Below are 115343 nucleotides of genomic sequence, written 5' to 3' on the forward strand. Positions count from 1 at the left end.
CGGTGGTGAGCACCGAACGCAGGAAGCAGGTACCCAGGCCGCGGTGCTCGCCGGACGGCAGCAGTTCCCGCCACAACCGGGACGGACGCGACCCGTTCGGATCGGCGACGACGACCCCGAGGTGCGCCTCACCGTAGTCGCCGAGAGGGGTCCCCCGGTTCTCGAACGCGTGGAGTGCGACGAGCGCGCGGCCACCCACCCGCACCGCGCGTCCATGCTCGCCGGGCAGCCTCGCGACGGCGGCCGGATCGGCCGTGAAGTAGGCGGTGAGCGCGTTGCCCTCCAGGCACCGGAGCGGCAGCCGGACGGTGCCGCCGGTGGTGGTGACCACGCTGGTCGTCGTGGCCCCGGGCTCGCGGTCGTACAGCCGGTAGAGCTGCGACCGGACGACCGGGCCCTGGAAGGGCCTCAGTTGCTCCTCCAGGCGGGCGCGGACCTCTGGGAGGTCTTCGACGATGTTGGCCGTGTAGTGGTCGATGCCGTGGCAGGCGGGGAAGACGTGGGCGGGGTCGGTGTAGTCGACCACGTACCAGTCCGGGTGCAGGTCGAAGCAGGAGCCGGCGCCCTGGCCGTCAAGGCTGGGGATGAGATCGTGCTGGTTGGTGATGCTGGCGACCCACGTGTGCGGGGAGACGGGCCGCTTGAAATCGATCGGCGACCCGATGGCCACCACGTGGGTGACGGGGTGGCGGGCGCAGAACCGCGGGTCCTGCGCCAGGTTCATGACCGCGCCGCCGCCGGCGCTGTGGCCGATCAGGGCGACGTCCTCGCCGGGCGGGACTCCGTAGTCCTCGATGGCCTTGGCCAGGGCGCGGCTGAAGGGGGCGCTGTCCATCAGGGTGCTGCTGAACGCGCCGAGCAGGTCGGCGGGCGATTCCAGGTCGGGGTGGCCGATCCGCATGCCCGGCACCTGCACGACGTGCCGCCGGGTGCCGTCCGGGCCGGTCACGGTCTGCACCAGGGCCCGGCCGGTGGGACCGACGACGCGGATGTTGGTGAGGAAGTCGAGCAGCGATCCGTGTGCCCCGAGCCGTGCGGCCTCACCGGGATCGGAGGCGGTGCGGCGGGCGGCGCCCTCGCCCACGTCCAGGGCGGCGATCGCCCGGTTGCTCAGCCCGGTGATGGGGTCGGCGCTGGCGGCGGCCTCGCCGCTGGCGATGAGCCAGGCGGTGCGATCGTTGAGCGGATTGCGGTCCAGCAGGGCGCGCAGCGCCAGGAACTCGCCGAAGATGGGGGCGATCGCGCTGAGCGTGCGGGCCGTGCCGCGGTTTCTGATCAGGGTGCACAGGGCCCGCACCGCGTCCATCTCACGCTCGGCCGCCACCGCTTCGTGCAGCCGCGCCAGCAGCGGATCGGTGACCAGTTCGGGGTTGTCCAGGCAGACGGCGGCGATGCGCAGCCGCAGCGAAGTCGTCATCATCCGGACGGCCAGGCTCCGCATCCGGGCCATGCCCCCGAGCTTGGAGCCGAGGGCGCCGACCGGCCCGCCCGCCATGGAATAGCCCAGCCCGCGGCGGTCGGTGACCGCGCGCAGCACCGCCCGCTGCGCCCGCGCCCCGGCGGCCGGCGCCCGGCGCAACGAGCCGTGGACGGCTCCGTCCGTGGCGGCGGCGGTGGCATGCCGGGAGACCTCGCGCAGCGTGGTGGCGACCTCGGCCAGTTCCCGTGCGGCCTCGCGCAGCACCCGGGCGGCCGGCTCGGGGTCCTGATCGGCGGTCATCGGGCACCCCGCCAGGTCATGCTGACGAATCGAGGCTGCGGGTCCTCCGGGACGTTGCGGTGCAGCACATCCGAGATCGTGCGGGTCGTCCCGATGATCCGCATCCCGGCCGGAGAGAACGTCTCGGCGTTGCACAGCCGTGGCGCCAGCAGCGGATTGGTCAGCGCCTGCGAGAACGCGTCGATCGCGATGATCTTGGTGAGCAGTGGCGGGAGGATGGCATCGGCCGACCCCGGCTCCTCGGCGAACAGGCCCACGTACAGGTCGACGTCGTCCACGCCGCGGTACAGCCCGCGCAGGGCCTCGTGGACGCGCGGATCGCCGGAGATCTGCTCGAAGCGGCGGACGCGCGGGAAGCGGCAGTGCGCGCGGTAGTCGTTGTAGGGGGCCAGGTCCACCGCGCGCGAACCGGCGATGGACGCCACGTCCACCTCCCGCAGGCCCGGGTCGGTGTTGAACAGCCCGATGCGCCCGGCCCGCTGTTCTGAGGCGTCCTCGAACAGCCGTCCGAGCCCCGCCTCGGGCAGCAGCGCACTGCCGAACAGTGTGGCCGCCAGCGGCAGCTCCCTGCCGCCGACGACCAGTTCGGACGGGACCAGGCTGTGCCAGCGGTAGACCAGGTTGAACTCGATGGACGCCCAGTTCTGCCGGTGCCAGGGCGCGCCGGCCAGCCGGGTGCTCAGCGCCGGATCGAGCAGGAAGCGGAAATGGTACGGGGTGATGTGGTTGATGTACTCCTCGACCACCAGCTTGATGACGATGGCGAGCACGATGTTGCGGGCCGTCTGGAACAGCCGCTCGTCGTCCCATTTCGGGTACGCGTCCGCCAGCACCCGCGCCACGCGGTTGTGCTCGCGCAGGAAGAGCACGGTGAACATGGTGAAGCCGACCTGCGCGTTGCCCCGGTCGCCTCCGGTGGCGAACAGGGTGTCCCGCGCCGGCCCGTCGAGCCGGTCGAACAGGGCGACGCTCAGCGCCGCGAACTCCGGTTTGATCTCCCCGTTCTCGCACAGGTGGGGCGGGAACTCCCCGCCGTTGACGAGCCGGCTCTTGAGCAGGCCGCCGTCGAAGGCCCGGACGGCGTCGGTCTGCTCCTCGGTGAGCCCGTAGACGGGGTTGACGTCGATCTCGTGATTGGAACTGGTTCGGCGCGGGTCTCGGGGGACATGGGTGTCGCCGCGCAGGAATCCGTCGGTGAACCACTGGGCGAAGTAGGCGAAGAGCACCGTCGATCGAGGACAAGGGATCATCTCCTCGCCCCGGGCGAACAGGTCGGCGGCCCGCTCCACCGGCGGCCGTCCCTCGTCGCGGCCGGGCACCGGCGGAAGGTGCCGGGCCATGTAGGTGCGGTCGGTCAGGGACGCCCACGAGGTGTAACCGGACCTGGTGCTCAGCGGCTCCGGCCGTCCGGGCATCTCGCGGACCGCGCTGTCGACCAGCGCGGCGTTGAGGCGCAGCCGCAGCCCCGGGGTGGCCTCCGCCAGCCGCCACAGCGGGCGGCCGTGGGTGAGGGCGAGGTAGCGCAGCCGGTTGGCCGCCCCGTCGGTGCCGATGCCGCGTGCCTTGATCCGCTCGTTGCGCATGCTCATCCCTCGCCGTCGCCGAGCCCCAGCCAGAACCGGTCGGGGAAGACGTCCCGGTCCCGCACCACCGCCCCTTCCGGCGGGTCGAGCAGCCGCAGGCCGGGCCGCAGGACCAGCCGACGCACCGCCTCGGAGATCACCGCCGCGCCGGGATGCACGCCCACGCACGCGTGCGGGCCGTGGCCGAAATGCCATCCCGGGTGAGGCGGCCGGTCGGTGCGGAACCGATCGGGCTCGGGCACGGCGGTCTCGTCGAACATGGCCGAGGCCACGGCGGCCAGGACGGGGGTCCCGGCGGGCACGAGGGTCTCGCGCGGGGTGCCGGCCGCCAGGACGTACTCGCGCGCGCAGACCCGGATGATCACCTTCAGGAAGGGGTCGAACCGCAGCGCCTCCCAGACATGGCGGTCGAACTCCGCCGTGTCCCGATCGCTCGCGGCCAGGACGGCGGTCCTGAGGACCTCCGGGCGCAGCAGCAACTGCCGCACAAGGTGGGTCATCGAGCCGACGCCGTTCTCCAGGAAGCCCAGCAGCAGCCCCGCCACGTTGATCGTGATGCGGTCGTCGTCCCAGGCCAGTTCGTCGGGCAGGACGGTGCGCAGCAGCCGGGCGAAGACGTCCCCGCCCGGCGCCGCGGTGCCCTCGGCGCGGCGTCCGTCCAGCTCGCCGCGCAGGTGATCCATCATCTGCCGGCCGGCCGCCAGCGACGCGGCGTGGATCGCCGGGTCGTCGACGAGGTTGGCGGTGGCATCGGTCATGATCGCCCTGGACCAGCGCGCCAGCGTCCCGGGGTCCGGACCGGAGAGCCCGAAGTACTCCGCGCACACCGTCGTGCAGACGGGCCGGAACAGCTCACCGACCGCGTCGATCCGTCCTCTCGGCACCGCCGCGTCCAGCGCCCGGTCGGCGGTGCGGGCGACCAGCGCGCGGACCCGGGGCACGTCCTCGGGGGGCAGCATGACCTGCATGAGCCCCTTCTCGCGCCAGTTCAGCGAGGTGCCGTCACGGGTGAGCATGACCGGTCCGCCGACGGCCGGCTCGAGCCGCGAGGCGTATCCGCTCACCGTGAAGACGTCGCCGTTCTGAAGCACTTCGGCGACGTCCGGAAATCGGGTCACCAGGGTGAAGGCGGGGGTGCGGAGAATCGGTCGGCGGGCCCGCAGTTCGGCGAAGAGGGAACGCCATTCGGCACGCAGCCATCCGGCCAGCAGCCCCAGCCCTTGCAGGGGGTCGCGTTCGGCGGCCGTCTCGTACCGATCCAGATAACCGCCCGCTGTGAGGTGCTGCGGCGCATCGCCCAACGCGGTATCTCCATTTCACTCGGAGAAGGGCATGCGTCATCGCCGGAGAAACCGGTTCGTGACGCGAGGTATCTGGAAGCTAACCGTCCATAGCCGGGTCCACAAGCGCCTGACCGCAGAGAGTATTGAGATAGCTACACCGGGGGACACTTCACTGGCCGCCGGGTGACTAGCGAGGCGCGCGGCGCATGTCCTTCAATCAGGCAGCGTCCGTCGTCCGGACCTGAAGGAGACGGCTTGTCCACGCCCACGGGTCGACCCGAACCACCGGTGGCCGGCACCGTCGCCGTGCCGACCGGCCGCCGCACCGCCTACCTGATCGTGCTGGTCGTGATTCCCCTGGTGGCGCTTGCCGCGGCGGTGGTCGCGCTGTGGGGCTGGGGCATCGGTCCGCGCGACCTGGTGATCGCGGCTGCCATGTACGTGGTCAGCATCTTCGGCATCAGCGTCGGCTACCACCGGCTGCTGACCCACCGCTCGTTCAGGTGCCGCCGCCCGTTGCGGATCGCGCTCGCCGTCGCCGGTGGCCTGGCGTTGCAGGGTCCCGTCACCTTGTGGGTGGCCGAGCACCGCAGGCATCACAAGTACGCCGACCGGCCCGGTGACCCGCACTCCCCCTGGGCGTACGGCGAGGGCGGACGGGCGCTGCTGCGCGGGCTTCTGCACGCCCACGTGGTCTGGTTCTACACGGCCCGCCGCCGCTCCGATCGCCGGCACTGGGTCCCCGACCTGCTGGCGGACCCCGACACCCGGCGGCTGGACGCGCTGTACCCGGTCACCATGGCCGCCTCGTTCCTGCTGCCCGCCGCCGCCGGCGGGCTGTGGTCGGGGTCCTGGGCGGGCGCGTGGTCGGCGCTGTTCTGGGGCGGGCTGGTCCGCTACGCGGTCGTCCATCATGTGACCTGGTCGGTCAACTCCGTGGCGCACCGGTTCGGTGACCGGGCGTTCGACACCCGGGACCATTCCTCCGACGTGTGGTGGGTGGCCTTGCTGACGTTCGGGGAGGGCTGGCACAACTGGCACCACGCCGACCCCACCTGCGCCCGCCACGGGGTCCGCAAGGGGCAACTCGACGCGAGCGCACGGCTGATCCGGATGTTCGAACGCGTGGGCTGGGCACACGACGTGCGCTGGCCCGACACCGGACGGATGGCCGCACGCCGCAGCCGGGCCGATGGCGGCGTGAAGCCGCGGGGAGCCGAACTCTAGGTGAAGGCGGGTCGAACGCCGGTGCGAAGGTGGGCCGGCCGGGAGAACCCCGCACTTGCCGACGTCTGCGTCCGTGCAGGAGGCGGCCGGCCCACGCCTGGGATCAAGTGTCGGCCGCACCTGGCATGCTCGCGCGGAACGCTCCCCAGAGAAGGCGGCGACATGACCGATCAACCCCTGCTCGACTCCGACGGAAGGTCCCTTCCGCTGCCCCCCGACCCCTTGAGCCCGGTGCCGGACGAGGTCGAGCACGGGCTGGCGGCGTACCGGGCCGGTGATGCCGCGCAAGCACGGGAGTCGCTGACCGCGATCGCCGGAACGGAACGTACCAGCGTGTCCGGGCATGCGGCGATGGCGCTGGCGGGCATCGAGATCGGGGAGAACGGGCTCGGCGGTTCCTACCGGCGATGGCTGGAGCAGGTGGCCGCGGGAGAGGACGCCTGGCTGGGCCCCTTGGCCGCGGTGATACTCACCCCGGACTTCCAGTCGGGCACGTCCTCGGACCCGGGCCGAGGGCTCCTCTCGAGCCTGGCGGCTCAGCTCACCGGCGACCTGGACACCGCCCGGGACGGGTTCGAGCATGCCTTCGAGGCCCACAAGGGCACGGAGCCCGGAGACGTCGCCGGCCTCCTGCTCGGCAACCTCCTCGCCCAGAGCGGCGATCAGGCCGCGGCCCTCACGCCGCTCAGCTACACGCGAGGAATGTGCGACGGCACATTCGCGGGCTATGCGGCTCATCTCGAAGGGCACGTCCTCATCGGGCAGGACGAGAAAGAACGAGCGAGCACGGTGCTCCAGTACGCGCACAGCGAGTCCCACCCGTCCAGAGGCGGTGACAAGCGGCTGCACCCTTGGGTCGCCGTCCGGTTCGGCGAACTGCTGGCGAGTGACCCCTGGGTGGACCTCGTCTACGACCAGGTGGAGGAGAGCGGTGTGAGCGAGGGCGAGGTGATCCGGGAGCCCTTCGAGTCCGCCCACAGCCAGAGAGAGGTCAGCGCTCCCGCGCTCACCGACATCGGCTTCTTCCTGTTCCCCGCGACGTTCGAACCCGTACACGCGGGTCTGGAGCGCCTGAAGGCCTGGAGCGACGAACGATACGAGCGCGGCCGCAGGCTGGTCCTCACGCTCCACACCCATGTCGAGGACGGGCGCGACGACGAGCGCACTCAGGGATTGGCGGACTTGCTGGCGAAGCTCGACCTGCCCAAGCCCAAGTACTGATCCGGAACCGTGGCGGTCGGCCCTGATATAGCGGCGGAATGACAGTCACGCCAAGGAGGCCGGGAGCACTGACTTGGCGTGACTGGCCGTTCACGTTCTCACCGTCCGGCGGGGTGCGGAGGGTTGCTCAGGGGACGAGCTCGAAGATCGTCGCATTCGCCTGGCCGCCGCCTTCGCACATCGTCTGAAGCCCGTAGCGGATGCCGCCGTCGGCCATGTGGTGGACCAACGTCGCGGCGATGCGTGCGCCGGATCCGCCGAGCGGGTGACCGAGCGCGATCGCGCCACCGACCGGATTGAGCTGTGATTCGGGCACGTTGTACTCGGCCTGCCAAGCGAGCGGCACCGATGCGAACGCCTCGTTCACCTCGAACGCACCGATCTGATCGATGCCGAGGCCGGCCTTCGCGAGCGCCTTCGCGGTCGCCGGGATCGGCCCCGTCAGCATGATGTTCGGCTCGCTGCCCACCACGACCGCCGTATGAACCCGCGCGAGAGGCTTCCACCCGCGCGCGTTCGCGATGTCCGAGGTGGTGATCAGCAGGGCGGCGGCCCCGTCGCTGATCTGGGAGCTGTTGCCGGCGCTGACGACGCCGCCCTCCAGGAAAGGAGTCCGCAGCTTGGCCAGCGTTTCGATCGAGCAGTCCGATCGCACTCCCTCGTCGGAGCTCACGACTCCTCCGGGGGTCTCGATCCCCACGATCTGCGCGTCGAAGGCTCCGCCGGCGATGGCGCTCGCGGCTCGTTGGTGGGAGCGCTCGGCGTAGGCATCGAGTTCGCCGCGACCGAACGACCACTCGCGGGCGATCTGCTCGGCTCCGAGTCCTTGGTTCGGCAGACCGTCCCCATAGCGCTTGGCATACAGATCACCCAGCGGGGACTGGCCGCCGACGGCCGAACCCATGGGGATGCGTGACATCGACTCGACCCCGCCGGCCACGACGACGTCGTAGTGCCCGGCGATGACGCCCGCGGCGGCGAAGTGGACGGCCTGCTGGGACGAGCCGCACTGGCGGTCGACCGTGGTGCCGGGGACCGACTCCGGCCACCCCGCGGACAGCGCCGCCGTACGCGCGATGTCGAAGGTCTGCTCACCGACCTGGCTGACGCAGCCCCAGATCACGTCGTCCACCACCGCCGGGTCCAGCGACACGCGATCGGCGAGGCCGCCGAGCACTCGCGCGGACAAGTCCGCAGGGTGGACGCCCGAGAGCGCTCCCGCCCGCTTGCCGATGGGGGACCTGACCGCCGCCACGACCACAGCGTCTCGCATGGAATCTCCTTGAACTAGCCGTGTTGGTTGGACCGTAAGTTCGACCAGCGGGTGGTTCGGCGCCGCACCGCATCAGCACGGGTGCGGCGCCGAACCACCGGATGGGGTCGGGCTCATTCCTTCCGGAGCGGGAACGCCCACGGGCGCAGCGGCGACCCGGTGGCGCCACGGAGGCGCAGACACGCTGCGAAGAACCCGAACTCGTACACCTGTGCCGCGGCGAGCTCCTCCAGATCGAGCACCTCGATCAGGGGCGCACCCGCTTCGGCGAGAAGGTAGGTGTGCACCGGCGTGTAGTTGTCGGGGTCGGGTGACGGTCCCTGCTCGACGCACATGGTGTCGGAGCCGACGATCATCGCCCCCTTCTCCACGAGGTGCACCGCGGCGGCACGGGTCAGTCCGGGCGGATTGTCGCCCCACTCGGTGGCGTCCGGCCAGGCCCGCATCCTGCCCGTCCGGACGAGGACGACGTCGCCGAGCCGGAGCTCGACGCCCTGCGCGGCGAGGCACTCGTCGACGTCCTCGGGGGTGATCCCGTACTGGTCGGGGAGCATGTCGACACCGCGCAGGGCGGGGAAGTCGAGCAGGACGCCCCGGGCCACGATCGGCGGCATCTTGTCGGCGCCCGCGACGCGCCAGTGCCGGGTTCCCAGGTGCTCCCGCTCGGTGAAGTTGTTGTAGATGCGCCCGTTGTAGCCGTAGTGGTTGAGCGTGTCGATGTGGGTGCCGGTGTGGGTGTACATCATCATCGCGTCGCCGGAGTAACCGATGTACTCGGTCATCTCCCGCGAGATCCCCGGGAGCTCGTCGATGACCGTGCCGTGCGGCGTGTGCGTCATCCAGATCTGGTACGCGGGGTCGCCGACCATCTGCCAGGACGGCATGCCGATGAAGTAGTCCACGGACAGGTCGAACATCTGGGTGGCGTCGATGCGGCTCATGATGGCCGCGCGGGACTCAGGGCTCATCAGGTTGAGCCGGCCGATCTCGTCCTCGGGCCCGTACGGGCTCGTGGCCACCTGGCGATCGGCGCCGGACGCGGGGTTGTCGGACATAGCGGTCTCCCTCTCCTCGGGGGCTGTGCCATGGGACTGCGGTCGTGCTGTCGGCGGGGGGCGGTGTCGGAGACGGACTAGTCCGGTGACACGGCTGGAGCCGCCAGATGGAAACCGGTCAGCCGTTGGTAGGCATCGGCCGCACGCAGGACGGTCTCCTCGTCGAAGGGCCTTCCGATGATCTGCATGGAGAGGGGCATGCCGGCCCCGTCGAAACCGACCGGAACGGCACACGCGGGGTGCCCGGTCAGGTTCCACTGCGCCGTGAACGAGGCGTTGGACCAGCGGTCCATCATCGCGGGATCGGTCTCCTCGAGGAGCCGCGCCCCCGTCGGCATGGTCGGCATGACCAGCACGTCGCAGGCGTTCATCGCCTCGGACACCTCGCGGTCGAACACGGTCGCGATCCTCTTCGCCTGGACGTAGTCCGCGGCGCCGTACAGCGCGCCCTTGGCGAACAGTCCGCGCACGTAACGCCCGTAGTCGGACCAGTGCGCCACCAGATCGTCCCGGTGATAGGCGAATGCCTCGCACAGCAGCACGATGTGGCTCGAGATCCGCGCCATGTCGGCGTTGGGCAGGTTCACCTCCACCACGTCGGCGCCCGCGTCCCGTAGTACCGAGAGCGCCGCGGTCACCCGTGCCCTGACCGGATCGGCGACGTTTCCGGTGTCGAAGAAGTAGCGCTTGGGCCAGCCGATCCGCAGTCCTCGCGCGGAGCCGTCCAGCGTCTCGAGGTACCGCGGCACCGGTCGCCGGCTCGATCCGGTGTCACCCGGGTCGTAGCCGGCGATCACCTGGGACAGCAGGGCGCAGTCCCACGCCGACCGCGCGATGAGGCCGGCCGCGTCGAGACTCGGCGCCAGAGGCAGCATCCCGGTGGCCGGGATGCGCCCGCGGCTCACCTTGAGGCCGGTCACGCCGTTGAGCGCGGCGGGGTGCCTGATCGAGCCGGCGGTGTCGGTGCCCAGTCCCCCCAGTGCCAGGCCGGACGCGACCGCGATGGCCGTGCCAGAGCTCGACCCGCCGGCGTAGCGATCGGTGTCCCACGCGTTGCGCGGCATCGGGAAGCCCGTGGCCGGGTCGTTCAGCCCGAGGGCGAACTCGTTGGTCGTCGTCTTGCCGACGACGATCGCGCCCGCGTCCCGCAGGCGTGCCACGGCGGTCGCGTCGCCGTCATCCCGCCACTGCCGGGGAACGACCAGGCTGTTCGCCCGGGTGGGTCCCTCGACCGTGGCGATGACGTCCTTGATCGCCAGCGGGATCCCGTGCAGCGGGCCCCGGTCCCGTCCGGCGGCCAGCTCGCGGTCCGCGCGGGCCGCCGCCTCGAGGGCGGCGTCGCGGAACGTGCTGACGTAGGCCCCGAGCCTCGCGTCGAGACGATCGATGCGCGCGAGAACACCGTTCATGAGCTCGACCGCCGACGTCGTCCCGTCGCGAAGCAGGGGGGCGATGTCCTGGATCGTCCGGGCGGTGGCCCGGGGACCGGGGGGATCGGCCGCGTCGACCGACGTGAACGCCGATGGCGTCGAGGTGTCGCGCGCGACGCCGTCGGCGACCGTCCGGTGCAGCTCGTCGGCCTGGTGCCGCAGCGTCTCGTAGTCGCGCACGTTGGAGGTGACCTCGTCGGCGCTCATCGTCAGGCCGGCGATGTCGAGAAGGGTCCGGACCCGCTGCTCGGCCGAGGTCATCGCGCTACGGATCCGCGGCGACGGGACGAGCCGATGCCCGGGTTCATCTGTCGATCCAGCTCGTGTAGCGGCCCTTGAGCATGTCCCGGCTGATGATCATCCGTTGGGTCTCGGTGGAACCCTCACCGATGCGGCGGATGCGCAGTTCGCGGTACCAGCGCTCGAGCGGCAGGTCCTTGGTGACCCCGTATCCACCGTGGATCTGGATGGCACGGTCCACCACGCGACCGGCCGTCTCGGTGGCGACGATCTTGGCGATCGCCACCTCGCTACGGAACGGCCGGCCGCTGTCCGCGCGCTCGGCGGCGTCCAGCGTGAGGGCCGCGGCGCTCCGGAGCTCGATCTCGTTGTCGACGAGCATCCACTGGATGCCCTCATGGTCGGCGAGCTTCGAGCCGAAGACCGAACGGGTGCCGGCGTACTCGACGGCCATGCGGTGCGCCATCATCGCCACTCCCAGACAGCCGGCGGCGTAGGGGATGCGGTTCTTGGTCAGCCGCTCGGTGGCCATCGCGAAGCCCTGGCCGACCTCACCGAGGACCGCGTCGGCCGGCACGCGCACGTCCTCGAACACCAACTCGGTCGGATAGTGACCCGAGCGCAGGGTGTGGATCACGCGCCGGACGGTGAATCCGGGGGTGTCGGCGTCCACGATGAAGCACGTGATGCCGCCGCGCCCGGACCCCTGGTCGCCGGTACGTGCGAAGACGAGCCCGAAGTCGGCCGAGTCCGCGCCGCTGATGAACGTCTTGTTGCCATTGATGATCCAGTCCGAGCCGTCCTGCTTCGCACGGGTCTGGATCGACCGGGCCGGGTCGCTTCCGCCGGACGGTTCGGTGAGCGCAAAGAAGGAGCTCTTCTCACCCCGCAGGATCGGGAACAGGTAGCGTTCCTTCTGCGCGTCGGTCGCCTCGTACAGCTGCGCCATGTCCTGCTGGCCGAAGGCGGCATAGCAGGGCGAGTACAGACCGGCGCGATGCTGCGACATCTCCATGGCCAGCAGTGTTCGCGTCACGGTGTCCGCGCCGACTCCGCCCAGTTCCTCCGGGACGTCGAGGTTGTACAGCCCCATCTGCTTCGTCTTGGCGACGAGGCCGGCCAGGACCGACGGACTGAGTTCGCTCTCGTCGGGGTCGAGGTCGAACTCCAACGGGATGATCTCGTTGCGGACGAAACGGCGGACGTTCTCGATCAGAGTTCGCTGCGTCTCGGTGGTGGCCAATCCCATGAACACTCCTCTAGTTCGATCGAATGCGTCCGGTCGGCGCATCGACGCCCGCCAGGTTCCGGGGAACCGCACCGGTGTCGTTGGTGAATACCTGCACGAGCTCGCGATAGCGCGAGATGTAGGCGTTCGTCCGCTCGTACCTGAAGGACAGCTCCGGCTGCTTGCCGAGCCATTCCTCGAGTGCCCCGCGGACTCCGAACAGACTGTTGCCGCCGGCGAAATCGATGGCGATGATGCCGCCTTCGTCAGCGATTTCGAAGACTCCGACCGAAGCGGGTACCAGTGCGATGTTCTCCGCCGTGAGCGCTGTCCAGGGCTTGGACATGGACACGCTCATATCGTTCCCACAGCCTCGCGCGAGCGATCGACGGCCGCGTGACCGTCCGGCAGAAGTGCCCGCGGAATTTCCACACATCGTGAACGCACGTATTCACCAAGTCCTTTTGCTTGCGGATCGGGACGCGTTGTCGCGGCGACTCCGTCGTCGAGCAGACCGCGCACGACGAAGTTGACGGCCCGCATGTTGGGCAGCTCGTACCGCTCGATCTCCAGCTCCGCCGCCTCGGTGAGCAGACCGCGCAACCGGTCCTCGTCGAGGTGGTCCCGCAGCCATGCGAACGCCTCGTCGGTGCGTGCCCAGAGACCGATGTTGGCGTCGCCGCCCTTGTCGCCGGATCGAGCGCCGACCACCCGTCCCAGCGGCGCCAGGACGGTGTCGTCGTCCATCGCCCGCGGCACGCGGTGCGGGTCGCCGCGGTGCGGCTCGTGGCGCTCGGCGGGTGGGCGGGGCACCGGCAGGCGCCGCCCGTCCTGGAAGACGACCTCGGGTCGAAGGACGTCGACCGGCACGAGCGTCGGCCAGTAGACCCCGTAGGCGGCGGCCGACCGTTCGGCCCGCTCGACGTACATGCCGGGGTAGCTGGAGAGGCCGAACTCCGCGACGGCGTTGAAGAATCGGCGCCCCACCTTGCGCTCGTCGGGGTCCTTCACCGTGATCCGGAGGCGCGCCTCGGCCTGGACGTTCTCCGGCGCGTCCGGGACATCGGTGCGCAGCAGCCGGACGTCGGTCTCCGCGAACGTGTCCGGCCCGCCGAGTCCGTCGACGATGAGGGAGCGGACGGCATGGTCGGCCTTGGCCTCGATGTCCAGCCCGGTGACGACGAACGTGGCGCTGTTGCGGTAGCCGCCGTGGTAGTTGAGGCAGACCTTGGCGGTGTCGGGCGCGGGACGGCCGCGAACGCCGCTGACCCGAACGCGGTCGGTGCCGTCGTCGGACAGGCTGATGGTGTCGAACCGGGCGACGGCGTCCGGGTTGAGGTAGTCCGGCGCGCCGATCTCGTAGAGAACCTGTGCGGTGACCGTCTCGACCGTCACCGCGCCGCCGGTGCCGGCGTGCTTGGTGATCACGAACGAGCCGTCCGCCGCCATCTCGGCGATCGGGTAGCCCGGCCGTCCGTTGTCGGGCAGCTCGGAGAAGAAGGAGTAGTTGCCGCCGGTGGCCTGGGGGCCGCATTCGATGATGTGCCCGGCGACGACGGCGGCGGCCAGCCGGTCCCAGTCGTCCAGCCGCCAGTCGAACGCCCAGGCCGCCGGTCCGACCACCAGCGCGGCGTCGGTCACCCGGGGGCACACCACGATGTCGGCGCCGGAGCGCAGCGCCTCGGTGATCCCCCAGCCGCCCAGGTAGGCGTTGGCGGTCACGGGCTCGACGTCGGCCTCGGCGAGGCTCTTCCCGGAGCCGAGGTGCGCCAGGGGATGACCGTGCCGTTGAAGCTCCGGAATGCGGTCGAGGAGGTCGTCGCCTTCGATGTGGGCGATGCTGGGATGGAGCCCGAGTCGCTCGGCCAGGCGTCCGAGCTCGATCGCGAGCCCGCCGGGATTGAGCCCGCCGGCATTGGTGACGATCTTGATGTTGCGATCCAGGCAGGTGCCGAGCACCTGCTCCATCTGCGCCAGGAACGTCGTCGCGTAGCCACCGGCCGGGTCGCGCTGCCGGGCCTTCCACAGGATCAACATGGTCAGCTCGGCGAGGTAGTCGCCGGTCAGGACGTCGAGTGGGCCGCCCTCGACCATCTCACGGGCCGCAGCGAAACGGTCTCCGTAATATCCCGAGCAGTTTCCAATCCGGAGGACGTCGCGTGTCGCCGACATTTTCACCATTCTCTGTTCACTCATCCTCACAGCGGCAATGCGATCGTGGCGGTCGCGATGGCGCACACCGTGTCGTCGGATTCCCGGGTCTCGGTGACGTTGAGGTGGACCAGCCCATGGCTTTCGTCGACCTGCTCGGCACCCGTGACCTCACCGGCACAGACGAGAACGTCGCCGGGAACCGCATACCGCCGGACCGACACACCCAGCTTGGTCAGCCGTCCGCTCGCGCCCATCCACTCCGTGCACAGCGTCACCAGGAAGGCGCCGTGCAGATGAGACTGGACCAGGACGTCCGGATAGCCCTCCTGCTCGGCATAGTCGGCATCGAAGTGGATGCGATGGGTGTTCCAGGTCACCGCGCTGTACCTGAAAAGCTGCAACCTGGTCGGAGCGTGGCGCATTTCAGGCAACCGGTCACCGACGAGGACGGCGCCGAATCGGAGATCCCGGCTGGTAGCAGTACTTGAGCCGCTCATCGGAGCAGAACCTTCCGTGTCGAGGTCACCAGGGGGAGTTCGTCGTCGCCGATGAATTCATGCCGGTAGCGAACGACGATGAATGGTCCCTTGCGTCCTTGCAGCAGTTCGGCGTCGATCATCGTGGACCGCTCCACGACGGTCGTACCGGCCGTGATGGGCGCGTGGAACTCCATGTCCTCACCGCCGCCCATCACCCGTACGCCGCTGGTGGGGATGCCCTCCAACTGGAGCGCCTTCGGGGTGCCGTCGGTCCGGAGGTCCTCCGCGGCGGGTCCCTCGTCCCAGCAGGTGATCGCCGTCACCAGGTTGGGCGGGGCCACGATGTCCGCGTGTCCGCGACTGCGGGCGAACTCGGTGTCGTGGTAGAGGGGGTTCGACTCGCCGATGGCGCGGGCGTAGCGCCGGATCATCAGGGCGGTGACCGCCCCCAGCGAGTGGGTGGTCTCGGAGCCGATCTTGGTCCGGACCGAGTCGAGCAGCGTCTCGTCAACAGGCATGGGTTCTCCTAGACGACGTTGTCGTCACGCAGTTGCCGGACTTCGGCGGCGTCCAGGCCGAGCCGCTGTTCAAGGACTTCCTCGGTGTGCTCACCGAGGGTGGCCGCCGCTTCGGCCGGCAGCGGCGCCGAGGCCGCGAGGCGCAGCGGGCTGCCGAAGACGTACGCCCGCCGGCCGGCCGCATCGCTCACCGGCCGGATCATGCCGTCGGCGCCGACGAGCGGCCCGGACATGACGTCGGACAGGCCGAGTACCGCCGAGCAGGGCACCCCGGCCTCCTGCAACCGGCCGGCCACGTCGTCACGGGTGAGCTCGGCGGTCCAGGTCGCGACGATCTCGTCGAGCTTGTCCATCTGCGCCACCCGGGCGGGTGGTGAGGTGAACGCGGGGTCGTCGGCGAGATCGGCACGGTTCATCAGCCGGCACAGCGTCTGCCAGTGTCCGTCGGTCATGCACAGGATCGCCACCCAGCCGTCCGCCGTCGGATAGACGTTGTAGGGGCAGACCGCCAGTCCCCCGTGCCGGTTCCCGGTCCGCTCCGGAAGCGTCCCGCCGCTGTCGAGGTATCCGGCGATGCTGGAGGTCAGCGACGGGATGACGGCGTCCTGCATCGCGACCTCGACATGCTGGCCCCGGCCGGTCACCGTGCGCTGGTAGAGCGCCGCGGCGATCGCCCCCATCAGGTGCGTGCCGCCGAAGAAGTCGGCGACCGCGGGCCCCGCCTTGGTCGGCGGCTGGTCGGGGCGTCCGGTCGTCGCCATCACTCCGGTCACGGCCTGGATGGTCAGATCCATGGCGCGCTGCCCGGCTTGGGGCGTGGAGGCACCGAATCCCCGTCCGGAGGCGAGGATGATCCGCTCGTTGGCCTGTGCCAGCACCTCGTAGCCGAGGGACAGCCGCTGGAGAGTGCCGGGAGCGAAGTTCTCCACGACCACGTCCGCTTGTGCGACCAGGCGCAGGAACAGGTCCCGCCCACGGGGATCCTTCAGATTCAGCCGCAGGCTCTTCTTCCCGCCGTTGAGCAGGTCGAACGCGGCCGTCTGCTGCTCGCCGACCACGCGCCACCGCACCGGCTCGCCGCCGAACGGCTCGATCTTGATGATCTCCGCGCCGAGCTGCGCCAGCAGCATGGTGCAGTAGGGGCCGTTGTACACCTGACTGAGGTCGAGGACGACGATGCCGTCGAGAGTCCGCCGTTCTGTCAAGGCAGATCCTTTCTCCGGGAGGGACTGCGCGAATCTGCGAAACACGCGTCCCCGTTGAGCTGTACCCGCGCCCCACCTGCGGTCTTGAGGGAAAAACATACTACTGCGTAGCTCGTTACGGAAGGGGTCTCGGGCCGGGTTCGAGGAAAGAGAGCGGCCTGCGTGCGGTCTACGGGAATCGCGCGCGGCAGGTGGGGCCGCGCGGTCCGGTCGGCCGAAGAACGGTTTTTCGCCGCCGGAGCGCGGCCGGGTCGCCGAGGGCGATGACGGCCGGGTCGCGGTCGTCTCTGAAGCCTCGGCCGAACGTGTCCGTTCTGGACGCCGGGGGCGCTTCACCCGGCTCGCGACTCCGGTCGATCAGACAGATGCGTCGCAGCGTCCGCCGGACACCGTCACGCTCTTCGAGCCTGTCGGCGCACCGGCCGGCGGACGGGCCGACAGCCGTGGTCGCCGGGGGCCCGGCGCGCTGTCACGGAAGATCCCTGCTCAGTCCGTCCACCGGTTCCAGCGGGTGATGGTCTCGATGGGGGGGCGCTCGGCGGGCTTGAACTCGTCACCGATCGTGTAGGCGACGGGAAGCAGCGCGACGGGTGTCATCGTGTCGGGCAGTTGCAGGATCTCGGTGTACCGCCGTTCGTCGCTCCCCACGAACGGCGTCGTCAGCACCGAGCCCATCCGGCGGGACCGCAGCGCGAGCTGGAGGTTCCAGATCGCCGGGAAGATCGAGCCGTAGAACGCGGCAGGATGCCCCGATCTGGGCTCGTCGATCCGTCCCTGGACGCACGGCACGATCAGCACCGGGACCTTCGCCAGGACCGTGGCCAGATACCGGGCGCTGTCGTGGACGCGCCTGGTCTGCGGATCCTGGATGTGCGGATACCGCCGGTCGATGGTCGCCAGGGTGCGGCGCGCGTAGATGTCCGCCACGCCCGCTCGCACCTCGGGGTCGTCCACGACCAACCAGCGCCACGCCTGCTGGTTGCCGCCGGTGGGCGCCTGCACCGCGAGACGAAGGCATTCGAGGATCACGTCGTGCTCGACCGGCCGTTCGAGGTCGAGCCGACGGCGCACGGCGCGTGTGGTGGAGAGGAGCTGATCTGTAACCGCGGTGTCCATCAGGCCTCCCATGGGCGGTTCATTGACACGGTTCGGCTCGTTCGGGCTCTCGTCCGTCCCGGTCGGCATGGAGCACGAATGCGCAGGTTCCGCCCATAATGCCGCACGCAGCGACGATGCCGGAGGGGTGGCGTGCCGTCACCTGTTCACTGGGTCGCCGGCGCGTCCGTCGATTTCTTGCCGTCCTTGGCGAGGAACTGAGCGACGCGGGCCTTGATGTCGTCGGTACCGAAGGACTCGTGTTCGGCGGCGAGGGCGAAGTTGAGCACGTTGTTCGCCGAGTCGAGCAGGTGCATGTTGAGGGCACGCTTGGTGTCGCGCACCGACTGGGCCGGCAGTTCGGCGAATCGGTGCGCGAAGGCCTTCGCGGTCTCCAGCACCTCGCCGGCGGGCACCACCCGGTTGCACAGCCCGGCCCGCGCGGCCTCGGCGGCGTGGAGCCGGTCACCGAGCAGCAGAAACTCCTTGGCGGTGAGCATGCTGGTCAGCCACGGCCAGGTGACCGCGCCGCCGTCGCCGGCGACCAGCCCGATGTTCACATGCGGGTCACTCAGGAACGCGTCTTCGGACATGACCACAAAGTCGGACATGGTGGCCAGGCTGCACCCCAGCCCGACCGCCGGGCCGTTCACCGCCGCGACCACCGGCAGCTCGCACGACAGCATCGCCCGGACCAGCCGCTCCCCCTCCCGGATGTCGCGACGCCGCGCCACCGGATCATGGTGGTTGCGGATGAAGTTCGGCACATGGCCCCCGGCACTGAACGCCCGACCCGCACCGGTGAGCACCACCGCGCGCGCGTCCTCGTCGTCGACCAGCAGGTCCCACACCCGCCGCATCCCGACATGCAGCGCGTCATCGAACGAGTTGAGCGCATCCGGCCGGTTCATGGTGACGATCCGCAGGGGTCCGTCCACTTCTACCAGCAGATCGGGTGCCAAGTCCGAATAATCCATCCGAAGCCTCCTCCGTACTCCCCCGCCGCACAGCGCAACGGAATCCGTTAGCAAGAAATAACCTACGTGGTAGTATGCCAGAAGTAAAGGGCTCCTCCACCCGACCACCGCCCTTGCCAAGCAGCGCTTTAGGAGACCCGACGTGGCAGACCTCGAGTACACCGTGCAGGACGGGATCGGCACCCTCCTGCTGAACCGCCCGCACGTGAAGAACGCGTTCACCCTCGACATGATCGATCAGTGGGGCGAGGCGCTGCGCTCGGCGCGAACCGACCCCGGCGTACGGGTCGTCGTCGTCACCGGCGCCGGTGACGCCTTCTGCTCCGGCATCGACCTCCAGACGTTCGAGGCGGAGGCCGGCGGGCCCCTCGCGCTCAAGTCCCTGCTCACCGAGCGCATCCACCGGGTCGCCCACGCCGTCGAGGATCTGGACAAGCCCCTGATCGCGGCCGTGAACGGGATCGCCGTCGGTGCCGGGATGGACATGGCACTGATGTGCGACATCCGGCTGCTGGCCCAGTCGGCCCGGCTGTCCGAGGGCTACATCCGGATCGGGCTCGTGCCCGGAGACGGCGGCTGCTACTACCTGCCTCGGCTGGTCGGGATGGCCAAGGCACTCGAACTCATGTGGACCGGGGACTTCGTGGACGCCGACGAGGCCCGTCGGATCGGCATCGCCCAGCACGTCCACGCCGACGAGGACTTCGCGGAGGCGTGGCGGCGCTACGCGCGCAGGCTCGCGGAGCAGCCGCCGATCAACGTGCAGATGATCAAGAGGGCGGCCTATCAGTCCGCGCGCACCGACGTCCGGACCGCGCTCGATCTGATCTCCTCGCACATGGCCGTCGTGCACAGCACGCACGACTCCGCCGAGGCGATGGCCGCGTTCCGCGAACGTCGCGCGCCCGTGTTCGAGGGACGCTAGCCGGAGGAGAGTGGAACATGACCGCAGAAACGACCTCGTCGAGGGCGCAGAGTCCGGTGATCGTCACGCGGGACGGCGCCACGGCCACCCTCACCCTGAACCGGCCCTCCCGCAAGAACGCCATCGACGACGAGGGCTGGCACCTGCTTCGCGCCGCCCTCGAGGATCTGGCCACCGACGACGCCGTCCGGGCCGTCATCGTGACCGGGGCCGGCGGCGACTTCTGCGCGGGCGCCGACCTGGGGCGCGCGTCCGGCGACGAGCACCCCACCGCGCGGATGCGCCGGGTCGGCAACATCGCGATCGCCTTGAGCGAGCTGCCGAAGCCGGTGATCGCCAAGGTCGAGGGGGTCGCCGCGGGCGCCGGCTGGAACCTCGCGCTGGCCTGTGACCTCGTCGTCGCCTCGACGTCCGCCCGGTTCTCCCAGATCTTCGCCCGGCGCGGCCTGTCGATCGACTTCGGCGGATCCTGGTTCCTGCCCCGGCTGGTCGGAATGCAGCAGGCCAAGCGATTGGCGTTGCTCGCCGAGATGATCGGCGCCGAGGAGGCCCGGGAGCTCGGGCTGGTGACCTGGGTCAAACCGGAGGACGAGTTGGCGGACTTCGTCGCCGAACTGGCCCACCGGCTCGCGGCGCTTCCGCCGGTCGCGCTCGCCCAGTCGAAGGCGCTGCTGCACCAGGGCACCACCCAGACGCTGCGCGAGGCGATCGACAACGAATCGCGGGCGCAGGCGGTGAACCTGGCCACCGAGGATGCTCCGGCCGCGTTCCGCGCCTTCCGCGACAAGGCCGAACCACCGGCCTACACCGGTCGCTGGGCCCTGCGCTGAGCACCGGCTGAGGAGAGTGAGCGACAAGTGATGGATCTTTGGAGTCTCGAACCCGTCGCGCTTGCGGCCGAGCTCGACGTCCTACGGGCGGACGTGCGCGCGTTTCTGGCCGAAGAACTGTCCGCGGGCCGGATCGCGTCGCACTGCGATCAATGGCTCGGGGGCTGGGATCACGCGTTCAGCCGGAGGTTGGGCGAGCGCGGCTGGATCGGCATGGCCTTTCCGGCCCGGTACGGCGGGTCGGCCGCCGGTGCGCTGGCACGATTCGTCGTCACCGAGGAACTGCTCGCGGCCGGAGCGCCGGTGGCCGCGCACTGGATCGCCGACCGGCAGTCCGGGCCGGGCTTGCTGAAGTTCGGGACCGACGAGCAGAAGCGGGCCTTCCTCCCCGGGATCGCCCGCGGTGAGTGCTTCTTCGCCGCCGGCATGAGCGAACCCGACACCGGCTCGGATCTGGCGTCGGTGCGCACCCGCGGCAGCCGGGTCGAGGGCGGCTGGCGGCTCAGCGGGACGAAGGTCTGGGCGAGCGGGGCGCATCGTGCGCACGCCATGATCACCCTCGCCCGCACCGAGCCCCGGACGGCCGACCGGCACGCCGGACTGACCCAGTTCATCGTCGAGCTGCCCGACCCCGCTGTGCGCATCCGGCCGATCCTGCTGCTCACCGGTGAGCACCACTTCAACGAGGTCGTCCTCGACGATGTCTTCGTCCCCGACGCCCGGGTCCTCGGGGAGCCCGGGTCGGGGTGGCACCAGGTCACCAGTGAGCTGGCGATGGAGCGCAGCGGTCCGGAGCGGGTCCTGTCGACCTTTCCCTTGCTGGCCCTTGCCATGGACCACCTGGCCGAGCACGGCGATCGGGCGAGCGCGGCACGCATCGGTGCGGTGGTCGGGCGGATGTGGGCGCTGCGCCAGCTGTCCCTCGCGGTCGCGGGCCGGCTCGAGGCCGGGGCCGCACCGGCGGTGGAGGCGGCGGTGGTCAAGGACCTCGGTACCCGGTTCGAGAGTGTCGTCATCGACACCGTCCGGCTGCTGAGCCAGGTCGTTCCCGATCCCGGCTCCGGCGAGCGGTTGTCCCGGATGCTGGCCGAATCGATCCTGCACAGTCCTGGATTCACCCTGCGGGGCGGGACCAATGAGATCTTGCGCGGCGTTGTCGCCAAGGAACTGGGGGTGCGATGAGCGAGTTCACCGCGGCGCTGGTGGCCACCGTGCGCGAGGCGTGCGTCAGACGGAGCGGCACCGACGCGGTGGCGGCCTGCGCTGACGGTGGCTGGAACGCCGAGCTATGGGCGGCGTTGGAGCAGATCGGCGTCACCACGTTGTCGGTGCCGGAGGAGCTCGGTGGGGCCGGTGGAGACGTCGCCGCCACCGTGGCCGTGCTGGAGGTGCTGGGTGAGTACTCGGCCGGGGTCCCGCTCGCCGAGACCGCGTTGCTGGCCGGCCGGCTCATCGCCGACTGCGGTGGCACGGTTCCGTCCGGCCCGATGACCGCCGCGGTCACGGGCCCCGAGCTGCGGACCCGTCGGGAGGACGCCGGCCTGTCCGTCCAGGGGACGCTCGCCCGCGTGCCCTGGGCCCGAAACGCCCACCACGTCGCCGTCCTCGACAACGGCCGCGTGCTTCTGCTCGGCCGCGGCGACTTCCTCCTGAGGCAGGGGACGAACCTGGCCGGCGAACCCCGCGACGACCTGGAGGTCGACGCCGTCCTCCCCGCGTCCCAGGTGTACGAACCACCCGCGGACTCGCCGATCTCCGCGCGGGCGCTCCGCAGCCGGGCCGCGCTCGCCCGTGCCGCGCTCATGGTCGGCGCCGGCCGTCAGGCCCTGGAACTGGCCGTGGCCTACGCGGGTGAGCGTGAGCAGTTCGGCAGGCCGATCGCGAAGTTCCAGGCCGTCCAGCAGCACCTGGCCGCGATGGCCGGCGAGGTGCTGCTGGCCAAGGGGGCCGTCGAAGCCGCGGCACTCGCCGTCGACACTCAGGGCGATGCGGACGTGGCGGTCGCCGCGGCCAAGGTCGTCGCCGGCCAGATGGCCGGCGTCGTGGCGTCGCTGGCGCACCAGATCCACGGCGCGATCGGATACACCGAGGAGCATTCGCTGCGGCACAGCACCACCCGGTTGTGGGCCTGGCGGGACGAGTCGGGCAACGAGGACGAGTGGTCCGAGGTCCTCGGGCGGCGCGCGCTGTCCGCGGGCACCGGCGGACTGTGGCCGTTGCTCACCGGAACGCGCTGAGCCGCGCCATCACCCGCTGACCTACCACGAGCGCGCCGGGCGGCCGGCGCGGAAACGGAGCAGACCGATGAGTGTGTCGTTCGAGTGCGCGGAAGGGACCGCGGTCATCACGATCGACCGCCCGGAGCACCGCAACGCCGTCAATCTCGACGTGGCCCAGGGCATCGCGGACGCGATCGACGAGTTCGAGGCACGCAAGGACCTCGGCGTCGCGATCCTGACCGGCGCGGGTGGCACCTTCTGCGCCGGCCTGGACCTCAAGGCCTTCACCCGTGGGGAGATCCCGATCATTCCGGGCCGGGGCTTCGGCGGTCTCACCGAGAAGCCGCCGGTCAAGCCGTTGATCGCGGCCGTCGAGGGGTGGGCGCTCGCCGGCGGGTTCGAACTCGCGCTGACCGCCGACCTGATCGTGGCCGCGCGAGACGCGAGGTTCGGCCTGCCCGAGGTCAAACGAGGTCTGGTCGCGGGGGCGGGAGGCCTGCTGCGGTTGCCGAAGGCCCTCCCCTACCGGCTGGCCATGCAGCTCGCGCTCACCGGGGAGCCGCTGACGGCGGAGACGGCCGACGCGCACGGGCTGGTCAACCTGCTCACCGAGCCCGGGGGCGCCCTGGCCGGAGCACGGGGGCTCGCGGCGAAGATCGCGGCCAACGGACCGCTCGCCGTCCGCACCAGCAAGCAGATCGTCTCGATGTCGGTCGACTACGCGAGCACCGAGGCGTTCGACGCCCAGCGGGCCCTGGTCGAGCCGGTGCTCGCCTCCGCCGACGCCCTGGAGGGCGCCCGGGCTTTCGCCGAGAAGCGAGCACCGGCCTGGACCGGGGAGTAGCGGGCTCCGCTGGAACCTCACGCACCGATCCGGTGTGGAGCGCCGAGCCTTCCGGTCGACGCGGCGCTCCACACCGTTCGTCAGTGCGCGGGCGCCCCCTCGGGCCGGCCTGCCCGCCGCCTCCGCCTGAGCCTGGGGCGGCGCTTGCCGCTCAGGACCGCGGCGCTCACCGCGGCGAGCAGCGCGACACCGTTGAACAGATCCGTCACCCACAACTGGTTTCCCCGGAGCTGGAGACCCTTCACACCGATGGCGAGCAGCAGCAGCGCGATGACGGTCCCCCCGACGTTGAACCGGCCCTGCTTGAGCTGGGTCGTGCCGAGGAAGCAAGCGGCGAAACTCGGCAGCAGGTAGGCCGGGCCGAGCGTGGGGGCCACATTGCCGATCTTCGCGGTGACGAGCACTCCGGCGATCGCGGCGAAAAGGGAGGTCACCACGAACGAGCCCGCGATGTACCGGACGGTCCGGACACCGGCCAGCCGGGCCGCGTCCGGGTTCGCCCCCACCGCGAACGCACGGCGCCCGACGGGCGTGTGCTCGAGGACGTACCACGCGAGCAGGCAGAGCACGACGGCGTACAGGGCGGCACTGGGGAATCCGAGGATCTCGTGGTTCGCGATGTTCTGGAACCCGCTCGGCACCGGGCCGACGAACTGGTAGTTGGAGACCTGTCCGGTGACCGCGAGCAGCACCGAGCTCATGCCCAACGTGGCGATCAGGCTGTCGATCCCGACCACCGCCACGAAGATCGCGTTGACCAGCCCGACGAGAAGTCCGATCAGCAGCGTCACCAGCACGGCGATGCCGGGACTCACATTGTGGTGGACCATCAGGACGCTACAGATCATCGCGCTCATGCCGAGATTCTGGGCCGCCGACAGGTCGAACTGGCCGACCGCCAGGGTCACCAGCAACCCCAGCGCGAGAATCATCGTGACCGACTGGTCACCGGCGATGCCGGTGACCGTCGCCTTGGTCGGGAAGGTCTCCGGCAACTGGAGGGAGAAGACGACGATCAACACCAGGCACAGCAGCAGCCCGCTGTACCGGGCCGGCTGCACCCGGCCGGTGAGCAGCCGCAGGAGCCGGGTCGCCGGCGGCCTCCCGCCGCCGGCGTCGCCGTCATCGTCAGGCCGCGGGCTCGGCTCGGTGGTGATGCTCCGGGAATCGAAGGTCATGAGTGCCACCCCTCCTGGGTGTCGTCGACAGAGTCGCGGATCGTCTCGCTCACGATTCGCGCGACCGATAGATCCCCCTTGGCCAGCACGGCGCGGACGGCGCCGTGGCGCATGATGAGCACCCGGTCGCACACGGCGCACAGCTCCTCGGCATCCGAGGACGACAGCACCACCGCCCGCCCCTGGGCGGCGATGTCGGCCAGCGCGTCGTAGATCGACGCCTTCGCGCCGGCGTCGACTCCGCTGGTGGGCTCGTCCAGAAGAAGCACCCGGGCATCGAGGCGCAACCAGCGCGCCAGCACCAGCTTCTGCTGATTGCCGCCGCTCAGCAGGGCCAGCCGACGGTCGGGATCGGCCGGCACCACGTCCAGGCGCTCGATCCACGGACGGACCTCGCGTCGTTCGAGCCGTTGGCCGAGCCAGCGGGCGGGCCCGACGGCCGGCAGCCGAGGCAGGGTGACGTTCTCCCGTGCGGTCCACTCCTGAATCGTGGAGAGCCGCTTCCGGTCGGCCGGCGCGTAGGCCATCCCAGCGGCGATCGACTTGTCAGGCCGGTCGGCCTGCACGGCGCGGTCCCCGAGCCGCACTTCTCCGCCGCTACGGCGGCGCGCACCGAAGGTCAACCCGAGCGCCTGGTCGTACCCGGAGCCGATCAGCCCGCTGACACCGACGATCTCTCCGGCCCGAACGTCGAGGGAGAAGTCGGCCACCTGGTCACCGGACACCCCGGAGGCGCTCAGCACCACCTCCGAGTTCGGTGACGGGAGGGGCGGGGAGAACTCGGCCGGCGTCCGGCCGATGATCAGCCGGACGAGTTCGCCCGTGTCATCGACGGTGTCGACCGGCCGAGTCGTGATCCGCCGTCCGTCCCGGAGCACCGTGACGCGGTCACCGATCTGGAACACCTCGCGGAGGCGATGCGTCACGTACAGGATCGCCGCACCACGGTCGCGGAGCCTGCGCAGAAGATCGAACAGCTGCTCGGCCTGGTGCTGAGGCAACGACGCGGTGGGCTCGTCCAGCACCAGCAGGGCCGGCGCTCCGCCGGTCGCCGCCACCGCCCGCACGATGGCCACCATCGTCCGCTCCCCCGGGGTGGCCGCCGTCAGCGGGCGGCCGGGGTCGAGGTCCACCTCGAACTCCGACAGCAGCCGGGCCGCCGCGCGGCGCTCCCGGCGGCCCGACAGCCACCAGTGGCCGGCGTACCGATGGCCCAGTGCCAGATTGTCCACCGCGTCCAGTTCGGCCACCAGCCCGAGATCCTGGTGGATGAAGGCCACCGCCCGCTCGCGCGTCGCGGTCTTGCCGAGAGTCATCGGAGCCCCGTTCAGGGTGGCGCTCGCCCCGGGATCCGGCGAGTGGTAGCCCGCGAGGATCTTGATCAGAGTCGACTTCCCGGAACCGTTCTGCCCGAGCAGGCAGTGCACCTCCCCCGCCCGCAGCTCCAGGTCGACGTCGTCCAGGGCCTTCTGGGCGGGAAACGTCTTGGAGAGCGAGGCGATGCTCAGGACGGCGGGCGGCGCCGGCGAGCTGACCGCGCTCATCCCACCCGCCAGGCCGCGTAGTACGTCTGCGCGTAGTCCGGCGGCTCGGGCATGTCGCTGGTCTGGGTCACGTTGCCCTTGACGTAGATCTGCTGCCATCCGGGGGCGTCGGCCCGATCGCCGAGCGGTACCCCCGTCATCAGCCGGATCAGCTGGTCGACGGCGCGGTAGCCGGCGGCGCCGAGCTCCAGCCCGATCGAGGCCCACTGGGTCCCGGCCTGGACCGCCTTGAGGGAGGCCGTGTCTGCGGCGCGGGTGAGGATCTTGACCTTGCCGGTCAGCCCCGCCGCCCGGAGGGCGGCGTCGAGCCCCGCGGTGTAGTCGACGACCGCCAGGGCGACGTACTCGGTGTCGGGGTGTGCCTGGAGATAGCTGACGATCTGGCCCGGGACGGTCTTGCCAATGTTGGCGTTCGAGACCTCCAGAACACCGGCCGAACCCCCGGCCCCCGTCAGGGCCTTCCGGTAGGCGTCCTTGATCGGCCCCCAGGAGCCGGCGAAGGACGGATCCCAGACGAACACCGACTTCGCGGGGCCGTTCGCGTCCGCCACCACGGTCTGGCCCATCAGCGTTCCGGTCAGCGTGGCGTCCTTCTGCCCGAACACGACCGCCTGGACCGGCCCGTTCGGTGTCAGGGCGGCGGTGAGCGGGGCGATTTCCGTGATCTTCGTCCCGGCGGCCTGAAGCTTGGCCAGCTGCGGCCGGATCGAGGAGTCCGGCACGGCCCCGATGTAGGCGAGGGCGTCCGGCGGGTCCGCGGCCACCTGGTCCATCACCGAGACGAAGCCCTGCGGTGTGCTGTTGGACTGGAGCGTCGTGACCGTCCAGCCGAGCTTGCGCGCCGCCGCCTCCGCACCTCCGGAGAGGGTGATGCACACCGGGATCGAGCACGTGACGATCGCCAGCCGCTTGCCGCCGGGCGCCGGCGACGGGAGTGCCGGGACGGGGGCCGCGGGCTGCCGCTTGGTGTACTTGGCGTACGCCGCCTCCGCGTCGGCGATCGCGGCCTTCGCGGCGGCCGGCGCGACGGCGCCGCCGTCCGCTTCGGCGTTCCCGCCGTTGCCGCCGCCGCAGGCGGCCAGCACGAGGCAGAGCGCGCCGGCGGCGAGTGTGGTTACAGGGGTCCTGAGCTTTGCTTGCATTCCAGCTCATTTCGGCTCGTCGAGCGATGGCCATCCTGGACGCGTGCCGGCGGCATCAACGCGCACAGCCGACGCGATCAGGCGTGGACCTTGAACTCGGAGCGTTCCGCGCTTCGGCGGAGTGGTGTAGGTCACCCAAAAAACATGCTACTGAGTAGGTTGTCCCTCGTCAACGGTTGGCCGGCGCCCATCGCCGCAGGTCGCCGCACGTTGCCCGCCCGCCGCCCGCACGTTGCCCGCCCACCGCCCGCACGTTGCCGCCCGCCGGCAGGCTCAGTTCGCCGCACTGACGCGAAGGACGGCTTCCTGAGTCGAGCTGGCGCACAGTCGTCCGGCCCTGTCGAACAGCCGGCCGCGCGTCAGGCAGCGCCCGGCGCCCGCCCAGTCGCTCTCGACTTCGTAGAGCAGCCAGTCGTCGGCACGAGCCGCCGCGTGCAGGACGATGGAGTGGGCGATCGTGGCGAACCACACGTTCCCGTCGGCGATGCGGTGCGGATGCGGTTGCAGGCTCGCCACGAGCATGAGCAGGTCGGAGAGATAGACCACGCCCGCGGCGTGGATCTCCGGCGAGTCCACGAGCCCGTGCCGGGCGCGCATCCACAGGCGCAGCGCGGCGATGTGCCCGTTCGCGCTCGGGTGGTCGAGCGACCCGTCGGGGAACCGGACCTCGACCGGCAGCCGACCGGTCACCTCGGAGAGCCAGGCCAAGGTCGGCGGATCGTCCGCCAGGGCCTCCTCCGCCGAGGGCAGCGTCTCGGGCATCCGCACCGGAGAAGGAGCCATCTGATGACCGAGCCCGCGCTCCGGACCCTGGAACGAAGCGGTGGCCACCAGGATCGGGCCGCCCGACTGGCGCGCTTCCACCGTCCTGGTGCTGAAGGTGCCCCCGTCCCGCGCCACCCCGACCTCGTAGACGACGGGCTCGGTGGAATCGCCGGGGAGAAGAAAGTACACACCGAGCGAGTTGGGCGTCCGCCCCGGCGGGACCGTCCGGCCGGCCGCCAGCAGGGCCTGGGCCGCGACTTCGCCGCCGTACAGCCTGATTCGTTCACCTGCGTGAGCCCGGCTCCGGAAGACCGACGGCTCCAGCCGCTCAAGGTCGAGGAGCCCACCGACTCCGCGTTCGGGGTCGACGTGGCCGGTTCCCCCCGCGCCCGCGGACCACGGCCCCCGGGTGCCTGCCGCGGTGTGCGAATCGGCTGCGCCCATCGAGTCGCCCCTACCTGTGCTGTTCGGGCCGTGCGCCGTGATGACCGGCCACAGGGATCTCGACGTTGGAGAGGTCGTCCCTGCGCGACATACTACCACGTAGGTTTTTCTGTCGCCTCGCGCCACCGACCCGTTCCGCCCTTTCGCGCGGCCACGTTTCATCCGGCCGAGTAGTATGTCGCCATGCGACAAGCCTTTGCCCATGGGCGTACACAGAAGCTGGACTCAAAGCGACATGCGAGCGCACGAGAGATCCTGGACGCGGCGGCAACGGCATTCTCGGAACGGGGGTATGCGGCCACCTCGATCGACGACGTGGCCGATGTGCTCGGCTGCACCAAGGGCCGGATCTATCACTACTTCCGAACCAAGGGCGATCTGTTCATCGGTATCCACCAGCAGGCTTTGGAGTGGGCCCTGGAGGCGGTCGGACCGCCCGCGGAGCGGGCGGATCTCGGCCCGGCGGAGAAGCTGCGCGAGATGGTTCACCAGCACGCGATGCACCTCATGAACAGGGCCAACTACATGGGTCCCGCGCAATACCAGATCGAGATGAACCTCGCCAGCGAAGGCCGCAACAAGGAAGAGCAGATGGCTCTGATCCTGAAGATGCGCCGGCAATTCGAGGCGTACTACGTGGCCGTCGTCAAGGAGGGGATCGAGGCCGGCGTTTTCCGCGACACCGACGTGAACGTCCTCGTCAAGGCCGTGCTGGGCACGGTGAACTGGATGCACGCCTGGTTCCGCCCGGGAGGGCCGCGGGACTCGGCGGCCGAGCGGGAGCGGACCGCGGCGAGACTCGCCGAATTCGCCGTTCGCGGTGTCGTCGCCTGAACCGGGTCACCGGCCCGCCGGTCGGGGTCGTCCGATCCGCGGGCCGCGCCGCCCGCGGCCTCGTCGGGCTACCCGGGACCTCGCGGCAGGCCCAGCAGCCGCTCGGCGAGAATGTTCCGCTGGATCTCGGCCGACCCTCCATAGATGCTGCCGGCGCGGCCGTAGAGGTACCGGTCGAACCACTCGGGGCGGCCAGGCGCGGTGGTGTCGGTCAGCAGGCTGAGGCTGAGCGCCATCAGCTTCTGCTCCACCGCGGTCATGAGCAGCTTGTCGATGGAGCTCTCCGGACCGGGAGGCGCACCCGAGACGCGATCGCTCAGGGTGCGCAGGCAGTGCATCCGCAGCACCTCCAGCGCGGCGGCGGTCTCGCCGAGCGCACGCAGGGTGGCCCTGTCCGGTGTCGACGTCTGCGTCTTGATGACCGCGGCCAGTTCGGACAGGTAGCGCTCGAACTTCGGCAGATACCCGGTTTCGACGGCGCCCCTTTCGTAGTTGACCACGTCCATGGCGATGCGCCAGCCGTCGTTCGGCCGGCCGAGAATGTTCGCCTCCGGAATCCGCACGTCGTCCAGGAAGACCTCGGCGAACTCTTCGTCCCCATTGGCCAGCACGATCGGCTGGACGGTCACCCCCGGCGTGCTCAGCGGGACGATGAACGCTGAGATTCCACGGTGCCGGACGGCGTCCGGATCCGTCCGGGCGAGCAGCAGGCAGAAATCGGCGAACGCGCCGTAGCTCGTCCAGATCTTGTGGCCGTTGAGCACCCATTCGCCACCCTCACGGACCGCACGGGTCCGTAGCGAGGCAAGGTCGGAGCCGGCCTGCGGCTCCGAGAATCCCTGGCACCAGATCTCGTCGGAGGCGAGCAGCGGCGGCAGGTAGCGACGCCGTTGCTCGTCGGTGCCGTGGCTGAGCAACGGGCGGCCGAGGTGACCGAGCGGGAGCAGGGTGGGGGCGTTGGCCCTGCCGAGCTCCTCGCTGAGGATCGCCTCCTCCATCGGCCCGAGGCCCTGACCGCCGACCTGCCGCGGATACGACAGGGCGACCCAGCCGCTCCGATACAGGAGCTGCTGGAACTCGCGCATGTAGGGCCAGCGCTCGGCGAGCACCGCCGGTTCTGGATCAGCCGGCACGTTCTCCTTGAGCCAAACGCACAGCCGTGCTCGAAATCGAGCTTCCGCTGGGGAGTCACGAAGATCCATGTGAGATCGTCCTCATGCCTTGTCGAGGACGCTGCCGGCGAGCAGCATCAGTGGCGCGTCCGTGTTGCCGAATGCCGCGTGGTGCAGGTGAGCACTGCGCAAGCGGAGATGGGCGTCGTGCTCCTGGGTCACACCGATCCCGCCGAGAACCTGGATTCCGGCCTCGCAGACCCTGATCGCCGCCGCACCGGCATGGCACTTCGCGGCCGATGCCACCCGTTCCGCCTCCTCGATCGGGGCATGCTCGGCCGCCCAGGAGGCGCCGTAGGTGATGGAGCGCGAGGTCTCGACATCGACGAGCATGTCGGCGCAGAGATGCTTCACGGCCTGGAACGAGCCGATCGGACGGTCATACTGCTCGCGCTGCCGTGCGTAGTCGACCGCCTGGCGCAGCGCTCCGTCGGCGAGTCCGGTCAGCAGCGCCGCGGCGCCGGTCCACGCGACCGCGCGTGCTCTCCGCGCCCCCTCACCGGAGGCGGCACCCACGGGGACGGGCCGGACGCGGCACAGGCGGTGCAGGGGATCGACGTCCGTGATCGGGTCCGCGTCGACGAGATCATGCACCGTGGCGGGCCCGTCCGGGGAGAGCGCGACGCCCTGCGCGCCGTCGACCCAGTCGAACGCCACCGTCGCCGTGGCGACCGGATCTTCGAGCCGACCGCCGAGGAGGACCGAGTAGGCCCCGCCGCGGCACAGGCGTGCGAGCGACTCCTCCGGGCCGTCCGCGAAACGGAGCAGGGCCGCCGCCGCGATGGCGGTTCCGACGTACGGCACCGGCGCGATGTGGCGACCGAGCACCTCGGCCACGACGCAGGCGTCGGCCAGCGAGCCGCCCGCGCCGCCCAGGTGTTCGGGGACCAGCAGCCCGACCAGGTCGAGCTCGACCAGTTTCGACCACAGTCCGGCGCGCAGCGCTCCTCCGTCTCCCCGCGCGTCCCCCACCGGCGAATCCGCCAGCAGCCGCGCAGTGACCTCGCCCGCCGTCTGCTGGAGGACACGTTGATCATCCGAAAGAGCGAAGTGCATTCCGGCCTCCCGAGGAAAAGGACACGACTGCGCGGGCGGCGCCCGGAGCGCCGGCCGGGGTTCCGCTCACAGCCTGCCGCCGCCGTCGACGTACAACGTCTGTCCGGTGATGTACGACGCCTCGTCGCTGCACAGGAACGCCGCCGCCGCCGCGACGTCCTCGGGGGTCCCGACCCGCCTGACCGGGTTCCCCTCCGCCCTGATCCGGCGGAACTCCTCGACGTCCAGCTTGAGCCGGCGCGCGGCGTCGTCGGTCATCTCCGTGGTGATGAAGCCCGGCGCGATCGCGTTGACGTTGATGCCGAACCGGCCGAGTTCGATGCCGAGCGTGCGGGTGAAGCCCTGCACGCCCATCTTCGCGGTCGAGTAGTTGACCTGACCGCGGCTGCCGAGCGCGGAGGTGCTCGAGAGAGTGAGGATCTTGCCGTACTTCTGCGCCACGAAATGCCTCTGCGCCGCCCTGGCCATCAGGAACGCCCCCTTGAGGTGAACGCCCATGACCAGGTCCCAGTCGTCCTCGGTCATCTTGTGCAGCAGGCTGTCGCGGGTGATGCCGGCGTTGTTCACCAGCACATGGAGGCCGCCGAGCTCGTCGACGACCTGGGCGATCGCCGCGTCGACCGCCTCGCCCACGCTGATGTCGGCGGCGACGTGGACGGCCTTGGCGCCCTCGACCACCGGCAGCCGGCCGGCGGCCTCGGCCGCCGCGGCCTCATCGAGGTCGACCACGGCGATCGACGCGCCCTCCTCGGCGAGGCGGGTGGCGATCCCGAACCCGATACCGCGTGCCGCACCGGTGATGACGGCGATCCGCCCGTCGTAACGACCCATCGATTTCTCCTCGTCATTTGTCAGCGTTGCGTCCGGTGAAGGACGGGGCACACGTCGGACTCGGGCGTGTGCCGCGATCGGCGGGGTGAGGTCTGCGCGTCACCCATCGGCTCGACGGATCGCGCGCCGCCCCGGGCCTGCGACGGCCGGGGCCGGTGCCCCTCACGGCACCATGAGGCGAACGGTCTCGGCGACGCAGGCCGGCTTGTCCCGGCCATCGATCTCGATCGTGTAGCGGATGACGGCCTGGGTGCCCGTGGCGGTGTCGTCGACGCCGGCCAGCGTCGCGCGAGCGCGGACCCGGGAGCCGACCGTCACCGCCTGCGGGAAGCGCACCTTGTTCAGCCCGTAGTTGATCGACATCCGGATCCCGTCGACGGTGAAGATCCGGCCGCCCAGAAAGGGGATCAGCGACAGCGTCAGGTAGCCGTGCGCGATCGGCGCACGGTAGGGACCCGAGGCCGCCCGTGCGGGGTCGACGTGGATCCACTGCCGGTCCTCCGTGGTCTCCGCGAAGGCGTCGATGCGGTCCTGGTCGACCTCGAACCACTCGCCGACGCCGAGTTCCTCGCCGACGCAGGCGCGGAAGGCGTCGATACCGCCGAAACGGCGGGGGACGCCGGTCGCGGAGCCGGTCATGGTGGAGCCCTTCGGTCGATGCCGTAGCCGGATCAGAGAGACCGGGCGATCAGTTCCTTCTGGATCTCGTTGGTGCCGCCGTAGATGCGCTGCGCTCGGGCGTCGGCGTACAGCCGGGCGATCGTGTACTCGGTCATGTAGCCGTACCCGCCGTGCAGCTGCAGGCATTTGTCGATCACCTGGCACTGGATGTCGGTGAGCCACCACTTGCACATCGCCGACGTGGGGAGGTCCAGTCCGCTCGACAGGTGGGTGGTCATGCATGCGTTGAGGAAGACGCGGGCGACCCTCGCGAGGGTGGCGCACTCGGCAAGCTCGAACCGGATGTGCTGCTTGTCGAACAAGGTGCCGCCGAACGCCTCGCGCTGCTTCACGTAGTCCGTGGTGACCGAAAGCGCCAGCTCGGTCGCGGTGACCGCGGTGATGCCGACGATCAGGCGCTCCTGCGGCAGCTTGTTCATCATCATCGCGAAGCCGTCGCCCTCCTCGCCGAGGAGGTTCTCCTCCGGAACCAGGACGTCGTCGAAGAAGAGCTCGTTCGTGTCCGCACCGTGCTGACCGATCTTCTCCAGGGGCCGACCTCGGGTGAAGCCGGCGGCATCCTGGGCTTCGACGACGAGCAGGGAGATGCCCTTCGCGCCTTTCGACGGGTCGGTGGAGCAGGCGACGACGATGAGATCGGCGCTGCCGCCGTTGGTGATGAAGATCTTGGACCCGTTGAGGAGCCACCCTTGGTCCGTGCGCACCGCCTTGGTGCGAATCGCCTTGAGGTCGGAACCGGCGGACGGCTCGGTCATGGCCAGTGCCCCGATGAGTTCGCCGCTGGCCATCTTCGGCAGCCAGCGCCGCCGCTGCTCGTCCGTCCCGTAGTTGCCGATGTAGTCGGCGACGACTCCGCTGTGCATCGAGTTGCCCCAAGAGCGGTCACCGTGACGCGCGTAGGCCTCCTGGATCGTCGCCTGGTGAAGGAAGCTGCCGCCGCCACCGCCGTACTCCTCGGGGATGCTCGCGCACAGCAGGCCGAGTTCGCCGCACCTGAGCCAGAAGTCGCGGTCGACGTGACGCTGCGCCTCCCACCTCTCCCTGTTCGCCGGGATCTCGCGGTCGAAGAAGTCCGTGGCCATCGCGAAAAGGTCGGCCGCGTCGCCGGTCATCCACGGCCGAACCGTCGTGTCGATCATCGGGCCTCTTCTCTGTCGAGGACGTCCCGCACGCCGCGCGGGAGCGCCGGGTTCCCCTCGGGGCGGGCGTCGGGGGATTGAGCGTCGGTGAGAGTCACGGGCGGGCCCCGTCGGGCAGTCGTTCGACGATCGTTCCCGTTCCGAGCCCGCCGCCACAGCACATCGTGATCAGTCCGTAGCGACCGCCGGTGCGCTCGAGTTCGTAGAGCGCCTTGGTGATCAGGATGGTCCCGGTCGCGCCGAGCGGGTGGCCGAGGGCGATCGCGCCGCCGTTGACGTTCACCCGGTCCATATCCGCGCCGTACTCCTTCGCCCACGCGCAGGCGACCGAGGAGAACGCCTCGTTGATCTCGATGACGTCGATGTCGGACAGCGAGAGCCCGGTCCGGGCCAGGATCTTCGCGGTCGCCGGAATCGGCCCGGTGAGCATGAGGACGGGATCGGAGCCGACCAGGACCGAGTCGAGGACGCGCGCCCGCGGGCGGAGCCCGAGAAGGTCGGCCTTCTCTCTGCTCATCAGCAGCACCGCACTGGCCCCGTCGGAGACCTGCGACGAGTTGCCGGCGGTGTGGAAGCTCGGCGGCACCCGGTCGGGCTGGTTGAGCCTCAGCCCGGCGAGGCCCTCGAGCGTCGTCGGCCGAAGGCCCTCGTCGCGCGTGATCGTCTTCGTTCCGACGATCACGCCGTTCTCGTCGACAACCGGAGCGTCGACAGGGACGATCTGGCTGCCGAAGCGGTCCTGGTCCCAGGCGAGCGCGGCCCGGTCCTGGGAGTTCTTCGCGAACTCGTCGAGCGCCCCGCGGCTCAACCGCCACTGCTCGGCGATACGGTCGGCCGCCTCGAACTGGATCGTCGGTTCGTAGACCTCGGCGTACCTACCGCCCCGAGGGTTGCCGTACGGCCCGCCCGGCGGCATGGTGCTGCCCAGCGGGATCTGGCTCATCGCCTCGACACCGCAGGCGATCGCGACATCTGCGAGGCCGCCCGCGATCATGGCCTGCGCCACCAGGTGGGCCTCCTGCGAGGAACCGCACTGGGCGTTCACCGTCACCGCCGGCACCTCCAGCGGAAGGCCGGCGGTGAGCCACGCGTTGCGCGTGACGTTGGCGGCCTGCATGCCGAGTTGCAGGACACATCCTCCGACGACGTGGTCGACCTCGGCGCCGGTGAGGCCGCATCGCTCAAGAAGCCCGGCGAGGACGTCGCCGAGCAGTTCGTTCGAGTGCTTGGGGGCCAGGCCGCCGTTGCGCTTGCCGACAGGAGATCGGACCGCATCGACGATGACGACTTCGCGCATGTGAACTCATTTCTCCGTAATCCGCGAGCATACTACCACGTAGGTTGTTTTCGTCACCGTCGGTGGGCCGACCACCCGCCGGTCGCAGCACCAAGATCTCGGCGTCCTTGTCCCGATCGCCTTCTTCCGGCCGTTCCGCACCGATAGATTCCGATCATGAGCTGGGACGGTGACGGGGTACTGGCGGGCCGGTACCGGAATATCGGTCAGATCGGTCAGGGCGGCATGGGTTCGGTGTGGCGCGCCCATGACATCGAGCTCGACCGCGAGGTCGCCGTCAAGGAGCTCCGGGTGCCCGAACAGGCCACCGACCAGGAGCGGCGCGTCTGGTACGCCCGGATGGAACGCGAGGCCCGCGCCGCCGCCCGCTTGAGGCACACCGGCATCGTCACCGTCTATGACCGGGTGATGGGCGACGACGGCCGTCCCTGGATCGTCATGGAGCTGGTCCGCGGCCGTTCCCTCGAACAACTACTGGCCGAGCAGAAGGCACTTCCCCAGAGCCAGGTCGCCGCGATCGGGCTCGCGATGCTGGACGCCCTCTCGGCCGCCCACGCGCAGGGCGTCGTCCACCGCGACGTCAAACCCGCCAACGTGCTCCTCGAAGGCGACCGGGTCCTCCTCACCGACTTCGGCATCGCCGCGCTGGAGGGCGACGTCACCATCACCCGTTCGGGCATGGTGCTGGGCACGCCCGCCTACATGTCCCCCGAACAAGTGGAGGGCAAGGCCGTCACCCCCGCCTCGGATCTGTGGTCCCTGGCCGCCACCCTGTACGGGGCGGTCGAGGGCCGCCGTCCGTTCGACGGGCCCAGCCATGGAGCCGTCTTCGTCGCGATCGCCACCCGGCAGCCGCCCCCGCCCCAGTGCGGCGGCCCGCTGGCGCAGGTCCTGAACGGCCTGCTGCGCAAGGACCCGAACGAACGACTCTCCCCCGCCCAGGTCCGCGACCTGCTCAACGCCGCCCTGGCTCCCACCTCCGAGACCACGGCCGACGTCGGACCGCCCATCCCTCACCGGCCGCCCCGCACCGCGCTCCTCCACCCGCCCATCAGCGACATCCCGCTCCGGCGCCACCGAACAGCCCTCGTCAGAGTCGCCCTCCTGTGCACCGCGCTCGCTGTCCTGACCTTCCTGGCCGGGCCGTGGAGGGGGACCAGCGGGGAGCCTCCCATCGAGCTATATGTGAGCGAAACGATCCTTACGCTGCTGCCTGTGGTCGTGGCGTTCATCCTCATGTGCGGGCTTTGGTTCCTGCCGCACAGGCCGACGCTCGTCCTCGCCCTGGTGTTCGCGATCCTCGGCGGCCTTCACGTGGAAACCCTCATCGTGTACTGGCGGTCCAACGACATCCCGGTCATCGAGCCCAACCTCGGATTCGAGATCTCCTGGGTGCTGAGCACGCTCGCGTTCTTGTTCGCCTTCACCGCGGTGAACTCGTCGCTCGCCGGACGGGTGACGGCCCCGCCCGTCCGCCATGCCCTGCTCGCCATGGCCGTGCCCGTCGAAGGCCTGGTGGCCCTGCTCTGGGTCGTGCCCATCTACGAGATGGCAGGGTCGGGCCTGAACCTGGACTCGGACGACAATGCCCCCCTCCTCGCCCCTCTCATGCTCCTGGGCCTGATCTGGCTCGGCACCCAGCCGTTCATCTGGTCGAGCAAGGTCAGGGCCGAGTTCTCCCGCCGCTGAACAAGGAACCGCCCCTCGGGTTCGGCACATCTCCAGACCTCGTCACCCGGATCGAACGGTCGGCCTGACCAACGCATCACGGTCGGTGTGCCGGGTTGGTGGAGGTCCACTCGCGCGGGTCGCGACTGAGGAACTCGGCGAGGCGGGTCGGGGAGTCCGCTCCGTGGCCGGCCGACACTGCGGCATCGATGACCTCCTTGGCCGCCCGGGTGACGGCCGAGGAGACCTCGGCCTCCTCAAGTGCGTGGACGATGTGATTCAGGCTCGCGGCGACCGAGGTCAGCGAGGACGACCCTTCCCCGGAGAAGCCGCCGGCGTCGATCTCGGTCGCGAGTGCGGGAAGCAGGTCGGCGACGAGCTGTGCCATCTGCTGGGCGTGGGGCGCCAGCGCGGTGGCCGGCACGTGCTGCCGCGCCGCGAGCGCGAAGGAGTGCATCAACCCGGTGATCGAGCTCCAGAACAGGTTGAGCAGGGCGACGTCGAAGCTCGCCGCCCTCCCAGGGTCGGTACCGAGATGGACAGCCGTGCCGCCCAGTGCCGCCAACGTCTGCTGGTGGCGGTCGAAGAGATCGGCCGGTCCGCTGTAGAGGATGCGGGTCGCCTCCGTGCCGATGGCCGCCGCCGGAGTCATGATCGAGCCGTCGAGGTAGGCCACGCCGAGACTCTCAGCGCGGGTGGCCAGCTCGCGGGTGCGCCCCGGGCCTTCGGAGGTGAGGTTGACCAGTGTGGTGGCCGGCAGTTCGTGATGATCTGATTCGGCGAGTGCCCGGTCGAGGATGGCGTCGATGGCGTCGGCGTCGATGACGCATACGATGGCCACTTCACTCGCATCGAGCGCGGCCAGCGGGCCGTCTGCCCAGGTGGCGCCGCTGGCGAGAAGTTCGTCGGCCTTGCCGGGGGTCCGGTTCCACACCGTGGTCGGGTGGCCGGCGGCAAGGAACGCCGCGGCCATGGCGCGTCCCATCGGTCCCAGACCGATCACTGTCACCGGCGGTGCTGTGGTCTGGCCCATGATGGTGTTCTCCCGTCGTTCGGGGACGTCGGCGTCCCGGTCGTGCCCGTTACGCTAGAGGTTGACGTTGACGTGAAGGTCAAGCTCGAAAGGCGATGAGGCATGCAGATCGGTGCGCTCGCAGACCGTGCCGGGGTGAGCACTCGCGCGTTGCGCTACTACGAGGAGAAGGGCCTGCTGCGTCCTGAACGGACGGCCGCCGGATACCGCCTCTACACCGATGAGCACGCCGAGGTGGTCCGCCGCATCCGGATCCTTCTCGCGGCAGGTCTCAACACCGACATGGTCGGAGAGATCCTGCCCTGCATGGTCGATGACGGCGAGTTTCTCGCGCCCGGATGCGACGACCTCATCGCCGAGTTCGTACGGGAGCGACAGCGCATCGACAACCAGATCGCCGAACTCCATGATGTGCGCTCCGCCCTCACGGGAATCATCAGCGCCGGCGAGGCCGCCTCAACGGGCTGTTGACCCTGCTGCGCCGGAGCATCGAGTACGTCGACGGCGAGACGAAGCGTCCGCGACCTTGTCACACTCACGACGCGTCGCATTCTTACGTTCAGGGTCGGCGAACCAGGCGTCAACGCGCTTCACCGTGGCTGCTGGATGTGTCCTGATGCGAGCGAGTGGATCGGGCGACGGTCAGTTCGCATCGCCCGTCCATGCAAGCGCGCCGCAACCGGCCCATGGAGATGGTCTGCATCAGCCCGATCGCCCAGCAGGCCGGACACCCGCGTAGCGCGAGCAGGCCGATCGGTGCGAGCAGGAGGCTGCCGAGTCCGAGCACCGGCAGCAGCGCGAACGAACCGATCAAGGCCCCGAGTCCCACCGCCCCGCGTAGCAGGTGCCGGGGAAGTGACGCGCTCGCATAGCCCTGCTTGTCAGTCATCGGCGTCTCCTGGGACCAAGGGTGTGCCCTGCAGCGTGCGGTTGACCGACGCGCGAGCGCGATGCAGCCGCGATTTCATCGCGGGGAGGCTGAGGCCGAGTGCGTCGGCGACCATCCGCCCGCTGTATCCCTGAATGTCGCGCATGATCAGTACGTGTCGCTGGTCGGCGGGCAGAGTGGCGATCGCCGCCGCGACTCGACCCGCGTCCAGGCGTTGCAGGACCTCGTCCTCGGCCGAGATCACGCCGGCGTCAGGGACCGGTTCATGGTGCAGCGGTCTCAGTCGCGCCCGCCGCAGACACTCGTTGCGGACGATGCGGAACATCCACGATGCCAGCGCACCGGAGGCCCGCAGCGTCCCGATCTTGCGATACAAGATGATCAACGCCTCCTGCGCGGCGTCTTCGGCGTCTTCGGGCGAGGCGCACAGTGAGCGGGCGAATCTGCGCACGTGCGGGTGCGAGCCGGACACCAACGCGGCGATCGACTCGAGGTCACCGCCCTGCGCGGCGGCGATCAGCCGCTCACCGGGCCAGGTCCCCTCAGCCACGCGAGCGACCCCGCCGACGCAGCACGGTGATACTGCACGCGCAGACGAGCACTGTCACACCGATCACGACGGCACCAACGATCATGACAACCTCCTGGTCGTGTCCCGACGCTGTTGTCGGCACACCTATGAGAGGAACGAACCGGTTCAAAGGATTCACCCCACGGGGTGCCGGCTCGGCCACTTCATCGACGGCAGGCCCGTCGAGGATCTCCTCGACGCCGGCTTCGCCTGGCGAGAGGGCTGGGAGTACCGCCTCTCCTGATGTCCGGAAAATGTCGGGCGTCGTCACTACCTTGCTCCGCATGCCCCAGAACGAAGATCTTCTCGTCATTCCCGACGATTGGCGCGCCACCCTCCATCCACGTCGCGGCGGGACGCACGGCCCCCCGCTCGAACTCGTCCCGGACGCCGTCTCCACCGTTCGGCAGTGGGTGAAGGAGAGCCGCGACGAGATCGACCACCTGCTCGAGAGCCGGGAGAGCCGAAGAGACCTGGTCGGATCCGCCCGCGCTCATCTGGGGGGCGAGGCGAACCCGCAGGGCGCGGGTGTGCTCGCGGCCGTCATCGCCGCGGAGTGGCCGCTCCGGGACGACTACGAGCACGACGAGGAACCGTTCGCCGTCATCGCGGACGCGTGGATCGCCGAGCACGGCCTGGTCTTCGCCGCCGCGGCCACGGTCGAGCTCAGCGGCGTCTTCGTCGACGGTTACAAATGGAAGGAGCGGAGGGACTGGCGTCATCTCCGCGTCCGCCGCCTGGACAAACAGGACCCCGGATACAACCATGGCCTGAGGTGCCTCGAACTGGTCGCGGCCCGCGTTCGCGCCTTTCTCGCGGTCGCCGCCGAGCCGGAATACCAGCGGGCCGTCGAGGCGCTGGGCGGGCTCCGCCATGACGGTATGCGACGCTTGGCCGCCGCATACCTGGTGCCGACGCAGACCGCGTGGGTCGACGAACTCTGCGGCACCCTGCCCGACCTTGAGCCGTATACCTGGATGATGGTGCTGCGCACGATAGGGTCGGCCGACCATCTCGCCACGCTGCGCGCCGGTCACAGCGGGTGGTACTGGATCCACGGCCGTCCGGGCGTGCTCCCCACGGTCGTCGAGGGCGTCGGTCCGGCACTGGCCTCGACGCTGGCCACCGTCGCCGATGAGGAGACCGAGACCGGGCGCGACCCGTACGAGTTGCTGCGGGCGCTCGGTGTGCTGGCGACCGATGAGGCGTTCCGGCTTCTGGTGGACCGCCTTGACCGGCCGCAGGCGCAAAGGGCCGTGATCGAGACGGCCCGCCGCTTTCCCGAGCGGGCGCTGCGGCTGCTCGGTGAGGCGGCCGTGTCGGGTCCCGCGCCGATCTCCTCCTACGCCGTCCGGCTGCTGCGCGACCATGTGGCGGCCCGCGCCGACGTTGCCGCCGCCGTTCTGCCGCGCCTGCCCGCCGAGGTCCGCGAGGTCGTCGAGTCGATCGACGAGCTGGCGGCCGGATGGGCGCCGGCGGCCCCGGCGGAGTCCCTGCCGCGGCTGCTGGTCGAGCCGCCGTGGACGCGCGAGCGTCCCAAGTTCAAGCGGATGACCGTCAAGGGGCTCCAACCGCTGACCACCGGGGTGCCGGGAGAGTCGGAGGAACGGGCGGCGGCCCGTGCCCTCATTCCCATCGCGCTGGGGAAGACCGGCCCGCAGCGGTTCAAGGCGGAGGCCGCCCTTCGGCGTATCGTCGCGGCCGAAGGCGACGAGGGAATCCTCGAAGTGGCCGGGGAGTACGGCGCCAAGGCCGCGAAGGCGGCCAGGGCGCTGCTCGCCGCCGATCCCCTGGACGACCTTCCGGCCGTGATGCCCCGGCGGCCGGTCTGGCAGGATCCGCACCTCCTCCCCCAGGTGCTCCTTCGGGAGAGCGGCCTGGCGCTTCCCCTCGAAGCGGTCGACCACATCGTCTCCATGCTCGCCGTCTCCACGCCGGACAAGCCGTACGCGGGCATCGACGTCGTCAAGGAGATCTGCGACCCCGCCTGCCTCGCCCCGCTCGCCTGGCGGCTGTTCGAGTTGTCGGGCCGGCGCGCGCGGGCCTACGCCTGGGAGGGCGACGACTGGGTGCTGACGGCCTTGGGGTTGTTCGGCGACGATGAGACGGTGCGCAAGCTCACGCCGGTGATCCAGGCATGGCCGGGCGACGGCGGGCACCACCGGGCGGTCAAGGGCCTGGACGTCCTGCTCGCGATCGGCACCGATGTAGCGCTGATGCACCTCCACGGCCTGGCCACCAAGGTCAAGTACAAGGGATTGAGGAAGAAGGCGCAGGAGCGGATCGACTCGCTGGCCGAAGACCTCGGGCTGAGCCCCGACCAGCTCGGCGACCGGCTCGTTCCCGACTTCGGGCTCGACGAGAGCGGCGGGATGCTCCTCGACTACGGGCCGCGCGGCTTCACGGCGGGCTTCGACGAGCAGCTCCGGCCGTACGTCATCGACGACACCGGCAGGAGGCGCGCGAGCCTTCCCAAGCCGGGCGTCCGCGACGACCAGGAGCTGGCCCCGGCCGCCCACCGGCGGTTCGCCGCCCTGAAGAAGGACGTCCGGACCGTGGCCGGCGAGCAGCTCCGGCGCTTCGAACGGGCCATGGTCACGCAGCGCCGGTGGACCGCCGAGGAGTTCCGGACTCTGATCGTCGAGCATCCGCTGGTGCGGCACGTCGCCCGGCGGCTGGTGTGGATCACCGAGGACGGCCGCGCGTTCCGCATCGCCGAGGACCGGACGTTCGCCGACCTCCAGGACGACGCGTTGGCGCTGACCGGGCCGGCCCGGGTGGGGGTGGCCCATCCGCTCCAGTTGTCCGGCAGCCTGGAGGCATGGGCCGAGGTGTTCGACGACTACGAGACCACCCAGCCCTTCCCGCAGCTCAGGCGCCCCACGTACGCGCTGACCGAGGAGGAGCGCGCGGGCACCGAGCTGGAACGCTTCCACGGCGTCACCGTGCCGGTCGGCAGGGTGGTCGGCATGGAACGGCGCGGCTGGCAGCGGGGCAGCGCCGAGGACAACGGCATCCAGGTCGAGATTCTCCGGGAACTGCCCGGTGGCCGAGCCGCCGTCATCACCGTCAATCCGGGCATCCCCGCCGGTGACATCAACTACTGGCCCGAACAGCGCATCGACCGTGTCCGGCTCGACCGGGACGCCCGCCTCGGCCGGCGGGCCGAGTCCAGCCCCCTGCCGTTCTCCGAGCTGGACGCGATCACCGCCTCCGAGGTCCTCGCCGACGTCGTCGCGCTGACGACCGCCTGACCATCCCGGAGGCTCTTCCCTGGGAGCCCTGCAATCCAGATGTTCATAACATTTGGATTTTGGGAGTATCCTCATGCCCGAGGTACTAGGAAAGGGGGCGGCGATGGTCCGGCTGACCCGGGCGCAGCAGCAGGTGCGCACTCGGACGTCCGTGCTGGCGGCGGCGAGGGAGGAGTTCACCGAGCACGGCTACGCCTTGGCCAAGGTGGATCGGATCGCCGAGCGGGCCGAGCTGACCCGCGGGGCGGTGTACTCGAACTTCCCGAGCAAGCGCGCACTGTATCTGGCGGTGCTGATCGACATGATCGAGGACGCCGCCACCGGCGGGCCTCCGGAGGCGCCGATGTCGCCGGCCGATGCGCTCGGGGTGTTCGCCCGGTCCTGGCTCGAACGGCTGCCCTTGGTCGGCGACACGGCTTCGGGAGGGCGCCTGCAACTGCGCTCGCTGGTCGGCCTCCTCGATGACGGGCACGGGCGCGCAGTGCTGGCGCAGGTGGCCCGGCTGGAGGCGTTGCTGCTCGCCCTCGCGCTGGAGTCGTGCGCACTGGCTCCCAGGGTGCCGACCCGGCGCGTGCGGCTGGCCGAGCTGGTGCTGACGCTGCTGGACGGTTCGGGGCATCTGGCCGAGACCGCACCGGGATTCGGTGACCCCTTCGACGTGGCGCGCGCATGCGGGCATCTGGCCGCGCTCGACCTCGCCGACACCTGGGCGCCGCCGCACCTGCCCCACGTCGCCCCGGCGCGGCCGTGCGAGGACGTCTGGGATCCGCCGGCGGGACTCGCGGACCGGCTCAGCGGGGATCGGGTCGACCTCGGCGCCGACGGGCTGATCGCGGTGCTGGGGGCCGGCCGTCTCGCCGCCGCCGAGGAGGCCGTCCGTTCCGCCCGGCCCGGCGAGCAGGTGACGGTGGTCGCCGTCACGAGCGATCCCGCCGAGACCGGCCGCCTCGTCCGGCTGAGGATCACCGACCTCACCGGCTGCCTGCGGCGGGTGTTCGCCCCCGAGGTCTGGCGGCGCGTCCGGCTGGTCCTCGATGAGGAGGGTCTGGCGGCGTCGGCGATCGGCCTGACGGACCCGCACGATGAGACGGAGGCCGCTGTGCGCGTCCAGGACGGCCGGATCGTCGCCCGAGCCGACGGGCGAGGCGCCGCCCACGCGGCATCGACCGCCGGCGCTTCGAGCGGCGCGCGGTCGAAAGGCGCACAGGCGAGCGGCGAACAGTCGAGAGGCAGGACATGACCCGGCCCGAGCCTCCCGCGACCGGCACCGACCTGCTGGTGCTCCATGCCCTGCGCTGCGGCGGCCACGCCGGGCCCGCCCGCGTGGCCGCGGCCACGGGTCTCGGTGAGTCCGACGCCGAGTCCGAGCTGATCGATCTCGCGGTCGCCGGTCTCGTCACGCATTCGGGCGGCGGCTTCGGCGGGTGGGGGCTGACGGACGCCGGCCGCGCCGCCGCCGCCGAGCGGATCACCGGCGAGCTGGAATCGGCCGGTGCCCGCGTCGCCCTGAGGGCGGCGTTCGACGGCTTTCTCGTGCTCAACCCGGAACTGCTCGACCTCTGCGCGGCATGGCAGCTCCGATCCGTCGACGGTGTCATGACCGCCAACGACCACGGCGATCCGTCCTACGACGCCCGCGTCCTCGCCCGGTTCGCCGAGTTCGACCAGCGTGCCGCCGTCGTCTGCGCCGAGCTGTCGGCGGCGTTGCCCCGCTTCGGCCGCTACCGGGCCCGCCTCGCTGAAGCCCGCCAGCGCGCCGCCTCCGGCGCGCTGGAGTACGTGACCGACAGCACCGCGTCGTACCACACCGTGTGGGCCGAGCTTCACGAAGACCTGCTCGCCACACTCGGGATCCCCCGGTGAGGTGGATTCGGCCGCTCTCCGCGCAGGTCGACGAGGCGGCGGAGCTGCTGGGCGGCAAGGCGCACGGCCTCGTGGTCCTGCACCGTCTCGGGTTGCGGGTGCCCGCCGGGTTCGTCGTCACCACGGAGGCATGCCGCGCGTTCCTGCGTGACGGGCGGCTTCCGGACGGGCTGGGCGACGAGCTCGCGACGGCCGTCACCGACCTCGAAGCCTCCACCGGACGCCGCTTCGGCGGATCACGGGCGCCGCTGGCGGTGTCCGTCCGCTCCGGGGCCGGCGTCTCGATGCCCGGCATGATGAACACGATCCTCAACCTCGGCCTCACGACCGCGGCCACAGCCGGGCTGGCGGCGGAGACGGGCGACCCGCGCTTCGCGCTGGACTCGCGGCTGCGGCTCCTGTCTGGCTTCGCCGCGGCGATCACGAACCTGGACGCGGACGGCGTGGGAGCCGTCCTCGGCGGAGCCCCCGGGCGGGGAACCGGCGACGAGGAGGCCGACCTCACCGGCGCGATCGGAGCGGTCGAGGACCTCATCCGGCGACGACGCGGCCGGCCGATCCCGGACGACGCGGCCCGGCAACTGGAGCTGGCCGTCAGGACCGTGCTCTCGTCCTGGGACACACCGCGCGCACGCACCTACCGCGACCTGCATGACGTCCCGCACGACCTCGGCACCGCCGCGATCGTGCAGACGATGGTGTTCGGGAACCGCGATGACCGCAGCGGCACCGGAGTCGCGTTCAGCCGCGACCCCAACACCGGCGGGAACGTCCCGTTCGGCGAGGTCATGTTCGGACGCCAGGGCGAGGACGTCGTCTCCGGCAGAGCGCTGACCCGTCCCTTGCGCGAACTCGCCGACCGGGAGCCGGCGGTGTGGACCGGCCTCCTCGATGCCCTGAGCCGGATCGAGGGGCACTACCGCGACGCGTGCTACGTCGAGTTCACCTTCCAGTCCGGCGAGCTGTGGATCCTCCAGGTCCGGCCCGGCCGGTTCGTCGGAGGTGCCGCCGTCCGCGTCGCGGCCGACCTCGCCGACGAGCGCGTGATCGGACGCCGCGAGGCGCTGCTCAGGGTCTCAGCGGGGCATCTCCGGCACGTCCGCACACCCCGGATGGCGACGACCGAGAGGACCGACATCCTGGCCCGGGGGCTGGGCGCCTGTCCCGGTGTTGCGGCCGGCAGGGTGGCGACCACGGCCGACGGGGCCGTGCGCATGGCCGCGGACGGCCCGGTCATCCTGGTACGCCCGGAGACCTCCCCGCACGACCTGCGCGGCCTGGCCGCCGCCGCCGGGATCGTCACCGCCCGCGGCGGGCCGGCCAGCCATGCCGCGGTCGTCGCACGATCGATGGCGAAACCCGCCGTCGTGGGGGTCACCGGCCTCACCGTCGACGTCGCCGGCGGGTCGGTGGGAGCCGGTGGGCGCACCATCGGCGAGGGCACCCTCGTCACCATCGACGGGACCAGCGGCGAAGTCGCCCTCGGCAGCCCCCGTACCGTCACGACCACGGCCGCCGCCCACCTGCACCGGCTGCTCGGATGGGCCGACGACGTATCGGGCGACCACTCCGAACGCGATGAGGTCCAACGCCTCAGCGCCGCCCACGCCGTACTCCGTCACGGCTAGAGCGCGCCGGCGCTCACGGCCGCGCACCTCCCTCCGCCGGGCCCCCGTTCCCGCAGGTCGAATCGCGTGCCGGCGGCCGGGGGCCACTGCGGCGTTCCGGTTGCCTGGCGACTCTCACTCAGACACTATTGTTCTTGATTCGGGAGGTGGCCTTGAGGCCCTTGCAGACGTCTGATCCGTCGTTGATCGGGCAGTATCGGACGCTCGCCGAGCTGGGGCGCGGCGGCATGGGACGGGTGCTGCTGGGCGGCGGTCCGGACGGGCGGCTGGTCGCGGTCAAGCTGGTCGGCGAGGAGTTCGCCGACGACCAGCGGTTCCGGGTGCGGTTCCGCCGGGAGGTGAGTGCCTCGCGGAAGGTCGCCGGCGCCTACACCGCCGCGGTGATCGATGCCGACCCGGACGCGCCGACGCCGTGGCTGGCCTCGGTCTACGTGCCCGGACCGTCGCTGCGCGAGGCGATCGGCGCCGCGGGCGTGCTGGCGGAGGAACCGGCGCTGCGCCTGACGGCCGGACTGGCCTCGGCGCTGGTCGAGGTGCACCGGGCCGGGCTGATCCACCGGGACCTCAAGCCCTCCAACGTGCTGCTCACCGACGACGGCCTCCGGGTGATCGACTTCGGGATCGCGCGGGCGGGCGAGACCGAGGAGGGCACCCAGGTCACCCGGACCGGCGCCCTGGTCGGCACGCCCGGCTTCATGTCGCCGGAACAGGCGCTGGGGCGGCCTCTGACCCCCGCCAGCGACGTCTTCTCGCTGGGCTCGGTGGTCGTGTGCGCCTGCCTCGGGCGCGGCCCCTTCAACGCGGGCAGCACGCCGAAGACCCTGCACAACGTGATCAACGCGGCGCCCGCCCTCGACGCGCTGCCCCGCCGGGTCCGCGACGTCGTGGCGGCCTGCCTCGCCAAGGACCCGGCCGACCGGCCGACGCCCGAGCGGGTGCTGGAGGCCGTCGGCGAGCTGGTCCCGGCGAGCCGTCCCTGGCCGGTCGCGGTGCACGACCTCATCACGGCCCAGCACGCCGAGGTCGACCGGCTCCTGTCCGGCCCGCAGCACGGTGGCCCCGGGCCCGGCGACATGGCGACCGTCGCCAACACGATGACGGACCCGGTCGCACCCCCCGCGCCGTCACGCAGACGCGTCCTCCAGTTGGCGGGCGGCGGTGCCCTCCTCGGGATGGCCGCGATCGGCGGCGCGGTCGCGTGGACGGCGCAGGGCGAAGACCCTCCCGCGAAGAAACGCGGCCGTGCCACGACGGTCAGGAAGCCGGTCGCCGAACTGTCCGGCCACGCGGGCACGGTGGCCACCGTACGGTTCACCCCGATCGGGGACCTGCTGGCCACCACCTGCGACGACGGCAAACTGCGGCTGTGGGACGTGGCGTCCCGCCGGCTCTCCGGCGAACCGATCACCGTGTCCTCCAAATCCTTCCGTTCGGCGGTGTTCGACCGGGTGGGGGACCAGGTGGCGACCGCGTCCGAGGACGGCGTCAAGCTGTGGGACGTCAAGACCCGCCGGCAGGTCGGCAAGACCCTCACCGTCCGTCTCATGGAGGTCATCGACTCCCCCGGCCCGGTGTTCGACGTGGCCTACAGCCCGGACGGGAAGACGCTGGGGGCCATGGGCACGAGCATCATGCAGCTCTGGGAGGCCGACTCCGGCAAGCCGATCGGCCGGCTGAACTTCGGCAGCCCCAGGCTGCTGGCCCCGGTGGCGTTCAGCGGGGACGGGCGGAGCCTGGCCGTCCCGAACGACCAGCATGTCGAGGTCTGGGACGTGGCCTCGCACAAGGCGGTGGGCCAGTCCCTGCTCGGCCACACCGCGGCTCTCGCCTGCGTGGTGTTCAGCCCGGACGGCCGGACGCTGGCCACCGGCGGCTGGGACACGACCGTGCGGCTGTGGGACGTGCCGGAACGCCGTCCCATCGGCCAGCCCCTGCGCGGCCACTCGCACGTGATCCAGGGCCTGGCGTTCAGCTCGGACGGCCGGACGCTGGCCAGCGCCAGCAACGACGGCACCGTGCGACTGTGGGACGTGGCCGCGCAGAAGCCGCTCGGGCAGCCGATCAGCGGCACCGCCAAGAGCTACACCGGCGTGGCGTTCGGCCGGGAGGACCGGATGCTGGCCACCGGGGGCGCGAAGGCCGCGTGGCTGTGGGACATCTCCGACCTCATCCGACGGTGAGGCGCGCCCACCGTCCATCGGGCCTGCGCGGGAAGGGGTGGCCATGCGGCAGTTGACCGGGTCCGATCCAGTCCGGGTCGGGCGCTACCGGATGCTGGCCGAGCTCGGCCGGGGCGGCATGGGCCGGGTGCTGCTGGGGTCCGCGCCCGACGGGCGGCTGGTCGCGGTCAAGCTGGTGCACGCCCGGCTCGTCGACGTCCCCGGGTTCCGGGACCGGTTCCGCGCCGAGGTGACCGCCACCCGCACGGTCTCCGGCGCGTACACGGCCCCGGTGATCGACGCGGACGCGGACGCGCCGACCCCCTGGCTGGCGTCGGTGTGCGTGCCCGGCCCGTCGCTGAGCGAGGCGGTCCGGGCGGCCGGCCCGCTGCCGGAGCAATCGGTGCTGCGCCTGGCGGCGGGGCTGGCCGCCGCGCTGCTGGAGATCCACCGGGCCGGGCTGGTGCACCGCGACCTCAAGCCGTCCAACGTGCTGCTGGCCGCCGACGGCCCGAAGGTCATCGACTTCGGGGTGGCGCGGGCCGTCGAGGGCGACGAGGGCGACCGGCCCCAGGGCGGCCTGCTCGCCGGCACGCCCGGGTTCATGTCGCCCGAGCAGGCCGAGGACCTGCCGCCGACGCAGGCCGGCGACGTCTTCTCGCTGGGGTCGGTGCTGGCCATGGCCGCCACCGGCCGGGGCCTGTTCGACGGCCCCGGGGTGCCGCAGACCCTCTACAACGTCGTGCACCTCGACCCCGACCTGACCGGGGTCCCGGACCGGCTGCGCCCGATCATCCTCGCCTGCCTGGCCAAGGACCCGGGCGAGCGGCCCGCGCCCGGCCGGCTGCTGTCGATGATCGGGCAGGTCGCCCCGGCCGTCCGACCCTGGCCGCCCGCGGTGCACCGGCTGATCGACGAACGGCGGACCGAGATCGCCCGGCTGCTCGGCGCCCCGGCGCCCACGGTCGCCCCGGCGTCCGGGCCCGGCATCGCGAGGTACCGGGGCCGGCTGGTGGCGGGCGGCGGCGCGCTGGCGGGATGCGCGGTGCTGGCCGCCGTCCTGGCCTGGGCGCCGTGGTCGGGTTCGTCCGCACGTACCGCCCCGTCCGCGTCCCGGTCCGCCGCCCCACCGGTGAGCTGGCCGCTGCGCGGGCACACGGCCTCCGTCAAGGACGTGGCTTTCACCCCGGACGGCCGGACGCTGGTCACCGCGAGCGACGACGCGACGGTGCGGCGGTGGGACGTGGCGGGCCGCGCACAGCTCGGGAAGCCCGTCCGCCACCCCGACGGGGTCAACGCGGTGGCGGTCGGCGCCGACGGCACCGTGCTGTACACCGGGGGCGACGACGGCTTCATGCGGATCTGGCGGTTGCCGGGCGGCGGACGGTCGAACGGGTTCGAGACCGGGCTCGGTCCGCTCACCGACATGGCGCTCAGCCCCGACGGCCGCGTCCTGGCCACCAGCAACGGGAACCAGTACGTGCGGCTGTGGGACCTGGACGACGGGAAGGTCGGGCCGGCCCTGGAGACCCGGGCCGGCAACGTGGAGGCCCTGGCGTTCGCCCCGGACAGCCGCACCCTGGCCGTCGGCACGACCGGCACCGAGCGCAACCTCGACACCGGCAACAGCGAGGGCGTCGCGCAACTGTGGAACGTCTACGACAAGCGGAAGCTCGGCGCGGACATGACCGGGTTCGATTCCTGGGTCGAGGGCGTGGCGTTCAGCCCGGACGGGCGGACCCTGGCCGCGGGCGGCGGTGAGCTCACCCGGCTGTGGAACGTGTCCGACCACCGGCGAATCGGCGCGCCCTTCCCGTGCCGCGGCCGGTGCTACACCATGGCGTTCGGCCCGGACGGCCGGACGCTGGCCGCCGGGAGCAGCGGCGGCGAGGCACGGCTGTGGAACCTGGCCGATCGCCGGCAGATCGGCCCGGACCTGACCGGCCATACCGGCGTCATCCTCAGCCTGAAGTTCAGTCCGGACGGCCGCACCCTGGCCACCGGCAGCTCCGACGGCACCACCCGCCTGTGGCCCGTCCCCGCCTCTCGCTAGGGCCTGCGGGCCGTCCGTCCCGGAACGTCGGCGGGCCCGTCCGGGGCATCCGGGTTGGGGCGCCCGGGACGCCCGTCCCCGCGCCCCCACCCGGAGCTCTCACAACTGGGTCGTGACCGCCTTGACCTCGGTGTAGGCGTTGAGGGCCTCGTGGCCCATCTCGCGTCCCCAGCCGGACTGCTTGTAGCCGCCGAACGGCAGGGCCGCGTCGAAGACGTTGTAGCAGTTGATCCAGACCGTGCCGGCGCGGATCTTCTTGGCCAGCGCGTGCGCCTTGGAGATGTCCTTGGTCCAGATGCCCGCGCCCAGGCCGTACTCGGTGGCGTTGGCCGCGGCAGCGATCTCGTCCAGGTCCTGGAAGGGCGCGGCGACCACGACCGGTCCGAAGATCTCTTCACGCACGATCCGCATATCGGCGCCGGCGCCGGTGAGCACGGTCGGCTCGACGAAGTAGCCGCGGTCGCCGTGCCGGCCGCCGCCGACGACGGTGGTCGCGCCGTCCGCGCGCCCCGATTCCAGGTAGCCGGTGACCCGCCGGAGCTGCTCGTCGGAGACCAGCGGCCCCATCTGCGTATCGGCGTCCATGCCCGGACCGAGCTTGATGGACCTGGCGATCTCGGCCACCCCCTCGACGACCTCGTCGAACCTGCTCTGGTGCACGAAGAGGCGCGAGCCCGCCACGCAGCACTGCCCGTGGTTGAAGAAGATGGCGTTCGCCGCGCCCGCGATCGCGCCGGGTTCGGCGTCCTCGAACACGATGTTGGGGCTCTTCCCGCCCAGTTCCAGCGTCAGCTTCTTGAGGTTGCCCGCGGCGGCCTGCACGATCAGGCGGCCGACCTCGGTGGAGCCGGTGAAGGCGACCTTGTCGACCCCCGGATGGGCGGCCAGCCGCGCTCCGGCGGTCTCGCCGTACCCGGGCACGACGTTGACCACCCCTTCCGGCACGCCCGCTTCGGCGATCAGCTCGGCCAGCCGCAGCGCGCTCAGCGGGGTCTGCTCGGCCGGCTTGAGGACGACGCAGTTGCCGGTCGCCAGCGCGGGGCCGAGCTTCCAGGCCGCCATCAGCAGCGGGAAGTTCCACGGGATGATCTGGCCGACCACGCCCACCGGCTCGCGCAGCGTGTAGGAGTGGAAGTTGGCGCCGGGCATGAACGGCACCGAGATGTCGATGGTGTTGCCTTCGATCTTGGTCGCCCAGCCGGCCATGTAGTGGAACAGGTCCGCCGCCAGCGGCACGTCGGCGGCCCTGGCGACCGCGTACGGCTTGCCGTTGTCGAGCGATTCCAGCTGGGCCAGTTCGTCGGCGTGCTGGAGGACCAGGTCGCCGATCCGCCAGATCAGCCGGCCGCGTTCGGAGGGCGTCAGCCGCGACCAGGGCCCCTCCTCGAAGGCTCGGCGGGCCGCGTCGACCGCCCTGTCGATGTCGGTCGCGTCGCCCTCCGCCACCTGTGCGAGCGTCTCGCCCGTCGCCGGGTCCGGCGTGGCGAACGTCTTCCCCGACGCCGCTTCCACCCACTGCCCGTCGATGAACATTCGCCGCGGGTCGGTCACGAAGGCGGTGACCCTGTCGTCCACTGTCGCCGTCGACATAGCGCATCCCCAATCCGGGCCGTCCGGCCGCGACCACGCGGCCCGTCGAACAGGCGTCCGAGATCTCCGGACACCGCTACGGAGCTTGGCAGCCCCAATGAGACGTCCGAATCCCGTTGAGCGCAACCCCCGGTGACCGCCCCGCTCCCGTCCCGAAGCCGCGCCCGCGAGCACCTGCTCGGCGTGACCTACGGTTTCGCCAGCGGGATGATGAGCACGGTCATCCCCAGGGAGGCGCGCGGTCTATTACTCCAAGGGCGGCGCGGACATGAAGGACCGCATCACCAAGACCGCCAAGCTCGGGTACGACATCGGGACGTCGAACGCCCACGAGCCCGATGGCGAGATGATCGTGACCTGCGTCAAGACCCGGCTGGCGCATGCGGGGGTGCGGCACCTGCTGCCGAAGTCCCCGTACTGGTCGAAGGTCGCCGACGAGGAGATCCCGATCAGCCAGCGGGACATGATGGTCACCTGGCACAGCCTGCCCACGACCGTCATGCGGAACCTGGTCGAGTGGAAGGTGCCGATCCCCGCCGCCGAGTCCGAGGGCTTCCTGCACTCGTGGCAGGTGGCCGCGCACATGCTCGGCATCGAGGACGAGTACATCCCCAAGTCGTGGGACGAGGCCGGCGCCCAGGCCGACCAGGTCCTGACCCCGGTGCTGGGCCCGACGCCCGAGGGCGGCAAGCTGGCCGACATCCTCCTCAACCTCGGCTCCGCGTCCCGGGCCCGGAGTCCGGCGGATTCCGGGCCGGGCACCGCCGCACCGCGGGCGCCGCCTTCAGCGGTGTGCCTCCCGGGCGTGGTTCGGCGACAGGGCGGGCTGTGACCGGACGTGGTGGCGGCCGATGGGGAGCATCAGGGGGCGCCCGGAGACGGGGTCTTCGATGATGCGGCTCTCGAGGTCGAAGACGGTGCGGACGCTCTCCTCGGTGAGGACCTCGGCCGGGGTGCCCCAGGTGTGGAGGCCGCCGTCGGCGAGCGCGATGAGGTGGTCGGCGTAGCGGGCGGCGAGGTTGAGGTCGTGCAGGACCATCACGATGGTGGTGCCGCGGGTGCGGTTCAGGTCCGTCAGCAGGTCCAGGACGTCGATCTGGTGGCTGGCGTCGAGGAAGGTGGTCGGCTCGTCGAGAAGGAGCAGGTCGGTCTGCTGGGCCAGCGCCATGGCGATCCAGACCCGCTGGCGCTGTCCCCCCGACAGCTCGTCGACGGCGCGGTCGGCGAGTCCCGTGGTCTGCGTCGCCTCCAGGGCGGCGGCGACCGCGGCGTCGTCCTTGGTGGTCCAGCGGGAGAAGACACCCTGATGGGGGTGGCGTCCGCGGCAGACGAGGTCGAGGACGGTGATGCCCTCGGGCGCGACCGGCGACTGGGGCAGCAGGCCGAGCGTGCGGGCCAGTTCCTTGGCGGGCATGCGGTGCACCTCCCTGCCGTCCAGGACGACACGGCCCTCCCGGGGGGAGAGCAGCCGGGACAGCGAGCGCAGGAGCGTCGACTTCCCGCAGGCGTTCGCGCCGACGATGACCGTGATCTCGCCGGGCGGCACGACCAGGTCGAGGGACTCGATGACGGCGCGGTCGCCGTAGCCGAGCGTGAGGCTCTCGGCCACCAGGGAGTGGGACGTGGTCACAGTGAGCCTCCGGCCCGATGGGTGCGGACGATCAGGAAGACGAGGTACGGCGCTCCGAGAACGCCGGTGACGACGCCGACCGGGTAGCGGACGTCGAACGCGAACTGCCCGGCGAAGTCGGCGACCAGGACCATGAGGGCGCCGACGAGCCCTGACGGCACGAGCAGGGAGCCGCCCACGCCGACGAGCCGGGCCGCGATGGGGCCGGACAGGAACGCCACGAACGCGATCGGCCCGGCCGCCGCCGTGGCGAAGGCGATCAGGCCGACGGCGGCGACGATGACCGCGATGCGGGTGCGTTCGACGCGGACCCCGAGTGCGGCGGCGGTGTCGTCGCCGAGCTGCATCGCCGACAGGTCGCGCGCCAGGGACAGCAGGACGGGGGTGAGGACGGCCACCGCGACGAGGGCGGGCAGCGCCTGCTTCCAGGTCGTGCCGTTGAGGCTGCCGGTCAGCCAGCGCGTGGCCTCCTGGAGATCCCACTCAGCGGCCTGGGACAGGACGTAGGAGGTGACGCTGTCGAGGATCGCGGAGATCCCGATGCCGATCAGGATGAGCCGCGTGCCGGCGACGCCGTCCCGGAACGCCAGGGTGTACATCAGCAGGGCGACGCCGAGGGCGGAGACGATCGCGAAGACCGACACCGCGGTCCCGCCGAGCGAGAGCGACACGATCGCGATGGCCGCCGCGGCGCTCGCACCCGAGCTGATGCCGATGATGTCGGGGCTGGCCAGCGGGTTGCGGAGCATCGTCTGGAAGGTGACGCCGGCCAGGCCGAAGGCGAATCCCGCGGTCACGGCGAGGACCGCCCGCGGCAGCCGGAGCCCCCCGACCGTGAAGGAGGCTCCCGGCACCTGCTCGCCGAGGACGACGCGGACCACGTCGCGCGGCGGGTAGAACGTCTGCCCGACCATCAGCGTCACGGCGAACCCGGCGACGACGAGCACCGCCAGCGTCGCGACCACGGCACGGCGCCGGTGGGCGCGCCGGCGGCGACCGCGGGCGACGGCCTGGACGAGGGACGCCCGGGCGGGGGCGGGGGCGTTCACAGCTCACGCACCTTCTGGCGGCGGACGATGTGGATGAAGAACGGGGCGCCGATCAGTGCCGTCACGATGCCCACCTCGATGTCGGCGGGCCGGGCCACCACGCGGCCGACGACGTCCGCGGCGGTGAGCAGCGACGCGCCGACCAGGGCGGAGAACGGCAGCATCCAGCGGTGGTCCACGCCGACGAGCAGGCGGCACGCGTGCGGGACGACGAGTCCGACGAAGCCGATCGGCCCGGCGACGGCCGTCGACGCACCGCACAGCACGACGGCGCCGAGGGCGGCCGTGCCGCGGATGAGGGCGACGCGCTCCCCGAGTCCGGCGGCGAGCTCGTCGCCGAGGGCCAGCGAGTTCAGCGCGCGGGCGCACAGCAGGCACACGGCGAACCCTGCGGCGAGGAACGGCAGGACCTGACCGATGCGCTCGTAGGACGCGCCGCCGACCCCGCCGATCTGCCAGAGCCGGAAGCTCCCGGCGATGTCGTTGCGGGGCAGGACGACGGCGCTGACAAGGGACGCGGAGGCCGCCGACGTGGCGGCACCGGCGAGCGCGACCTTGAGGGGGGTGGCTCCGCCGCGCCCGAGGGATCCGACGGTGTACACGAACACGGCCGAGAGGGCGGCCCCCGCCATCGCGATCCAGATGTACCCGGTGGGCGAGGTGAGCCCGAAGAACGCGACGGCGGTGACGACGGAGAGCGAGGCGCCCATGTTGACGCCCAGGATTCCCGGATCGGCCAGCGGGTTGCGGGTCACGCCCTGCATGACGCCGCCGGAGAGGCCGAGCGCGGCGCCGATGAGCACCGCGAGCAGGGTGCGGGGGATCCGCTTGGCGACCGCGGCCTGCTCGATGGAGTCGTCCGCGCCGCCGAGCGCCGCCCAGACGTCGGACCAGGCGACGTCCCGCGAGCCCAGGGCGACGGAGGCCGCCATCAGCACGGCCAGGGCCAGGACGGCGACGAGCAGCCACAGGATCCGGATGCGCGCCGGACGCCGCACGAGGGCGGCGTCCGACGGGCGGTCGGTGTCGGCCGTCGTCACTTGACCTTGTCCGCGGCCTCGGCGAGCGCCTTGACGTAGTCCTCCAGCACCCAGGAGATCGACAGGGGCGTCGGGTTCGCGGCCGTGCTCAGCGGCTTGCCGTCGGGCAGCAGGTACACCGAGCCGCGCTTGACCGCGGGGATCTTCGACAGCAGCGGGTCGGTGCCGAGCTTGCCGAGCAGCTCGCCCTTCCCGTCGCCGTATCCGGTGATGATGTCGACGTCGGAGAACATGTCGACCTGCTCCGCGCTCCGGCTCAGGAGGAACTTGTCGGTGCCCCTGGACGCCTCGGCGATGCTGCCCGGGATCGTCAGCCCGAGGTCCTCGAAGAAGAGGGTGCGGGTGTCGTGCGTGGTGTAAAAGCCGATCTGGCTCACGTCGTTGGGGTCGACGTGCGTCATGAACATCGCCGACTTGCCCTTGAGCTGCGGGTACTTCGCGACGACCTGCTTGATGTCGCCCTCGATCCCGCCGATGAGCCGGTTCCCCTCGGCGGCCAGCCCGATGGCCTTGCTGTTCATCCAGATGATCTCGCGCCACGGGGTGGCCCAGGGGGCGTCCGGGTAGACCACCACGGGGGCGATCTTGCTCAGCGTCTCGTAGTCCTGCTCGGTCAGGCCCGAGTAGGTGGCCAGGATCACGTCCGGCCTGGTGTCGGCGACGGCCTCGAAGTCGACGCCGTCGGTCTCGTCGAACAGGACGGGCGTCTTGGCGTTGAGCTCCTTCAGGCGCTTCTCCACCCAGGGCAGGACCCCGTCGCCGTTGTCGTCGCCGAAGTTCGCGGCGGCCATGCCGACCGGGACGACGCCGAGGGCGAGCGGCACTTCGTGGTTGGCCCAGTTGACCGTGGCCACCCGCTTCGGCTTCGCCCGGATGGTGGTCGTCCCCAGCGCGTGCTTGATCGTCATGGGGAAGGCGGCCGAGCCGCCGCCCGTGCTCACCCGCTCGCTCTCCGGCGAGCTGCCGCAGGCCACGACGCTGCCCAGCAGGACGGCCAGGACGGCCAGGACGCGAAGGCTGTGTGGACGTTTCAATCCGTGCTCCACTTTCAGGAATCCGCCGGTGCCGGCCCTCGCACGTCCGGATCGCGGTGGGCGTCCGTAGAGCGGTACGCCGTACGGCCGCAACGCAAAATTAGTTAGGTAAGGCTTGCCTTGGCCAGCACTTTAGGAGGTAGGTCCGAGTTGTGGCAATCAAGCCTTCGGGACACCCGATATCGAGATCGGGACACCGAGGCCGGGCGCCGCCCGCGGACTCAGCGCGCCCGGAACGCCCCCGGGGTCAGCCCGGTCGTCCGCCGGAAGGCCGCGCTGAACGCGCTCGCCGACCGGTAGCCGACCTCCTCGGCCACGACCTCGATCCCCCGGCCCCGACCGAGCAGCTCGATCGCATGCTGGGCGCGCACCGCCGCGACCCACCGCCCGAAGCTGGTGCCCGTCTCCGCGTTGAAGGCACGGGTGATCGTGCGGTCGCTCACGGCCAGCCGGGACGCCCAGTCCACCAGCGTCCGCTGATCGCCGGGATCGCTCCGGACCGCGTCGACGATCGGGCGCAGCAGGTCGGAGACGGGCAGGTGCACGAGCAGTTCGCGCGCGGAGGGCGTGAGCACGTCGAGCACCATCGCCCCGGTCACCGCCCGCGAGCCGGCGGACAGCCCGGTGTCGGCGAGCCGCTCGAGCAGCAGCCGGAGCAGCGGGGTGATCTCGACCGCGACGGGCGCCTGGAGGATCGAGGGCATACCGCCGAATCCGAGGTAGTCGGCGTGGCACCGGGTACCGGCGATCGCCGAGCCGGAGTGCGGCGTGCCCGCGGGCATCCACAGGCCCAGGACGGGGGTGACCGTCCAGACCCGCCGCCCCACCACGGCCGTGGACACGCCCCGCTCGTTCCAGAGCAGTTCATGGAAGGGGTGGGAGTGCTCGTTCCAGACGGTGTCGCGGGAGATGGCCCCGCTCCAGCCCGCGATCGCGAACGGCGTCTCGACCGGCATCCGGGCCGTCCCCGCCGCGGAGGCGGGCGGCGTGCGGGTCTCCCCGGTCATGGGAGCACGCGGTCGGGCACGAGCGGCATGGCTCCTCATCCCGGTACTGCGGAGGCGGGCCGGACACCTCCAAGGTTAGGCTTACCTTATCTTCGGACGGTGCATCCTTCCGAGATCGGCTGTTCATCGCGCCGGGGATGAACGATGATCATTTCCAGATCATCCGAAGGTGATCGTTCGATTCGACGAGAGGCCCTTCGATGGCGATTCTCAGATCGGCGCACCGGCTTCCGCTGGCGATCGCCGCGGTCGGCGCCGTGGCACTCGGGCTGCTCACGCCCGCCGCCGCCACCGCCGACATCCGGTACGAACCCGGCGCGCCCGGACTCGGCGACCCCTACTTCCCCGACCTCGGCAACGGCGGATACGACGTCGGGCACTACTACCTGAAGACCGCCTACGACCCCGGTACCGACCGGCTCACCGGCACGACCACCATCACCGCCACGGCCACCCAGAACCTGTCCCGGTTCAACCTCGACCTGTACAAGATGAACGTGCGGTCGGTCCGCGTGAACGGTCACCCCGCCCCGTTCGCCCGCACCGGCGAGCGCGAGCTGGAGATCACGCCGCGCGGCGGCCTGCGCAGGCAGAGCTCGTTCACGGTGGTCGTCCGGTACGACGGCGTGCCCGAGACGCTGGGCGGCCCGATCATCTTCGACCTGCCGTACGGGTTCCTGCACACCAGGGACGGCGCCACCATCTCCTCCGAGCCCAACGGCGCCTCCACCTGGTTCCCGGCCAACGACAACCCGCGCGACAAGGCGCTGTTCACGATCGAGACGACCGTGCCGCAGGGCCTCAAGGCGATCTCCAACGGCCGTCTGGTCGAGCAGTGGAACTCCGGCGGCAAGGACACCTTCCTGTGGCGGGAGGACCGGCCGATGGCCACCTACCTGGCGACCGCCTCGATCGGACGGTTCAACGTCTCCACGACCACGACCCGCACCGGCATCCAGCAGCTCGACGCGGTCGACCCGGAGGTGGCGTCGGACCCCGACTCCCTCTCCACTCCGGGCTGGACCACGCGGGCGACCGACGAACTGGCCGGCTACTTCGGGCCCTACCCGTTCACCTCCACCGGCTCCATCATCGAGAACAACTTCGTCCCGCCGCTGAACCTCGACAACGCGATCGAGACCCAGACCCGTCCCACGTACCAGAAGCAGCCCATCGAAAAGGGCGTGGTCCATGAGATGAGCCACCAGTGGTTCGGCAACAGCGTCACCCCCGCGCGCTGGAAGGACGTCTGGCTGAACGAGGGCTACGCGCTCTGGACGGAGAAGTTCTGGGCCGAGAAGCACGGCGGCCAGTCCGCGCAGGACGCGTTCGGGGCGCTGTACGACAGCCCGCCGCCTATCCCGCCGGGACGGCCCGGCTTCTGGGACGTCCCGACCGCCGATCCGACCCGCGACCAGATGTTCCACCGCTCGGTCTACTTCCGCGGCGGGATGGCGCTCCAGCAGCTCCGGCACAAGATCGGTGACGAGCGGTTCCTGCGGCTCACCCGCACCTGGCTCGCGGAGAACGAGTACGGCAACGGCACCACCGAGGAGTACGAGGCGCTCGCGGAGAAGATCTCCGGGCAGGACCTCGGCCGATTCTTCACCACGTGGATCCACTCGGCGGGCAAGCCCCCCGCCTGGTGATCACAGGCCGCCCGGCCGCCCGCTCCTGATCCGGCCGCTCGGCCTGGGCCGTGAACGCGACTACGCGCAGCAGCCTTCTCCGGGCGGCCGTCCTCACGGAGAGTTGTCCCTGGCCAGGTCATTGGCATAGCGTCGAATCAGGGCCGGTCATCGACGGCCGTGCCTCCAGACAGTGATCTCAACGGGGGAGGAGACCATGTTCGTACAGATCATCCAAGGCGGGCTCGCCGCAGACCGTGCCGAACTGAAGGAGGCCCTGGACCGCTGGGAGCGCGAACTGGAGTCCTCGGCCGAGGGGTGGCTCGGCACCACTGCGGGGGTGACGGACGACGGGACCTTCATCGGCATCGTCCGGTTCGCGTCCGTCGAGGCCGCGCGCCGCAACAGCGAGCGTCCAGAGCAGCACCGGTGGTGGACCGAGACCTCCAAGCTGTTCCGCGGCGACGTCACCTTCCACGACTGCACCGACGTCGACCTCATGATGGACGGCGGCTCCGACGACGCCGGCTTCGTCCAGGTCATCCAGGGCCGCATCCGCGACCTCGAAGGGCTGCGCGCCTACCTGCGGGACATGGACGAACAGGCGCTGCGCGGGTTCCGGCCCGACATCATCGGCAGCATCACCGCCTACCACGCGGACGGCGGCTTCACCGAAGCCGCCTACTTCACCTCCGAGGCCGAGGCCAGGGAGGGCGAACGCAGCCAACCGCCGCAGGAGATGCGGGACGAGATGGACAAGATGATGGCCTTCTACGAGGGCGAGTGGACCTATCTCGACCTGCGCGAGCCCTGGCTGTCCTCGCCCTGAGCCGATTCCGGGCGGCGCGTCCGGTCTGATCGGCGGTACGCTCACGCCGGCTTGGTTACGCTGCGCCTTATGTCTGGTCCCGCCGGTTCTGCCCTGACCGATTGCGCGTTCCTGGTGAACGCCGATCCCGACCGGGTGCTGCCGCTGCTCGCCCACGCGACGACCCCGGACGAGCGGCTGGCCTCGGCCGTCTACCGGACCTCGCTGCGCCTGGTCCGCGCGGCCGATCCGGCCGGCCGCCGCCAGCTCCTCGCCTGCAACGCCGTGCGGTGGGGCGCCGGTGAGCTGGGCGAACGCTTCGCCGCCGTGGCCGTCCCCGGGGCGCCCGCTCCGGAGTGGCGGGTCGACTGGGCGACCGGGCCGGGGATCGACCAGCGGCTGCTACTGGAGTTCAACGGCCACCCCAGCGGGGTGCACGCGCTGGGGATCGCCGACGTCGGCGGGCGCCCGCTCGCCGTCACCGCGGACCGAGACGGCTTGGTCCGCCTCTGGGAACTGGTCAGCGGCGACCTGGTCGGCGACCCGATGGCCGGCCACACCGGCGGCGTCCTCGCGGTCGCGTGCGGGGAGCTCGGAGGCCGCCCGGTCGCCGTCACCGGGGGCCAGGACGGCACCGTCCGGGTGTGGGACCTGGACGGCGGCGTCGAGGTGGGCGCCCCGTTCACCGGGCACGGCGACGCGGTCCGCGCGGTGGCAATCGCCGAGTTGGGCGGACGTCCCGTCGCGGTGTCCGGCGGCTGGCGGGAGGCGCGGGTGTGGGACCTCTCCACCCGCGCGGAGATCCACCCGCCCCTGACCGGCCCCGAGAACTGGGTGTTCGCGCTGGCGTGCACCGAGGTCGGCGGCCGTCCGGTCGCGGTCGCGGCCGGCGCCGACGGCTCCCGTTGGCGATGGGACCTGAGCACCGGAGCGTGCGTCGGCCGGCCGTTCGACGACGACATCAACGGGGCCGCCGCGCTGGCCGTCACCAGGCTCCGCGGGCGCCCGATCGCGGTGACCAACGGGTCCTACATCGACCATCCGGTGCACCTGTGGGATCTGGAGACCGGGGAGCGCCTCCTCTCCCCTCTCACCGGGCACGGCAGCGGCGTCCAGGCGGCGGCGTGCGCCGACGTCGACGGCCGGCCGGTCGCCGTCACCGGAGACGGCGACGGCGTTGTCCGGGTGTGGGACCTGGACAGTGGCACGCAGCTCGGAGAGCCGCTCGACGCGGGCCATGGCGTGATCGCCACGGCGGTCGCCGACCTCGGCGGGCATCCCGTCGCGGTGACCTGCGACCACCTCGGCAGGATCCAGGTCTGGTCCCTCGTCCGCACCGGACCGGCAGGGAACCCGCTTCCCGGCGCCGGCGGCGTCCAATCCGCGGCCCACGCGGAGATCGACGGCCGGCCGGTCGTGGTGACGGCGGGCGGCGACGGGGCCGTGCGTGCGTGGGATCTGGCCACCGGAACGCCGGCCCGCCCGCCGGTCACCGGGCATCGCGGCGGCGTCCCGGCCGTGGCGACCGCCCGGCTCGGCGGCCGTTCGGTGGCGGTGACCAGCGGCTACGACAGGACGCTGCGGGTGCTGGATCTTGAGAAGGGCACCGATCGGCCGCTGTCGAATCCGCCCGCGACGGCGGGGGCGGTGGCGAGCGCCGAGGTCGACGGCCGTCCGGTCGCGGTCACGGGCGACTGGGACGGCGACGTGCGGCTCTGGGATCTCACCACCGGCGCGGCGATCGGCCCGGCACTGGCCGGGGGAAGGGTGCCGGCGGTGGCCGCCGCCGAGACCGACGGCGGACCGGTCGCGGTCACCGGGGGCGACGACGGCCTGGTCCGCGTCTGGGACCTGAAGAGCGGCGACGCGATCGGCGACCCCGTCACCGCCCACACCGCCGGGATCAGCACGGTGACCTGCCTTCAGGTGGACGGGCGCGTCGTGGTGCTGTCCGCCGACCGCACCGGGGACGTCCGGGCACGGGACCTGGCGAGCCGCGAGCCGGTCGACCCCGCCCTGTGCGAAACGGCCACGGGCGAGCGCGTCGAACCGCCGCTCACCGGTCACGCTGGCACGGTGAGCGCGGTCGCGTGCGGTCACCTCGACGACGGCGACTCGGTCGCCGTCACCGCGGACGCCGATGGCGTGGTGTGCCTGTGGGACCTCTCCTCCCGAACGCGGATCGGAAGGCTGCCCACCAAGGCGGGCTCGAAGGTCACCGCTCTGGCGGTCGCCGAGATCGGCGGCGAATCGGTCGCGGTGGGCTGCGGGTCCACCGGCGAGTTGTGGACCTGGAGTCTGCTGACCCTCGAAGAGCTGCACTCGGCGCGGACGAGCCTGGCCGCCCAGGTCCACGCCATCGCGACGATGCGGGTGGACGATCGGCCGGTCGCGGTCACCGCCGACGTCGTCGGCACCGTCCGGACCTGGGACCTGGCCGATCAGACCCTCCTGACCACTCATCTCGGCGCCACCACCGGTGTGGCGTGCGGCGCGGTCGACGGTCGCCCGGTCGTGGCGGGCTACGGATGCGACGACGCGCTGCGGGTGTGGGACCCCGTCACAGGGGACCTTCTCCTTGGCCCGATCGCCGGTCACACCGGTCAGATCTCCTCTGTGGCCTGCACGGAGACCGGCGGCCGTCCCGTCGCCGTCGTCGGCGGCACGGCCGGCGCGGTCCGGTGGGTCCGGCCGACCCTGGGCGAAGTCCGGTTCTGGGACCTGGCCACAGGCGCCCAGGCCGGACCCCGCCTACTGTTCCCCGACCGGGTGTCGACGGTACTGGCGGCACCGGACGGCCGGCTGGTCGTGCACTTCGGCCCCGACATCGCGGTGCTGAGCAGGAGGCCCGCCCGCTGACACGGCCGGTGGGCGCTCGTCCGGGCGGTTACGATGCCAGGCATGAGCCTCACGTCGGGTCGGTCCTGCCTGCGGGCGGACGCGGGGTACTGCGGAATCGCGGCGGTCTGCACCATGGCGTTCGCCAAGCCCCTCGGGTCCGCGTTCGGGATGCCGGCCGTCCTCCTGCTGGGCGTCGCCCTGGTCACCGCTCTCTGGGCGGGACTGCTGCTGTTCGCCGCGACCGGCTCGCGTCTGCGTCTCTCCCTGGCGGGGGTCATGGGCGCCAACGTCATCGCCGCGTCGCTCATCGCGGCGCTCGGCCTCACCCGCCCCGCCGACGCCCTCTCCCTGCTTCTCCTGGCCGTCGCCGTCGAAGTCGGCGCATTCGCCGCATGGCAGGCGTTCTTGCTGAGCAGGGGTCCCTCAGGAAAGGCCGGGGGCTCGCGCTAGGAAGCGGCACGGTCCCGGGACTCACCTGATCGGGTTCGCTCCATGACGGGACGGACCTCCACCATCCCGTGCTTCGACACCCTCCGAGAGATCGGCACGAACACATCCGAGGAGTGCACATGCGAAAGCTCACAGCGGGCCTGTTCATGACCCTGGACGGCGTGGTGGAGACACCCGACGCCTGGCAGGGGCCCTATTTCAACGACGAGGTGGGCCGGCGCATCACCGCCGGGATCGCCGAGGCCGACGCGCTGCTCATGGGCACCAGCACGTACCGGCAGTTCGCCGGGCTCTGGACGTCCCAGGAGAGCAACCCGATGGCCGACCTCATGAACTCGCTCACCAAGTACGTGGTCTCCAGTAGCCTGACCAGCTTCGAGTGGGCGAACTCGGTCCCGCTCACCGGGGACTTCGCCGCGTCGATCGACCGGCTGAAGCGGCAGGAGGGCAAGACCATCCAGGTGCCGGGCAGCCCGCGGCTGGTCCGCTCGCTGCTCGGGCACGGGCTGCTCGACGAGCTCAACCTCATGATCCACCCGATCGTCCTGGGCACCGGCATGCGCCTGTTCGAGGACACGCCCGAGCTCGCCTTCGAGGTCACCGACTCCACGACGCTGTCCACCGGCGTAGTGGCCGTGACCTACCGCCCGGTCCCCGGCTGACCGGCCGGCGGCGGCGCCGTCGGTGGCCGGCACACCGACGTCGGGAGAATGAGGCCGGTGGCTGACCGCATTGGTTCGTAGGGTCCCGGAACGAGCACGAAGACCTCGAAGGGACACCGCCATGACCATTGTCGTCACCACTCCCACCGGGCACGTCGGATCGCGCGTCGTGCGGCTGCTGCTGCAAGCGGGCGTCCGGCCACGCGTCCTCGTCCGCGACCCCGGCCGCCTCGACGCCGGGGTCCGCGACCGCCTCGACGTGCGCCGCGGCGACCTGACCGACGCAGCCTTCGTCCGCGACGCGACGAAGGGGGCGCGCACGGTCTTCTGGGTCGATCCGACCCCGCACACGGACGCGGACCCGATCGGGACCTCGCAGCGGACCGCCGCCCCCCTCGCGGACGCGGCACGGGCGGGCGACGTCGCGCGGGTCGTGCTGCTGAGCAGCATCGGCGCCGAGAAGCGGGACGGGGCCGGGCACATCGACGGCCTCGGCCGGATCGAGGAGATGCTCGACGCCACCGGCGCCGACGTGCTCCACCTGCGCTGCGGCTACTTCTTCACCAACCTCCTCCTCGACGTCGACGCGCTGGCGCGGGGCGTGCTGACCACCGCGGCGGGCCCCCACGCCCCGATGCCGTGGGTCTCCCCGCGCGACATCGGGGACGTCGTCGCGGCCCGGCTCCTCGGCGAGTCGTGGAAGGGCCGCGTGGTGCAGGGCGTCTACGGCCCCGAGGACCTCACCTACACGCAGGTCGCCGCCATCCTGACCGGAGCACTCGGCCGTCCGATCGGGCTCGAGGTCATCAGCGAGGACGACATCCGCGAGGGGCTGCGCTCGGCGGGCCTGCCGCCCGGCGCCGTGGAGGGCATCGTCGGCATGACCGCCGGCACCCGCGGCCTCAAGCCCGACCCCCCGCGCGACGCGGTCACCACCACCCCCACCCACCTCGCCGGCTGGGCCCACACCCACCTGCGCCCGCTGCTGGGCCCCGCCACCCCGGCGTGACCGTGGTCCGGCGGCACCGTTCCCGGTAGCCTCGCTGGATGGGTTCCCGCAGTTCAGCGAGGTCATCGCACTACCAGTACGTGGCGTCCCTGCCGCGCAAGCGGATTGGAGCCGGCGCCCTTTTCTGGGACGCCGCGGGGCGGGTGCTGCTGGTGGAGCCGACCTACAAGCCGGACTGGGAGATCCCCGGCGGCACCGTCGAAGCGGACGAGTCCCCCGCCGCGGCCTGCCGCCGGGAGGTGCTGGAGGAACTCGGCCTGGACCGGCCGGTCGGACGGATCCTGGCGGTCGACTGGATCTCGCCGCAGTCCGAGTACCCCGAGGGGCTGATGCTCCTCTACGACGGGGGCGTCCTGCCGGACGACGACGCGGCGCGGATCCGGTTGCCGGCCGACGAACTCGTCTCCCACGCGTTCGTCACCGCCGACCGGATCCCCGACCTGGCCGGTCCGCTGCTGGCCCGCCGGATCGCCGCGTGCCTGAACTCCGTCGCCACCGGCACGACGCTCTCCCTGGAGGACGGCCGCCCGGTCGCCTGACCGCGCCTCCGCCCCCGGCCGCTCTCAAGCCCCGGCATTCTGCGTGATGCCGGTGAGGTCGGCGAGGATCTCGGAGGCGGTCACCGGGTCCAGCCGGGCGAACGGGAAGGCGTCCGGGGGGTCGGCGTCGTCGGCGTCGTCGGGCCAGGCGCCGAGCCAGATCGAGCTGAGGCACTGCTCGGCGGAGTCGTCGGCGAAGCCCGCCATGATGCCGGGGTCGAGGTTGACGACGAGGTGGAGGCCGCCCGGGACGGGACGGGAGATCCAGTGTTCGACACCGCTGTCGAGGATCGCGCCGCGCTCCCAGCCGCGGCGGGTCAGCGCGAGGACCCTGCCGAACGGCACCTTCACCCCCTCGAAGCGGGACAGCCGCACGGCCTCGCGCTCCTCGCCCGCCAGCTCGTGGGTCTCCCGTCCGAGCTGCGGGAACGGCTGGATCAGCTCGTAGTCGGCGAACAGCTCCGACCAGGCCGTGCGGGTCTCCCCCAGGTTCAGCGGATGCGGCAGGGCGATCACCGCGGCGGCGGCCGGGGTCAGGGTCTCGTCGCCGACGTCCGCGAACGTGCGGTCCTCGGCCAGGCGGAACGGCACGCCGTCGCACGTCCACACCAGGCTCCGCGCGATGTGCCAGATCAGCGGGTGCCGGACGAACAGGTCGCCGAACTCCTCCAGTGTCCAGGTGCGGCCCGTGAGCATGGCCTGTTCGAGGCGCGCGATCTGGTCGGCCGCGACCGTCCGCACGTTCTTCTTCAGCTCGCCGAACGCCCGGTGGGCGGCGGGGGCGAGCTCGGGGTCGTCCTTCGCACCCGGTTCGGGGAGGGCCTTGCGCTGCGTGCCGTCCTCGTCGGACACCTGCGGCCTGAGCGCCTCGTCGAAACCCACCCGGAACCGGCGCGGCCCGTAGTCGAGCGTCATCCCCCCGTCGGGGCCCAGGCCGAAGGTCGGCACGAGACGGTCGGCGAGCTGCTCACTGCTGAGCCCGAGAGCGTCCGCGACCCGGCGTATCGTGCGCTGCGCGTACTCCTTGAGGGCGGTGAACCTCGCCTTCCGCGCGATGGAGTCGAGCATAATCAGCGCGGTCTCGGAGCCGATCAGCGCGAGGATGTCGACACCCTTGACCGCCTTGGTGTGGCCGTTCTCGCCCGGCCAGGCGTGGACGATCGGAGCGAGCCGGCGCGCGACCTCGTCGTCGCCGAGCAGGCCCAGCGCGGTGAGCGTCCACGCGTCGGCGAAGTCTTCGCCGTGCTCCCGCCAGCGTTCGAACAGATCCCAACTGAAGGCGGTCAGCGACGCGGCGTCGCAGCTCTCCCGGAGAACGTCCACACCGGAGTGCGGCTCACCGGGCGTGGACATCGCCAGCACCGCCAGGACGTGCCGCACCGCCGTGCCCGGCAGGGCCCGCCGCCGGCCGTTCAGCAGGATCTGCGGCAGCACCGCCGGGTCGGCCCAGCGCGCGAGCTGCGGGATCTTGACCACAGCCTCCGGGGCGGCGGCCAGCAGCGCCTCGACCGCCTGGACGGCCTCGTCGCCGTGGATCCGCGCCTCGGCGACGACGGCCGGGCGTCCGAGCCGGTCCGCCAGGTGCCGGAGGGCGGCCTCGGCCGCGCGCCGTCGCGGTCCGGGCCTGCCGAGCGCGTCCGGCACCAGCAGCGGCACCGCGTCCGCCCCGTGGCGGGCCAGCCATGCCTCCGCGTGCCGGCGTCCCTTCTTGATCCGCACCAGCCAGTCGGCCATCAGCGCCGCCACCTCGGCGGTCAGGAAGGGGACGAGCAGCGGGCCGCAGCCCCGCGGATCGCTCTTGGCGTGCCCGTACAGGACCGGCAGCGCGTCGAGCTCGAACCGGGCCGCGAAGATCCTGCCCCAGCCCGCGGGCTCGTCGGTGCTGTTCCTGGGGTCGTTCAGGGACGAGCCCGCAAGCAGGGGCCTGACCAGCTCGTCCGGCCCCATCGCCAGCACACCGAGCTTGCGCCTGCCGGACAGCCGCCCGGCCGCGAAGTCGTCGGCGTGCCGCTCCCACTCCGGGCTCCGCTCGCACACTGGAGGACTCCCCCATCTGCTGCCGCCCTCCTCCCCCAGCAGCCTGGACGGATACAACACCTTCTCCGCCGCCCAGCGGCCCTGCTCGCCCGCGTCCCAGCGGACGGCACGCCCGTCCGGGACGGTCAGGCCCTTGACGACGACGGGTGCGGCCTTCTTCGAAGCCCGCGCCCACGGCGGTTCGACCAGCAGGGCGGGCAGCTCGTCCGGGGCCGCCTCCGCCACCCGGGTCGAGCTTCCGATGATCTGCTCGACGGCCTCGCGGGCAGCGTCCGGGAGCGTCGGCAGCGCCGCGTCGACCAGCGCCCGGTTGCCGTGCACGTGCTCTTCCAGCAGGTCGGACGCCCCGGCCGCGGCCAGCTCCCGCAGCGCCCGGACCGGGAACCGCCGCATCGCCTTCATCAGCTCGGCGCTGACGTGCCTGTTGGAGCGCCTCTCGACCAGCGCACGGAACGCCTCGTCGGACGGCAGGACGCCCAGCACTTCCAGCAGCGCCTTGCGCCGCACCGCGCGGACCAGCATCCGGTCCCGGTCGAGCGCGTCGGCCATCAGCGGCGCCACTGCCGGGCCGACGCCCTCCGCGAACGCGCGGAGGACCTCGGGGGAGTGGCAGTCGGCACGGGTCAGGCTCGCCCAGTCTCCGAGCAGGTGAAGCTGTTCGGGAGAGCCGAGCGAGCTGAGCAGCAGGCTCCGCGGTGCGCGGTCAGGGTGCGCACAGAGCTCGGTCACCCAGTCCTGCCGCGTCGGGACCAGGTAGGCCGTCACGACCTGCCAGGGGCGCAGGGCCCGGAGCCCGGCGAGCCGTTCGACGGCCTCGGCGTACTCCTGGTCGGACGCGGCGGCCAGCAGCGAGCGGACGCGCAGAGCGGCGTCGGGAATCAGCGTGCCCTGCGCGCCCGGCTCGACGGGCACCACCGCCGTGTCGCTCCGTTCACCGCCCCCCGGACCGACCGACTGGTCCAGGCCGCACATCTCGACGAGGGCACACGCCGCGAACACCACGCCGTGCGCGGACGCCCACGCGTCCACGTAGCCCGCATCGAACAGGGGTGCGTCCCAATGCTGCATCGTGAGCACCGCCAGGACCGCCGCCCCGCGCGGATCGGGGTCGCCGCCGAGATGGGCGCGAGCCGCGGCGACCAGGCCCGGGTCGGTGCCCGAACCGTCCAGGACGCGCTCGATGTCGTCCCGCGCCGCGTCCAGGAAGCGCGCAAGGCCCTTCTCCGCACCCGCGTCCAGCATGATCTTGGGGCCGGGCGCCCCGCCCCGCCGCGGATGCGTGCGGCGCCGCCATCCCGTCGGGATGACCAGGGTGTCCTCATCGGGAAGCGGCGGGAGGTGTTCGCTCATGACCCACCACAGTAGAGGCGGCCTCCGACAACGCCAGTTCCCGTACTTCGCTTGTCACCGCCGACCGAAGACGAGGAGCAGGCAGAACGCGAGGCTGAGTATCCTGGCCGGACCGCGGCTGGAGCAAACTGAAGCCATTGATGAAAGGTAGCTCAAACGGCGGGGGCCGGCAGCGGCAAGACCTCTCTGTCGAAATAGGACAGGAACGGCTCACCGCGTTCGTACAGCCTCTCGATCTCGGACGCGGCGGCACCGATCACGTCCGGCGCGGTGATGCGGCGGGCCCCGCAAGGCGTCCAGTCGGGCAGATACTGGACCTCGTAAAGGACCTGGTCTCCGACGACGACCACCTCAGGAAGCCGGGCACGGACCTCGAGTGCGGCGACCTGCTCGGCGGGGAGCACGCTCAGCCCGAACCCTTCGCAGGCGAGCAGGCTGAGCGCGTGCAGCTCCCATTGAAGGTAGGGGCCCACGGGATGCTCCACCACGCGCACACGCCGGATCTCCAGTCCCTGGGCGGCGTTCCGGCGAGCCTCGGCCCGTACGTCCTCCCTGTCCTTCTCAAGGAGGTCGAGGGCGCTCTTCCAGTCCCCCGACATGAACGCCTGCCAGCTGGTGTCGTTCGGCTCGCGGAAGACCTGGGAGCGTTCGAGCTTCCAGAAGACCCCGCGCAGGCGCCCCATTTCGAGGGCGAGGCGGGCGTGGTACGCCGCGTGATCGAGGAACTCCCCGGGGACGTCGCCGATCCGGTCAAGCATCGCGGATGTCCGGCTTGGCGGCGGAGAGCATGCGGCCATCCCCTACCTCGGCGGCGCTTTTATCGAGCCTTCTCTGAAACTCCGCACCATGATCGATCTCCCACGGTCTCGACATGGGGATCTCCACTTCCGCTCGGTGGCAGTATGGAGAATTTTCCCACCGGAGACTGAGCGCGGCAAGCATTCCACACAGGGGAACACTGCCCCCATTTCCCCCTATTCATGGTCGCTATGCCACATCAGGCTCAGACTCGCCGCAATTATCAAAGGTCACACTGGCACGGAGGACGCCCGCACGGCTGCACGCAGCGCCGCACGGGTCACCAGCAACTTCGGACCGTCAGGATCCTTACTGTCACGCACCGCCACCACACCAGAAAGCCCAGCAAGCTCGACACAGTTGCCGCCGTTTTCACCACTCCGACTCGCCTTGCGCCAGGTGGCATCACTTAGGTCCACTTCTCCAACGCCTTCCTCATTACGTCCCGTGACATGTCCTCTGGGAACGCCCTCGCCCGCAGTTCTCTCAGCACCTCGGAAAGCTTCGCAAGATCCGACGGATCGTCGGTCGTGATGCCGCGCACGACCATCTCCAGGTATGCCACCTCGCTCCGATCCTCCATGGTAGCCACCACGAAGGCACCGCCCGTTCCGGCCGGACGCCCGTTGTTCCGCACCATCTGGATGGTGACGTTGGGGAGTTCACTGAGAGCGACCAGGTGCGTCAACTGCTCATGCATGACCTCAGGGGAACCCACCAGGTGGTAAAGCACAGCCTCACTCAGAAGCGCGGTCAGTGCCACAGGTGGTGGATCGTCACGTGTCAGAACGCTCTGACGTGCAATGCGAGCCTCGATCGCCTCATCGACACCGAGGAACGCACGAGCGTAGGCCTCATTCTGGAGCAACCCAGGGACAATCGTGTGCTCCCAGGTGATCAGCTCCGTGGCATCTTCTTCGATCTTGGGCCAGTCGAACCAGAGCGGTACCGGGTGGCCGTCCTTGTTCAGGTCCTCCCACAGACTGATGAGCGAGCCGCCCGCGTCCAGGTGATCGTCCACGATCTCCACGAATGGTCGCGTGGCTCGCTTCTTTCCGGCCTCGATCCGGCTCACCTGCGGGCCGCTCACCGTCGTCAGGTGCCCGATGGTCTCCTGCTTGATCCCTTTGGCTTCACGCAGCCGCCGCATCTGCCGACCGAACGCGACGAGTGCGGGCGATTCCCGGGGACGTTGACGCCGTGGGGGCATGGGTTCTACCTCTCGACTGGAACCTACCAAGGCGAATACCACTCTGCCGCCATCTACCACCTTGGCTCTGCAATCAGATCCTAGTCCCGAAAGTGGCTCAATGTGATCTGAACAACACAGTGAGCAAGGAGGGTGCGCGATGGAGGCGACACACGGCGAGATGGTGGTCAAGCGGCATCCTGGGGCCGTGGCTGAGGTGCGCGGGTTCGTACGGCTCACGCTGGGCGGCTGGGGGATGGACGACTACGTGCCGTGCCTGGTGGCAACTGAACTCGTGACCAACGCCATCCGGTACGGCGGCACCGCGGACGACGACGTGACGCTACGCCTGGTCCTGGCCGAGGGCGGGGCGCTGTGGCTGGAGGTTCAGGACACCACGTGCGACCTGCCGCACATCCCGGAGCTCGACCTGACCAGCGAGTCCGGACGTGGCCTGCTCATCGTGGAGCGGTTCACCCGGCGGTGGGGCGTCCGGCCGCTCGCCGGAGACAGGGGCAAGGTGGTCTTCGCGGTGGTCGAGCCGTGAGGTCGCCGTTCCGGCTGCGTGGACGGCTCGGTTCTGCGTGGTCCGGATGAGGACGGCCACGAGACGGGCGAACTCCAGGGCTCCCGTGGCCCCGCGGCTGATCTGGATGGGCCCGACCTGGTCGAGTACGACACCGCCCCGGGCCAGGACGAAGGTGAGGGCCAGCAGTGCCGCGCGGGCGTTGCCGTCGTCGAACGGGTGGAAGAAGCACACGTCCAGATGGGCGCGTGCCGCGCGGGCGGGCAGCGGGACGGCGGGGTCGTCGGCCTGCTGGAGGCATGCGTCGAAGCGCCGCCGAGTGTCCGCGTCCAGGCCGTAGCGCTCGCGGCCTCCCTTGGCGAAGGCGGGTCCGGTACGGAAGTCTGGCCGTTCGGTGCCCAGGACGTGGCCTTGCCAGCGGCGCATGGTGGAGAAGTCGAGGGCACGGCCGGCGGAGACGTCCGATCGCAGGGCGGTCAGGGCCGCGAGCAGGCGCAGGGCGCGTTCTGGGGAACGGCCGTGTGCGTCCGTCTGGATGAAGTGCGCCATGCCGTCGCGGATTCCGACGACCTGACCGGCGGCGCCTGGACGGGGGTCTTGAACATCCGTCCAGGGCACCTGGTCTCGCATCCGGCACCACAGGTCGAGATGGTCGGGGACGGAGGGCACGCCTCACGCCTCACTGGGCAGGGACTCGGCCAGCCGCGCCGCTACCTTCTCGACCGTCTCCGATGACGGTGCGACCCAGCTCTCGAACCGTCCGGCGACGGCCTCGTGTACGAGCTCGTCCGCCTGGTCCTCGGGGATGTCCCAGCGGGCCAGGAACCAGGCCAGGACCTGCCGGCAGTGGCCGTACCAGGCGTCGCCCGCACCGGTTTGCTCGACCACCGCCGTCACCAGGTGCGCGGCGCCCTCCTCCCAGGTCCGCCGGCGCTCCGGCCCGGTCCGGTCGTCGAGCGGGAACCGCTCGAACCGCTGCGCCAGGTCCTCCAGCCACCCGCGCCATTCCACCAGGCCATCGGTCACCCGGCGCAGTGTCTGAACCGGTTTGGTCATCGAGTCGCGGGGACAGCACCACGCGCCCACCGGGCCGCCGCCGACGTCGCCCTCAGCGCGCGCCCATCGCCAGCCCAGCGTCCACCGGCCGTACCGCTCGACCAGCGCGTAGGTCATCTCGTCCGTCCACGCCTGCCCGGTGCCGTAGCTCCACTCGATGAGCGCCCGATCCGCGAACGACTTGGCCTTCGGCGGAACGGGCACCGACATCGCGGGACGCAGTTGCGACACCACCGCCCAGGCCCCGGCCGCGTCGAACGGAATCCGCCCCGGATCGACCTCGTCCCATCTCAGCGCCCACGGCGCCAGTTTGACCTTCACCCGATGGACGATGGCACACGGCACGAGTCGATCTCCAGCGAATTCGCCGGATGATCGCGGTCAGCCGGCGAGGAATTCGGTGAGGGTGGGGGCGATCTTCTTGGGGGCCATGACCACGGCGCCGTGGTTGAGGCCGGGCAGGGTGCGGTGGGTGGCGTCGGGCAGGACCTCGACCAGCGCCCGCGCGGCGTTGTGGAAGCCCGCCGGGCTCTTGCCGCCGGTCATGACCAGGGTCGGAAGGGTCGCGGCCGACCAGTGGGCGGCGTCCAGCGGGTCGCCCTGCTGGGTGTCGCCCATCACGGCGATGTCGTAGGGCAGCGTGGACGCGAGAGCCTTGAGCTTCGACCAGGGGCCGGGGATGAGCCGCATCGCGTTGACCATGAACGCGGGCATGCCCTGGGCCTTGGTCATGAAGGACTTGACCGCGTCACCGCGCCGTCCTTCGGCGAGCAGCGCGTCGATGTGCCGGGCGAAGTCCTTCGGGGGGCCGAAGTCGTCGCCGCCGACCGCGAAGGGGGGCTCGTACAGCGCGAGCCGCTCGATGCGCAGTCCGGCGACGGCTGCGCGCAGGGCCAGTACCGCCCCGGACGAGCTTCCGAAGACCGATGCCGAGCCGCCGGCGACGCCGATCAGGGACGCGATGTCCTCGACCTCGCGGTCGACCGCGTAGCGCTCGGCGTCCCCGCTCGCCCCCCGGCCGCGCCGGTCGTAGTTGATCACGGTGAGGTTCCGCGCGAGCAGCTTGGCGAGCTTGGCGGCGTCGGAGCGGTCGGCCAGCGCCGAGGCCACCAGGATCACCGCGGGCCCGGTACCGGACACCTCGAACGCGATCTCCGTCCCGTCCGGGGAGGTGACCGTCGAACGCTCGGGGGAGGTCTTCTCACTGGTCGTGGGCATGATGGTGACTCCGTTTCGGGCATGCTGCCATGGTCTCGACCATAAGACGGCGTCCCGTCCGAAAAGGAATCGGTCGCGCGGCGTGCCGAGTCGTCAGGAGGCGGCCGGGGTCTCCAGGGCCCGTGCCTGCTGGAGCCAGGTGGTGAACAGGTCGGCGTCGATGTCAGCGGGGGCGCGGAGCTTCACGCCGGCCATGGTCCGCGCGCTGGGCTCGAGCCGGCCGGACGCGTCGGTGATCTCCTGGCCGCGCCAGAAGCCGAAGGTCACGTAGGCGGAGTACGCCTTGAGGTAGCAGACCGGGGACTTGCCCGGGGCGGGGCCCAGGCTCCACACGGGGTGGCCGTGATAGAGCGCGCCGGCACCCGGCAGCACCTTCTCGATGAGCGCGAGGACCTCGCCGGCGGTCTGGTGCTGGGCTTCGGGGAGGGAGGCGATGTACTCCTGCACGGTGGCGAACTTGGCCATGTCGGTTCCTTCGTGTCGTAGCGGCGGCTGCTGGTTCTCGTTCACACGTCGATCCGGCGATGTGACAGGGAACGCCATCGCGGGGGCCTCGCCATGAGGTGGCGGGTCGTTCCGCGGGGTCGCCGGAGCGGGCCGGAAGTGGCACGGGGCTGTACAAATGAACCAAGCGCTTGCTAGCGTCCGCCGCATGATCTCCACGGTCGTCTGGGGCACCGGCAACGTCGGTCGACTGGCCATCCGCGCCGTCGACGCCCATCCGGAGCTGGACCTCGCGGCCGTGCTCGTCCACGACCCCGCGAAGGTCGGCCGGGACGCGGGCGACCTCGGCGGGCTGGACGCCGGGCTGGGCGTCGCGGCGACCGACGACGTCGGCGCGGTGCTGGCCGCCCGTCCGCAGGCCGTGGTGTACGCGGCGTCCGGCGACATCCGTCCGGACGAGGCGCTCGCCGACATCGTGCGGGCGGTCCGGGCCGGGGCCGTGGTCGTCTCCCCCGCGCTGTACGCACTCTACGACCAGCGCAACGCCCCGCCCGAGATGCGGGAGGCGGTGCTGGCCGCCATCGCGGACGGCGGCGGCTCGCTGTTCGTCTCCGGCGTCGACCCCGGCTGGGGCAACGACGTGCTGCCGCTGCTGATCAGCGGGCTCGGCGCGACGGTGGACGTGATCCGCTGCCAGGAGATCTTCGACTACTCCACCTACGACCAGGAGGACTCGGTCCGCTACCTGGTCGGCATGGGCCAGCCCATGGACTACGAGCCGCCGATGCTCGCGCCGACCGTCCCGACCATGGTGTGGGGCGGGCAGGTGCGGCTGATGGCCAGGGCCCTCGGCGTCGAGCTGGACGAGGTCCGCGAGACCCTGGACCGGCGCCCGCTGGACGCCACCGTGGACACCAGGACGATGGGCGAGTTCGAGGCCGGCACCCAGGGCGCGGTGCGGTTCGAGGTGCAGGGCGTCGTCGAGGGCGAGCCGCGCATCGTCATCGAGCACGTCACCCGCATCCACCCGTCCTGCGCGCCGGACTGGCCGGTGCCGCCGGACGGCGACGGGGCGCACCGGGTGGTCATCGAGGGCGACCCGCGCATCGAGGTCACGGTCGAGGCCACGGACCGGGACGGCAACCGGGCCGCGGGCGGGAACGCCACCGCGGTCGGCCGGCTCGTGGGCGCCATCGACTGGCTCGTGGACGCCGCCCCCGGACTCTACGACGCGCTCGACGTCCCGCTGCGTCCCGCGACGGGCAGGCTCGGAAGGAAGCGGCCATGAACATCGACATCCCCGAGGGCAAGGACGCGATCGAGTACGTGTGGGGCGAGATGGTGCCCGGCATCGGGCCCGCCGCCGCGAACTTCTCGCTGTCGGTGTACGCCCACACGACCCTCGGGCTCCGCGAGTTCGAGGCGGCGCGGCTGCGGATCGCGCAGATCAACGGGTGCCTCTTCTGCCTCGACTGGCGGACCGACCGGGACGGGGAGAAGGTGGAGGAGGGGTTCGCGGACGCGGTGACCGGCTGGCGCACCACCGACGCCTTCGACGACCGGACCCGGCTGGCCGCGGAGTACGCCGAGCGGTACGCCCTGGACCCCCATGGCCTGGACGACGAGTTCTGGACGCGGATGACCGCGCACTACAGCCAGCTCGAGATCGTGGAGCTGAGCATGAGCATCGGGTCCTGGCTGGCGTTCGGCCGCCTCAACCATGTGCTGGGCCTCGACACCGTGTGCGCGCTGCCCGACCGCTGAGGCGGCGGCCGTCCGGCCGGCCACACGCGCCCGTGGCCGGCGGTCGCATCAGGCCATCGTCACAGGTCGGTGGCGATGATCTTCTCGATGTTCCGTTCGGCGAGCGCCGTGATGGACACGAACGGATTGACGCTGGTGTTGCCGGGGATCAGCGCGCCGTCGATGACGTACAGCCCGGGGTGGCCGTGCAGCCGGCCGTAGTTGTCGGTGGCCTTGTTCAGCACCGCGCCGCCGAGCGGGTGGTAGGTGAGGTGGTCGCCCCAGATCTTGCTGACACCGAAGAGGTCGGTCCGGTAGATCGTCCCCTCCTTTCTGTTGATCTTGTCGAAGATCGACTTGGCCATCTCGATGGACGGCTGCTTCCAGGAGGCCTGCCAGTTCAGGTCGACCCTGTTCGCGGCGGCGTTCCAGGAGAACTGGGCGCGGTTCGGGTTCTTGGTGATCGACAGGTAGAACGAGGCGTAGGTCTCGATGCCGGTGGGCAGCGGCGCGACCTCGGCGAACGCGCCGCCGGCCGTCCAGTTGTCGATGCCGCCCGTCGGGATGGATGCCTGGAGGCTGCCGGTCGGGTCCCACAGGTGGTTGGCCCGGCCGCACATGACGTTGCCGTTGTCGCCCCAGCCCTGGCCGACCTCGCCGTTCAGGTTGGGCAGCGCGCCGTTCGCCTTCAGCTTGACCAGCAGCTTGCTGGTGCCGACGCTGCCCGCCGCGAAGAACACCCGGTCGGCGGTCACGGTCTTGGTGGCGACCGTGTCCCCGCTGGTGCTCAGCTGCTCCATGACGACCGTGTAGCCGCCGCCCGCCGCCGGGGCCACCGAGGTGACCCGGTGCAGCGGCGAGATGGTGACCTTGCCGGTCGCCTTGATCTGGGCGAGGTAGGTCTTCTGGAGCGACCTCTTGCCGTAGTTGTTGCCGTAGAGGATCTCGCCGGCCAGCGCCGACTTGGGAACGGCCCCGGCCGCCTCCTGCTTCATGTAGTCCCAGTCGTACACGGTGGGGACGAACACGAACGGGAAGCCGGAGCGCTGGGCGTGCTTGCGTCCGACCCTGGCGTACTGGTAGCACTCGGCACTCTCGAACCAGGCCGGGTCGATGGTGGCGGAGCCGAGTCCGGCGTTGGCGCGCGGATAGTAGGTGTTGTACATCTCGTCGACGTCCACCGATGGGAGGATGGCGCCGAAGTTCTCCCGCTTGGGCGTGACCGCCATCCCGCCGTTGACCAGCGAGCCGCCGCCGACGCCGCGCCCCTGGTAGACGGTGATCCCGCTGAAGTCCTCGGCGTCCAGGATCCCGGTGTAGCGGGGGATCTTGCGGTCGATCGGGAAGCCGAGGAAGTTGCTGAGCGGCTGCTTGGTCTTGGTGCGGAGCCAGTAGGACCGGCCGTCCGGGTTGGTGGTGTTGGCGAAGATCTTGCCGTCCGAGCCGGGGGTGTCCCAGGCCATGCCCATCTCGATCATGTGCACGTCCACGCCCGCCTGAGCGAGCCGCAGGGCGGCGACGGAGCCGCCGTACCCGGTGCCGATCACCAGCGCCTGGACGTTGGCCCCGGCGGCGATCGGAGCCGCCGCCGGTCCGGACGGCTGCGTCGCGAGAGCCCGTCCCCCGAGCGCCGCCGCACCCAGAATAGAACCTGTTCCAGCGATGAATCCGCGACGGGATACGCCTCGATACCCCGCTCCATGCCCGTCTCTTTCGTGCATGTGATGCACCTCACTCCTGTCGAGTGAGAACATGTTCTATATTCTGTCCGAAATAGTCACTACCTACCCATTAGTAACTTTTGCCCGACTATCCGGCAGGGACACCGGGTGACGCCCGGTCACGGCGGGTCCCGCACCCGTCCCGCCGCCCCGCGCCGTCCCGCCACCGCGCCGCCGTGACGCGCGTCTCACCGGGCCTCGCCGCGTAGGCTCGGTTGCTCCCGGCGGGCACGTGAGAGGGATCAACTGGTGATCATTGGTCTGGTGACGGCAGTCGCGGCATCGGCTTGCTACGGCACCGGGTCGGTGCTCCAGGCGGTCGGGTCCCGCCGGTCGGCCCGCCAGCACTCCGGCCCCGCCTCCGGCAACACCACCGAGCACGGGGGCCCCAGCCTCTCGTCGACCGCCAGGGCGATCGTGACCTGGGAGTTCCTGCTGGGGAGCGTGCTGGACTTCGTCGGCTTCGGGCTCGGCGCGCTCGCCGCCCGGCTGCTGCCGCTCTTCCTGTCGCAGACCGTGATCAGCGCCAACCTCGTGATCACGGCGGTGCTGAGCACCAAGATGCTGGGCATCAGGCTGACCCGGCCCGAATGGGCGTCCATCGGGGTGGTCTGCTCGGCGCTGGTGCTGCTGGCCGGCGCGGCCGGCCACGAGGGGCATCCCCAGACCCCGATCACCACCCACTGGTGGCTGCTGGGGCTCTCGGCGCTGCTGATGGGCGGCGGGATCCTGCTCGTCCGGCGGATCGGGGCGCGCGCCGCCATCCTCGCCGGACTGCTGTCGGGCCTCGGCTTCGGCGCGGTCGGCGTCGCGGTCCGGATCCTCAACGGCGCGGCCCCGTTCGACTTCCCCCGCATGCTGGCCGACCCGGCGCTGTACACGCTCGCCGTCGCGGGGATCGGCGGCATGTACCTGCACACCATCGCCTTGCAGATCGGTTCGGTCAACGGCGCCACCGCGGCGCTGGTGGTGGGCGAGACGGTCGTCCCCGGAGCGCTCGGCGTGCTCTGGCTGGGCGACGCCTCCCGTCCCGGCCTGGGCTGGTTGGCGGTCTTCGGCTTCGTCCTGGCCGTGGCGGGCGCCGTCGCGGTCGCCTGGTTCGGCGAACCCGAACCCCACGAGCGCGAAGAAGCCGAAGGGGCGATATGACGGCGCGTGCGTCGTTCACGAGGTAGCTGTGGTTGTTGTGGTGAATGTTCTCATCGAGGGTGGTGGTCCGGCTACGCTGGCCGGAACTGGACGATCTTGACTGGAGGCCACGGCGTGCAGGAACCGAGGCGTGACGCCCGACCGGGAATCGACCCCACGACGGCGAGCGTCGCCCGGATGTACGACTACTACCTGCACGGGAAGGACAACTTCCAGATCGACCGGGACGCCGCCGACCGCGTCGCGCAGGCCATGCCCGAGATCGGCCTGCTGGCCCAGGAGAACCGGTCCTTCCTCCGCCGCTCGGTGCGCTACATGGCGCGCCAGGGGATCCGGCAGTTCCTCGACATCGGCTCCGGCCTCCCCACCGCGGGCAACACCCACGAGATCGCCGAAGAGATCACCCCCGACGCCCGCGTCGTCTACGTCGACAGCGACCCGGTGGTACTCGCCCACGGCCGCGCGCTGCTGGCGACCAACGACCGCACCACGGTGGCCCAGGCCGACATGCACCGTCCCCGCGAGGTGCTCGACCACCCCGAGACGGCCAAGCTGATCAACTTCGACGAGCCCGTCGGGGTACTGATGATCGCCATGATCCACTTCCTCACCCTGGACGAGCGGGCCCCCGTCATCAGCACCCTGCGGGACGCGCTGGCGCCGGGCAGCTTCCTGTCCGCGACCCACGTCACCAGGGAGGACCATGCGGCGCATGCGGTCGACCAGATCGAGGCCGTCTACGCGACCACGCCGACGCCCATCTACTTCCGCAGCAGGAACGAGATCGCGCCCTTCTTCGAGGGCTTCACCCCGGTCGACCCCGGCCTGGTCACCATCGACCAGTGGAACCCCGAGTCGGACCAAGGTGACGCGCCCGCGGAGAAGGTCGGCACGTGGCTCTACGGAGCCGTCGGCCGCAAGGACTGAAAGCCGGCCGGGGCACTAGGTTGTCCGCGAGGGGCCGGACGGCCCGACGGAGCCGAGCAGGAGACGCTTTCGTGGCCGATGACGCATCGAACCCGCCCGGGATGACCCCTGAGCTCGACACCACCGTCCCGCATTCGGCCAGGGTCTGGAACCACCTGCTGGGCGGCAAGGACAACTACGAGGCCGACCAGCGGGCGGCCGAGCAGTTCCGCGCCGTGTTCCCGCAGATCGTCGACATCGCCCTGGCCGACCGCGCCTTTCTCGGACGGTCCGTCCGGTACCTGGCGGGCGAGGCGGGCGTCCGGCAGTTCCTCGACATCGGCACCGGCCTGCCGACCATGGACAACACCCACGAGGTCGCCCAGCGGACCGCCCCGGACTCGCGGATCGTCTACGTCGACAACGACCCGCTGGTGCTCGTCCACGCCAGAGCCCTGCTCACCGGGACTCCCGAGGGGGCGTGCGACTACATCCACGCCGACCTGCGCGACCCCGGCGAGATCCTGGAGAAGGCGGCGGCGACGCTGGACCTCGCCCGGCCCGTCGCGATCATGCTGCTGGGCGTCGTGCACTTCGTCCAGGACGACGGTGAGGCGCGGCGCCTGCTGGCCCGGCTGCTGGACGCGGTGCCGTCCGGCAGCCACCTGGTGATCACGCACGCCACCCTGGACTTCGACGAGGGGCGGACCGCCCAGGCGCAGGCCCAGGCGGACTGGAACGAGAAGTCGGCCAACCCGATGGTGCCCCGCACGCGCGAGCAGTTCACCCGGTTCTTCGACGGCCTGGAACTGCTCCCGCCCGGCGTGGTCTCGATGTCGCGCTGGCGTCCCGAGCACACCCCGTGGGGCTCCCCCGACGAAGTGGCCGGCTACGCCGCCGTCGCCCGCAAACCTTGACCCCCGGCCCCTTCGGGTCCTCCTAGTGATCTCCCCCGACGACGTTCGTCGGCTGGTCAAGCCACAGGAGCTCGCCGCCCTCGGTGACCGTGAGGCCGTACCGGTCTTCGCCGGGGGCGCCTTGCTCGACCCACCAGGCGAACGCGTTCTCGGTCTCGTCCCACAGCCGCCGGTCGCCGTACTGGGTGACCTCGTAGTCGGTGCTGTCCGGCTCCCAGTCGCACGAAGCCCACGCACCTTCCGCGTTGCCGATCTCGAATTGCAGCAGCGAGAACGAGCCGTCGTCGTTGTCCATGGGGATCATGCCCATGCCGGGGCATCCTGCGAAAACCGCCAGTGCGAGTCCTGTCCCGGACTGCGCTACGGTGCGTGGGTCCAGGCGGGTGCGAGTGGACATGGCCTCGTCGGCGTGACGCGGGTTCCACCGTGCGGCGGTGCGCTGCTCGCGCAACATCATGAACCCGGCCGTCCCGTGGAACCGGCCCACGGCCTGGGAGCCGGACGCGATCAGCCGCAGCTTCCACCCGTATCCCGTCATCGGCTGCCAGGGGGTCACGATCATGCCGCCGGGCCGGGTCTGCTCGACCCACGCGAACGGCACCCGCGCCACGGCGCATGTCGCGTGAACGCGGTCGTAGGGCGCGCCCTCGGGCCAGCCCTCGGCGCCGTCGCCCACGAGCAGGCGCGGGGCGCGGTCGGCCGTCTTGAGGTTGGCGACGGCCTGCTCAGCGACGTGCGGGTCAACCTCGATGCTCGTCACGTCGGTGTCCATCTGAGCCAGTAGCGCGGCCGTCCACCCTGTTCCGGTTCCGATCTCCAGCACGCGGTCACGTGGCCGTATGGCCAGCAGCTCCAGGAACTCAGCGACCACGCCCGGCGCCGACAGGGAACTCGTTGGGGCGCCGTTCGCGGAGTCGGCAACCCCGGCGCCGTCGTCGCGCTGGGTAATGATCGAGCCATCGCTGTAGACGGCCGACCACCATCCGTCGGGGTCGGCCTGGCGGTGGATGGTCCGGCCCGGTCCGGCTCCGTGGTCGGGACTGAGCCATCCGGAGTCGCGGGCGAACAAGTGGCGGGGCGTAGCGTGCATGGCGGCCTCCACCCGGGCCTGGGTGAGCGATCCCGCCGCCCGCAAGGCGTCGGTCATGGCGCGGTTGCGGGCGGCGGCGGTCGCGTCGGTCACTCTGATCCCCTGGTCAGCTCGTCAGCGATTGCGGCGGCGATCGGCGAGCCGGTCTCCTGGGTGAGCCATCCCCACTCACCCCCCTGGTTGGTCTCCAGGAACACCCAGCGGCCATCCGGATCACAGATCAGGTCTACGGCCCCGCACACCAGGCCGAGCCGCTGGTGTAGTTCCACCAGCTTCCCGCATGTCTCCGCGGGGAGGTGGAGTTCGCCGTAGGTCAGTGAGTCGTAGTCGCTGCGCCAGTCAATCGCAGCGCGTTCACTGCCCGCCTCGATCCGCATGGCGAACACCCGATTCCCGACCACGACCGCGCGGGCCTCGAACGCCTTGGGAACCTCTTCCTGGAACAGGTTGGCCGTCCGGGAGATCGCCGGGTCGAGCAACGATTCCGGTTCCTCAACGCGGGTCGTGTACAGCACGCGGACTTTGCCCTCGTCGCCGTGCCAGATCCCACCCATGGGCTTGTAGATGATCGGGCCGCCGCGCGCCGTGGCCCAGTCATGCGCGGCCTGTGAGTCGGAGGTGATGAGCGTGGCAGGCACCGCTAAGCCGACCTGCGCCGCCATAGCGAGCTGGACCGGTTTGTACTCGGTGCGGGCCGCCGCGACCGGATCGTTCACCCACCGCGCGCCGGCAAGGGCTTGAACCACCCCGCCGAACCCGACGCGGGCCTCCCCGTAGGCGAACACCCGTTCCGGCGCGGACATCCGCTCATCCAGCACGAATTGCTCGGGGCGGCGGTAGTACACCCCTCCCACGTCCGCCAGATCGAGAACGTCATGCCCTCGACCGACCGAACGAAGTCGCCCGCGCCAGCGGTCCCCGCTGGAGATGGTGGCCGTCATGGAGATCTCGATGGGGAACTGCGCGGTGTCCAGCCGGGCGACCGGGACACCGCGCACCGCGAGCTCCGCCGCTACCCGGTCAGCCGTAGGGTCCTCCGGAGAGGTGAGCACCAGAACCGACCGACCGTGCGCCGAGGCGGTCAATCCTTGCTTCTCTCTTCGCCCGGCTTGTTGCCGTCCGGGTCGCCGGAAGTCTCGTTGGTGCCGCCCTCGTGTTTCCCTGCGCGCGGCTGAGGGACGCTCAGGAAGCGAAGGCCCCAGGGGCGGGCCGGGGAGGCGGACGCGTCGGTCCGGGACAGGACGTTGCCGATGGGGTTCAGCGGGAACAGGTCTCCGACCCGGGCCATCAGGCCCCGTGATTCGCCGTCTGGCGAGCGGGTCACCAGGTCATCGGCTCTCTGGGGGGCATCGATGTTGCCGGGGTGGCTGGCCATGGCATCACCTTTCGCTTCACGCTCTGGTTCCCATGAACATAACCACCGGGCCAGTCGCACGGAGGTGACGTAGCCACCTCCGGCCATGGGCCCCGGCTCCGTGAGCAGGTCACGGGCCCGGGTCCAAGCCGGTCAGAGGTCGAGGTCGCCCGCCTTCACCCGCGCCAGCAACCCACCGAACGCGGTGCGGTCGAGCGAGAGGCGGCCACCCTCAGGGTCCTTGCTATCCCGAACACCGACAACCACGTCGAGGTTCGCGACCTCCACGCAGTCGCCCTCTGTCCCGCTGTAGTTGCTCTTGCGCCACGTGGGGGGTGTCACTTGAAATCCTCCATCACGGATCGGATCAGTTCCCGGGAGGGGCCCTCCGGCATCGCCTTGGCGCTGATCTGGTCGTACCTTACGACATACCGTTCCACCTCGGCGGGAGAGGAGACCAGCCGTCCCGTTCCGGGGGACTGCGTGTAGGCGACGTCGGCGAAGTCTCGTCCTTTGAGGAGCTTGAACGATCCATCAAGCCCAGGGCAGCCGCCGGTGTCCCAGGTCCTCGGCACCACCCGGACGATCACGTTCGGCCACTCGGACATGTCGAGAAGGCGCTGAAGCTGCTCCCACATGATCTCCAGACTGCCGACTTCGGCAATCTTCGCCACGGTCATGCCCTGCGCGGACAGCAGCACATCTGCGCCCACCGCCAGGTCACCACCGAACCGGTACCGCGGCGGATGATCCGCAGCAGCCGCCTGCCTTCGTCATCATCGATCTCACGGACACGTACTCGTTCTGCCACCAGCGCAGTTTCTCTGCCTCGCACTACCGGCAGTGCTTATTCCGCAGGAGTGCCCACCCGTAGGCGGTTGCCGTCGGGATCACGCAGCTCAATCTCGCGTGCCCATGGAGCGTCCTTCGCTCGGACACCGAACTCCTCCGCGATGGCATCGACTTCACGGACGCGGAGGTAGATCAATGTGTCGGGACGGGCGTCGCCTTTGTGCTCTGACAAGAACAACCTGACCCTGCCACGGGCCACCTCCACGAACGCGGGAAGCCCCGGCTCAAAGCGATGTTCCCACTGCTGGGTGAAACCCAGACGGCCGTACCACGCGACCGCCGCAGCAGCGTCCTCGACGTGAAGAATTGGAATGACTTCCTCGTCCATGCGGCCTATCGTCCCAGACAACGGACAGGGCGAACGTTGCCTGATGCGGCACTAGCAGCCCGTCGTCGCGATGGGCTGTGCAGAACACCTCAGGAGGACGACGATGACCGTGCAAATCCACGCCTCGACCACCCTGCGCCCTCCCCACGCCCGTCAGCCGAACCAACCGGGAACACCGGATTCATCGAGCACTACTGGGGGCTGATTTCTTGGGGGATGCGGGGGCTCTCGGGGACCTTTTCGGGGGTGGGGCGGGGACGGCGGCGGGCGGGCAGGAGCACGGCGACGATGATGGTGCCGGCCCCCAGGACGAGGGCGCCGATCAGGCTGGTGTGCGCGACGCCGTTGGCGAACGCCTCGTGGGCGGCGCGGACGAGCAGGGCGGCCTGGTCCGCGTGGCCGGACGCCGCGACGCGTCCGGCGACCGCGAGCGCGCCGCCGACGGAGTCCTGGGCCGTGCTCGCGGCGTCCGCCGGGAGCCTGCCCGCGATCGCGCCGGTGATCTCGGACTCGTAGGACGCCGCCAGGATCGAGCCCAGGATCGCGATGCCGAGCGAGCCGCCGAGCTCCAGCGAGGTGTCGTTGACGGCGCCGCCGATGCCGAGCCGCCGTTCCTCGAAGGCGCCCATGATGGCGTCGGTGCACGGTGAGACGCTCAGCCCGATCGCCGCGCCCAGCAGGAGCAGCGGGGCCAGGAAGGCGCCGTAGCCGGACGCGGCGGTCACGCCCGTCATGAGGGAGATGCCGAGGGTGCCGAGCGCCATCCCGAGGACGACGCTGACCCTCATCCCCACCCTCGGGGTCAGCACGTTGGTGACCGCCGCCCCGGCGAACACGGCTCCGGCCAGGGGCAGCAGGCGCAGGCCCGTCGCGAGCGGGCCGTAGCCGAGCACGAACTGAAGGTGCTGGGTCAGGTAGTAGATGGACCCGAACGCGGCGAGGAAGAACAGCACGACCGCGAGGTTGGCGCCGGCGAACGTCCGGTCGCGGAACGTGCGGACGTCCAGGAGGGGCCTCGGGTGGCGCAGCTCCCACAGGACGAAGGCCACGGCCCCCGCCACCGCGACGACCGCCGCCGTGACCGCCGCGGCGCCCCAGCCGAAGTGCGGGCCCTCGATGATCGCGTAGACGAGCGCGGCGAGGAAGACGACCGAGAGCGCCCCGCCCACCAGGTCCAGGCGTCCCCGCCCGGACGCCTTCGACGGCGGGACCAGGAACAGCGCCGCGGCCATCGCGAGCACCGCGACCGGGACGTTGATCAGGAACGTCGAGCCCCAGGAGTGGTCCTCCAGCAGCCAGCCGGCCAGCAGCGGACCGGCCGCGATGGCCAGCCCGGAGGTGGCCGTCCAGGCGGTGATGGCGCGGGCCCGCTCGGCACGCGGGAAGGTGGCCACCAGCAGCGACAGGGTGGCGGGCATGATCATGGCGGCGCCGATCCCCATCACGCCGCGCGCGGCGATCACCCAGGCCACCGAGCCCGCCAGGCTGCCCGCGACCGAGCCCGCGACGAAGACCGCCAGCCCGCCGAGCAGCGCCCCGCGGCGCCCGTACTTGTCCCCGGCCGCGCCCATCATCAGCATCAGCGCCGCGTACGGGACGGTGTAGGCGTCGATCACCCATTGCAGGTCACTGCCGCTCAGCCCGAGGTCCGCGGTCATGGCCGGCGCCGCGACGATCAGTGAGGTGTTCGCCATCACGATGATCAGCAGGCTCAGGCACAGCACCCCCAGCGCGGCCCGCCGCCGGCCGTAGGGCCGGCCCGTTGGGTCCACCGGAGTTCTGACGATCAGTGACATGTCGCTCCTCGCACGCATTTGCACAGCACTGTGCAAGTTACTCGAATTGCACAGTGCCGTGCAAATACATGCGGGCGGACGTGAAGAGACTCACATGGGGGCGGTCAGTCCAGTTCGGCCACCGGTTCCGCGAACTGGGCCGCGTACAGGCGGGCGTAGGGGCCCTCCGCGGCGAGGAGCTCGGTGTGGGCGCCCTGTTCGACGATGGAGCCGGCCTCCATGACCAGGATGACGTCGGCGTCCCGGATGGTGGAGAGGCGGTGCGCGATGACGAAGCTCGTCCGGCCGCTGCTCAGGGTGGCCATGGCGCGCTGGATCAGCACCTCGGTCCGGGTGTCGACGGAGCTGGTGGCCTCGTCCAGCACCAGGATCACGGGATCGGACAGGAACGCGCGGGCGATGGTGATCAACTGCTTCTCGCCCGCGCTGACGCCCGCGCCCTCGTCGTCGATGACGGTGTCGTAGCCCTTCGGCAGGGTGCGGATGAAGCGGTCGGCGTGCGCCGCCCGCGCGGCCTCCTCGACCTCTTCGCGGGTGGCGCCCCGGCGGCCGTAGGCGATGTTGTCGGCGATGGTGCCGCCGAACAGCCAGGTGTCCTGGAGCACCATGCCGATCCCGGACCGCAGTTCCTCGCGGGACATCGCCGCGATGTCGGTCCCGTCCAGGACGATCCGGCCGCCGGTCACCTCGTAGAACCGCATCAGCAGGTTCACCAGGGTCGTCTTGCCCGCGCCGGTGGGCCCCACAATGGCCACCGTGCTGCCCGGCTCGACCTTCAGCGACAGGTCCTCGATCAGCGGCTTGTCGGGCTCGTAGCGGAACGACACGTTCTCCAGCGAGACCCATCCGCGGGCCTCGGCGGGACGCTCCGGGGTGATCGGGTCGGGCTCCTGCTCGCGCGCGTCCAGCAGCTCGAAGACCCGCTCGGCGGAGGCGACCCCGGACTGCACCAGGTTGGCCATGCTCGCGACCTGGGTGAGCGGCTGGGTGAACTGCCGCGAGTACTGGATGAAGGCCTGCACGTCGCCGATCGACAGGGAGCCCGAGGCGACCCGCAGCCCGCCGACGACCGCGACCAGGACGTAGTTGAGGTTGCCGATGAACATCATCGCGGGCTGGATGATCCCGGAGATGAACTGCGCCTTGAACCCGGAGCGGAAGAGCGCCTCGTTCTGCTCGTGGAACGCCTCGGCCGACTCGGCCTCCCGCCCGAACACCTTGACCACCGAGTGGCCGGTGTACATCTCCTCGATGTGGGCGTTGAGCTTGCCGGTCGTCTTCCACTGCTGGACGAACTGCGGCTGCGCCCGCTTGCCGACCTTCGCCGCGACCAGCACCGACACCGGCACCGTGAGCAGCGCGATCAGCGCCAGCAGCGGCGAGATCCAGAACATCATCACCAGCACGCCGACGATCGTGAGCAGCGAGTTCACGATCTGGCCCATGGTCTGCTGGAGCGTCTGGCCGATGTTGTCGATGTCGTTGGTGGCGCGGCTGAGGACCTCGCCGCGCGGCTGCCGGTCGAAGTAGGACAGCGGGAGCCGCGCCAGCTTCGCCTCGACGTCGGCGCGCAGGCGGGACACGGTCCGCTGGATGACGCGGGTGGCCAGCCGCCCCTGGACGATGCCGAACGCGCCCGCCACCAGGTACACGCCGAGCACGGTGAGCAGGACGGCGCCGACCGCGCCGAAGTCGATGCCCTGGCCCGGGGTGAAGTCCATCCCCGACAGCACGTCGGCGAGGCCGCCGTCGCCGTGCTGCCGCAGGTACTCGATCGCCTCGGCCTTGGTCGACCCGGCGGGCAGGTTCCGGCCGGCCACCCCGGCGAAGACCAGGTCGGTGGCGTGGCCGAGGATCTTCGGCCCGAGGACGGTCAGCGCGACGCTCGCGGTGGTGAGGCCCAGTACCGCGTACAGCCCGACCCGCTCCGGCCGCATCAGGCCGAGCAGCCTGCGGCCGGACCCGCGGAAGTCCATCGACTTCTCGACGGGACCGCCGGTCATGAACCGGGCGGGCCCGGAGGCCGGCGCGGGCCCGCGCCGCGGCGCGGGCACCGCGGCGCCCTTGCCGTCGCCCTGGTCGCCCGTCTTGTCCGGGGTGCTCATGCCGCCTCCTGCTCGGTGAGCTGGGAGAGCACGATCTCCCGGTACGTGGCGTTGTCCGCCATCAGCTCGTGGTGCGTTCCGACGCCCACCACCTGCCCCTCGTCCAGGACGATGATGCGGTGCGCGTCACGGATGGTGCTGACCCGCTGCGCGACGATCACCACGGTCGCCTCGGTGATCTCGCGGGACAGGGCGACCCGGAGCGCCGCGTCAGTGGCGTAGTCCAGGGCCGAGAAGGAGTCGTCGAAGAGGTAGACCGCGGGGCGGTGCACCAGGACGCGGGCGATCGCGATCCGCTGCCGCTGCCCGCCGGACACGTTGGTGCCGCCCTGCGAGATCGGCGCGTCCAGTCCCTCCGGCAGGGCGCGCACGAAGCCCGCGGCCTGCGCGACCTCCAGGGCCCGCCACAGCTCCTCGTCGGTGGCGTCCGGCCGGCCGTAGCGCAGATTGGTGGCGACCGTCCCGGAGAACAGGTACGGCTTCTGCGGGACGAGGCCGACCGTCCTGGCCAGCAGCGCCGGGTCCAGCTCCCGCACGTCCACCCCGTCGATCAGCACCTGGCCGCCGGTGGTGTCGAACAGGCGGGGCACCAGCCCCAGCAGGGTGCTCTTGCCGCTGCCGGTCGAGCCGATCACCGCGGTGGTCTCGCCGGGACGGGCCAGCAGGTCCACCTCGTGCAGCACCATCGCCTCGGCGCCGGGGTAGCGGAACCCGGCGCCGCGCAGTTCCAGCAGCCCCTCGCCGCTCAGCGAGGTCACCGGCGAGGCGGGCGGCACGACGCTCGACTCGGTGCCGAGCACCTCCTCGATGCGCTCCGCGCACACCTCGGCGCGCGGCACCATCATGAACATGAAGGTGGCCATCATCACCGACATCAGGATCTGCATCAGATAGCTGAGGAAGGCGGTGAGCGCCCCGATCTCCATGCCGCCGTCGTCGATGCGGTGCCCGCCGAACCACAGCACCGCCACGCTGGAGATGTTCACCACCACCATCACGGTGGGGAACATCAGCGCCATCAGCCGGCCCGCCCGCAGCGACACGTCGGTCAGGTCGGCGTTGGCCGCGCCGAACCGCTCGCGCTCGTGGTCGTCGCGGACGAACGCCCGGATCACCCGGATGCCGGTGATCTGCTCGCGCAGCACCCGGTTCACCGTGTCGAGCCGTTCCTGCATGGTGCGGAACAGCGGCCGCATCCGCCGGATGATCAGGCCGATCAGGACGCCCAGCACCGGGACCACCGCGAGCAGCAGCGAGGACAGCGGCACGTCCTGGCCGAGCGCCATCACGATGCCGCCCACGCACATGATCGGCGCCATCACCATCATGGTGAAGGTCATCAGCACCAGCATCTGCACCTGCTGGACGTCGTTGGTGGTCCGGGTGACCAGCGACGGCGCGCCGAACCGCCCCACCTCGCGGGCGGAGAAGCTCTGCACCCGGGTGAAGATCGAGGACCGGATGTCCCGTCCCACCGCGCTCGCCGTGCGCGCGCCGAAGTAGATCGCGCCGATCGAGCCGGCCGCCTGGACCAGGGTGATGGCGATCATGATGGCGCCGAGCCACATGATGCGGCCGGTGTCGCCCTTGACCACGCCGTCGTCGATGATGTCGGCGTTCAGGGTCGGCAGGTAGAGGTTGGCGATGGTCGCCACGAGCTGGAGCAGCGCCAGCAGGGCGATGGGGCGTTTGTAGGGTCCGAGATGGGACCTCAGAAGTCGGATCAGCACGCGGGTTCTTCCGGGAGGAGGCATGGTCCGGTCACGGTCGGCCGGACGCCCTCTTATCCTCCCAATCTCCGCAACCGGTTTAGACGGCGAACGCCCGCCCGGGGGGACACTCCCAGCCCCGGCCGCCGCGGACGGACGCCCCCGGCCGATGGTGGCCACCCGGGCTTCCCACCGGAGTCATCGGCATCTCGCGGCGGGCAGCTCCCCGGCAACGAGTCGATGTTGGCAGAGGCCGGGGACGGCATCGGGACGCTCCAGGCCGGCCCGCACCAGGGAGGGATTGTGTCAGCGATTACTGGCGTGGTTGGATCGGGGCCGTGCGTCCTCCTCCGCCACCGGGAGACATCCGATGAGATCAGCCCTGTCCGCACGGATCGCCGCGTCCTCCCTGTCCGTCCTCACCGTCGCGGGCCTGCTCGCCGGGCCGCCCGCCGTGGCCGCCGACCCGCTCCCGCTCCACACCGCGCCCACGCCGCTGCTCTGGCCGCGCAGCGGGCTGGAGGCCGTCTCGGCCACCGGGCCGGACGACGTCTGGGCGGTCGGGTACCAGGGGTACCAGGGCATCGACTGGTCGGTTCCGGGATGGGGCGCGGGCACCATCCACGTCCTGCCGCCCAAGGGCGCCGTGGTCCACTGGAACGGCACGTCCTGGCAGACCTACGACCCTCCGGGCGCGGGCGGCGACGTGGTGATCCAGGAGGTCGACGCCGAGGCTCGGGACAACGTGTGGATCACCGGCACGATCCGTCCTCATGACGGCGGTAACACCGGGCGCTACCTGGCCCACTGGGACGGGACGCGGTGGAAGCAGGTCGCGACGCCGGACGACGGCTGCGGGCCCCTGCATCCGGCGGCCGACTCCACCGGCGCGTGGTTCGCCTGTAGCGTCGGCCTCGTCCGCTGGGAGGACGGGCGGTGGACCGACCAGGACACCGGCGCCCCCGACAACTGCTGCATCGCCGTCAACGAGATCTCGGTGGTCTCGGACGAGTCCGCCTGGGCCGCCGCCACCTGGGGGCTCCTGCACTGGGACGGGCGGAGCTGGAGCAAGGTCCCCGGCTACGACGACGTCCAGTGGGGCCGCGTCCTGGCGGTCTCCGACACCGAAGTGTGGGCCACCGGTTCCCAGCGGGTGGACGGCTCCATGAAGCGGATCGCCGTCCGCTGGGACGGCGCGAGCTGGCAGGACTTCCCCTCGCCGCCGACCGGTGAGCGGCTGATCCGCACCGGTGACGGGGCCATGTGGGCCTTGCAGCCCACCTGGGGCGAGCTCTACCGGCTGGAGAACGGGGCCTGGACGAAGCAGGCCCCGCCCGTCCCGGGCGACGGGCAGGTCACGGGCGGCACCGCCGTTCCCGGCGATCCGGGCCTGTGGCTCGTCGGCAAGACCAAGAACGTCCCCGTCGTGATCCACAACCGATGACCGACGCGGGGGGCTCGACCGGCCCGTCCCCCGGGCCGGGCCGGTCAGCGGGTCAGCGAGTCAGGACCATCAGCGTGAAGAACCCCGTGTACTCGCAGTAGTACGACAGGTAGGCCCCGCTCTTCCGCAGCGCCTCGCCCTTCGCCCTGCACTTGGCGTCGGAGGAGTAGTCGCCGTACTTGATCCAGCTCGAAGCGATGGTGGCGCCGGAGCCGGCGGTCGCGGCGCCGGCGGGGGCGGCCAGCGCGGTCCCGGCCGTCGCGAGGGCGACCGCGGCGACCGACGTTGCGGCCAGTTTCGAGAGCTTGGTGGACATGTCCCGTCCTTCGGGGTGGGGGGTCGGGCCATGATCATAATCACACCGGCCGCGGCGGAGGCAGGGCCCAAAACGGCTGGGCCCCCTACGCTCCGAGCATGCAGATTCCGACGCTCGAAGAGATCCGCGCGCTGCACCGGGAACACGCGCCCACGCGGGAGGCGCTCGACCTCGTGTACACGCACTGCGAGATCGTCTGCGGGATCGCCGAGCAGCTTCTGGCCCGCACCGGCCTCGATCTCGACCCGGACCTGCTCCGGGCGGGCAGCCTGCTGCACGACATCGGGGTGTACCGCCTGTACGGCGCCGACGGGAGGCTCGACCGCCCGGATTACGTGCGCCATGGGGTGCTCGGCCATGAACTGCTCCGGGACGAGGGGTTCCCCGAGGCCCTCTGCCGCTTCTGCTCGCGCCATACGGGCATGGGCATCAGCCGCGACGACGTGCGGAGGCAGAACCTCCCGCTGCCGGTCGCCGACTATGTGGCCGAGTCCGGTGAGGAGCGGCTCGTGATGTACGCGGACAAGTTCCACAGCAAGACCGAGCCGCCGACCTTCGTCACCGCCGCGTCCTACGCCGCCCGCGTCCGGCGGTTCGGCGACGACAAGGTCGCGGCCTTCGCGCTGATGGGCGAGCGGTTCGGGGCCCCCGACCTCGACCCGTTCGTCACCGCGTACGGGCACGCCGTGGTGTGACCCGTCCGCGCACACGTGATCTTCGGGTGCGGGAGCGGGTAGGGAGGGGGGACGGGGACGCACGGACGGCGCGGCCGAGGGCCGGCAACGGGGGGGACATGACCGAGATCGATGTGGGGCGCTTCGGGATCTGGCGGCGCGACGCCGAGCTCGACGGGGAGGTGGCCCGGAAGGTCGAGGGGCTCGGCTACGGGACCGTCTGGATCGGCGGATCGCCGGACGGCGAGCTGGACATCGCCGAGCGGCTGCTGGCGGCGACGGACCACATCGTGGTCGCGACCGGCATCGTCAACATGTGGGCGACGCCGGCCGAGCAGGTCGCGGCGTCCTACCACCGGCTGAACGACCGGCACGGCGGGCGGTTCCTGCTGGGCGTCGGGATCGGGCATCCGGAGGCGTCGCGGGAGTACCGCAGCCCCTACGGGACGATCGTCGACTACCTCGACCGGCTGGACGCCGAGGGCGTCCCGGTCAGCGGCCGGGTGCTGGCGGCGCTCGGCCCGAAGGTGCTGCGCCTGGCCGCCGGACGCGCCGCCGGCGCGCACCCGTACCTGGTCACGCCCGAGCACACCCGCCGGGCCCGCGCGGAACTCGGCGACGGGCGGCTGCTGGCCCCCGAGCAGAAGGTCGTGCTGGACGCCGATCCCGCGCGGGGGCGCGCGCTCGGCCGGTCGAGCGTCGCCGGCACCTATCTCAAGCTGCGCAACTACACCGCCAACCTGAAGCGGCTCGGCTGGACCAGCGACGACATCGCGGACGGCGGCAGCGACGCGCTGATCGACGCGCTCGTCGCGCACGGGGGGCCGGCCACCGCCGCGGCCCGGCTGACCGAGCACCTCGACGCGGGCGCCGACCACGTCGCCGTCCAGCTCCTCACCGCGCCGGGCGAGGACGTCCTGCCCGGGCTGCGCACGCTCGCGGAGACCCTCGGCCTTCGCTGACCGGAGTCCGGCTGGCCGCATCGGGCCAGCCGGCCCGCGCGGGCCCCGCCGGGGCCGGAACCTGCGCCGATCCGTCCGGCCGGACGGTTTCTGCTGAATCATTTTCATATTTAGGCCCGGTCAAGACCGGGCGTCATCCTTCCCCCGGTCCCGTGGTGCTCGTGATACTGCCGTGCGGCCACCACGCGGGAGGAGAGCCATGGGCATCGAGGAACTGACGCGGCGCGGGTTTCTGGCGGGCACGGCGGGCGCGGCGATCATCGCGGCGGGCGGCCCGGCGGCCGGGGCCGCCGCCACCCGGACGGCACCGGCGGCGGAGCTTCCCGAACCGGACGAGTCGGGCATCGACCACATCGTCGTGGTGATGATGGAGAACCGGTCGTTCGACCACTACCTCGGCTGGCTGCCCGGCGCCGACGGCAGGCAGGAGGGGCTGGCGTTCACCGACGCGCAGGGCGTGGAGCACGCCACCCACCACCTGACCGTCCCGCACGGGTGCGGGTTCCGCGACCCCGACCACTCCTACGCGGGCGGACGGGTCGAGTACAACGACGGCAAGTGCGACGGCTGGCTGCGCGCCGGGGACAACGACGTGTTCTCCATCGGCTACTTCACGGGCGCCGACCTGGGCTTCCACGGGCGCGCGGCGCGGGACTGGACGGTCTGCGACCGCTACTTCCCCGCCGTCATGTCCTCGACCTTCCCCAACCGGATCTTCCAGCACGCCGGGCAGACCGACCGCGTCTCCAACACGTTCGCGATCTCGGAGATCCCCACCATCTGGGACCGGCTGAAGGAGGCGGAGGTCCCGGCCCGGTACTACTTCAGCGACGTGCCGTTCACCGCGCTGTGGGGGCTGCGGCACGTCGACGTCAGCCGGACCATCCGGGACTTCTACAAGGACGCCGCGCGGGGCGACCTGCCCGCGGTGAGCTTCGTCGAGCCGGGGTTTCTGGGCGAGAAGTTCCCCGGCCTGTCGGAGGACGAGCATCCGCTGGCCGACATCCGGTTCGGCCAGGCGTTCCTGAACCGGGTGTACAGCGCGGTCGTGAGCTCGCCCGCCTGGGCCCGCACCCTGCTGGTGATCAACTACGACGAGTGGGGCGGGTTCTTCGACCACGTCCCGCCGCCGACCGGGCCCGACCCGCGCCCCGACCTCGGCACCGGCCTGCGCGGCTTCCGGGTGCCGTGCCTGCTGATCTCGCCCCGGGCGCGGCGCGGCGCCGTCGCGCACGAGGTGTACGACCACACCTCGGTGCTCAAGGCGATCGAGTGGCGGTGGGAGCTCGAGCCGCTGACCGTCCGGGACGCGGCGGCGCGCAACCTCGCCGAGGCACTGGACTTCGAGAGCGAGCCCGACCTGACCGCGCCCCGCTACTCCGTCCCGCGGCCGAGCACGGGCGGCTGCACCGAGACCGCGCACAGCCACGCCGGCGACGACTGGGCCGAGCTCCACGCCTATGCCCAGAAGCACGACTTCGCCGACCGCCACTGATCACCCGCCCGACCGCCCGGCCGCGCGCGCCTCCCGGCGGTCCAGCGGTTCGGGTTCGGCCCTGCTGTGGATCAGGTCCAGCAGCGGCCCGGTCATCAGGGTGGTGACCAGCGCCATGATCACCATGGCGGTGAACAGCCGGGAGTCCAGCACGCCCAGGCCGAGGCCCACGTTCAGGATGACCAGTTCGGTCAGCCCCCGGGTGTTGAGCAGGACGCCGAGGGTGAGCGAGGCGCCGGCGGTCTCCCCGGTGAGCCTGGCCATGCCCGCGCCGCCCGCGAACTTGCCCGCGCAGGCCACCGCGATCACGGCCGCCACCATCACCGCGCCCCGGCCGCCGAGCCGGCCGAAGTCCACCGACAGCCCGGTCACGGTGAAGAACACCGGGAGCAGCAGCAGGCTGGTCTGCTCGATCCGCTCGGGGACGGCCGGCGTGTGCGCCTCGACGTGCTCGCGCGGCACGACGGCGCCGAACAGGAACGCGCCGAAGACCGCGTGCAGGCCGATCTCGTGCGTGGCCCATGCCGAGGCGAGCAGTCCGCAGCCGAGCACGGTGGCGGCGACCGGGTCGCCGCCCGCCCAGGGGCGCGCCGGGGACAGCAGCCAGGCCAGGCCGGGGCGCACCCCCCAGAGCAGGACGAGGATGAACGCGGCGCCGCCGAGCAGGGTGCGGGCCAGCGACCAGGACCCGCCCGCCGACACGATCGCGACGACCCCGGCGAGGACACACCAGGCCAGGAAGTCCTGGAACGCGGCGCTCGCCAGCGCCATCGACCCCAGCCGGTCGCGCTGCATGCCGCGCTCGGTGATGATCCGGGCCAGCACCGGGAACGCGGTGATCGACATCGCCGCGCCGAGGAACAGCGTGGGCGCCAGCAGGTCGTCGACCCGCATCTCGGACCGGTCGAACCAGGGGTTCAGGAGCACCGCCAGCCCCGCGCCCAGCGCGAACGGCAGGGCGACCGAGCTCAGCGACACCAGCATCACCCGGCCGCCCGCCCCGCTCAGATGCGAGGGGCTGAACCCGTAGCCGACGCCGAACATGAACAGGACCAGGCCCACCTGGGCCAGGACCTGGAGATAGGGACGGGCGGACGGCGGGAACAGCAGCCCGGTGAGGTCGCCCGGGAGCAGCCCGAGGACGCTCGGGCCGAGCGCGATACCCGCCACGATCTCGCCCATCACCGCCGGCTGCCGCACCCGCTTGGCGAGCGCGGCGAACACCGCCGCGGCGAGCAGGATCAGCGCCAGGTCACCGAGGACGATCCCGGCGATACTCTCCGGACTCTGGGCCGATCCGGCGGCTAAAGCAGTCTGGATCATCATGCGACCACCAATCTCACGGTTCTGGAAGGGGTTCGTCGGCGGCGGGCCGGTTCAGCCCGCTCGGAGCGCCGACCATGCGGTGTAGAGGGCGAAGGCCGCCAGGCATCCGCCCGCGAGGAGTTCCACGGCCGCGCTCGCGCGGCGCCCGGCGAGGTAGCGCCGGGCCCGGCCGGACAGGACGGCGACGAGGCCCAGGAACACGATGCCCATCGATGCCTGGATCAGGCCGAGCGAGCCCCCGACCCACAGGTCGGGCGTCCCGTGGAAGAGCCCCGGCATGATGGACAGGTAGAAGACGCCGATCTTCGGGTTGAGCAGGTTGGTCAGCAGACCGGTGACGTAGGCGTTCCGTGGCGTGCCGCCCGGGACGGCCGCGTCCGCTTCGTTCGCTTCGTTCGGTTCGTTCGGTTCGTTCGGTTCGCCGTCGAGTGGCGGCACCGTGCCGGTCGCCGCCGCGCGGAGGCAGCCGGCCGCGAGGTACAGCAGGTACAGCGCCCCGAACAGGGCCAGCGCCCGGTAGACGGTGGCGTTGCGCGCGACGATCAGGGCCACCCCGACGCCGGAGAGCATGCCCCAGATGACGGGCCCGGTCACCACGCCGGCCGCGGTCGTCAGGCCGAGCCGGGTGCCGTGCGCCCGGCTCGTCCGGAAGACCAGGATGGTGTCGGCGCCCGGCATCAGCACGACGGTGAGGGCCAGCCCCGCGAAGACCAGGTACGGGTTCCCGCTCGACATCGTCCTCCCCCGGTGCGGGCCGCGGCGGCCGGTGCGCCGGTGCCATGGTCAGCGCCCGCCGCGTTCCGGCGCGACGGCCTCGCAGTACTCGCGCACCCGGTCGCACACCCGCTGGGTGTCGGCCATCATCGCGTGGTGGCCCCCCTCGACCAGCTCGAACGAGGAGGCCGACAGCTCCGCGGCGCGCCGTGCGATGGCGGGCGCCTGGACGGCGTCCTCGGATCCGGACAGGTACAGGCCGGTGCGCTGGGAGTCGACGAATCCCGCGAGGGTGCGCGACCGCTTCATCTCCAGGCACTGGGCGGCGTATCCGGAGATCCGCTCGGGTGTGGAGTAGGGGAATCCGAGGGCCGGGTCGCCGCCCTCGGTGGCGGCGTCCGCCGCCGAGTTCAGCAGGGCCGACACGCCTGGCAGGGCGTCCGGGCGCGCGCCGATGAGCCGGAACAGCGGCTCCACGGTGTTCTCCCAGTCGGACGACGGGCCGTCCGGGCCGAGGTTGAAGGCCCCGTTGATGCAGCAGTGCCCGACGACGCGGAACTTGCCGCTCCGCGAGAGCCGGTGCAGGATCTCGGTTCCGGAGCACCACGAGACGCCGGTGAACTCGACCACGCCGAGTCCGTGCAGGAACTCCGTCACGGCGGTGACGAGGTCCCCGGTCGCCAGGCCGACCGGACGCCCGTGCGGTTCGTCGTTCTCGGTCAGGGACGTGGACCAGGTCAGGACGGAGTGGGAATCGGCGAGGGTCGCCACCAGCCGGTCGAAGACCGTGTCGGGAACGCCCACCGTGTTGCACACCACGACCCACGGACGGTGCTCCGGCGCCGCGACCCGCATGGTCAGGAACGCGCTATCCAATCGTCACCGCTCCTCGTGCCGGTTCGGGCCGGCGGGCCGGCCGGCCCGGCTGGCGGAAGACGCTGGTGGTCCGGCGGCGCGAGGGCGGTTCGGTGCGGTCGGGATCGTCGTAGTCGGTCACCCGCACGTACCCGGCCGCCCTCATCATGGCCACCGAGGCGCCATTGGCCGCGTCGCAGTCGATGTAGATGTCGGGCCTGGCCCCCTCGATCTCCCTGAGCCGGGCCAGCAGCCTCCGGGACCAGCCGCTGCGCCTCCAGTCGCCCGTCACCACGACCTCCTCCACGTACAGCCCGGCGAGGCGGAGGAAGGACCCGGGGACCGGGTGGACGGGTCCGAAGCGCGAGTAGAGCAGGGCGGCGCCCAGCGTGCCCCCGTCCACCGCCGCGAGGCACTCCACCTCGCCGTGCGCGAGGCGGGAGAGGTAGCCCGCGACCCGTTCCTCGGGCAGGTAGTCGTGCTCGGCGCGCCCGGCCTCGCGCAGGAGCCGGGCCAGCCGGCCCGCGTCCGGGCCGGGGCCGTGAACGATGGCGGCCACGGCGGCTAGTCGGCGGCCGGCCGGATCCTGCCGGCCAGGTCCCGGACGGTCGACAGCCTGGTGACGCCGAGGCCGAACACGTCCGGGTAGAGGGACTCCGAGATCTTCACCAGGACGTCGATCATCTTCAGCGAGTCCCCGCCGACGAGCGCGAACTCGTCCAGCGCCCCGATCGGCGCCACCCCGAGGACGGCCTCCCAGATCCCGGCGAGCTCCTGCTCGTCCGGGCCCGCCGGGGGTTCGAAGTCCGCGGCGGTGACCGTCGGCAGGCCGCGCGGGTAGACGAGCGCGGAGGTGTCCTTCTTGCCGCTCGGCAGCTTCTTGAACTCGGTCAGGAACACGTACGCGGGCGGCACCATGACGGGCGGCAGCAGCCCGCGCAGGTAGTTGATGTACTCGCTCTCGGGCGCCGCGTCGCCGTCGGCCTGGATGAAGGCGACCAGGACCGGGACCTCGCCGGAGCGGGTCACCTGCACCGTGCAGTCGGCGACGGTGCGGTGCCGCGAGAGGCACGCCTCGATCTCCGCGGTCTCCACCCGGACACCGTTGATCTTGACTTGAGCGTCCACTCTTCCTCCGATGTAGAAGTTCTCGTCCGGACCCAGGTAGGCGAGGTCGCCGGTGGCGTAGGAGCGCTCGCCGCCGGTGCCGGTGCCGAACCGGGCCGCCGTCGCCGCCGTGTCCCCCGCGTACCCGAGGCCGACGTGGACTCCGGTGACGACGAGCTCGCCCGTGCCGCCGGTGCGGGTGATGTCGCGGCCCGCCGCGTCCCGCACCGTCAGCCGGTTGCCCGGGATCGGGCGGCCGATCGGCAGCGGATCGGCGACCCGCGGGCCCTCGACGGGGTGGTAGGCCACGTCGATCGCGGCCTCGGCCGGGCCGTAGAGGTTGAACAGCCGCGCGCCGGTCGCCGTCAGGACCTCGGCGGCCAGATCGGCCTTTAGCGCCTCGCCCGCGGAGATCACGGTGTGCAGCTCCGTCCCGGCCCCGGTGCGCCGGAGCATCGCGAGCACCCGGCGCAGCAGGGACGGCACGCAGACGAACCCGTGGATCGACCGGCCGGCCAGCTCGGCGGCCAGGTACCGGGCGTCGGTGGCGCGCTCCTCGTCGGCCAGGACCAGCGTGTGCCCCTGGGTGAAGGCCCAGAAGAACTCCAGGATCCAGGCGTCGAAGGAGCGCGCCGACTTCAGCAGGACGCGGCTCCCGTCCGGCAGCGGGCAGACGTCCCGTATGAACAGCATGTGGTTGAGCAGGCCCGCGTGGGTGTTGAGGGTCGCCTTGGGGGTGCCGGTGGTTCCCGAGGTGAAGATGACGTACGCGGGCGCGCCGGGGTCCGCCGGGCCCCGCGCCAGGTCCCCGTGCGCGGGGTCCCCGTGCGTGGGGTCCTCGCGCGCGGGGTCTTCGCGCGCGGGTGAGAGGTCCACGATCGCGGGGGAGCCGGGCGCCGCGGCCACGGCGGGTCCGCCCGGACGGTCGGTGATCACGACCTCGGGCGCGGCGGCCCCCAGCATCGCGGCGGCGCGCGGCGGCGGCTGCGTCCTGTCGACGGCGACCACGACGGCCCCGCTGCCGAGGACCGCGAGGACGGCGGCGCAGAAGTCCAGGCCGTTCGGGAGGTCGACGGCGACCCGGGCGCCCGGCGCGGACAGCCGCGGCCGGACCGCCGAGGCGATCCGGGCGACCCGGCGGCGCAGGTCGGCGTACGTCCTGGTGCCGCCGCCGGGCAGCTCGACCGCGACGGCCTCCGGGCGGTCCTCGCACTGGCGCTCCACCAGTGCCAGGACCGTGCCGGGCTCACGCCCCATCGGCCGGTTCCATCGGGTCGAGGGAGGCGTCGCCGTACTTGGCGAACTGCGGCGCGTAGTCGGTGTGCAGCTCGGCGAACGCGACCGAGATGAGGCGCTGGGTGCCCTCGAAGGTCTTCCGGGCGTGGGAGGTGAGGAGGTTGTCGAGCATCAGGTAGTCGCCGGCCTCCCAGTCGAAGCTGAGCTCGGCCTCCTCGTAGGCCGCGAAGATCTCGTGCACGGTCTCGTCCGGGATCGGGGTCCCGTCGCCGAAGAAGGCGTTGCGCGGGAGCCGCCAGTCGTCGAACTGGCGCAGCAGCGGCTTGAGACGCTCGTCCAGGGACGCCTTGTGGAACAGGTGGGCCTGGTTGAACCAGACCTTGTCGCCGGTCTTGGGGTGGTCGAGGATCGCGTGCCTGACCTGCCGGGTCTCCAGGATGCGGGACCCGCCGGTGTGCCAGCGGAAGGCGATGTGGCCGTCCCGCATGAACTGCTCGGCCTCCTCCCGCGACTCGGTGGCGAACGTCTCCTCCCAGGGGACGCCCATCCCGTCGTAGTAGTTGCGGACGTACAGGATGCCCTTGTCCTCGAACTTCGAGCGGGTCTCGTCGCTCAGGTTCGCCAGCACCCGGCGGGTGTCGCAGACCGGCGTCCGGCCGCCCTTGGTGGCGGTCCTGATGCACGCGAACCAGATGTTGAGCGGGAACTCGTGCCCGAAGGAGTTCGCGTTGTGGAACGGGATGACCTGGTCCGCCGGATAGGTGGTGGAGGAGTAGACCTTGTCGCCCAGCTTGTCCCGCGGGGACGACTGCTCGGTGTAGTCCAGCAGCGGGTCGGGGAAGCTGGCGCAGTACTTCTGGAAGACCTCGACGTCCGCGGTCCCCGGGAAGCCGCGGAACAGGATCCCGCCCGTCTCCAGCGCGAGTTCCCGCACCGCCACGGCGTGCTCTCCCACCCAGGACAGCAGGTCGGCGCCCGGATCCTTCGGGCTGATGACGACGGGCAGACGCGACTCTTCGAAGAACTGTGCGACATTAACGCCTGGCAGCTCGGCCTTCATGGATTTCCCTTCCTCAACGGAACACGAGGACCACCGAACTCAATTACTCCCACACTGTGATCTACATCGAAATTCATCGTGAACGTACGACGGCCGCAAGCCACTGTCAATACCCGATTTTCGACCTCCTGGCCCAGGTGAGCACGCGGCAAACCGTCGGACGAGGTTCCCCGCCGCACCCTCGCATGTTAGATTCCAGTCGTGCCCACAGGACCTTAAGTCGCCGTGGCGACGTCATTCCCAGGTCGCGGTCCAGAGCTTTCGACATGCCAAGGAAAGGACCAGAGGTGTCCGATGAGCCGCCGCGCGAGCTACCACTCCTGCTAGTTATCGGGCATGGCTCACATGCCTTTCGCGGGCATCTTCTGGAGTCGGTCTCGGCCGATTACCGGGTCCATCTGTTCTGCCGCGAGGAACCGTCCTGGGAGCTCCCCCACATCACCGGCTGGACCAGGTTCGAGAACATCTTCGACACCGCCGCGCTCGCGGTGCGGGCCGTGGAGATCGCCGCCGCCGAGCCGGTGCGCGGCGTGCTGAGCTGGTCCGACGACCTGGCGGTGCCGGCCGCGTACGTCGCCGAGATCCTCGACCTGCCCGGCGGGAAGCCGGAGATGGTGGTCAAGTGCAGCGACAAGCACCTGACCCGCAAGGAGCTGGACGCCGCCGGGGTCCCGCAGCCCCGCTCGATCGCGGTGAGTACCACGGCCGAGGCGCTGCGGGCCGCGGAGACGGTCGGCTACCCGGTCGTGCTCAAGCCGCGCGGGCTCGCGGGCAGCATCGGGATCGTCCGGGTGGACGATCCCGCCGGGCTGTCCGCCCGGTTCCCCTGGACGCGGCGCGCCGCCGCGCCCGGCGCGCCCCGGTACGACGTCCCGGTGCTGGTCGAGGAGTACCTGGACGGGCCGGAGATCAGCATCGACGCCGTCATCCACCGGGGCCGGGTGCAGCCGATCTACCTGGCCCGCAAGGTGGTCGGCTACGAGCCGTTCTTCGCCGAGCTCGGGCACGTCGTCAACGCCGCCGACCCGCTGCTGGCCGACCAGCGCGTGATCCAGACCTTGCAGGCCGCGCACGCCGCGCTCGGCTTCAGCGACGGCGCCACCTTCACCGAGATGCGGCTGACCGCGCGCGGCCCCAAGGTCATCGAGCTGAACGGGCGGCTCGGCGGCGACCTGCTCACGCTGCTCGGCCGGTACGCGACGGGGGTCGACGCCGGGCTGGTCGCCGCCGCGGTGGCCTGCGGCCGGCGGCCGATCCTGGCGCCGGACCGGCGGCGGGTGGCCGGCATCCGCTTCTTCCACCCGGAGCGGGACGACACCACCATCGCCTCGATCGGGTTCGACCGCGACCGGCTCCCGCCGTCGGTGGTCCGGGCGGTCACGCTCGCCGACCCCGGCGAGACCGTGTCGCCGCCGTCCCGGGACATCCGCTTCGGGCGCATCGCCTACGCCATCGCGGTCACCGGGACGCCCGGGGAGTGCGAGGAGGCGCTGGACGCCGCCGAGGCCGCGCTGCGCGTCGAGACCAACTGATCGGAGCCTGCCGTGCGACCGTCCGCCGTCCCCACCTTCGGGCTCTACCTGCCGCAGGTCCACCGCCGGTTCGAGGAGCTGGCCGCGCTCGCCCGGGGCGCTGAGGACCACGGGTTCGACGCGGTCTGGTTCATGGACCATCTCGCCCTGCCCGGAGTGCCGGGCGGGGCGCTCGAGGGGTGGACGGTCGCCGCGGCGGTGGCCGCCCGCACGTCCACGATCCGGGTCGGGCACCTGGTGCTGTGCGAGGCGTTCCGGCATCCGCTGCTCCTGTCCCGGATGGCGGTCACCCTCGACCAGGTCAGCGGCGGGCGGCTGAACCTCGGCCTCGGCTGGGGCTCCTCGCCGTCCGAGCTGGACTCGCTCGACTTCGCCGCCGGGCCGCCCGCGACCCGCCGGGCCCGGCTCGCCGAGACCCTCGACATCCTGGACGCGGTGCAGACCGGGAAGCCGGTCGACCACCGGGGCCGCTTCTTCACGGTGCGCGACCCGATGGGCGGCCCGCCGGCCGTGCAGGGTCCCATCCCGCTCACCATCGGCGGTGTCGGCGCGGGGACGCTCGAGCTGGTGCGGGCCCGCGCCGACTGGTGGAACTGCTGGGCGCCCGACCGGCACCGGCTCGCCGAGCTCGTCCCGCAGACGGGGAACGCGCGCGTGTCGGCGAACTACTCGCTGGCGTTCTCGCATCGCGCCGACGTCCCGGAGTACGTCCTGACGGGCCCGCCGGACGAGCTGGCCCGGCGGCTCGTCGCCGACCGCGAGCTCGGCGTCGAGCACTTCGTCGTCCAGCTGGTCGATCCCGCCGGAGGCGTCCGCGACCTGCGCCGCTTCATGGACGAGGTCGCGCCCGCCGTCATCGGCGGCTGAGCCCCGCCCCCTCCCCAGGCCCCGCTCCCGCCCGCGCCTCCGCTCCCGGCCACGCCTCCAGGGCATGGCGGGTCACGCTTTGCGGTTGTCGACCCACCGGGTCCGGCTGGATCCGGGGGTGACGCCCGCGAAGGCCGGGCACTTGGCGACCTCGGCGGGCAGGGTGGCGGGGTCGACGCCCGCGCTGACGGCGGCGCGCTCGGGGCCGATCCGGCTCGCGTCCCGGGCGAGCCGGGCGAGGTCGAACCCGAACAGCCGGGCCGCGGTCCCGCCGAGCATCAGCTCGACCTCGTCCTCCGGGACCCCGGCGTAGGCGAACCGGATGGCCGCGTCAGAGAACGGATAGCTCGACTCGGTGTGCGGGTAGTCGCTCCCCCACATGATCGTCTCGACCCCGAGGGAGTCCCGGACGGCGCTCTCGGAGGGGTGCATGAAGCTGGCGCCGGCGTAGCACTGCCGCGTCCAGTACTCGCTCGGCCGCAGCGACAGGTTCCGCGCGACCTGCGCGCCGTAGGCGAGCTCGCCGCCGCCGGCGGAGGCGTTCATCGAGTCGACGAAGCCGTCCATCGCGCGCAGCCGTCCGGGGATCCAGCCGAGGCCCTCCTCGGTGAAGACCACCTTGAGGTCGGGGTGCCGCTCCAGCACCCCGCCGAGGATGAGCTGCCGCAGCGTCCGCTGGTCCCACCAGCGCAGTTCGAGCATGAACAGGACGTGGTCCTCCGGCCGGTCACCCCAGCGGGGGGCCGCGCTGCCGCTGTGCACGTTGACCGGGACGCCCAGTTCCGTGCAGGCCCGCCAGAGCGGGTCGTAGTAGTCGTGGTAGTAGATCGGCGGCAGCCCGGACCCGGGCGGCGTCCCGGGCAGCAGCAGGCCGCCGCGCAGACCGGCGGCGACCGAGCGACGCACCTCGGCGACGGCCGCGTCGATGTCGTGCAGCATGACCTGGAAGACGCCCGCCCGGCGTCCCGGGGCGGCGGCGCAGAAGCCGGCCAGCCACCGGTTGTGCGCCCGCAGCCCGGCCCAGCGCCGGTCCAGGTCCGCGGCCGACACCGCCGCCGCCTGGCTGCCGAGGGACGAGGCGGAGAAGAACGGGGGGATGGTGTTGGGGAACAGCACCTCCGCGACGATCCCGTCGGCCTCCAGCTCGCGCAGCCTGCGGTCGGAATCCCAGTTGCGGGTGCCGTCCTCGCCCTTGAGGTCCTCGTAGGGCACCTCGTAGCCCGCGGCCCACGCGTCGAACTCGTCGCGGCGGGACCGGTCGAGGTGGTCGCGGTACTCCAGCAGGTCCGCCCCGCCGTGACAGTCCGCCGAAATCACCGTGTAGCGCATGTTCTCCACCCTGAAGACGTCGGGGGTGCGGCGAAGGGGTGACGGCCGCGGCGGACCGGGCCGTCACCCCTCCGTGCGGCCCGCCTGGCGGCGCCGCCCTCTTCGGTCAGATCCTCGCGTAGCCGTAGCTGAGCGAGGCGGCCTCGACCGGGTCCGTGGACTCCAGCCGCTCCTCGTCGCCGACCAGGTTCTCCTCGTCGTCGATCGACCACGACTGGTCGTTGATGGTGAGCTCGCGCATTTTTTCGCCTCCTTTCTCACACCGGTTGGGCATGACTTTGCTGCACCACACCGTCGCCCTCGAACCGGTGCTCACATTCGGCGACAATGAAGTCCATGTGAGCGCCCGTGATGCCTTCTCCGAATCCCAGGTGTACCGGGCCGGCCCCCTCGTTCAGCTGAGAGTTGAACGTCCAGTCCACCCGCGGGAGCAGGCTCATGTTGGTTCCGATTCCCAGTTCCAGCGTGTGCAGCTCATAATCGGGATTGGTCACCTCGCTCAGGGCGTCGGTGAAATCCACTCCCCCGGCCTCGACGGAGGCGAGCACGCCCTCGCGCAGGCGCAGCGTCATGGGCCCGCGCGCGACCATCTCGGCGCGCAGCCGCCGGGCCCGGCGGACCCGCGCGGCGCCCGGCTCGCGGGCCCGCGCGTCCTGCGCGACCAGCAGCCCGGACGCGACGACCGTGCCGTTGAGGTCGAATGTCCCGCGCCAGTCGCGGGTGGACGGCGCGGTGAGGGAGAACTCGCAGTAGCTCGCGACGCTGATCCATTTGCCCACGTCGATGCGGGTGTTCATCCAGGCGTCGGCGCTGATGTCGTCGCCGAACGCGCACTCCAGGCCGGTGCCGTGACCGGTGAAGACGAGCGGTCCGGGCTGGCCGGCGATGTTCCTCGCCCAGTAGCGGTTCCACTCGCAGGCCCGCTCGTAGTCGGTGTGCCGGACCAGGTCGAAGGTGTACCGGGCGACGTCGAGCGCGGGGTCGAAACTGGCGATGGGGACCAGCAGCACCCCGAACCGCCGGAACATGCGCCGGATGTCGCGGCTCACCAGGCTGTTGCGCAGGAGCAGGACGACGCTCGCCCCGTCCGGCAGCTCCGCCACCTCGCCGAGAAGGGCCGTCGCCAGCCCGAGCCCGGCCGTGTGTGCTCCCAATTCGGCGTCGTCGGTGACGACGAAGATCTCACCCTCGGGAAATATCTGGCGAAGCCCGCCCCAGGGGTCCGGGGAATTTCCGGGCGGATTCATTTCGCGCGGCACCGGCATGATCGGATCCTAACCATCGGCCCGGAATATCGACATTCTTCGAAGCGATGACCCAGGAGGGGGGACACATTAAGCAGACGGCGGTCAATGCTGGGCCACCGTCCCCTCCAGCCGCACCTTCCGCTCCACCCGGGCGAACAGCCGCCGGCCCGCCCACAGGTACCCGGCCGAGGTGAGGACGAGCGCGCCGGCCTCGGCGCCCGGCGGCACGAACGGGGTCGTGCCGAGCGCGAGGTACCGGGCCAGGTCGATCGCCCAGGTGGTCGGGATGAGGTACGACACCGGCTGGAGCGCGCTGGAGATCACCGCGACCGGGAAGGTGACGCCGGACATGACCGTGACGACGTAGCCCAGGTTCTCGGTCACGCCGAGGGCCTGCCGCCAGAGCAGGACGAGCGAGGCGCTGAGGAAGCCCATGCCGACCAGCCCGGGGAGCAGCGCCGCCAGCACCGCGAAGGACAGCACGGCGGTCCACTGGTAGTGGACGCCGAACAGCAGCGCGATGGCGCCGACCATCGTCAGCGCGCTGAGCAGGCTCAGCGCCATCATGCCGCCCATGTAGCCGAGCACCAGGGCGCTGCGGCTCACCGGCATCGTCCACGCCTGCTCGAGCGTGCCGAGGTTGCGCTCCCCCGCCATCGCCTGCGCCGGGCCGGACAGGACGGTGCCGGTGAGGATCGCGCCCACCAGCCCGATCGCGAGCCAGCCGCCGAAGTCCGTCGTGCCGGTGAGCGCGCTCATCCCGAGCGCCCGCCCGTGGACCAGGAACGCCGCGCCGAGCAGCACGGCCGGCAGGACGAGCTGGTAGAGCGGCGTGAGCAGCAGCGAGTTCAGCAGGCTCAGCGGGTAGCGCCGCAGGACGCGCAACTCCTTGCGCGTCACCGCCAGCAGCGCGCGCAGCCCGGGGCCCATCCCGCCCGGGGCGTCGCCCGGCCCGCCGCCCGACGCGTCCCGCAGCCCGGGGGTCATGCCGCCGCCACGCTCTCCAGACGGGTGCGGATCACCTTCAGCACGACGTCCCGCGCGGATTCGAGGAAGAAGTGGGGCCCGCCGACCAGGCGGACCTCGGTGCCGCCGCTGGTGTAGTCGGCCCAGGCGGGGAGCACGTTCGGGGGGACGGCGCCGTCGTCCAGGCCGCCGAGGACGGTGAACGGGCAGGCCAGGGGCGGCTCGGACCGGTACCGGTGCCTCTCCACGAGCGCGAAGTCGGCCCGCAGCTTGGGCAGGAACACCTCGAGCAGGTCCGGCCGGTCGAGCAGGACCGAGGTCGCGTCGTACTTGCGGAGCTGCTCGACGAACCGGTCCCTCGGCAGGTCGTACCGCGGCGCGTCGGGGTCGGGACGGTTCGGGGGCCGGGACGCGGACAGGAACATCCGGACCGGCTCCGGCATCCCCCGCCGCCGGGCCTCCCGGGCGAGCTCGAGCGCGATCCCGCCGCCCATGCTGTGACCGAACAGGGCGTAGGGCCGGCCGTCCAGGCGGGGCCCGAACTCGGCGAGCAGGGTGGAGACCAGCGCCGGCAGATCCTCGTACGCGTCCTCCTCGAAGCGGTCCTCGCGGCCGGGGAGCTGCACCGGCCACACCGCGACGCCGTCCGGTCCGAGCGCGCGGGCCCACGTGCGGTAGGCCAGCGCGCCGCCGCCCGCGAAGGGCAGGCACAGCAGCACGACACGGGGATCGGCGGCCCCGCCGGCGAACCTGGTCCACAGCGGCGGCGGCGCGACCGGGTCAGCCAACGCACACGGCCTTGGCGAACCGGGCGAACGCCTCGGCGCCGTCGAGCTGGAGGGGGGCGGCGCCGACCGCGGCGGCGGGCAGCGGGACGCAGCCGATCGCCCGGTACTCCTCCAGCCGCGCGGCCACCTCGTCCGGGTCGCCGACGATCGCCAGGTCGTCGATCATCTCCCGGCCCAGCTCGCCGCCGGCGAGCCGGTCCGCGTGGCCGGACGCCTCCATCACGTGCCGGTAGGACGGCATCATCGCGTACTGCGTGAGCATGCCCTCCAGGTCGGCGTACAGGTTCGGGTGGTCGTCGGGCAGATAGACCGGGACCCCGGCGAGGATGGGGAACGCCGCCGGGTCGCGTCCGATCTCGGCGCACGTCTCCCGCACCACGGGCAGGACGTGCTCCTCGATGTAGCGGGGCGGGGTGAGCCAGAGCAGCAGCCCCTCCGCCTGCCGCACCGCGACCTGGATCATCTTGGGCCGCATCGCGCCCAGGTAGACCGGGACCCGCGGCCCGTACGCGCCGGCGTTGGAGGCGTGCGCGCCGTAGTGGGCGCCGGCGAAGTCGACCCGGCCCTCCTGGAGGTAGGTCCGCAGGATGGTGAGGTACTCGCGCATGCCCGCCACCGGCGGGACCGGCGGCAGGCCGAGCACGAACTCGTTGATGAACGGGTGGCCGGCGCCGAGGCCGAGCAGGAAGCGGTCGCCGGACAGGTCGGCCAGGCCGGTGGCGAGTTGCCCCATGGCCACCGGGTGCCGGCTCGGGATCGGCGCCACGGCGGTGCCGACGCGCAGGGACGTGGTCGCCGCGAGGCAGCCGGCGGCCATGACGCCCACGTCGTGGTCGTCGGGGTTCTGGCCCAGCCAGAGCTGGTCGACCCCGGCCTCCTCGGCGAGCCGGACCCGGTCGACGGTCGTCCTCAGGCCGTGCGAGCCCGGCCCGAGCAGCATCGGGCTCCAGGCCCGCTCCTGCCCGTCCACCACGAAGGAACTCGTCATTGTCGCGAACCTCTCTCTAAACGGATCCGGATCCGGCCAGTTCCTCTTCCACCAGGCCGGCGAGGGTGCGCACGGTCGGCCGCCGGAACAGCCGGGCGACCGTGACCTCCACGTCGAAGTGCTGGCGGATGCGCCACGCGAGCTGGACGGCCATCAGGGAGTTGCCGCCCAGCTCGGCGAAGTCGTCGTCCAGGCCGACCCGCTGGACCCCGAAGGCCGCCGCCCAGTAGTCCGCGATCTGCTGCTGCAACGCGGTCTCCGGTTCGGCGTAGGGCGTGTCGAGCATCCGCTCGGCGCCCTGCGCGGTGTTGAGGAGCGTCTCGGCCTCGCCGAGCTCCTTTTCGATCACGTCGCCGGTGAGGGACCGCACCCGGCGCAGGTTGGCCGTCAGGCCCTCCGGGCACACCACCAGGTGCGGCGCCGCCCAGGTGTGCAGCAGGGCGCGGAGCGCGCTCATGCCGGCCGCCGGGGTGATCAGCCAATCGGTGGTGTCGCTCGGCGCGGGCGGCGCGTCCTCCCGTCCCGGCGCGGTGTCCCGCGCGCGGGCGACGCCGGGGTCCGCCGCGGTGTCGGCCTCGACGGCGTCCGGGTCCACCCGGCGGAGCGAGTACTCCTCGATCGCGATCAGCTCCGTGCCGTCCTCGGCGAGGACGGAGATGTCGGCGACGACGACCTCCCCCTCCCCGTCGTCGAGCTCCCGCAGGTCCACGTGGAAGCGCGGCGGCAGGGGCGCGCGGACGAGGATCCGGCGGTAGCCGAAGGGGAGGTACTTGTGCCCCTTCCTGATGCCCTTGATGATGCGGGCGTTGGACACGGCGTCGTCGAACAGCGCCGGGTGCAGCGTGTACTGGTCGCACTCGCCGTGGAACTCGGCGGGCAGGTCGACGGTCCCGAACTGCCTGCGCGGGCCCACGTCGATGCGCTCGATGCTGTACCAGTGCGGCCCGAACGAGACGATGCCGCGCGACTCGAAGCCCGGCTCCGGCTCGAAACTGAAGTCGGTGCACCCGGCGCGCGCGGCCTCCGGGTCGTGCACCGGCGCGGGCTCGGCGGGCACCGTGCGGACGTGCGCCCGGACCCGCTCCACCCAGTCGGCCTCCGTGCTCTCCGCGGGCGCGACGCTGATGGTGACGTCGTGGCCGTCGGCGGCGGGCCTGAGCACCATCCTCAGTTCCTGCTCGGTCCGCACCGCCACCGGCCCGAGGAACACCACGTCGGTGAGCTCGACGTCGCCGGCCGGGCCGCCGTCCACGATCTCGACCGCCGCCCGGATCATCTCCAGGCAGGCCGAGCCGGGCAGGATGGGCACGCCGCCGATGCGGTGGTCGGTGAGGGCGAAGTGCGACTCGGGGCCGAGCACGGTGGAGAAGACCGCGTCGCCCGTCAGGTCGTGCAGCCGGCGTCCGAGCAGGGGGTGGTCCACCGGCTCGGACCACTTGCCGCCGCGCAGCTCCCGGAACACGTTGGGGGTGATGCGGGCGGAGTCGACCGCCATCCCGACGTCGCGCCACGCGGCCCAGCTGATCGACAGGACCGCCTCGCCGAGCCCGGACCGCTGGCGGGCGAACGCGTCGAGGAAGCAGTTGGCCGCGCAGTAGTCGACCTGCCCGAAGTCGCCGACCACCGAGGTGATCGACGAGAACAGGACCATGAAGCCGGTCCGGCCGCCGAGGACGCGGTGCAGCGCGAGCGTGCCGGCCACCTTCGGCGCGAGCACCCGGCGCGCGTCCTCCCGGTCCCGCACCGCGAGCATCCCGCCGCCGGCGACGCCGGCGGCGTGGAACACCCCGTCGATTTCGCCGAACCGGTCGGCGGCCTCCGCGACGACGGCGCCGAGCGCGGCCTCGTCGGTCACGTCGCAGGCGCGCACCATGACCTCGGCGCCCGCCTCCTCCAGTGCGGTCAGGCTCTGGAGCCGGCGGCGCAGCATCTCGTCGCCGCCCTCGTCGGCGATCAGGTCCGGCCAGCCGGCCCGGTCGGGCAGCGGCGACCGGCCCACCAGGACCAGGTTGGCCCGGCAGGCGCCGGCCAGCTCCGCGGCCGTGGTGAGGCCGATGCCGCCGAGCCCGCCGGTGATGAGGTAGGTCCCGCCCTCGCGCAGGACGGCCGGGCGCTCCGCCGGGATCTCGACCGGGACGCCGGTGTAGGACCAGGCCCAGCGCTTCAGGCCGCGCCACGCCACCTGCTGGTCGTCGGTCCCGGCCAGCGCCTCCCGGAGGAGCTGCCCCGCCAGCGTCCGCGCGGGGAGCCGGGCGGGCGCGGCGAGGTCGACGCTGCGGCAGGCGATCCCGCCGAGCTCGCTGTTCATCAGGATGGTCGGGCCGAGCAGCAGCGCCTTGCCGGGCTCCACCCGGTCCCCGCCCGACACCTCCTGGAGGTTGGTGCTGACGGCCAGCACCTGGATCGGATGGTCGGCGACCTGCACCTCCAGCGCCTGCGCGAGATGCATGAGCGAGTAGAAGCCCCGCTCGGACACCTCGTCCACGACCGCGGGGCTCAGGCACCGGTCCTCGGGCCCGGTCGCCGTCCAGCCGTGCACGACGTGGGTCGGCAGGGCGTCGCCGCCGAGCCGGTCGAGCAGCGACTCGAAGTCGGCGCGCTCGGCCGCGCGGACGGTGAACCGGCCCGGCTCCGTCTCGGCGAACTCCGGGCCCGCCGACACCGTGGTGACGGCCGCGCCGGCCTCGGCCAGCAGGACGGCCAGCTCGTCGACGGGTCCGGCGCCCGGCGTCAGCACCAGCCACCTGGAGTCCGGCGGGACGTCCGGGACCGCCGGCGGCAGCGGGCGCTCGACCCAGATCGGGGTGTAGACGGCCTCGTCGATCGGCAGGACGCGGCCGTCGTCCTCCTCGGCGTCCCGCGAGCCGGTGCCGGTGCCGGAGTCCGAGGGGTCGGGGTCCAGCCAGAACCGCTGCCGCTCGAAGGGGTAGGTGGGCAGCGGGGTGCGGCGGCCCGTCCGGCCCCCGGCCTCCTGCCCGTCCCCGTCCCCGTCCGCGTCCGCGTCCGAGGTGCGGCCTCGGGTGATCGCGTCCCAGTCGAGGTCCACACCGGAGCTCCAGAGGCGTCCGGCGGCCTCCAGCGCCAGGGTCTCGTCGTCGCTCTCGGTCAGGGGGTGCCGCATCGAGCCCGCCATCGGGACGCGGGCGCCGAGGACGCCGCGGGCGAGGGTGGTCAGCGTCCGTCCGGGCCCGACCTCCAGCAGCACCCGGTCCGCGGACGCGCCGAGCGTCTCCACGCAGTCCGCGAAGCGGACGGTGCCGCGCAGGTGGTCCGCCCAGTAGCCGGGATCGGTCGCCTGCCCCGGAGTGATCCAGGTGCCCGTGAGGTTGGACAGGAAGGGCAGCTCCGGCTCGTTCAGGGTGACGGCCGCGACCCGCTCGCGGAACGGTTCGAGGATCGGGGTCATCATCCCGGTGTGGAAGGCGTGCGAGGTCGTCAGCCGCCGGCCCCGCGCCCCCCACCCGGCCAGCCGCCGCTCCAGCGCGCCGATCGCCGTCTCCGGGCCGGCCACCACCGTGACCTCGGGGCCGTTGACCGCGGCGACCTCCGCGCCGCCGAGGAGCATGGGCGCGATCAGCCGTTCGGGGAGCGGGACGGCCAGCATGGCGCCGGGCGGCATGCTCTGCATGAGCTCGCCGCGCGCGGCCACCAGCGACAGCGCGTCCTCCACGGAGAAGACGCCGGCGAGGCACGCCGCGGTGTACTCCCCGATGCTGTGGCCGAGCATCGCCTCGGGGACGATCCCCCAGGACTCGAACAGGGCGGCCATCGCGTACTCGACGACGAACAGCGCCGGCTGCGCGAACCGCGTCCGGCCGAGCCTCTCGGCCGCCGCCGCGTCGTCGCCCGTGTACATGAGGTCGCGGAGGTCGGCGCCGTCCAGGAACGGGGTCAGCGCCTCCGCGCAGCGGTCCACCTCCCGGCGGAAGACCTCCTCGGCGCGGTAGAGGCCGCGTCCCATGTCGGGGTACTGCGCCCCCTGCCCGGGGAACAGGAACGCGACGCCGCGCCCGTTGCCCGCGGCCTTCGAGGCTCCGCCGGAGCCGCGGGCCTCGTCGAGCGCGGCGGCGGCCTCGCCCGCGGTGGCCGCCACGACCGTCCGGCGGTGCGGGAACTGCCGGCGGCCGTGCTGGAGAGTCCAGGCGACATCGGCCAGCGGGGCGTCGCCCGCGGACTTCAGATGCTCGGCGAGCAGCCCGGCCGCCGCGTCGAGCGCGGTCGCCGTCCGCGCGGACAGCGGCAGGATGTACGGCCCGGCCGCCCGCCGCCCGGCGTGCCTCGCGACGGCGTCCGGCGGCTGCTCCAGCACGACGTGGGCGTTGGTGCCGCCGATGCCGAACGAGCTCACCCCGGCCCGCCGCAGCCCCGTCCAGGGTTCGAGCGCGGTGTTGACGTAGAAGGGGCTCGCCGCGAAGTCGATGCCGGGGTTGGGCTCCTCGAAGTGCAGCGTCGGCGGGATCTCGCCCTTCTCGATCGCCAGGCACGCCTTGATGATCCCGGCGACGCCCGCCGCGGCGCCGAGGTGGCCGACGTTCGGCTTGACCGACCCGAGCACGCAGTACTGGTCGGCCACCGCGCCCGCCGCGCGGAACGCGTTGGTCAGCGCGGTCACCTCGATGGGGTCCCCGACCAGGGTGCCGGTCCCGTGCGCCTCGACGTACCCGATCGACTCGGGGCCGACCTCGGCGACCGCCAGCGCCTCCATCACCAGCTTGGTCTGCCCCTCGACGCCGGGCGCGGTGAAGCCCGCGCGGGCGGCCCCGTCGTTGTTGATCGCCGAGCCCCGGATCACCGCGTACACGTGGTCGCCGTCGGCCCTGGCCTCCTCCAGCCGCTTCAGGGTCAGCACCCCGGCGCCGGTCCCGAACACGGTGCCGGACGCCTTGGCGTCGAAGGCGCGGACGTGGCCGTCCGCCGAGCCGATGCCCCCGTCCACCCGCCGGTGGCCCCGGCCGTAGGGCAGCCGGACGTCCACGGCGCCCGCGAGCGCCATGTCGCACTCGCCCATCCGCAGCGCCTGGCAGGCGAGGTGGATGGCCACCAGCGCGGTCGAGCACGCGGTCTGGACGGTGAAGCTCGGCCCCTGCAACCCGAGCCGGTACGACACCGTGGTGGTGAGGTAGTCGGGGTCGGTGGCGGTCGCGATGCTCATCCCGCCGGCGGCGCTGTACGCGGCGCTGTTGCGGTAGGCGTTGGTGTAGCCGTAGGTGTACTGGCCGCCGCCGCCGAACACGCCCACCGTGCCGTCGTACCGCCCGACGTCGTACCCGGCGTCCTCCAGGGCGGTGTGGCAGGTCTCCAGGAACAGCCGGCCCTGGGGGTCCCTGATCTGCGCGTCCCGGGCGGTGTAGCCGAAGAACGCGGCGTCGAAGCCGTCCATGTCGTCGATCAGGGGGCACGCCTTGACGTAGTCCGGATCGTTGATGTCGGACTCGGACACCCCGTTCGCGCGGAGCTCGTCGTCGGTCAGGAACGTGATCGACTCGACGCCCTTCGCCAGGTTGTTCCAGTATTCGCGGGCGTTGTTCGCGCCCGGGAACCGGCACGCCAGACCGGTGATCGCGATATCGTTCTCGCGGAGGTCGGTGTCCATCGCCATTCAGCCTTCCGTCCGACCGGCTCTGGCCGCGGCGCGCAACGCCCGCTGCCTCTGGTTGACCATCGCGCGGCGCACCCGTTCGGGAAGCCCCTGGGGCGCCGTCTCACCATGGACCAGAAAATGCGCCAGAGCGCGAATGTTCTGATTCTCATAGAACGCCACGAGCGGTATCTCGCGGTCCAGCGCGACCGCCAGGTCGGCGCAGACCGCGGCGACCATGCGAGACGTCCCGCCGAACTCGAAGAAATTGTCGTCGGTGCCGAAGTCTCCGGTGCCGAGCCGGGCGGCCCAGGCTTTCCGGACGGTCTCGACCACCGATCGTTCCAGATCGTCCACGGCCTCAATACCACCATTTCCAGCGCGACCCGGGCCAGTCTTACTTTGCGTGTCCTACTTGGCGCCGGCGGCGCGCTCCGGGGCCCGTTCCCGGTCCTGCCCGGTGTCGTGGTGGACCGGGCCGGCGGGCCGCGGGCGGGCCACCAGGTCGGCCGGCCGGCCGCCGGGGATCTTCGCCAGCAGGTCCCCGATCAGGGCGCGGGCCTCCTCCTTCTCCCGC

The 115343-nt window shown here is 71.4% G+C and carries 103 protein-coding genes and 1 pseudogene (2 of these 104 cut by a window edge); 36 read left to right on the top strand and 68 right to left on the bottom strand.

Going from position 1 to position 115343, the window contains the following annotated elements; all coding sequences use genetic code 11:
* The 3 genes in view from QP090_RS24055 to QP090_RS24065 are tightly spaced (at most 2 nt apart) and all read right to left on the bottom strand, a layout consistent with a single transcriptional unit that may run on beyond the window.
* Positions 1-1720 carry the 5' portion of a hypothetical protein gene (locus tag QP090_RS24055; protein ID WP_285941496.1) on the bottom strand. It extends 404 nt beyond the left edge of the window, so 1720 of the gene's 2124 nt are visible here — the first part of the coding sequence; the start codon lies at positions 1718-1720; its stop codon lies beyond the left edge, outside the window.
* A complete protein-coding gene (locus QP090_RS24060) occupies positions 1717-3303 on the bottom strand; it encodes a peroxidase family protein (protein ID WP_285941498.1) in 1587 nt (528 codons plus the stop codon). The genes QP090_RS24055 and QP090_RS24060 overlap by 4 nt, the downstream gene beginning before the upstream one ends.
* 2 nt (positions 3304-3305) lie before the next feature.
* Positions 3306-4604, bottom strand: coding sequence for a cytochrome P450 family protein (locus QP090_RS24065; RefSeq protein WP_285941500.1), 1299 nt, complete (start codon positions 4602-4604; stop codon positions 3306-3308).
* 237 nt (positions 4605-4841) lie between these two features.
* Here QP090_RS24065 and QP090_RS24070 point away from each other — a divergent pair, with 237 nt between their 5' ends.
* Positions 4842-5813: an acyl-CoA desaturase gene (locus QP090_RS24070; RefSeq protein WP_285941502.1), complete on the top strand. Its 972-nt coding sequence runs from the start codon at positions 4842-4844 to the stop codon at positions 5811-5813.
* A 162-nt stretch (positions 5814-5975) separates the two neighbouring features.
* Positions 5976-7034 carry a tetratricopeptide repeat protein gene (locus QP090_RS24075; protein ID WP_285941503.1) on the top strand — a complete coding sequence of 353 codons (1059 nt, stop codon included), beginning with the start codon at positions 5976-5978 and terminating at the stop codon, positions 7032-7034.
* 127 nt (positions 7035-7161) lie between these two features.
* Here QP090_RS24075 and QP090_RS24080 read toward each other — a convergent pair whose 3' ends face one another.
* From QP090_RS24080 to QP090_RS24130, 11 genes are all read right to left on the bottom strand, one after another.
* Positions 7162-8307, bottom strand: coding sequence for a thiolase family protein (locus QP090_RS24080; RefSeq protein ID WP_285941505.1), 1146 nt, complete (start codon positions 8305-8307; stop codon positions 7162-7164).
* Between the two features lie 113 nt (positions 8308-8420).
* Positions 8421-9362: a cyclase family protein gene (locus QP090_RS24085; protein WP_285941506.1), complete on the bottom strand. Its 942-nt coding sequence runs from the start codon at positions 9360-9362 to the stop codon at positions 8421-8423.
* Between the two features lie 77 nt (positions 9363-9439).
* Positions 9440-11053 carry an amidase gene (locus tag QP090_RS24090; RefSeq protein WP_285941507.1) on the bottom strand — a complete coding sequence of 538 codons (1614 nt, stop codon included), beginning with the start codon at positions 11051-11053 and terminating at the stop codon, positions 9440-9442.
* A gap of 43 nt (positions 11054-11096) precedes the next feature.
* The gene (locus tag QP090_RS24095; protein WP_285941509.1) at positions 11097-12275 is read right to left on the bottom strand and encodes an acyl-CoA dehydrogenase family protein; all 1179 of its coding nucleotides are present in this window, start codon (positions 12273-12275) and stop codon (positions 11097-11099) included.
* Positions 12276-12291: 16 nt separating this feature from the next.
* Positions 12292-12606: a DUF7508 domain-containing protein gene (locus QP090_RS24100; RefSeq protein ID WP_432763087.1), complete on the bottom strand. Its 315-nt coding sequence runs from the start codon at positions 12604-12606 to the stop codon at positions 12292-12294.
* An 8-nt stretch (positions 12607-12614) separates the two neighbouring features.
* Complete coding sequence (locus QP090_RS24105) at positions 12615-14432, bottom strand: acyclic terpene utilization AtuA family protein (RefSeq protein ID WP_285941512.1); 1818 nt, start codon at positions 14430-14432, stop codon at positions 12615-12617.
* Positions 14433-14458: 26 nt separating this feature from the next.
* Positions 14459-14911 (bottom strand): hotdog family protein, encoded by a 453-nt coding sequence (locus tag QP090_RS24110; RefSeq protein WP_490393332.1) that lies wholly within the window; start codon positions 14909-14911, stop codon positions 14459-14461.
* Entirely contained in the window at positions 14908-15411 is a 504-nt protein-coding gene (locus QP090_RS24115; protein WP_285941514.1) for an FAS1-like dehydratase domain-containing protein, read from the bottom strand. Before QP090_RS24115 ends, QP090_RS24110 begins: the two co-directional genes overlap by 4 nt.
* Positions 15412-15419: 8 nt before the next feature.
* Positions 15420-16616, bottom strand: a complete 1197-nt coding sequence (locus QP090_RS24120) for a CaiB/BaiF CoA transferase family protein (protein ID WP_285941516.1) — start codon at positions 16614-16616, stop codon at positions 15420-15422.
* Positions 16617-17102: 486 nt separating this feature from the next.
* Positions 17103-17732 (bottom strand): nitroreductase family protein, encoded by a 630-nt coding sequence (locus tag QP090_RS24125; RefSeq protein WP_285941518.1) that lies wholly within the window; start codon positions 17730-17732, stop codon positions 17103-17105.
* A 146-nt stretch (positions 17733-17878) separates the two neighbouring features.
* A complete protein-coding gene (locus tag QP090_RS24130; RefSeq protein WP_285941520.1) occupies positions 17879-18688 on the bottom strand; it encodes an enoyl-CoA hydratase/isomerase family protein in 810 nt (269 codons plus the stop codon).
* A 142-nt stretch (positions 18689-18830) separates the two neighbouring features.
* Here QP090_RS24130 and QP090_RS24135 point away from each other — a divergent pair, with 142 nt between their 5' ends.
* From QP090_RS24135 to QP090_RS24155, 5 genes are all read left to right on the top strand, one after another.
* Positions 18831-19613, top strand: a complete 783-nt coding sequence (locus QP090_RS24135) for an enoyl-CoA hydratase/isomerase family protein (protein WP_285941521.1) — start codon at positions 18831-18833, stop codon at positions 19611-19613.
* A 17-nt stretch (positions 19614-19630) separates the two neighbouring features.
* Positions 19631-20443: an enoyl-CoA hydratase/isomerase family protein gene (locus tag QP090_RS24140; protein WP_285941523.1), complete on the top strand. Its 813-nt coding sequence runs from the start codon at positions 19631-19633 to the stop codon at positions 20441-20443.
* Positions 20444-20473: 30 nt separating this feature from the next.
* Positions 20474-21625, top strand: a complete 1152-nt coding sequence (locus QP090_RS24145) for an acyl-CoA dehydrogenase family protein (protein WP_285941525.1) — start codon at positions 20474-20476, stop codon at positions 21623-21625.
* Positions 21622-22680, top strand: a complete 1059-nt coding sequence (locus QP090_RS24150) for an acyl-CoA dehydrogenase family protein (protein ID WP_285941527.1) — start codon at positions 21622-21624, stop codon at positions 22678-22680. Before QP090_RS24145 ends, QP090_RS24150 begins: the two co-directional genes overlap by 4 nt.
* Positions 22681-22747: 67 nt before the next feature.
* Positions 22748-23506 (top strand): crotonase/enoyl-CoA hydratase family protein, encoded by a 759-nt coding sequence (locus QP090_RS24155; RefSeq protein WP_285941528.1) that lies wholly within the window; start codon positions 22748-22750, stop codon positions 23504-23506.
* Between the two features lie 80 nt (positions 23507-23586).
* On the opposite strand, the gene QP090_RS24160 is transcribed toward QP090_RS24155, so the two are convergent.
* The 4 genes from QP090_RS24160 to QP090_RS24175 all read right to left on the bottom strand — a co-directional run bounded on the left by QP090_RS24160 (position 23587) and on the right by QP090_RS24175 (position 28579).
* Positions 23587-24684: an ABC transporter permease gene (locus QP090_RS24160; RefSeq protein ID WP_285941530.1), complete on the bottom strand. Its 1098-nt coding sequence runs from the start codon at positions 24682-24684 to the stop codon at positions 23587-23589.
* A complete protein-coding gene (locus QP090_RS24165; protein ID WP_285941531.1) occupies positions 24681-26228 on the bottom strand; it encodes a sugar ABC transporter ATP-binding protein in 1548 nt (515 codons plus the stop codon). The genes QP090_RS24160 and QP090_RS24165 overlap by 4 nt, the downstream gene beginning before the upstream one ends.
* Positions 26225-27370, bottom strand: a complete 1146-nt coding sequence (locus tag QP090_RS24170) for a sugar ABC transporter substrate-binding protein (protein ID WP_285941533.1) — start codon at positions 27368-27370, stop codon at positions 26225-26227. Before QP090_RS24170 ends, QP090_RS24165 begins: the two co-directional genes overlap by 4 nt.
* 273 nt (positions 27371-27643) lie before the next feature.
* Complete coding sequence (locus QP090_RS24175; RefSeq protein WP_285941535.1) at positions 27644-28579, bottom strand: acyl-CoA thioesterase; 936 nt, start codon at positions 28577-28579, stop codon at positions 27644-27646.
* A 183-nt stretch (positions 28580-28762) separates the two neighbouring features.
* Between QP090_RS24175 and QP090_RS24180 the strand changes: the two genes are divergently transcribed.
* Positions 28763-29413, top strand: coding sequence for a TetR/AcrR family transcriptional regulator (locus tag QP090_RS24180; RefSeq protein WP_285941536.1), 651 nt, complete (start codon positions 28763-28765; stop codon positions 29411-29413).
* Between the two features lie 68 nt (positions 29414-29481).
* On the opposite strand, the gene QP090_RS24185 is transcribed toward QP090_RS24180, so the two are convergent.
* The 6 genes from QP090_RS24185 to QP090_RS24210 form a co-directional block, all read right to left on the bottom strand.
* Entirely contained in the window at positions 29482-30615 is a 1134-nt protein-coding gene (locus tag QP090_RS24185) for an acyl-CoA dehydrogenase family protein (RefSeq protein ID WP_285941538.1), read from the bottom strand.
* 12 nt (positions 30616-30627) lie between these two features.
* A complete protein-coding gene (locus tag QP090_RS24190; protein ID WP_285941540.1) occupies positions 30628-31641 on the bottom strand; it encodes an acyl-CoA dehydrogenase family protein in 1014 nt (337 codons plus the stop codon).
* Between the two features lie 66 nt (positions 31642-31707).
* Positions 31708-32472, bottom strand: a complete 765-nt coding sequence (locus QP090_RS24195; RefSeq protein ID WP_285941542.1) for an SDR family NAD(P)-dependent oxidoreductase — start codon at positions 32470-32472, stop codon at positions 31708-31710.
* A 162-nt stretch (positions 32473-32634) separates the two neighbouring features.
* Positions 32635-33111 (bottom strand): MaoC family dehydratase, encoded by a 477-nt coding sequence (locus tag QP090_RS24200; RefSeq protein ID WP_285941544.1) that lies wholly within the window; start codon positions 33109-33111, stop codon positions 32635-32637.
* Between the two features lie 32 nt (positions 33112-33143).
* Positions 33144-34292, bottom strand: a complete 1149-nt coding sequence (locus tag QP090_RS24205) for an acyl-CoA dehydrogenase family protein (RefSeq protein WP_285941546.1) — start codon at positions 34290-34292, stop codon at positions 33144-33146.
* A 94-nt stretch (positions 34293-34386) separates the two neighbouring features.
* A complete protein-coding gene (locus QP090_RS24210) occupies positions 34387-35589 on the bottom strand; it encodes an acetyl-CoA C-acyltransferase (RefSeq protein ID WP_285941548.1) in 1203 nt (400 codons plus the stop codon).
* 156 nt (positions 35590-35745) lie between these two features.
* On the opposite strand from QP090_RS24210, the gene QP090_RS24215 reads away from it, so the two are divergent.
* Complete coding sequence (locus tag QP090_RS24215) at positions 35746-37278, top strand: serine/threonine-protein kinase (protein ID WP_285941549.1); 1533 nt, start codon at positions 35746-35748, stop codon at positions 37276-37278.
* Between the two features lie 76 nt (positions 37279-37354).
* Here the strand turns inward: QP090_RS24215 and QP090_RS24220 are convergent, their stop codons facing one another.
* Positions 37355-38290, bottom strand: a complete 936-nt coding sequence (locus tag QP090_RS24220; RefSeq protein WP_285941550.1) for an NAD(P)-dependent oxidoreductase — start codon at positions 38288-38290, stop codon at positions 37355-37357.
* 102 nt (positions 38291-38392) lie between these two features.
* On the opposite strand from QP090_RS24220, the gene QP090_RS24225 reads away from it, so the two are divergent.
* Positions 38393-38761, top strand: coding sequence for a MerR family transcriptional regulator (locus QP090_RS24225; protein ID WP_285941552.1), 369 nt, complete (start codon positions 38393-38395; stop codon positions 38759-38761).
* Between the two features lie 109 nt (positions 38762-38870).
* Here the strand turns inward: QP090_RS24225 and QP090_RS24230 are convergent, their stop codons facing one another.
* From QP090_RS24230 to QP090_RS24240, 3 genes are read right to left on the bottom strand one after another with little or no spacing between them, the layout of a single operon-like run.
* Complete coding sequence (locus QP090_RS24230; RefSeq protein WP_285941553.1) at positions 38871-39179, bottom strand: hypothetical protein; 309 nt, start codon at positions 39177-39179, stop codon at positions 38871-38873.
* Positions 39172-39729, bottom strand: a complete 558-nt coding sequence (locus QP090_RS24235) for an RNA polymerase sigma factor (protein WP_285941555.1) — start codon at positions 39727-39729, stop codon at positions 39172-39174. The genes QP090_RS24230 and QP090_RS24235 overlap by 8 nt, the downstream gene beginning before the upstream one ends.
* Positions 39722-40036, bottom strand: coding sequence for a hypothetical protein (locus QP090_RS24240; RefSeq protein WP_285941557.1), 315 nt, complete (start codon positions 40034-40036; stop codon positions 39722-39724). The genes QP090_RS24235 and QP090_RS24240 overlap by 8 nt, the downstream gene beginning before the upstream one ends.
* On the opposite strand from QP090_RS24240, the gene QP090_RS24245 reads away from it, so the two are divergent.
* From QP090_RS24245 to QP090_RS24270, 6 genes are all read left to right on the top strand, one after another.
* Positions 40035-43004: a DUF4132 domain-containing protein gene (locus QP090_RS24245; RefSeq protein ID WP_285941558.1), complete on the top strand. Its 2970-nt coding sequence runs from the start codon at positions 40035-40037 to the stop codon at positions 43002-43004. The genes QP090_RS24240 and QP090_RS24245 overlap by 2 nt on opposite strands.
* A 73-nt stretch (positions 43005-43077) precedes the next feature.
* A complete protein-coding gene (locus tag QP090_RS24250) occupies positions 43078-44244 on the top strand; it encodes a TetR/AcrR family transcriptional regulator (protein WP_285941560.1) in 1167 nt (388 codons plus the stop codon).
* Positions 44241-44867 carry a transcriptional regulator gene (locus tag QP090_RS24255; RefSeq protein ID WP_285941562.1) on the top strand — a complete coding sequence of 209 codons (627 nt, stop codon included), beginning with the start codon at positions 44241-44243 and terminating at the stop codon, positions 44865-44867. The genes QP090_RS24250 and QP090_RS24255 overlap by 4 nt, the downstream gene beginning before the upstream one ends.
* Positions 44864-46495 (top strand): pyruvate, phosphate dikinase, encoded by a 1632-nt coding sequence (locus QP090_RS24260; RefSeq protein WP_285941564.1) that lies wholly within the window; start codon positions 44864-44866, stop codon positions 46493-46495. The genes QP090_RS24255 and QP090_RS24260 overlap by 4 nt, the downstream gene beginning before the upstream one ends.
* Positions 46496-46677: 182 nt before the next feature.
* On the top strand, positions 46678-48675 hold the full coding sequence (locus QP090_RS24265) for a WD40 repeat domain-containing serine/threonine protein kinase (RefSeq protein ID WP_285941566.1): 1998 nt from the start codon (positions 46678-46680) through the stop codon (positions 48673-48675).
* 43 nt (positions 48676-48718) lie between these two features.
* The gene (locus QP090_RS24270) at positions 48719-50707 is read left to right on the top strand and encodes a WD40 repeat domain-containing serine/threonine protein kinase (RefSeq protein WP_285941568.1); all 1989 of its coding nucleotides are present in this window, start codon (positions 48719-48721) and stop codon (positions 50705-50707) included.
* A 99-nt stretch (positions 50708-50806) separates the two neighbouring features.
* Here QP090_RS24270 and QP090_RS24275 read toward each other — a convergent pair whose 3' ends face one another.
* Entirely contained in the window at positions 50807-52297 is a 1491-nt protein-coding gene (locus tag QP090_RS24275; protein WP_285941570.1) for an aldehyde dehydrogenase family protein, read from the bottom strand.
* Positions 52298-52565: 268 nt separating this feature from the next.
* On the opposite strand from QP090_RS24275, the gene QP090_RS24280 reads away from it, so the two are divergent.
* Positions 52566-53129 (top strand): oxygenase MpaB family protein, encoded by a 564-nt coding sequence (locus tag QP090_RS24280; RefSeq protein ID WP_285941571.1) that lies wholly within the window; start codon positions 52566-52568, stop codon positions 53127-53129.
* Here the strand turns inward: QP090_RS24280 and QP090_RS24285 are convergent.
* The 5 genes from QP090_RS24285 to QP090_RS24305 all read right to left on the bottom strand — a co-directional run bounded on the left by QP090_RS24285 (position 53082) and on the right by QP090_RS24305 (position 58057).
* On the bottom strand, positions 53082-53927 hold the full coding sequence (locus QP090_RS24285) for an ABC transporter ATP-binding protein (protein ID WP_285941573.1): 846 nt from the start codon (positions 53925-53927) through the stop codon (positions 53082-53084). The two genes, QP090_RS24280 and QP090_RS24285, sit on opposite strands and share 48 nt — an antisense overlap.
* Positions 53924-54976: a FecCD family ABC transporter permease gene (locus tag QP090_RS24290; RefSeq protein WP_285941574.1), complete on the bottom strand. Its 1053-nt coding sequence runs from the start codon at positions 54974-54976 to the stop codon at positions 53924-53926. Before QP090_RS24290 ends, QP090_RS24285 begins: the two co-directional genes overlap by 4 nt.
* Positions 54973-56016, bottom strand: coding sequence for a FecCD family ABC transporter permease (locus QP090_RS24295; RefSeq protein ID WP_285941576.1), 1044 nt, complete (start codon positions 56014-56016; stop codon positions 54973-54975). Before QP090_RS24295 ends, QP090_RS24290 begins: the two co-directional genes overlap by 4 nt.
* The gene (locus tag QP090_RS24300) at positions 56013-57050 is read right to left on the bottom strand and encodes an iron-siderophore ABC transporter substrate-binding protein (protein ID WP_285941578.1); all 1038 of its coding nucleotides are present in this window, start codon (positions 57048-57050) and stop codon (positions 56013-56015) included. Before QP090_RS24300 ends, QP090_RS24295 begins: the two co-directional genes overlap by 4 nt.
* Before the next feature lie 221 nt (positions 57051-57271).
* Positions 57272-58057, bottom strand: a complete 786-nt coding sequence (locus QP090_RS24305) for a helix-turn-helix domain-containing protein (protein WP_285941580.1) — start codon at positions 58055-58057, stop codon at positions 57272-57274.
* Positions 58058-58257: 200 nt separating this feature from the next.
* Between QP090_RS24305 and QP090_RS24310 the strand changes: the two genes are divergently transcribed.
* The 7 genes from QP090_RS24310 to QP090_RS24340 all read left to right on the top strand — a co-directional run bounded on the left by QP090_RS24310 (position 58258) and on the right by QP090_RS24340 (position 65994).
* Positions 58258-59706, top strand: a complete 1449-nt coding sequence (locus QP090_RS24310; RefSeq protein WP_285941582.1) for a M1 family metallopeptidase — start codon at positions 58258-58260, stop codon at positions 59704-59706.
* A 196-nt stretch (positions 59707-59902) separates the two neighbouring features.
* Positions 59903-60514: a hypothetical protein gene (locus QP090_RS24315; RefSeq protein WP_285941583.1), complete on the top strand. Its 612-nt coding sequence runs from the start codon at positions 59903-59905 to the stop codon at positions 60512-60514.
* 69 nt (positions 60515-60583) lie between these two features.
* Complete coding sequence (locus QP090_RS24320) at positions 60584-63352, top strand: WD40 repeat domain-containing protein (RefSeq protein WP_285941585.1); 2769 nt, start codon at positions 60584-60586, stop codon at positions 63350-63352.
* 42 nt (positions 63353-63394) lie between these two features.
* Positions 63395-63784: a hypothetical protein gene (locus QP090_RS24325; RefSeq protein WP_285941586.1), complete on the top strand. Its 390-nt coding sequence runs from the start codon at positions 63395-63397 to the stop codon at positions 63782-63784.
* 119 nt (positions 63785-63903) lie between these two features.
* Positions 63904-64446, top strand: a complete 543-nt coding sequence (locus QP090_RS24330; protein ID WP_285941587.1) for a dihydrofolate reductase family protein — start codon at positions 63904-63906, stop codon at positions 64444-64446.
* Positions 64447-64567: 121 nt separating this feature from the next.
* Entirely contained in the window at positions 64568-65455 is an 888-nt protein-coding gene (locus QP090_RS24335; RefSeq protein ID WP_285941588.1) for an NmrA family NAD(P)-binding protein, read from the top strand.
* A gap of 38 nt (positions 65456-65493) precedes the next feature.
* On the top strand, positions 65494-65994 hold the full coding sequence (locus QP090_RS24340) for an NUDIX domain-containing protein (protein ID WP_285941589.1): 501 nt from the start codon (positions 65494-65496) through the stop codon (positions 65992-65994).
* 24 nt (positions 65995-66018) lie between these two features.
* Here the strand turns inward: QP090_RS24340 and QP090_RS24345 are convergent, their stop codons facing one another.
* The 4 genes from QP090_RS24345 to QP090_RS24360 form a co-directional block, all read right to left on the bottom strand.
* A complete protein-coding gene (locus tag QP090_RS24345) occupies positions 66019-69381 on the bottom strand; it encodes a DUF4132 domain-containing protein (protein WP_285941591.1) in 3363 nt (1120 codons plus the stop codon).
* Positions 69382-69533: 152 nt separating this feature from the next.
* Complete coding sequence (locus tag QP090_RS24350) at positions 69534-70139, bottom strand: DUF6879 family protein (RefSeq protein WP_285941593.1); 606 nt, start codon at positions 70137-70139, stop codon at positions 69534-69536.
* A gap of 270 nt (positions 70140-70409) precedes the next feature.
* The gene (locus QP090_RS24355; RefSeq protein ID WP_285941594.1) at positions 70410-70598 is read right to left on the bottom strand and encodes a DUF397 domain-containing protein; all 189 of its coding nucleotides are present in this window, start codon (positions 70596-70598) and stop codon (positions 70410-70412) included.
* Positions 70589-71389 (bottom strand): helix-turn-helix domain-containing protein, encoded by an 801-nt coding sequence (locus QP090_RS24360; protein WP_285941595.1) that lies wholly within the window; start codon positions 71387-71389, stop codon positions 70589-70591. The genes QP090_RS24355 and QP090_RS24360 overlap by 10 nt, the downstream gene beginning before the upstream one ends.
* A 139-nt stretch (positions 71390-71528) precedes the next feature.
* Here QP090_RS24360 and QP090_RS24365 point away from each other — a divergent pair, with 139 nt between their 5' ends.
* Positions 71529-71915, top strand: a complete 387-nt coding sequence (locus QP090_RS24365; protein ID WP_285941597.1) for an ATP-binding protein — start codon at positions 71529-71531, stop codon at positions 71913-71915.
* A 204-nt stretch (positions 71916-72119) separates the two neighbouring features.
* On the opposite strand, the pseudogene QP090_RS37710 reads toward QP090_RS24365, so the two are convergent.
* From QP090_RS37710 to QP090_RS24385, 4 genes and pseudogenes are all read right to left on the bottom strand, one after another.
* Positions 72120-72524, bottom strand: a pseudogene (locus QP090_RS37710) (hypothetical protein); the annotation flags it as partial.
* A gap of 42 nt (positions 72525-72566) precedes the next feature.
* The gene (locus QP090_RS24375; protein WP_285941600.1) at positions 72567-73271 is read right to left on the bottom strand and encodes a hypothetical protein; all 705 of its coding nucleotides are present in this window, start codon (positions 73269-73271) and stop codon (positions 72567-72569) included.
* A 60-nt stretch (positions 73272-73331) separates the two neighbouring features.
* A complete protein-coding gene (locus tag QP090_RS24380; RefSeq protein ID WP_285941602.1) occupies positions 73332-74168 on the bottom strand; it encodes an alpha/beta fold hydrolase in 837 nt (278 codons plus the stop codon).
* A gap of 93 nt (positions 74169-74261) precedes the next feature.
* Complete coding sequence (locus QP090_RS24385) at positions 74262-74633, bottom strand: DUF1801 domain-containing protein (RefSeq protein WP_285941604.1); 372 nt, start codon at positions 74631-74633, stop codon at positions 74262-74264.
* Between the two features lie 187 nt (positions 74634-74820).
* On the opposite strand from QP090_RS24385, the gene QP090_RS24390 reads away from it, so the two are divergent.
* On the top strand, positions 74821-75900 hold the full coding sequence (locus tag QP090_RS24390) for an NAD(P)H-dependent amine dehydrogenase family protein (RefSeq protein ID WP_285941605.1): 1080 nt from the start codon (positions 74821-74823) through the stop codon (positions 75898-75900).
* The gene (locus QP090_RS24395) at positions 75897-76376 is read left to right on the top strand and encodes a carboxymuconolactone decarboxylase family protein (RefSeq protein ID WP_285941607.1); all 480 of its coding nucleotides are present in this window, start codon (positions 75897-75899) and stop codon (positions 76374-76376) included. The genes QP090_RS24390 and QP090_RS24395 overlap by 4 nt, the downstream gene beginning before the upstream one ends.
* 59 nt (positions 76377-76435) lie before the next feature.
* On the opposite strand, the gene QP090_RS24400 is transcribed toward QP090_RS24395, so the two are convergent.
* Complete coding sequence (locus QP090_RS24400) at positions 76436-77902, bottom strand: GMC oxidoreductase (protein ID WP_285941609.1); 1467 nt, start codon at positions 77900-77902, stop codon at positions 76436-76438.
* 438 nt (positions 77903-78340) lie between these two features.
* Between QP090_RS24400 and QP090_RS24405 the strand changes: the two genes are divergently transcribed.
* From QP090_RS24405 to QP090_RS24415, 3 genes are all read left to right on the top strand, one after another.
* Positions 78341-79225, top strand: coding sequence for a DMT family protein (locus QP090_RS24405; RefSeq protein ID WP_285941611.1), 885 nt, complete (start codon positions 78341-78343; stop codon positions 79223-79225).
* Positions 79226-79339: 114 nt separating this feature from the next.
* Positions 79340-80152 (top strand): SAM-dependent methyltransferase, encoded by an 813-nt coding sequence (locus QP090_RS24410; protein ID WP_285941613.1) that lies wholly within the window; start codon positions 79340-79342, stop codon positions 80150-80152.
* Between the two features lie 101 nt (positions 80153-80253).
* A complete protein-coding gene (locus tag QP090_RS24415) occupies positions 80254-81048 on the top strand; it encodes an SAM-dependent methyltransferase (protein WP_285942784.1) in 795 nt (264 codons plus the stop codon).
* A gap of 22 nt (positions 81049-81070) precedes the next feature.
* Here QP090_RS24415 and QP090_RS24420 read toward each other — a convergent pair whose 3' ends face one another.
* The 9 genes from QP090_RS24420 to QP090_RS24460 all read right to left on the bottom strand — a co-directional run bounded on the left by QP090_RS24420 (position 81071) and on the right by QP090_RS24460 (position 90303).
* On the bottom strand, positions 81071-82231 hold the full coding sequence (locus tag QP090_RS24420; protein WP_285941616.1) for a methyltransferase domain-containing protein: 1161 nt from the start codon (positions 82229-82231) through the stop codon (positions 81071-81073).
* Complete coding sequence (tgmB, locus tag QP090_RS24425) at positions 82228-83223, bottom strand: ATP-grasp ribosomal peptide maturase (RefSeq protein ID WP_285941618.1); 996 nt, start codon at positions 83221-83223, stop codon at positions 82228-82230. Before tgmB ends, QP090_RS24420 begins: the two co-directional genes overlap by 4 nt.
* On the bottom strand, positions 83220-83513 hold the full coding sequence (locus QP090_RS24430) for a hypothetical protein (RefSeq protein ID WP_285941619.1): 294 nt from the start codon (positions 83511-83513) through the stop codon (positions 83220-83222). The genes tgmB and QP090_RS24430 overlap by 4 nt, the downstream gene beginning before the upstream one ends.
* Before the next feature lie 132 nt (positions 83514-83645).
* A complete protein-coding gene (locus QP090_RS24435; protein ID WP_285941621.1) occupies positions 83646-83834 on the bottom strand; it encodes a DUF397 domain-containing protein in 189 nt (62 codons plus the stop codon).
* Positions 83831-84205, bottom strand: a complete 375-nt coding sequence (locus QP090_RS24440; protein ID WP_285941623.1) for a DUF5753 domain-containing protein — start codon at positions 84203-84205, stop codon at positions 83831-83833. The genes QP090_RS24435 and QP090_RS24440 overlap by 4 nt, the downstream gene beginning before the upstream one ends.
* 134 nt (positions 84206-84339) lie before the next feature.
* On the bottom strand, positions 84340-84672 hold the full coding sequence (locus QP090_RS24445; protein ID WP_285941626.1) for a glyoxalase superfamily protein: 333 nt from the start codon (positions 84670-84672) through the stop codon (positions 84340-84342).
* 191 nt (positions 84673-84863) lie between these two features.
* Positions 84864-86468: an MFS transporter gene (locus QP090_RS24450; RefSeq protein WP_285941628.1), complete on the bottom strand. Its 1605-nt coding sequence runs from the start codon at positions 86466-86468 to the stop codon at positions 84864-84866.
* Positions 86469-86572: 104 nt separating this feature from the next.
* Complete coding sequence (locus QP090_RS24455; protein WP_285941630.1) at positions 86573-88573, bottom strand: ABC transporter ATP-binding protein; 2001 nt, start codon at positions 88571-88573, stop codon at positions 86573-86575.
* Entirely contained in the window at positions 88570-90303 is a 1734-nt protein-coding gene (locus tag QP090_RS24460; RefSeq protein WP_285941632.1) for an ABC transporter ATP-binding protein, read from the bottom strand. Before QP090_RS24460 ends, QP090_RS24455 begins: the two co-directional genes overlap by 4 nt.
* A 349-nt stretch (positions 90304-90652) precedes the next feature.
* Between QP090_RS24460 and QP090_RS24465 the strand changes: the two genes are divergently transcribed.
* A complete protein-coding gene (locus QP090_RS24465) occupies positions 90653-91726 on the top strand; it encodes a hypothetical protein (protein WP_285941633.1) in 1074 nt (357 codons plus the stop codon).
* A 52-nt stretch (positions 91727-91778) separates the two neighbouring features.
* Here QP090_RS24465 and QP090_RS24470 read toward each other — a convergent pair whose 3' ends face one another.
* Positions 91779-92042, bottom strand: a complete 264-nt coding sequence (locus QP090_RS24470; RefSeq protein WP_285941635.1) for a hypothetical protein — start codon at positions 92040-92042, stop codon at positions 91779-91781.
* 98 nt (positions 92043-92140) lie between these two features.
* Between QP090_RS24470 and QP090_RS24475 the strand changes: the two genes are divergently transcribed.
* The 3 genes from QP090_RS24475 to QP090_RS24485 all read left to right on the top strand — a co-directional run bounded on the left by QP090_RS24475 (position 92141) and on the right by QP090_RS24485 (position 95173).
* The gene (locus QP090_RS24475) at positions 92141-92737 is read left to right on the top strand and encodes an HD domain-containing protein (RefSeq protein ID WP_285941637.1); all 597 of its coding nucleotides are present in this window, start codon (positions 92141-92143) and stop codon (positions 92735-92737) included.
* A 98-nt stretch (positions 92738-92835) separates the two neighbouring features.
* Complete coding sequence (locus QP090_RS24480; protein ID WP_285941638.1) at positions 92836-93678, top strand: LLM class F420-dependent oxidoreductase; 843 nt, start codon at positions 92836-92838, stop codon at positions 93676-93678.
* Between the two features lie 199 nt (positions 93679-93877).
* Positions 93878-95173, top strand: a complete 1296-nt coding sequence (locus QP090_RS24485; RefSeq protein ID WP_285941640.1) for an alkaline phosphatase family protein — start codon at positions 93878-93880, stop codon at positions 95171-95173.
* Here the strand turns inward: QP090_RS24485 and QP090_RS24490 are convergent, their stop codons facing one another.
* From QP090_RS24490 to QP090_RS24515, 6 genes are read right to left on the bottom strand one after another with little or no spacing between them, the layout of a single operon-like run.
* A complete protein-coding gene (locus QP090_RS24490; RefSeq protein WP_285941641.1) occupies positions 95174-96499 on the bottom strand; it encodes a cation:proton antiporter in 1326 nt (441 codons plus the stop codon).
* A gap of 51 nt (positions 96500-96550) precedes the next feature.
* Positions 96551-97234, bottom strand: a complete 684-nt coding sequence (locus QP090_RS24495; RefSeq protein ID WP_285941643.1) for a LysE family translocator — start codon at positions 97232-97234, stop codon at positions 96551-96553.
* A gap of 48 nt (positions 97235-97282) precedes the next feature.
* The gene (locus QP090_RS24500; protein WP_285941645.1) at positions 97283-98089 is read right to left on the bottom strand and encodes a hypothetical protein; all 807 of its coding nucleotides are present in this window, start codon (positions 98087-98089) and stop codon (positions 97283-97285) included.
* Positions 98082-98627, bottom strand: a complete 546-nt coding sequence (locus tag QP090_RS24505; protein WP_285941647.1) for a GNAT family N-acetyltransferase — start codon at positions 98625-98627, stop codon at positions 98082-98084. The genes QP090_RS24500 and QP090_RS24505 overlap by 8 nt, the downstream gene beginning before the upstream one ends.
* Before the next feature lie 5 nt (positions 98628-98632).
* A complete protein-coding gene (locus tag QP090_RS24510) occupies positions 98633-100432 on the bottom strand; it encodes a non-ribosomal peptide synthetase (protein ID WP_285941649.1) in 1800 nt (599 codons plus the stop codon).
* Positions 100422-101471, bottom strand: a complete 1050-nt coding sequence (locus QP090_RS24515) for a TauD/TfdA family dioxygenase (protein ID WP_285941651.1) — start codon at positions 101469-101471, stop codon at positions 100422-100424. Before QP090_RS24515 ends, QP090_RS24510 begins: the two co-directional genes overlap by 11 nt.
* Before the next feature lie 287 nt (positions 101472-101758).
* Here QP090_RS24515 and QP090_RS24520 point away from each other — a divergent pair, with 287 nt between their 5' ends.
* Together QP090_RS24520 and QP090_RS24525 are read left to right on the top strand one after the other, a co-directional pair.
* Positions 101759-103003 carry an ATP-grasp domain-containing protein gene (locus QP090_RS24520; protein WP_285941653.1) on the top strand — a complete coding sequence of 415 codons (1245 nt, stop codon included), beginning with the start codon at positions 101759-101761 and terminating at the stop codon, positions 103001-103003.
* A gap of 12 nt (positions 103004-103015) precedes the next feature.
* Entirely contained in the window at positions 103016-103870 is an 855-nt protein-coding gene (locus tag QP090_RS24525) for an LLM class flavin-dependent oxidoreductase (protein WP_285941655.1), read from the top strand.
* A 72-nt stretch (positions 103871-103942) separates the two neighbouring features.
* Here the strand turns inward: QP090_RS24525 and QP090_RS24530 are convergent, their stop codons facing one another.
* The 9 genes from QP090_RS24530 to QP090_RS24570 all read right to left on the bottom strand — a co-directional run.
* Complete coding sequence (locus QP090_RS24530) at positions 103943-105199, bottom strand: amidohydrolase family protein (RefSeq protein WP_285941657.1); 1257 nt, start codon at positions 105197-105199, stop codon at positions 103943-103945.
* Between the two features lie 106 nt (positions 105200-105305).
* Complete coding sequence (locus tag QP090_RS24535; RefSeq protein ID WP_285941659.1) at positions 105306-105440, bottom strand: hypothetical protein; 135 nt, start codon at positions 105438-105440, stop codon at positions 105306-105308.
* A 16-nt stretch (positions 105441-105456) separates the two neighbouring features.
* Positions 105457-106464: a CgnE/CgnB domain-containing protein gene (locus QP090_RS24540; RefSeq protein WP_285941660.1), complete on the bottom strand. Its 1008-nt coding sequence runs from the start codon at positions 106462-106464 to the stop codon at positions 105457-105459.
* A gap of 84 nt (positions 106465-106548) precedes the next feature.
* Positions 106549-107433, bottom strand: a complete 885-nt coding sequence (locus QP090_RS24545; protein ID WP_285941661.1) for an ABC transporter permease — start codon at positions 107431-107433, stop codon at positions 106549-106551.
* On the bottom strand, positions 107430-108200 hold the full coding sequence (locus tag QP090_RS24550; protein WP_285941663.1) for a thioesterase II family protein: 771 nt from the start codon (positions 108198-108200) through the stop codon (positions 107430-107432). Before QP090_RS24550 ends, QP090_RS24545 begins: the two co-directional genes overlap by 4 nt.
* On the bottom strand, positions 108193-109188 hold the full coding sequence (locus QP090_RS24555) for an LLM class flavin-dependent oxidoreductase (protein WP_285941665.1): 996 nt from the start codon (positions 109186-109188) through the stop codon (positions 108193-108195). Before QP090_RS24555 ends, QP090_RS24550 begins: the two co-directional genes overlap by 8 nt.
* A gap of 16 nt (positions 109189-109204) precedes the next feature.
* Complete coding sequence (locus tag QP090_RS24560) at positions 109205-114787, bottom strand: type I polyketide synthase (RefSeq protein ID WP_285941666.1); 5583 nt, start codon at positions 114785-114787, stop codon at positions 109205-109207.
* On the bottom strand, positions 114788-115123 hold the full coding sequence (locus QP090_RS24565) for a phosphopantetheine-binding protein (protein ID WP_285941668.1): 336 nt from the start codon (positions 115121-115123) through the stop codon (positions 114788-114790).
* Positions 115124-115177: 54 nt separating this feature from the next.
* Positions 115178-115343 carry the 3' end of a GNAT family N-acetyltransferase gene (locus tag QP090_RS24570; RefSeq protein ID WP_285941670.1) on the bottom strand. Its footprint extends 554 nt past the window's final position, so the window shows 166 of its 720 coding nt (coding positions 555-720); its start codon lies beyond the right edge, outside the window; its stop codon occupies positions 115178-115180.

Source organism: Actinomadura xylanilytica (assembly GCF_030283145.1).
GTDB classification, from domain to species: domain Bacteria; phylum Actinomycetota; class Actinomycetes; order Streptosporangiales; family Streptosporangiaceae; genus Spirillospora; species Spirillospora xylanilytica.

Bases quoted from the DNA above. Each gene is read 5' to 3' on its own strand.
- QP090_RS24445 (WP_285941626.1), bottom strand. From the start codon at position 84,672: ATGGACGAGGAAGTCATTCCAATTCTTCACGTCGAGGACGCTGCTGCG.
- QP090_RS24465 (WP_285941633.1), top strand. From the start codon at position 90,653: ATGAGATCAGCCCTGTCCGCACGGATCGCCGCGTCCTCCCTGTCCGTC.
- QP090_RS24345 (WP_285941591.1), bottom strand. From the start codon at position 69,381: ATGAGCGAACACCTCCCGCCGCTTCCCGATGAGGACACCCTGGTCATC.
- QP090_RS24110 (WP_490393332.1), bottom strand. From the start codon at position 14,911: ATGAGCGGCTCAAGTACTGCTACCAGCCGGGATCTCCGATTCGGCGCC.
- QP090_RS24085 (WP_285941506.1), bottom strand. From the start codon at position 9,362: ATGTCCGACAACCCCGCGTCCGGCGCCGATCGCCAGGTGGCCACGAGC.
- QP090_RS24430 (WP_285941619.1), bottom strand. From the start codon at position 83,513: ATGGCCAGCCACCCCGGCAACATCGATGCCCCCCAGAGAGCCGATGAC.
- QP090_RS24555 (WP_285941665.1), bottom strand. From the start codon at position 109,188: ATGACGAGTTCCTTCGTGGTGGACGGGCAGGAGCGGGCCTGGAGCCCG.
- QP090_RS24250 (WP_285941560.1), top strand. From the start codon at position 43,078: ATGCCCGAGGTACTAGGAAAGGGGGCGGCGATGGTCCGGCTGACCCGG.
- QP090_RS24470 (WP_285941635.1), bottom strand. From the start codon at position 92,042: ATGTCCACCAAGCTCTCGAAACTGGCCGCAACGTCGGTCGCCGCGGTC.
- QP090_RS24330 (WP_285941587.1), top strand. From the start codon at position 63,904: ATGCGAAAGCTCACAGCGGGCCTGTTCATGACCCTGGACGGCGTGGTG.
- QP090_RS24230 (WP_285941553.1), bottom strand. From the start codon at position 39,179: ATGACTGACAAGCAGGGCTATGCGAGCGCGTCACTTCCCCGGCACCTG.
- QP090_RS24170 (WP_285941533.1), bottom strand. From the start codon at position 27,370: ATGCAAGCAAAGCTCAGGACCCCTGTAACCACACTCGCCGCCGGCGCG.
- QP090_RS24415 (WP_285942784.1), top strand. From the start codon at position 80,254: ATGACCCCTGAGCTCGACACCACCGTCCCGCATTCGGCCAGGGTCTGG.
- QP090_RS24390 (WP_285941605.1), top strand. From the start codon at position 74,821: ATGATCTCCACGGTCGTCTGGGGCACCGGCAACGTCGGTCGACTGGCC.
- QP090_RS24480 (WP_285941638.1), top strand. From the start codon at position 92,836: ATGACCGAGATCGATGTGGGGCGCTTCGGGATCTGGCGGCGCGACGCC.
- QP090_RS24125 (WP_285941518.1), bottom strand. From the start codon at position 17,732: ATGGACACCGCGGTTACAGATCAGCTCCTCTCCACCACACGCGCCGTG.
- QP090_RS24080 (WP_285941505.1), bottom strand. From the start codon at position 8,307: ATGCGAGACGCTGTGGTCGTGGCGGCGGTCAGGTCCCCCATCGGCAAG.
- QP090_RS24320 (WP_285941585.1), top strand. From the start codon at position 60,584: ATGTCTGGTCCCGCCGGTTCTGCCCTGACCGATTGCGCGTTCCTGGTG.
- QP090_RS24350 (WP_285941593.1), bottom strand. From the start codon at position 70,139: ATGCTTGACCGGATCGGCGACGTCCCCGGGGAGTTCCTCGATCACGCG.
- QP090_RS24180 (WP_285941536.1), top strand. From the start codon at position 28,763: ATGCGACAAGCCTTTGCCCATGGGCGTACACAGAAGCTGGACTCAAAG.
- QP090_RS24385 (WP_285941604.1), bottom strand. From the start codon at position 74,633: ATGGCCAAGTTCGCCACCGTGCAGGAGTACATCGCCTCCCTCCCCGAA.
- QP090_RS24130 (WP_285941520.1), bottom strand. From the start codon at position 18,688: ATGGATTATTCGGACTTGGCACCCGATCTGCTGGTAGAAGTGGACGGA.
- QP090_RS24475 (WP_285941637.1), top strand. From the start codon at position 92,141: ATGCAGATTCCGACGCTCGAAGAGATCCGCGCGCTGCACCGGGAACAC.
- QP090_RS24515 (WP_285941651.1), bottom strand. From the start codon at position 101,471: ATGAAGGCCGAGCTGCCAGGCGTTAATGTCGCACAGTTCTTCGAAGAG.
- QP090_RS24325 (WP_285941586.1), top strand. From the start codon at position 63,395: ATGAGCCTCACGTCGGGTCGGTCCTGCCTGCGGGCGGACGCGGGGTAC.
- QP090_RS24160 (WP_285941530.1), bottom strand. From the start codon at position 24,684: ATGACCTTCGATTCCCGGAGCATCACCACCGAGCCGAGCCCGCGGCCT.
- QP090_RS24360 (WP_285941595.1), bottom strand. From the start codon at position 71,389: ATGCCCCCACGGCGTCAACGTCCCCGGGAATCGCCCGCACTCGTCGCG.
- QP090_RS24340 (WP_285941589.1), top strand. From the start codon at position 65,494: ATGGGTTCCCGCAGTTCAGCGAGGTCATCGCACTACCAGTACGTGGCG.
- QP090_RS24395 (WP_285941607.1), top strand. From the start codon at position 75,897: ATGAACATCGACATCCCCGAGGGCAAGGACGCGATCGAGTACGTGTGG.
- QP090_RS24145 (WP_285941525.1), top strand. From the start codon at position 20,474: ATGGATCTTTGGAGTCTCGAACCCGTCGCGCTTGCGGCCGAGCTCGAC.
- QP090_RS24215 (WP_285941549.1), top strand. From the start codon at position 35,746: ATGAGCTGGGACGGTGACGGGGTACTGGCGGGCCGGTACCGGAATATC.
- QP090_RS24105 (WP_285941512.1), bottom strand. From the start codon at position 14,432: ATGTCGGCGACACGCGACGTCCTCCGGATTGGAAACTGCTCGGGATAT.
- QP090_RS24280 (WP_285941571.1), top strand. From the start codon at position 52,566: ATGAAGGACCGCATCACCAAGACCGCCAAGCTCGGGTACGACATCGGG.
- QP090_RS24240 (WP_285941557.1), bottom strand. From the start codon at position 40,036: ATGCGGAGCAAGGTAGTGACGACGCCCGACATTTTCCGGACATCAGGA.
- QP090_RS24255 (WP_285941562.1), top strand. From the start codon at position 44,241: ATGACCCGGCCCGAGCCTCCCGCGACCGGCACCGACCTGCTGGTGCTC.
- QP090_RS24560 (WP_285941666.1), bottom strand. From the start codon at position 114,787: ATGGCGATGGACACCGACCTCCGCGAGAACGATATCGCGATCACCGGT.
- QP090_RS24490 (WP_285941641.1), bottom strand. From the start codon at position 96,499: ATGATGATCCAGACTGCTTTAGCCGCCGGATCGGCCCAGAGTCCGGAG.
- QP090_RS24115 (WP_285941514.1), bottom strand. From the start codon at position 15,411: ATGCCTGTTGACGAGACGCTGCTCGACTCGGTCCGGACCAAGATCGGC.
- QP090_RS24270 (WP_285941568.1), top strand. From the start codon at position 48,719: ATGCGGCAGTTGACCGGGTCCGATCCAGTCCGGGTCGGGCGCTACCGG.
- QP090_RS24315 (WP_285941583.1), top strand. From the start codon at position 59,903: ATGTTCGTACAGATCATCCAAGGCGGGCTCGCCGCAGACCGTGCCGAA.
- QP090_RS24200 (WP_285941544.1), bottom strand. From the start codon at position 33,111: ATGACCGGCTCCGCGACCGGCGTCCCCCGCCGTTTCGGCGGTATCGAC.
- QP090_RS24210 (WP_285941548.1), bottom strand. From the start codon at position 35,589: ATGCGCGAAGTCGTCATCGTCGATGCGGTCCGATCTCCTGTCGGCAAG.
- QP090_RS24485 (WP_285941640.1), top strand. From the start codon at position 93,878: ATGGGCATCGAGGAACTGACGCGGCGCGGGTTTCTGGCGGGCACGGCG.
- QP090_RS24225 (WP_285941552.1), top strand. From the start codon at position 38,393: ATGCAGATCGGTGCGCTCGCAGACCGTGCCGGGGTGAGCACTCGCGCG.
- QP090_RS24205 (WP_285941546.1), bottom strand. From the start codon at position 34,292: ATGATCGACACGACGGTTCGGCCGTGGATGACCGGCGACGCGGCCGAC.
- QP090_RS24245 (WP_285941558.1), top strand. From the start codon at position 40,035: ATGCCCCAGAACGAAGATCTTCTCGTCATTCCCGACGATTGGCGCGCC.
- QP090_RS24310 (WP_285941582.1), top strand. From the start codon at position 58,258: ATGGCGATTCTCAGATCGGCGCACCGGCTTCCGCTGGCGATCGCCGCG.
- QP090_RS24090 (WP_285941507.1), bottom strand. From the start codon at position 11,053: ATGACCTCGGCCGAGCAGCGGGTCCGGACCCTTCTCGACATCGCCGGC.
- QP090_RS24155 (WP_285941528.1), top strand. From the start codon at position 22,748: ATGAGTGTGTCGTTCGAGTGCGCGGAAGGGACCGCGGTCATCACGATC.
- QP090_RS24275 (WP_285941570.1), bottom strand. From the start codon at position 52,297: ATGTCGACGGCGACAGTGGACGACAGGGTCACCGCCTTCGTGACCGAC.
- QP090_RS24190 (WP_285941540.1), bottom strand. From the start codon at position 31,641: ATGCACTTCGCTCTTTCGGATGATCAACGTGTCCTCCAGCAGACGGCG.
- QP090_RS24220 (WP_285941550.1), bottom strand. From the start codon at position 38,290: ATGGGCCAGACCACAGCACCGCCGGTGACAGTGATCGGTCTGGGACCG.
- QP090_RS24305 (WP_285941580.1), bottom strand. From the start codon at position 58,057: ATGACCGGGGAGACCCGCACGCCGCCCGCCTCCGCGGCGGGGACGGCC.
- QP090_RS24545 (WP_285941661.1), bottom strand. From the start codon at position 107,433: ATGACCCCCGGGCTGCGGGACGCGTCGGGCGGCGGGCCGGGCGACGCC.
- QP090_RS24335 (WP_285941588.1), top strand. From the start codon at position 64,568: ATGACCATTGTCGTCACCACTCCCACCGGGCACGTCGGATCGCGCGTC.
- QP090_RS24530 (WP_285941657.1), bottom strand. From the start codon at position 105,199: ATGCGCTACACGGTGATTTCGGCGGACTGTCACGGCGGGGCGGACCTG.
- QP090_RS24100 (WP_432763087.1), bottom strand. From the start codon at position 12,606: ATGTCCAAGCCCTGGACAGCGCTCACGGCGGAGAACATCGCACTGGTA.
- QP090_RS24455 (WP_285941630.1), bottom strand. From the start codon at position 88,573: ATGAGCACCCCGGACAAGACGGGCGACCAGGGCGACGGCAAGGGCGCC.
- QP090_RS24185 (WP_285941538.1), bottom strand. From the start codon at position 30,615: ATGGATCTTCGTGACTCCCCAGCGGAAGCTCGATTTCGAGCACGGCTG.
- QP090_RS24150 (WP_285941527.1), top strand. From the start codon at position 21,622: ATGAGCGAGTTCACCGCGGCGCTGGTGGCCACCGTGCGCGAGGCGTGC.
- QP090_RS24380 (WP_285941602.1), bottom strand. From the start codon at position 74,168: ATGCCCACGACCAGTGAGAAGACCTCCCCCGAGCGTTCGACGGTCACC.
- QP090_RS24510 (WP_285941649.1), bottom strand. From the start codon at position 100,432: ATGGGGCGTGAGCCCGGCACGGTCCTGGCACTGGTGGAGCGCCAGTGC.
- QP090_RS24540 (WP_285941660.1), bottom strand. From the start codon at position 106,464: ATGCCGGTGCCGCGCGAAATGAATCCGCCCGGAAATTCCCCGGACCCC.
- QP090_RS24195 (WP_285941542.1), bottom strand. From the start codon at position 32,472: ATGGGTCGTTACGACGGGCGGATCGCCGTCATCACCGGTGCGGCACGC.
- QP090_RS24075 (WP_285941503.1), top strand. From the start codon at position 5,976: ATGACCGATCAACCCCTGCTCGACTCCGACGGAAGGTCCCTTCCGCTG.
- QP090_RS24365 (WP_285941597.1), top strand. From the start codon at position 71,529: ATGGAGGCGACACACGGCGAGATGGTGGTCAAGCGGCATCCTGGGGCC.
- QP090_RS24165 (WP_285941531.1), bottom strand. From the start codon at position 26,228: ATGAGCGCGGTCAGCTCGCCGGCGCCGCCCGCCGTCCTGAGCATCGCC.
- QP090_RS24060 (WP_285941498.1), bottom strand. From the start codon at position 3,303: ATGCGCAACGAGCGGATCAAGGCACGCGGCATCGGCACCGACGGGGCG.
- QP090_RS24450 (WP_285941628.1), bottom strand. From the start codon at position 86,468: ATGTCACTGATCGTCAGAACTCCGGTGGACCCAACGGGCCGGCCCTAC.
- QP090_RS24535 (WP_285941659.1), bottom strand. From the start codon at position 105,440: ATGCGCGAGCTCACCATCAACGACCAGTCGTGGTCGATCGACGACGAG.
- QP090_RS24495 (WP_285941643.1), bottom strand. From the start codon at position 97,234: ATGTCGAGCGGGAACCCGTACCTGGTCTTCGCGGGGCTGGCCCTCACC.
- QP090_RS24140 (WP_285941523.1), top strand. From the start codon at position 19,631: ATGACCGCAGAAACGACCTCGTCGAGGGCGCAGAGTCCGGTGATCGTC.
- QP090_RS24175 (WP_285941535.1), bottom strand. From the start codon at position 28,579: ATGGGCGCAGCCGATTCGCACACCGCGGCAGGCACCCGGGGGCCGTGG.